The following is a 115,343-nucleotide window of genomic DNA, read 5'->3' as shown; positions in this document are numbered from 1 at the left end:
AAACTCCAAGGCACCAAGCAGCGCATTGAGCTCCATATGCCGACGCTCGCTGGGCATCAGCCCTACCCTTTTGACACCAAATACCCCGGCAATCGCCTCGAACTGCGGGCGCAACGCCTGGAATTGCATGTTCACCAAGTTCGGGCAAAACAGGTAGATGGCATTACCATGCTCACCGCCCACCTCGCCCTTGGCGACGTTGACGCCATACTCCACAAGCAGGTTGAGGATGTCCCGCAGGATGCCGATGCGGTTCTGGCAGTGCACTTTGATACGCATGAAGAGGCCCGAAAAGTGGGGAGGCGCCGCGTGTTTTTGTCGCTGGGCGCAGATAGTCGTCAAGATTATGTGACAGCCTGCGGGCTTTTCACAGCCCAGCACAACGGCCAACCCCACAAGCGTAACGAATACTTTACGAAAAGCGGTAACTTTTCCTACCTGTGGCCGCTTTAAACAGATGGAATCTGGCCGCGCACGGGGTATCAATAAGCTCATCGCAGGACATAACAAGAACGAATGCCTAGCAGGAGAGCCGTATGAAGCAGACGCAATACGTGGCCCGCGAGCCCGATGCGCAAGGTTTTATCCACTACTCGCAGGAAGAACATGCGGTGTGGAACACCCTGATCACTCGCCAGTTGAAAGTGATCGAGGGTCGCGCCTGCCAGGAATACCTGGATGGCATCGACAAGCTCGGCCTGCCCCACGATCGTATTCCGCAACTGGGTGAAATCAACAAGGTGCTGGCCGAGACCACTGGTTGGCAGGTCGCCCGTGTGCCGGCGCTGATCCCCTTCCAGACGTTCTTCGAATTACTCGCCAGCAAACAGTTTCCGGTGGCGACATTTATCCGCACCCGCGAAGAACTGGACTATCTGCAAGAGCCGGACATTTTTCACGAGATCTTCGGCCACTGCCCGCTGCTGACCAACCCTTGGTTTGCTGAATTCACCCACACCTACGGCAAGCTCGGCCTGGCGGCCACCAAGGAGCAACGGGTGTACCTGGCGCGCCTGTACTGGATGACCATCGAGTTCGGCCTGGTGGACACGCCCGAAGGTCGACGCATCTACGGTGGCGGCATTCTGTCGTCGCCCAAGGAGACGGTGTACAGCCTGTCGTCCGAGCCCGAGCATCAAGTGTTCGACCCGCTGGAAGCGATGCGCACGCCGTATCGCATCGACATTCTGCAACCGCTGTATTTCGTGCTGCCTGACCTCAAGCGCCTGTTTGAAGTGGCGCAGGAGGACATCATGGGCATGGTGGAGCGTGGCATGCAGTTGGGTCTGCACGCACCGAAGTTTCCGCCCAAGCCCAAGGCGGCGTGAACCTTACATCTTGAGGCCAGGTGAGTCTGTTCCCTGGCCGCGCGTTGCTTTAGGGTGACGCTACTGATCTTCAAACACTCGAATTCAGGACACCACCATGACCACGTTGAACCAAGCCCATTGCGAAGCCTGCCGCGCCGATGCCCCACAAGTCAGCGATGAAGAATTGCCGGTGCTGCTCAAGCAGATCCCCGACTGGAACATCGAAGTCCGCGACGGCGTGATGCAACTGGAAAAGGTTTTCCTGTTCAAGAACTTCAAATTCGCCCTGGCCTTTACCAACGCCATGGGTGAAATCTCCGAAGCAGAAGGCCATCACCCGGGCCTGCTCACCGAATGGGGCAAAGTCACCGTGACCTGGTGGAGCCACTCCATCAAAGGCCTGCACCGCAACGACTTCATCATGGCCGCGCGCACCGACGAAGTGGCCAAGGACGCCGAGGGCCGCAAGTAATGCATTTCGATGCCATTGGCCGCGTGCCCGGCGACCCGATCCTCGGGCTGATGGACCTGTACGCCCACGACACCAACCCGAACAAATTCGACCTGGGCGTGGGCGTCTATAAGGACGATCAGGGCCTGACGCCGATTCCGCACTCGGTCAAGTTGGCCGAGCAGCGCCTGGTGGACACGCAAACCACCAAGACCTACATCGGCGGCCACGGTAATGCGGCCTTCGGCACGCTGATCTGCGAGCTGGTGCTCGGTGCCGATTCGGCATTGATTCGCGAGCGCCGCGCCGGCGCCACCCAGACCCCAGGCGGCACTGGCGCCCTGCGCCTGAGCGCCGACTTCATTGCGCACAACCTGCCGGGCCGTGGCGTGTGGCTGAGCAATCCGACCTGGCCGATCCACGAAACTATCTTTGCCAAGGCTGGCATTCCAGTCAGTCATTACCCGTACGTGGGCGCTGACAACCGCCTGGACGTGGCGGCGATGCTCGCCACCTTGTCCACAGTGCCCAAGGGCGATGTCGTGCTGCTGCACGCCTGCTGCCACAACCCGACGGGTTTCGACCTGTCCCAGGACGATTGGCGCCAGGTACTGCAGATCGTGCGCGAGCGCCAGCTGCTGCCGCTGATCGACTTCGCCTACCAGGGCTTTGGCGACGGCTTGGAGCAGGATGCTTGGGCGGTGCGGCTGTTTGCGGCGGAGCTGCCGGAAGTGCTGGTGACCAGTTCGTGCTCGAAGAACTTCGGCTTGTACAGCGACCGCGTCGGCGCGTTGATCGTGTGTGCGGCGGATGCCGAGAAGCTGACGGATGTACGCAGCCAGCTTGCCAACACGGCGCGTAACCTGTGGTCGACGCCGCCGGACCATGGTGCTGCGGTGGTGGCGACCATCCTGGGTGATGCCGAGCTGAAAAAGCGGTGGAGCGACGAGGTTGAAGCCATGCGTTCGCGAATCGCCCACCTGCGTTCGGGGCTGGTGGAGGCGTTGGCGCCACACGGCTTGTCGGCGCGGTTCGCGCATATCGGGGCGCAGCGCGGGATGTTTTCCTACACCGGCTTGAGTGCCGAACAGGTGAAGCAACTGCGCGAGAAACACAGCGTGTATATGGTGAGTTCGGGACGGGCCAACGTGGCCGGCATCGATGCGACACGCCTGACATTGCTGGCCAAAGCCATCGCCGACGTTTCCAACTGAAGAAACCGGGACCCCATATGGGAGCTGGCTTGCCATCTCCCACATTGCTTGGCTGTGATAATCCTCTAGCCCGCAACCATCTCAGCTTTTAGCAGTGCTGCTTTCGCTTGCGCATCCGCCAACCGATACAACTCGATACTCCCATCCCAGTGCTCGATCAACGCCGTGCACGACTCCACCCAATCCCCACAATTGAGGTAATCCACCTCGCCCACCTTGCGAATCTCCGCATGGTGGATATGCCCGCAGACCACGCCGTGCAGCTCACGCTTGGTCACTTCATGGGCGATGGCTTCTTCGAAATCGCTGATGAAGTTCACCGCCGTCTTGACCTTGTGCTTGAGGTACGCAGACAGCGACCAATAGCCATAGCCATAGCGCGCACGCCAGTGGTTCAGCCAGCGGTTCAGCGTGAGGGTGAACTCGTAAGCCGAGTCACCAAGGAACGCCAGCCAGCGGTGGTAACGGGTGATCACGTCAAACTGATCGCCATGAATCACTAACAGATGCCGGCCATCGGCAGTCACGTGTACCGCTTCGTCCACCAACTGGATGTTGCCCAGGATCAGCTTGGAATAACGACGCAGGAATTCGTCATGGTTGCCGGTGACGTAGATCACTTCGGTACCGCGCTTGGCCATGGTCAGCAGGCGGCGGATCACGTTGGTGTGGGCCTGGGGCCAATACATGCCGCCACGCAGTTTCCAGCCGTCGATGATGTCACCGACCAGGTAGACCTTGTCGGCGTGATAACCCTTGAGGAACTGCGACAAATGTTCGGCCTGGCAATCCCGGGTGCCCAGGTGCACATCGGAAATCCACAGGGTACGAACCCGTTGCTTGCGGCTGGGCTTGGCGAACTCGGCACTGGTCATGGGCATCCCTCGACGGTGTTTTCGCGAGCTTGCACCCTGGCGATTAATAGCCCATGACAACGATGCGTCAGTCTGATGACAGCGCTCAGTGCCCGCAAAGCGTTGTAGACTGCCCGCTTGCCGCCCAGGAGACCGCAATGGGACCCGCCCTCACCCTACGCCACTACGTCGAAGCGCCCCTCGCCCACAGCCATGACCATGCGCAATTGGTGTTCGGCCTGTCCGGGCATCTGGACCTGGAAGTGAACGGCCGTGGCAGCCAGGTGCGCGAAAGCAGCGTGATGGTGCTGCCCTTCTCCGCCCACCATGCGTGCTGCAGTCGCGATGGCAGCCGCTGCCTGGTGCTGGATGTGCCCACCGAGCACTGGGTGCTGCAATCGCTGGGGGAACACGCCGATGCCAGTCGCCGCCTGCTGGATCAACCGGCGCGGCTGACCCTGGACTCACGGCAGCACCAACTGGTGCAATGGCTGGCGCACAGCCCGGTGCATGACCCGCTGATCGTCCAGCAAGGTGCGATCCTGCTACTGGCCAGTCTCAACCATCCGCCAGCCCAACCGGCGCTGGGCCGGCGTTTGCCGTACGCGGCGTTCAACGCGCATATCGAGCGCCATGTTGCACACCCGCTGCAGGTGGCCGACCTGGCGCGCATCGCCGACCTGTCGGTGCCGCGCTTGCATGCACGCTTCATGGCGGAATGCGGGCAGACGCCGATGGACTATATCCGTAGCCGTCGCCTGCAAATGGCTTTGGACCTGCTGCGCAAAACTCCTTTGCCCATCGGCGAAATCGCTGAGCGCGTCGGCTATACCTCGCAAAGTGCATTTGCGGCGGCGATGCTGCGTGAGTTTGGCGCCTCCCCGGGTGCTTTGCGACGCCACGCGTAGCGAGAGCCTCGCGATAAAAATCGCGAGCCGAGCGACAGACACCTGTACTGGCGAGCCACTAGACTGCGCTTCTGTCACCCGTTTTATTCAAGGATCGCAATGACTCCCCGCTCAGCCCTCGGCGCCCTGCATATCGGCGCACTGATGTTTGGCCTCACCGGCGTATTCGGCAAACTGGCCGCCGCCTCGCCGGCCGTCATCGTCTTTGGCCGCGCCGCGTTTGCCGTGGTTGCCCTGGCGGTGTTTGCACGGTTCGCCAGCAACACCGCCTGGAAAACGCTGGAGCTGCGTGACTGGCGCCGGCTACTGGTCAGCGGTGTATTACTGGCGGCGCATTGGGTGACGTTCTTTATAGCGGTGAAGGTGGCCGGCGTGGCCGTCGCGACCCTGGGCTTCACCGCGTTCCCGGCCTTTACCGTGATCCTCGAAGGGTTGATCTTCCGCGAGCGCATCCGGGCTAACGAAGTGATGCTAGTGGCGCTGGTCAGCGTCGGCCTGGTGCTGGTGACCCCGGACTTCAACCTCGCCAGCGAAGCCACCAGCGGGTTGCTCTGGGGGATCGCCTCGGGGTTGCTGTTTTCGCTGCTGTCGCTGAACAACCGCGCCAGTTCCGGGCGCATCCCGGCGGTGCAGGCAGCGCTGTGCCAGAACGTGGTGGTCGCGGTGTGCCTGTTGCCCGTCGCGGCCCCGGCGCTGGCGGATGTCAGGGCGATTGACTGGCTGTGGATCGGCCTGCTCGGCGTGTTCTGCACCGGCCTGGCCCACAGCCTGTTTGTCGCCAGCCTCGCAGTGATCAAGGCACGCACTGCTTCGGTGGTGTTTGCCATGGAGCCGGTCTACGGCATCACCGCGGCCTGGCTGCTGTTTGCCGAAACCCCGACGTTGCGCATGCTGCTGGGGGGCGCGCTGATCATTGTCGCCATTGTGCTGTCCGGCCTGATGGGCAGCGCCAGCCAAGCCAAACAGCCCGCTGTAACGGTCTGATCTATACTTTAAATATCCGCAACAGTGAGTAGTCGTTCAACGGATAACCGACAGCTCGACGACAGCCTGGGTATTTTCTGAAGTTGCTGCACGCGAGTGGTCAAAACCTCAACGCGATGCGGGAGCTTTACTATGGAAATGTTCATCAGTTTGTTGGTGCAGATTATCAGCGGGGCCGTCGGCGGCAACATTGCAGGAATGACCAAACAGAGCCTGGGGACCGGGCTCAATACCGTTATCGGTGGTGTAGGCGGACTGGTGCTGGGTCAGCTCGTCGCGGCACTGACGGGCACCTCCGGCGGCGAGGCGCTGGATGTGGCGGCGGTCGGCAGCAATATTGTTGGCGGTGGCGTCGGTGGGCTGTTGCTGACCTGGCTTATTGGCTTCATCAAACAAAAGATGGCGGCCAAATAACGCTGCACCACAAGGTCACCGCCCTCATCAGGTGGTGACTTTCACTGCGTACGATCGTTGTGCCCCAGGTCACGCTGCGGGTCTATCCGGTCGCGTACACGCTGCTTCAGCACTTTGGCTTCAGGAAAGCCACCATCAGCCTTACGTTCCCAGATCTGCACGCCGTCGCAGGTGATGCGAAACGCGCCACCGGTGGCCGGCTCCAGCGACACTTTCCCCAGGTCATCGGCAAACGTACTCAACAATTCCTGCGCCAGCCAGGCGGCGCGCAGCAGCCACTGGCACTGGGTGCAATAGGTGATGACGATCTCGGGTTTGATCGAAGACATAATTTGAGAGGTTCCAGGCGTAACGGGCTCGGCGGATCGAGTGGCTATAATACCGGCCTTTATCGCCCAGCCTAGAGATTCATGATGCGCCGCCTGCTGTCCTGCCTGTTTCTGTGCCTGATCCCTCTTCTAGCCGACGCCGTTGAACCGCCACGTCCGAAAATCGGCCTGGTGCTGTCCGGCGGCGCCGCCCGTGGCTTGGCCCATATCGGCGTGCTCAAGGCGCTGGAAGAGCAAGGCATCCAGATCGACGCGATTGCCGGCACCAGCATGGGCGCGGTGATCGGCGGGCTGTACGCGTCGGGCTACAAGATCGATGAGCTGGAAAAACTGGCGCTGAGCATCGACTGGCAACAGGCGCTGTCCGACGCACCGCCCCGGGAAGACGTGCCGTTCCGGCGCAAGCAGGATGACCGAGATTTCCTGGTCAAGCAGAAACTCAGCTTCCGCGACGACGGCAGCCTGGGTCTGCCACTGGGCGTAATCCAGGGCCAGAACCTGGCGCTGCTGCTGGAGAGCATGTTCGCCCACAGCAGCAACACGCGTAACTTCGACAAGCTGCCGATCCCCTTCCGCGCCGTGGCGACTGATATCACCACCGGCGAGAAGGTGGTGTTCCGCAAGGGTCACCTCCCCCAGGTAATCCGCGCCAGCATGTCGATCCCGGCGGTATTCGCGCCAGTGGAACTGGACGGCCGGCTGCTGGTGGACGGCGGCATGACCGACAACATCCCGCTGGATGTGGCGCGTGAAATGGGCGTGGATATCGCCATCGTCGTCGACATCGGCACCCCACTGCGTTCGCGCAAGCAACTGGCGACGGTGGTGGACGTACTCAACCAGTCGATCACCCTGATGACCCGGCGCAATTCCGAAGAACAACTCAAGGCCCTGCATCCCAAGGACGTGCTGATCCAGCCACCCCTCGCCGCCTACGGCGTGACTGACTTCGGCCGCGCCAAAGACATGATCGATGCCGGCTACCGCGCCACCCGCGCCCTTGATGCCCGCCTGGCCCACGTGCGCCCTGCCGAGCCGATCGACCCGCAATTGGTGGCCGCCCGTGCACCCGGCGAACGCACACCGGTGATCACCGCCATCAACGTGGAAAACGACTCGAAAGTCAGCGACGACGTGATCCGCTACTACATCCGCCAACCCCTGGGCGAACCGCTGAACCTGGGCCGCCTGCAAACGGACATGGGCACCCTTTACGGCCTGGACTATTTTGAGCAGGTGCAATACCGCGTGGTGAAAAAGGGTCAAGACAACACCCTGGTGATCAGTGCGCGCGGCAAACGCAGCGGCACCGACTACCTGCGACTGGGGTTGAACCTGTCGGATGACATGCGTGGCGACAGCGCTTTCAACCTCGGCGCCAGCTACCGCATGAATGGTATCAACCGCCTCGGCGCCGAATGGCTGACGCGGGTACAGATCGGTGATCGCCAAGAGCTGTACAGCGAGTTCTATCAGCCGATGGACACCGGTTCGCGTTACTTTGTCGCGCCGTATATCAGCGCCCAGGCTCAGAACGTCGAGCTGATCCTGGACAACGACCCCATCTCCGAATACCGCCTGGAACGCTACGGCTTCGGCTTGAACGTTGGACGGCAGATCGGCAACAGTGGCGAAATCCGCTTTGGCGTCGGCGAAGCCTGGGGTAAGGCGGATGTGCGCATCGGCGACCGGGATCTGCCCAGTGTAAGTTTCAGCGAAGGCTTCTATGAGCTGAAGTACTCCTTCGATTCCCTGGATAACGTGTACTTCCCCCATACCGGTGAAGACATCGGCCTGGCCTACCGCGAGTTTGAACCTGGGCTGGGCTCGGACCAGCGCTACCGCCAGTGGGAGTTCAAGCTCGACAAAGCCATGAGCCACGGCCCGGATACCCTGGTGCTGGGCGGGCGCTACGGGCGTACCCTGGATGATTCGGACGTGGTGATTTCCAGCTTCCTGCTGGGCGGTGCGCGACAGTTGTCGGGCTTCCGCCAGGACGCAATCTCAGGCCAGAACATCAGCCTGATGCGCGCGGTGTACTACCGCAGGCTCACGCCGCGTTCGTACCTGCCGCTGGATTTCCCGCTGTACCTAGGCGCGTCACTGGAGCGCGGCCGGGCGTGGAACAACGACAATGAATTCGACAGCGGGTATATCAATGCGGCGAGTATTTTCCTGGGGTTCGATACACCGCTGGGGCCACTGAATTTCAGCTATGGGTTCAATGATGATAATCAGAAGGCGGTGTACCTGAACCTGGGGCAGACGTTCTAAAGGCTTACGCTGAACCCGATGTGGGAACGGGCTTTTGTGGTGAGCCCGCCCAGTGGTTTCTTCAGGACTTTTCGAGATTCGACAGGATGTGTGCATGCACGCGCATGCACACGCTCAAATCAGCTTCATCCACACCCACAAACAGCTCATGCCGCAGGGCGGTAGCGATGGTTTCAATCTGTTCGATCAAGGGACGGGCGGTGTCACACAACAAGATACGCTTGGCACGACGGTCTTCCACCACGGCCTGGCGTTGCACCAGGCCCTGACCTTCCAGACTGTCCAGCAGCCGGGCCAGTGTCGGCCCTTCTACCCCGACGCTTTGCGCCAGCTCACGTTGGGTGGGTGCCTCTTCGAAACGGGCCAGGTGCAACAGCACCAGCCAGCGCGCCTGGGACAGGCCAAGCCCGGCCAGGCGGCGGTCCAACTCGGCGCGCCAACCACGGGACATTTGCGCCAATTGCATGCCAAATCGGTGTTGATCGGTTAACGGCATAAAAAACTCATGTTTTAGACTGAAAATAAAGTGTGGCTAATTATTAGTCAGCTAAGCATGAGCTTTGCCCGTAGGCAAGAGTTGCTATGTACTGATTCGTTACATTGTCGCAATTGGCGCACTAAATTTCGAATTCAGACTGCAAAGCCGCCCGCACGCAGTACAAAACACCTTCCGGAACACGCCCGGTAAACAGCGGGGCAATCTCCGCCACAGGTGGCAATTCGCCCTCTCCGTCCAAGAACGCGTCTTGGATTTCACCGAGCAGATCCTCTGGCAAATCAAGGGCCTGCTCCAACGACAGTTGCTGCTTGCCAATGGATTCGGCAAGCAAGGTGTAGACGTTCTTCTCCGAGCACTGCAACTGACCGGCGATCTGGACCGGGGTCATACCGGCGCGTGCCAGGCTGATCAGTTCGTGGCGGATATCGGCGACTTCCTTTGGCGCCTCGGCCTGGCCGCCGAGCACTTCGAGGAAGGCCTGGCCGTAACGCTCCAGCTTGCGCGCGCCCACCCCACTGACCCGCGCCATCTCGGCCATGCTGGTGGGCTGCTCGCGCAGCATCTCCAGCAAGGTGGAGTCGGGGAAAATAACGTACGGCGGCACGCTGTGTTCCTGCGCCAGTTTGCGTCGCAGGGTGCGCAAGGCTTCCCACTGTTCGCGTTCTTCGCCACGCACCAACTGGCTGGCCTGGCTGGTGCTGCTCTTGGCGGTGGTTTGCGGCTTAAGGTCGCGGCGCAGCTCCAGGCTGACTTCGCCCTTGAGCAACGGCCGGCAGCTGTCATTCAGACGTAGGCCGCCAAACCCCTCGATATCGATGTCCACCAGGCCACGCGCCACCATCTGCCGGAACAACGAGCGCCACTCACCTTCGGCGCGGGCCTTGCCGACGCCGTAGACCGAGAGTTTTTCGTGGCCGAAGCTGCGCACCTTCTCGTTGTCCTTGCCCAGCAACACGTCCACCAGGTGACCGACGCCGTAACGCTGACCGGTGCGGTAGATAGCGGACAAGCCTTGGCGCGCCGGCTCAGTGGCATCCCAGGTCTGCACGCCGTCGACACAGTTGTCGCAATGGCCACAGGGTTCGGGCATGTCTTCATCGAAATACGCCAGCAAGGTCTGGCGGCGGCAGCGGGTCTCCTCACACAGCGAGAGCATCGCGTCGAGCTTGTGTTGCTCCAGGCGCTTGTGGCGCTCGTCGCCCTCGGAATTCTGCAGCATCTGCTTGAGCATCACCACGTCCTGCAGGCCGTAGACCATCCACGCATCCGCCGGCAAACCATCACGGCCGGCACGCCCGGTTTCCTGGTAGTAGGCCTCAAGGGATTTGGGCAGGTCCATGTGCGCGACGAATCGCACGTTGGACTTGTCGATGCCCATGCCGAACGCGATGGTGGCCACCATGATCAGGCCTTCCTCGTTGAGGAAGCGCTTCTGGTGGTAGGCACGCAGGTCATTCGGCAGGCCGGCGTGATACGGCAGCGCCGGGTAGCCTTGCTCACAGAGAAACGCGGCGACTTCATCGACCTTCTTGCGCGACAGGCAATAGACGATGCCCGCATCGCTGCGTCGCTCCGAGAGGAACGCCAGCAACTGCTTGCGCGGCTGCTCCTTGGGCACGATGCGGTAGAAAATATTCGGCCGGTCAAAGCTCGACAGGAAGCGCTCGGCGTTCTGCAGGTGCAGGCGCTCGACGATTTCTTCGCGGGTACGCTTGTCGGCGGTGGCGGTCAGGGCAATGCGCGGCACATCGGGAAACAGCTCGGCCAATTGACCCAGTTGCAAATACTCACGGCGAAAGTCATGACCCCATTGGGACACACAGTGGGCTTCGTCGATGGCGAACAGGGCGATTTCCAGGCTCTGCAAAAAAGCCAGCATGCGCGGCTGCACCAGACGCTCGGGGGCCAGGTACAGCATCTTCACTTCACCGCGCTTGATACGCGCCGCCAGGTCGCGCTGCTGCTCGGCACTGAGGGTGGAGTTCAACGAAGCAGCGGCGACACCGAGCTCTTCAAGGGTCGCCACCTGGTCGTCCATCAACGCGATCAACGGCGACACCACCACCGCCAGGCCATTGCGCAACAGCGCCGGCACCTGGAAGCACAACGACTTGCCGCCGCCGGTAGGCATCAGGACCAGGGCGTCACCGCCGCTGGCCACGCGCTCAATGATCGCACCCTGGCGGCCACGAAAACTGTCGTAGCCGAAGATGTCCTTGAGGACGCGTTGTGCCTGCTCGAGCATGTAAAACTCCAAAAATAGTGCCGAAATCCCTCTGTACAGGCTGGCCGAAAAAATGCGCTTTCACGGGAAAAAATCCGTAAGCGAAGTTTTCGCGGACTGGCGCTTGGCCTGCAAGGGCATCACAAAACGCGGCAGTATACCCGAGCGCTACCTGGCAAAGGGCGCCACTGACGAATAGCGACCGCGATCTAAAATGCCGTTCGGCTGGCCTGTGCGCTCAAGAAAGCCTAGAATTCAGCATCGTTTATTCCCAAGGTAGTCCTTCAATGTCCTTCGCTGAGCAACTAACCCGCCTGCAAGCCTTCCTCGACGCCGATGAGCTGCATGACGAGGCGCTGGACTACGTGGCCGCCCACGGCTACCTGACCGCCCTGTCGATCTGCTCCGAAGTCGTACCTGACCGTGAATGGATCGACGCGTTGTTCGCCGAAGAGCCGCACTACACCGACGCCGCCCAACGCGAAGAAATCGAATCCACCCTGCTGGCCCTCAAGGCCCACATCGGTCGCCAACTGGCCTCCGACGAGGAATTCGAGCTGCCGTGCGAGCTGGACCTGGGCGAAGAACCGGATGACTCCGATCTGCGCGGCTGGTGCATCGGCTTCATGGAAGGCGTGTTCCTGCGCGAAGCCGCCTGGTTCGAAACCGCCGAGGAAGAAGTCAGCGAAATGCTGCTGCCGATCATGGTCGGTTCGGGCCTGTTCGACGACCAGCCTGAGTTCGCCGACATCGCCGCCGATGCCAACCTGATGGACGACATGATCGTTCAGATCCCGGAAGCCCTGACTGCGCTGTACCTGCTGTGCAACGCTCCTGACGAAAAACCGGCGATCCTCAAGCCACGTCACCACTGAGTCGCTTGCCCGTGACACCCATGGGCAATCGTTCACTGCTCCTGCGCTACGGGCTGCTGGCCATCGGCTGGCTGAGCGTAGCGTTGGGGGTGATAGGCATTTTCCTACCGGTATTGCCGACCACACCCTTCCTACTCCTCGCTGCCGCCTGTTTCGCCAGAAGCTCTCCGCGTTTCTACCATTGGCTGGTGCAACACCCGCGCCTGGGCCCATGGATCCGTGATTACCTGGACGGCAATGGCATCCCTCTCAAGGGCAAGGTCTACGCCATCGGCCTGATGTGGCTGAGCATCAGCGTCTCCTGCTACCTGGTGCCACTGCCGTGGGCACGTGGTTTCATGCTGACCAGCGCGGTGCTGGTGACTATTTACATCCTGCGCCAGAAAACCCTGCCACCCCGCTAGGCCGCGACATCACGTCGCGCTCAGACCTTGGTCGACACTGACTAACCCCCAGCATTCTGCGAGACTGTCCAACCGGGCCCGGAATGCCCGGGTGTTCTTATGCTCGGAGTTACCATGACGCTGTCCAGCGGGCTGATCGCCACCGTTGCCCTGGCCTATATGGCCATTATGTTTGCCATCGCCTTCTACGGTGATCGTCGCCGTGCGCCACTGCCGCCGCGTATGCGCGCCTGGGTGTACAGCCTGTCGCTGGCCGTGTATTGCACCAGTTGGACCTTCTTCGGCGCTGTAGGCCAGGCTGCCGAACAGTTGTGGGCATTTTTACCGATCTACCTGGGACCGGTGCTGTTGTTGGTACTGGCACCTTGGGTGCTGCAGAAGATGATTCTGATCAGCAAGCAGGAAAACATTACCTCTATCGCCGACTTTATTGCGGCGCGCTACGGCAAATCCCAATCCCTTGCCGTGGTGGTCGCACTGATCTGCCTGGTCGGCGTGCTGCCTTATATCGCCCTGCAACTCAAAGGCATCGTACTGGGCGTCAACCTGCTGATCGGCGCCGGCGCCGACACCACCGGCACCCGCGCCCAGGACACCGCGCTGATCGTCTCGCTGGTGCTGGCGCTGTTCACCATTGTGTTTGGTACGCGCAACCTCGATGCCACGGAACACCACCGCGGCATGGTGCTGGCGATTGCGTTTGAATCCCTGGTCAAGTTGCTCGCGTTTCTTGCGGTCGGCGCGTTTGTGACCTACGGGTTGTACGACGGTTTCGGCGACCTGTTCAGCCAGGCCATGCTCGCGCCTCGCCTGGATGAATACTGGAAGGAGACCGTCAACTGGCCATCAATGGTGGTACAGACCGGTGTGGCCATGATGGCGATTATCTGCCTGCCTCGGCAGTTCCATGTCACGGTGGTGGAGAACATCGATCCCCAGGACCTGCGCCTGGCCAAGTGGGTGTTTCCCGCGTACCTGGTGCTGGCCGCGTTGTTCGTGATCCCTATCGCCCTCGGCGGCAAGATGCTGCTGCCCAGCTCGGTATTGCCGGACTCCTATGTGATCAGCCTGCCCATGGCCGAAGCCCATCCGGCGCTGGCCGTGCTGGCATTTATCGGCGGTGCGTCGGCGGCCACCGGCATGGTGATCGTGGCGAGCATCGCCCTGTCGACCATGGTGTCCAACGACATGCTGCTGCCCTGGCTGCTGCGTCGTTCCAGCGCCGAACGGCCGTTCGAAGTGTTTCGCCACTGGATGCTGTCGGTACGCCGGGTGAGCATCGTGATCATTCTGTTGCTGGCCTACGTCAGCTATCGCCTGCTCGGCTCTACTGCGAGCCTGGCGACCATCGGCCAGATCGCCTTTGCCGCCGTGACCCAACTGGCGCCGGCCATGCTCGGTGCGCTGTATTGGAAACAAGCGAACCGACGCGGTGTGTTCGCAGGGCTCGCAGCCGGTACTTTCCTGTGGTTCTACACCTTGGTCCTACCGGTGACGGCGAAAAGCCTGGGCTGGTCCCTCAGCCTTTTCCCAGGGCTGACCTGGATGCACTCCCACCCGCTGGGCCTGTCCGTCACCTCATTGACCTTGGGCACCGTGTTCTCCCTGGCGGGTAACTTCACGCTGTTTGTGTGGGTGTCGATGCTGTCGCGCACACGCGTGTCAGAACACTGGCAAGCCGGGCGTTTCATCGGCCAGGAAATCAGCCAACGCGCCAGCGCCCGCTCGATGTTGTCGGTGCAAATCAGCGACTTGCTCAGCCTGGCGGCGCGTTTTGTCGGTGAAGAACGCGCCCAGCAAAGCTTTATCCGCTTCGCCTATCGCCAGGGAAAGGGCTTCAACCCCAACCAGAACGCCGACAACGATTGGATCGCCCATACCGAGCGCTTATTGGCCGGCGTGCTGGGAGCGTCTTCGACACGCGCAGTGGTAAAAGCGGCCATTGAAGGTCGGGAAATGCAGCTGGAGGACGTCGTCCGCATCGCTGATGAAGCCTCGGAGGTGCTGCAGTTCAACCGCGCGTTGCTGCAAGGCGCCATCGAGAACATCACCCAGGGCATCAGCGTGGTCGACCAGTCCCTCAAGCTGGTGGCCTGGAACCGGCGTTATCTGGAGCTGTTCAACTATCCGGACGGGCTGATCAGCGTGGGCCGGCCGATCGCCGACATCATCCGCTACAACGCCGAACGCGGGCTGTGCGGGCCGGGCGAGGCCGAAGTACACGTGGCGCGCCGCCTGCACTGGATGCGCCAGGGCCGTGCGCACACCTCCGAGCGCTTGTTCCCCAATGGCCGGGTGATCGAGCTGATCGGCAACCCGATGCCCGGCGGCGGTTTCGTCATGAGTTTCACTGACATCACCGCGTTCCGCGAAGCCGAACAGGCACTCACCGAGGCCAACGAAGGCCTGGAACAACGGGTGACCGCGCGTACCTACGAACTGTCGCAACTCAACGTCGCGCTCACCGATGCCAAGGGCGTGGCCGAGTCCGCGAGCCAGTCGAAGACGCGCTTTCTGGCGGCCGTGAGCCATGACTTGATGCAACCCTTGAACGCCGCACGCCTGTTCTCCGCCGCCCTTTCCCATCAGAACGACGGCCTGTCCAGCGAAGCCCGGCAATTGGTGCAGCATCTGGACAGTTCGCTTCGCTCTGCCGAGGACCTGATCAGCGACCTGCTGGACATCTCGCGCCTGGAAAACGGCAAGATCAATCCGCAGCGCCAGCCTTTTGTGCTTAACGAACTGTTCGACACCTTGGGCGCGGAGTTTAAAGCGCTGGCCCAGGAGCAAGGCCTGCGTTTCCGCCTGCGCGGCAGTCGCTTGCGCGTCGACAGCGATATCAAGTTGCTGCGGCGCATCCTGCAGAATTTTCTGACCAACGCTTTCCGTTATGCCGACGGCCCGGTACTGCTGGGCGTGCGCCGACGCAAGGGCGAGCTGTGCCTGGAAGTGTGGGACCGTGGCCCCGGCATCCCGCTGGATAAACAGAAGGTGATCTTCGAAGAATTCAAGCGCCTGGACAGTCACCAGACCCGCGCGGAGAAAGGACTGGGGCTGGGCCTGGCGATCGCCGATGGCTTGTGTCGCGTACTCGGCCATCGGTTGAGCGTGCGCTCATGGCCAGGCAAAGGCAGCGTGTTCAGCGTGCGCGTGCCGTTGGCGCGCAATCAAGTCAGCGCTCCGATCAGGGCCCCCCAGGAAAACGGCCTGCCATTGAGCGGTGCACAGGTGCTGTGTGTAGATAACGAAGAGAGCATCTTGATCGGCATGCGCAGCCTGCTGACGCGTTGGGGCTGCGAGGTGTGGACCGCCACCGACCAGGCCCAATGCGCAGCGTTGCTCGCCGACGGCGTGCGCCCGCAACTGGCCCTGGTGGACTACCACCTGGACCATGGCGAAACCGGGACTGAGCTGATGGGTTGGCTGCGAGCGCAATTGGCGGAGCCGATTCCCGGCGTGGTGATCAGCGCCGACGGCCGCCCGGAGATGGTGGCCGAGGTGCATGCGGCGGGGTTGGATTATCTGGCCAAGCCGGTGAAGCCTGCGGCGTTGCGGGCGTTGCTGAGTCGGCATTTGCCGCTGTAGGGCGATCCAGCGCGGTCAAATATGGGAGTTTGCACACCGCCGTATTTTATTCGGGCAGGTGTGCCACACCATCGGAGTCGGTCATCGCCCGCTCCAGTAAATCCGCCGGCAGGCTTTTACTCGCCCGCGCGCCCAGCAACCGCAATTGCTCGGTCCGGCTGACCAGATTTCCGCGTCCATCTGTCAGCTTGTTTCGCGCCGCACTGTAAGCCTTATCCAACTGCTGCAAACGGTTACCCACTTCATCCAAGTCCTGGATAAACAGCACGAACTTGTCGTACAGCCAACCGGCACGCTCGGCGATTTCCCGGGCGTTCTGGCTCTGGCGTTCCTGTTTCCAGAGGCTGTCGATCACACGTAAGGTCGCAAGCAAGGTGGTTGGGCTGACAATCACGATATGGCGGTCGAACGCCTCCTGAAACAGGTTGGGCTCGGCCTGTAACGCAGCGGAAAACGCCGCTTCGATCGGCACGAACAGCAACACGAAATCCAGGCTGTGCAGGCCTTCCAGGCGTTTGTAGTCCTTGCCGGCCAGGCCTTTGACGTGATTTCGCAGCGACAGCACATGCTGCTTCAGGGCTGCCTGGCCAATGACGTCATCCTCCGCCGCCACATACTGCTGGTACGCAGTCAGGCTGACCTTGGAGTCCACCACCACCTGCTTGTCGCCGGGCAACATGATCAGCACGTCGGGCTGGAACCGCTCGCCATCCGGGCCTTTGAGGCTGACCTGGGTCTGGTACTCACGGCCCTTCTCCAGACCTGCATGCTCCAGCACCCGTTCAAGGATCAGTTCTCCCCAGTTACCTTGGGTTTTCTGACCCTTGAGCGCGCGGGTCAGGTTGGTGGCTTCGTCCGACAGACGCAGGTTCAGTTGCTGTAGGCGTTCCAGCTCCTTGGCCAGGGAAAAACGCTCGCGCGCCTCGTTCTGGTAGCTTTCTTCCACGCGTTTCTCGAAGGATTGGATGCGCTCCTTCAAGGGGTCGAGCAATTGGCCCAGGCGTTCCTGGCTGGTTTCGGCGAAGCGCTGTTCGCGTTCGTCGAAGATCTTGCCGGCCAACTCGGCGAACTGTGCACGCAACTCATCCCGCGAGCCTTGCAGGTCGGTCAGGCGTTGTTGATGACTGTCCTGTTGTTCACGCAGCTCGGCGCGCAAGGCCGCCGACAAGGCATCGAGGCGGCGTAGCTCGGTCTCTTTGGCGCTACGGTCGAGGTTCCAGGCGTGAGCGGCATCGCGGGCGTTGTCGCGGTCGATCTGCAGCAACTCGACTTCGCGACGCACAGCGGCCAGGTCAGCCTGCTTGGCGGCATTGGCTTGGCTCAAATCGCTGATCTCATCGCGGCTCGCATCCAACTGCGCGGCAAGACCTTCCTGGGCAAGCTGTGCGGTGGCCAGGCGCTCTTCGAGCAGTTCCCAGCCGGTCATGCGTGCGTTCAAGCGTCGCTGCAGCTGCCAGCACACGGCCAATAACGGCACGGCAGCGCCAGCGAGGCCCAAGGCAACACTGGTCCAGTCAAAAACCATAGACATGTCTGCCATCACCGAAAAAAACCAAGGTTAGCGGAGCAGAGGGCCTGAGGACAGCTCAGTCTTCGACCTGACCCAGTTCGCGCTGGGCGCGGCGGTCACCGGCACGGGCGGCCAGGCGCAGCAGGTCGTGGCCGATGCGGCGGTCGCGGGCATTCCCGCATTCGCGGCACATCAGTTGGCCCAGGCGGCTTTGCGCAGCGACCACACCTTCACGGGCCGGCTGCTTGAGCAAACGCCCGGCGAGGTGCTTTACGTTGGTGTTGTGACCCAGGCGCGGACTGTCGAGCAACCACAAGGCAACTTTCAAGGAGAAGCGCTTGGGAGCGGTAACAGTTTGAGGGGAGTCGGTAACAGAAGATGATACTGAGCGAAACTTCATAAAGCACTGTGAGACAGAACGGAAGGCGCGCCACTCTACTCTTTTTTTCGTACAGGTAAAGCTGAAAAAACTGTGCACGCCCGTTCTAGAGCAAACGCTTGGGACAATCCACAGAAGCTGTGGATAACTCAGTGGACAACACGCCTTTAACTCGCGCAAAGCCCCATGGAATGGGGCCCGCAGTCAAACTGACGATTTTTTCACCAATAAAAAAAAGCCAGATTTTTCATTGACTTAAATTTCCATTGCAGGCAAATGGCGGCCTTGGAGTGCAGTTGACAGCGCGGTTACACACTCCGCAACCAATGTGCACAAGTACCCATTCGATGGTTATATCGCCGGCCTTTTTTGAAGCCACTCGCTACAAAAATGTTACCGCCTGGACAAACCAGGGACTTTTCAAATCTTTCCCGGCTCGCCACACTCCCCGACCTACAACGCAACAGTGGGTGAGTTGATGAAAGGGATTCTGTTATTCGCCGTGTTGCTATTGGCCATCTGCGCCGTTTCCTTGGGGATCAATGCAGCACTGCCGTCACCGGATGGGGCGCTGTTCGCCATCGCGATCCTGCTGTCGGCGGCGTTCACTGCCGTCAGCCTCTGCATCGAGCTGGGCGAAGGCCGCATAAACGACATCGGCGACGTGATGAAAGTGGTCGAGACCGGCCAATCTCTGCGCTTGACCCTTGCAGCCTACGGACTGGGCTGCTCACTGGCAGCAGCGATCACCGTCTTGGTCTATCGAGGCCTGTTGGGCGGCTGATAAAAGTTTTTTGGCTAACATACTTCCCTTACCGGTTTCAATCCGTTACTATCCGCGGCGTTAGTACCAAGCTGAAAGTCAATTCTGGTCGAACAACTCCCCTGCACAACACGGGATCGACCACCTCGATGGTTTCCAGGTATCGCTTGCGACGACACTGCCTTTGAACAAGCAAAGGGTGTCGCGAAGTTTCCATACTCTGACCGAACCAACCTGCAAATTGATCAGGATCTTCACCCCGGGCCCAGAACCTTTGCCCCTGTTGTGTTGCCTGCCCTCCTAAGTACCTACCTGCCAGCCCAAGCGCGCCTAAATTATTAGCGCTTCAAACTGGCTGCTTTGTTCCAGTCGGGTTCTTCGTTTGATCAATGGTGATCAACGTTACTGGAACGTTTTAACGTTGCACGGTTCTTAATCCGTGTCATTTGTAGGAACACCAATAATATGAACGCTCAAATCCATACTCAGGATGCCATTCGCACCCTCACCAACGCTTTTGCTCCAATGAACTGCCTGATCATGGCCGCTCGCAAAGGCTGCTTCAGCTTCACCCTGGTCAACGAACACGGCATCGCTCGTCACAGCGAACGCCTGTACCCCGATCAATACTCCAGCGCAGAACCGCTGCAGGCCGTGATCGAGCGTACCCGTCAGGCATTGATTGCCTGATCGACCCGCGTCGCTGAAACACAAAAACCCTGTTTAAAAAACAGGGTTTTTTATTGCCCGGAATTTACCTATTGGGCCGTTGCACTCAGTTCAAATAGATATAACCGTTATAACTAAATGAATAAGATGTTTTAAAAACAGTCCTTTACATCACAAATATGACACTACACTTCAACTCAAGCGGCATGATCCGCTTCCGACGAGCCTGAGATCCGATCCACTGCTGCCAAGCCCCCCTCTCAGGCCTCGTCGACCACTTTCACGGATTGAGGCTTGTATGGGTATCGCTGCCAGCGAATTGTCTCGATATGTGATCCGGCCGACCTTGATGTACCTCGGCCGCCATCACCCGACGGCGGAGTCTCTCCTGCTGGGCATTGCCGCCAGCCAGTCGGAACTCGGTTCCGCCTTGCACGACCGGCGCGGCCACGGCCTGTACAGCATCACCGAACCACGCCATCGTGCCCTGTGGGACAACTATCTGGCGCTGGACCCCGAGCGCGCCAGCCTGGTACGCGGACTCGCGAGCCAGCATGCGTTCCTCAGCGCACCGCAACTGGAGCTCACCGTAAACTTGCGTTATGCCACCGCCATCGCCTGGCTGTTGGTGGAACAACACACTCCTACACTGCCTCCACCCGGTGATGTCTTGGCCATGGCACGTATCTGGAAAGAAATTTTTCACCCACAAGGACGGCTGCGCGATTTCACTCAAGCCTGGCACACCTGTGTTTCACCCATGAATCACGTGGTTTGCTGACCGGGCAATTTGCAAGATTCGTCAAAAACCCTGGATTTTGGTCGGATTGTCCTACAAAACCGCTCTATCTCCTGCATTACAGCCTATAGCGCGATCTTAATTTTATTGTTACTTTCCGCAGCGGTGATCACCACGGAGTTCTAATAATGAAAAAAGTAATGCTCAAGACCACACTTAGCCTCGCCGTTGCCATGGCCTCTTCTCATATTTTCGCAAGTGGCTTTGCCCTTAACGAACAAGACGTCGCCGGGATGGGTACGGGTTTCGCAGGCCGCTCTTCTTCTGCCGAAAACGCCAGCACCGTTTATGGTAACCCTGCCGGTATGGCTCGCCTTGAAGGCCAGCAAGTCACCGGCGGTGTTGCGGCGATTGATGCCTCAAGCAACATTAAGGATGTCAGCGGCCGCTCCAGCGGCACGAACAAAGGCGATATGGTGCCTTTCACTGCCGTTCCTTTCGGTTTCTACACCAATAAACTCAACGATCAATGGGCTGTCGGTTTCGGCGTCTATGCTCCGTTTGGCCTTGTGACCGATTACGAAAGTGGCTTCCAAGGCAAAGCCTTTGGCAGCAAAAGCGAAGTGACCGTCATCACTTTCCAGCCGACGGTCAGCTACGCCTTCAACGATCGGGTTTCCATTGGTTTTGGTCCGACCATCAACCGTATCGCTGGTACGCTTGAGTCCGATATCAACCTGCCAGTCGCGGGTACCGGCTCCAACAACATCAAGATCAAGGGTGATGACACCGCCGTCGGCTTCAATGCCGGCCTGCTGGTTCAAGCTACTGACACAACGCGAGTGGGCCTGACCTACCACTCGAAAGTGAAGTACAAGCTCGAAGGCCATACCGAAGTGACCAAAGGCACCAACGTTCCAGCTTCGCTGTTGAACAATGGCCGCTACGACGCGTCGCTGAAGATCGACACACCTGAATCCTGGGACCTGTCGGTTACTCAAGATATGAGCGACGCGTGGAAACTCTACGCAGGCGCTACCTGGACCCGCTGGAGCCGCCTGAAAGACATCACCGTCAACAACGAAGGTGTATCGGCCGCAGCCGGTAGCGGTGTGTTGGCTCCGCAAATTGTCGGCACCATCAAAGAAGACCAGAATTGGCACGACACTTGGGCCTATGCCGTGGGTACCTCGTATCGTGTCACCAAGCAAGTGGTGCTGCGTACCGGCCTGACCTTCGACCAGTCGCCGACCAACAACACCGACCGTTCGCCGCGTATCCCAACCGGTGACCGGACTATCTTCAGTCTCGGCCTTGGCTACGATGTAATGCCGAATATGACCGTGGACCTGGCTTACTCCTACCTCAAGGAAGAACCAGTCAAGGTCGCTCGTGCCAATGCATTGGGCCAGTCCTACAATGCTAAGTACGAAAACAGCGCCAACGGTTTTGGCCTGGGCGTAACGTACAAGTTCTGATCTGACGCCGTATAAAAAAGCCCCGCCCTCCTGCAAAGGAAGCGGGGCTTTTTAATGGATGATTGTCAGGGTTTGGAAGCCAACGCCTCTTCCACCGCCTTGATCAAATCCGGGCTGTCCGGTTTGGTGAGGCTGGAAAAATTGGCAATCACCTTGCCCTGCCTATCCACCACATACTTGTAGAAATTCCACTTCGGCGGCGCGTCGGTCTGCTGCGCCAATACCTTGAACAGGTGCACCGCATCCGGCCCCTTGACCTTTTGTGGCTCGGTCATGGTGAAGGTCACGCCGTAATTCACGTAGCAGACCTTGGCGGTTTCTTCGCCGGTCTTGGCTTCCTGCTTGAAGTCATCCGACGGCACGCCGATCACTTCCAGCCCTTCGCCCTTGTAGCGTTGATACAAAGCTTCGAGGCCTTTGAATTGTGGGGCGAACCCACAAAAGCTGGCGGTGTTGACGATGACCAGCGGCTTGCCCGCAAAGCGCTGGCACAGGTCGATGGACTCTTTGGCGCGCAGCTTGGGCAATTGGCCTTCCAACAGCGGCGGGCAACTGGCGGCCAGGGCAGCACTGCCAATGGCCATCAGGACGGGTACAGCGAGCCAACGCATCTGCATGTTATGTGTCCTTTGAAGAGACCTGACTAAAAGCAGCCAGACCGGAAACTTAACAGATCGACATGCCCAGTTGCATCAACGCCAGCCCGCCACGCTGCCAGCCCCACCAGGCCAACACCACCAGGACCAGCCCCGCAACCAGTATCACACCGTGTGCCACTCTGCTCATGCCGCCTCCATCTGTGCCTGCAATCGCGCCACCGGGCGCTCACGTACCGGCCAATTCAGGGCTGCGGCGAGCAGGCTCAGCAGGATCGCCACCTGCCAGATCAAATCGTAGTTGCCGGTTCGATCATAGACCACCCCGCCCAACCAGCCGCCCAGAAACGAACCGAGTTGGTGGAACAAAAACACTATCCCGCCAAGCATGGAGAGGTTTCGCACACCAAACAATGTGGCGACGGTGCCGTTGGTCAGCGGTACGGTAGACAGCCACAGGAAGCCCATCGCCATGCCAAACAGGTAAGCCGTGACTTCAGTGACCGGCGCCCACAGGAACAGCACGATCACCACCGCGCGCAGCAGGTACAACCCCGTCAGCAAACGCGGTTTGGACATGCGCCCGCCGAGCCAGCCGGCGGTGTAGGTACCGAAGATGTTGAACAGGCCGATCAGTGCCAGCACCGTGGTACCGACGGTGGCCGGCAAATGCTGGTCCACCAGATAAGCCGGCAAATGCACGCCGATAAACACCACCTGGAAACCGCAGACGAAAAAGCCGAAGGCCAACAACCAGAAGCCGGAATGGGAGCAGGCTTCCTTCAAGGCTTCGCGCAAGGTTTGTTGGCCCGCCAGCACCGGTAATGGCCTGTCTTTGAGCATCGCCACCAGCGGCAGAATCAGCGCCACCATCAGGCCCAGCGCCAGCAATGCAGCAGACCAGCCCAACCAACTGATCAAACCCAAGGTGCCCGGCACCATGGCGAACTGACCGAACGAACCGGCAGCACTCGCAATCCCCATGGCCATGCTGCGTTTTTCCGGCGCCACGGCCCGACCGACCACACCAAGAATCACCGAGAACGAGGTGCCAGACAGACCGATACCAATCAGCAAGCCGGCGCTGAGGGACAACGACCACGCCGAATCGGACATGCCCATCAACACCAGGCCCGCCGCGTACAGGATGCCACCAACAAACACCGCTCTAGTGGCGCCAAAACGGTCAGCCAAAGCGCCGGTGAACGGCTGTGCCAGGCCCCAGATCAGGTTCTGCAAGGCGATGGCAAAGGCGAAAGTTTCACGGCCCCAGCCAAATTCGCTGCTCATCGGCGCCAGGAACAGGCCAAAACCGTGCCGCACACCCAACGACAACGCCAGAATCAGCGCACTCCCTACAAGAATCCAACCACTGGTGCGCCACATTGAGGTCATTTCTTATTCTCCGTTCGCGGGTATATACCCGCTTGTATTCGAACAAACCCCGCGCTCAGGCGAGTTCGTCCAGCAAGGCCAACAAGGTTTCGCGTTTTTCCGCGCCGAGTTGATCGATCAATTTTTGCTGCGCCGCTTCCCAGGCGGGTAATGCGGCGGCAAGTCGTGCTTCACCGTCCTCGGTCAACATCACCAAGCGGTTGCGCAGGTCATCGCCTTCCACCAGTTTCACCAGGCCCTCACCTTCCAGCACCCGCAGGTTCCGCCCCAAGGTGCTGCGATCCAGGCCCATGGCTTCCGCCAGGCTGGAAATACTCGGCTGATCGAGGCGCTGCAGGTTACACAACAAAGAATACTGGGCGACGTTGATCCCGAAGCCATCAAGGGCGCCGTCGTAATGCCTGCTGACGCCACGGGCGGCACGTCGCAGGTTGGTGCACAAACATTGGGAGGCAAGCATAGAAGGTGTATATACCCGCGATTTATGAAATGCAAGAAAGTGTTACAGCGCCAGGCCGACCAGAACCACGACTTCCAGCAGTTCCAGCAAAGCGCCTGCGGTATCGCCCGTGGTGCCGCCCAGCCGATTGACCATCAGTTGGCGCAACCCTATGAAGCAGATCGCGGCAAGTAGCACAGCCAGCCCGCCACTGAAGCCGCCGATGAGGATGCAGGCTAAACCACTGAGGATCAGTACCTGCTGGCCGACGATCCTCGGTAAATGATTCGACAATGCCTGGCCCAATCCGCCGGCACGTACATAGCGCGTGGTAAGAAACAGCGCCAGCATCGATGCGCGGCCAATCAACGGCGCCAGGATCAGTGCTGCGCCGTTAGGTTGCTCGATCAGGGCCACCAACGCAGTGAATTTGAGCAGCAGCACCATCCCCAGGGTGACCACGGCAATCGGGCCGCTGCGGGGGTCCTTCATGATCGTCAGCGTGCGTTCGCGGTCGCCAAAACCGCCGAGCCAGGCGTCGGCGCTGTCCGCCAAACCGTCCAGGTGCAGGCCACCACTGAGCAATACCCAGGCCGTCAGCAACAATGCGGCATGCAGCAACAACGGCGCGCCCATCAATACCGAGTTCAGGCCCCACAACAACACACCGAACAACAGACCGACGACCGGATAAAACAGCAGTGAACGCCCCAATTCCTGAGGCTGCGGCATACCCGGCAAGCGAATCGGCAGACTGCTGAGAAATTGCAGGGCGATCCAGAATGGCAGCATGTCTACCCCACTTCCGTCAGTGTGCCGCCAGCATTGACGTGCAGACTGAACAGCCCGCCATGGCCCACTTCGACGTTCAACAGTTGCTCCCTCGGCAAACCACGCGCTTGCGCCAGTAACAGACGCATCACACCGCCATGACTGATCAACAACACACGCTCACCGGCATAGGCCTGATGCAAGCGCGCGACAGCGCCCAGAACCCGGTCGGAAAAGGCGCTGACAGGCTCGCCCTCCGGTGGTGTAAAGCGGTAGGGATCAGCCCAGAACAACCCCAGCCCTTCGGCGTCGGTCTCCATCAAGGCTGCCGCACTCTGCCCCTCCCAGGCACCGAAGTGCAGCTCTTGCAGATCCTTTTCCAGGGCCACCGGCACATGGAGCTGAGCCCCCAGTTCCTCGGCAAACCGCGCGCACCGTTGCAGCGGTGAACTGACCAGACGGTCCCACGGCCCCTGCGCCACCACGGCTGCGCGCATTTGCGCCCAACCCTTGGCGGTGAGTGCATCGTCCAGACTGCCGCGCAGGCCGCCGCCCAACTCGGTCTCGCCGTGACGCAGCAGGTCCAGGCGCAAGGTCATACCGGGCGGTCTGCCACGGCGGCTTCGGCGAAAGTCGCCATCTGACCGTGCAGCGCACATGCCAGGCGCAACAAGGGAACCGCCAGTGCAGCGCCGCTGCCTTCGCCCAGGCGCAGGCCCAATTCCAGCAGCGGCTTCGCGTCAAGGCTTTGCAGCACATGGCGATGACCTGGTTCAGCGCCGCGATGGCCGAACACCAGCCACTCATGGCATGCCGGGTTCAAGCGCGTCGCAACCAGCGCTGCGACAGTGCAGATAAAACCATCCACCAGCACCACGATGCCTTCTTGCGCACAGGCCAGGTACGCGCCCACCAGTGCGGCAATCTCAAAGCCGCCGAGATTGAACAGCGTTTGCAACGCATCACCACGCTGGCCGGCATGTAACGCCAGGGCGCGTTCGATCACGGCCACCTTATGGCTGACACCCTGAGCATTCAACCCAGTGCCAGGCCCCGTGAGGTCACTGACCTGGCAGTCGAGCAAGGCACACGCCAGCGCACTGGCGGCGGTGGTGTTGCCGATGCCCATCTCGCCACCGATAAACAGCTGTGCCCCGCTTGCCAATGCTCGCCGCGCACTGTCGCGGCCGGCTTGCAGGGCGAGCACCCCTTGGGCCTCGGTCATTGCCGGGCCATTGACGAAGTTGGCGGTGCCCGCACCGATGTTCAGGTGGCGCACACCTGGCAGGTCCAGGGACGGCGTGACCGTGCCAAGGTCGACCACTTCCAACTGTGCCTCCAACTGTCGCGCCAAGACGCTGATGGCCGCGCCACCGCTGACAAAGTTGTGCAGCATCTGCCCAGTGACTTCCTGAGGAAACGCCGACACGCCCTCCGCTACCACGCCATGGTCACCCGCGAAGATGGCGATCCACACGTGGTCCACCAACGGTTTGACCTGGCCCTGCAAGCCGGCCAATTGCACCGCCAGGGCCTCCAACTGCCCGAGGGAGCCCGACGGTTTGGTCAATTGCTGCTGGCGCGCCAAGGCGTGTTCGTATGCGTGCGCGTCAATCGCCTTACAGGGGTTGAGCCACCAGGTGTCAGTCATAACGCAGTACCTTTCAACGTCAGGGGCAGGCCGGCAACTGTCAGGACAACACGCTGACAGCGCTCGGCCAAGGCTTGATGCAGCCAACCGGCTTCATCCACATAGCGGCGAGTCAATTCGCCCAGCGGCACGACACCCAGACCGGTCTCGTTGCTGACAAAAATGATTTCACCCGGCAGCACGGCCAGGGTTTCCAGCAACTGATCGCGCTCAGCCACCAGGCGATTCGAGTCTTCCAGCATCAGCAGATTGGTCAGCCACAGAGTCAGGCAATCCACCAGCAGACACTGCGCGGGCGCGGCATTTTCGCGCAGCACGCGCGCCAATTCGATAGGCTCTTCGATCAGCCCCCAGTGATCGGGACGACGCTGGCGATGCAGGGCGACGCGTTCATTCATCTCGCCATCCAGCGGTTGGCTGGTGGCGATGTAAGTGACGGGCAAGCCGCTGTCGCTGGCGAGCTTTTCGGCAAGACGGCTTTTGCCGGAACGGGCGCCACCGAGGATCAGTTGCAGCATGGGACAGCACCTTGGGTTGGCTGAAAAGGCTCGGCCTTAAGGCCACTATCGCGGGCAAGCCAGCGCCCACATCGGGACCGCGTACTCACCGTCAGACCCCGCACAGCTTGCGCAATAAATCGGTGTCCAAGTGATTCTCCACCAGGTCCGCCAGGCGCTCGATATCGCGCTCGCGCAACGCGTGGTAATCCACTGCCTGCACATCCTGCAGACCGGCCCAGCGCAGCAAGGCGCTGCAGGCCGCCGGGCTTTCGAACAAGCCATGCAGGTAGGTGCCGAGAATTTGCCCGTCGGCACTTTGCGCGCCATCCGTGCGACCGTCATCCAGCAACACGGCAGCGTTCGACAAAGCGTCGCCAGACGTCACGCCCGCATGAATCTCATAGCCGCAGACCTCGGCATCCTCCAGCAACAGCCGCCCGCGCACGTTGCGCAACTGCTTCTCTTCTTCAAGCGTAGTGCTGAACGCCAGCAGCCCAAGCCCATCGCTGGAGCCGGCAGGCCCTTCCAGGCCCAGCGGGTCATGCACCTGCTCGCCGAGCATCTGCAGGCCGCCGCAAATGCCGAGCACCTTGCCGCCATAGCGCAAGTGCCGCGCCACGGCGGTGTCCCAGCCGTTGGTGCGCAAATAGGACAGGTCGCTGCGTACGCTTTTCGAGCCGGGGAGGATGATCAAGTCGGCGGCGGGGATTGGCTGGCCTGGCCCGATGAATTGCAGATCCACTTGAGGATGCAGGCGCAGCGGGTCGAAATCCGTGTGGTTGCTGATGCGCGGCAACACCGGCACTACCACCTTGAGTACCTGGGCCACCTTGTCGGTCTGGCGCCTGTCGATGCCGTCTTCGGCTTCCAGGTGCAGGTCCATCACGTAAGGCAACACGCCCACCACCGGTTTGCCGGTGCGCGCTTCCAGCCAATCCAGACCGGGTTGCAACAGCGCGATGTCACCGCGAAAACGGTTAATGATAAAGCCCTTGACCCGTGCCTGCTCCGTGGGCGATAGCAATTCCAAGGTCCCGACCAAATGGGCAAACACCCCGCCGCGATTGATGTCGGCGATCAGCAAAACCGGGCAATCCACCGCTTCGGCGAAGCCCATGTTGGCGATGTCATTGGCGCGCAGGTTGATCTCCGCCGGGGAGCCCGCGCCTTCCACCATTACCACGGGGTAAGCCTGGCTCAACCGGGCGTGGGAAGCCAGCACCGCTTGCATCGCGATGGATTTGTAGTCGTGGTAGGCCACAGCGTTCATGGTGGTGACGGCGCGACCGTGGATGATCACTTGGGAGCCGGTGTCACTGTTAGGCTTGAGCAACACCGGGTTCATGTCGGTGTGCGGCGCCAGGTTGGCGGCCTGGGCCTGCACAGCCTGGGCGCGGCCGATTTCGCCGCCTTCTGCGGTCACGGCGCTGTTGAGCGCCATGTTCTGCGGCTTGAACGGCACCACCGCCACGCCCTGACGGACCAGCCAGCGGCACAGCGCCGTCACCAAGGTGCTTTTGCCGGCGTCGGAGGTGGTGCCTTGCACCATCAGCGTGCTCATGTAGCGTCCTTAAAGGCGACCAAGGCTTCGTCCAGCCGTAGCCAGTCAGCCTCGGTGTCGAGCAGGCCGAAACGCAGACTGCTGTCGTGGACAAACAGCCGTAGCAGGATGCCGCGCTGGGCCATGAATTCGTGCATGCGTTCGGCGTGAGGCGTGATCAGCCATTGAAACAACGCGCAGCCACCCTGGGGGGGAAAGCCGTGGCGCTCCAACAAGGCGAACAAACGCTGGCCTGCCTCGATGCAACGCACGCGTTGGAGCGCCTGACCGATGGTGTCGCGCAGACATATCTGACCCAACACCCGCGTCGGTCCGCTGACGGCCCAGGGGCCGACCTGTTCGGCCAGCAACTTGAGCAGCTTGCGCTCGGCCAATACAAAGCCCAGCCGCACTCCGGCCAGACCGAAGAATTTACCGAACGAGCGCAACACGATCAGGCCGACCTGATGGGCATGGCCCGCCAGACTGAATTGAGGGGTGACATCCATGAACGCTTCGTCTACCACCAGCCAGCCGCCCCGCTGGGCCAGCCGCGAATGCCAGTCCAGCAAGCGTTGTGGGGCCAGGTTCAGGCCGGTGGGATTGTTGGGGTTGACCACCACCAGTACGTCGAGCCCCTCCAAAAAGAAGTCGACTTCCTGCTCTTGCACTTCGCGCACCACGTAGCCGGCGCGGCGCCAGGCTTCGGCGTGTTCGGCATAGCACGGTGACAACACGCCGACTTTGCCAGCGCGGCGCAGACGTGGCAGCAACTGGATGGCCGCCTGGGAGCCGGGCACCGGCAACAGGTGTGCAGCACCATAGTATTCGCTGGCGGCCTGCTCCAGGCCGTCGTCGGTTTCCGGCAGGCGCGCCCAGGCCCGCAGCGGGATCTCGGGAATCGGCCAGGGCCAGGGCGCGAGGCCGCTGGACAGGTCGAGCCAATCGGCCTCGGCTATCCCGTACTGAATCGACGCCCTGCGCAACCGGCCACCGTGCTCAAGCATAGAATTGCGCCCCCGCGCATAGAATCAGCAGCCACAACCATACGCCGCGCTGTACCAGTTGCCAGCCCCGGTCGATGGAATCGGCATCCGCCGCCGGGCCTTCGCCCAGTTGCGGACGCTGGTGCACTTCACCGTGATAGATGGCGGCGCCGCCCAACTCCACGCCCAGGGCGCCGGCACCGGCCGCCATCACCGGGCCAGCGTTCGGGCTGTCCCAGGTCGGGCCCTGGGTGCGCCAGCATTTGAGCGCCAGACGAGTCTTACCCAGTACCGCGTAGGTCAACGCCACCAGGCGTGCAGGAATGTAGTTCAGCACGTCGTCAATCTTTGCCGCCGCCCAGCCGAAGCGTTCAAAACGTTCGTTGCGATAGCCCCACATGGCATCAAGGGTGTTGCTTAGGCGATAAAGCACCACGCCCGGCACTCCCGCGAGCACAAACCAGAACAGCGCGGCGAAGACCGCATCGCTGCCGTTCTCCAGCACCGACTCAGTGGCCGCGCGGGCGACTTCGGTGCTATCCAGTTCACTGGTCTGACGGCTTACGAGGTAGCTCACGCGCTGTCGCGCTTCGTCCAGGTCATCGCTGCGCAAGGCCTGGGCCACCGGGATCACATGCTCGCCAAGGCTGCGCATGCCAAGCGCGCAGTACAACGCCAGGATCTCCAATACCCAGCCGATGTACGGCGCCCAGGATAAAGCCGTAGCCAGCAGAGTCAGCGGCACCACGGCGATAACCCACGCGGTCACGCCATGACTGCGCCAGCCGCGACCACCGGTATTGAAACGTTGCTCGATACGCCCGGCGAAATTGCCGAACGCCACCAGCGGATGCCAGCGTCTGGGTTCGCCCAGCAGCGCATCCAGCGCGACTGCAGCGACACACAGCAAGGCCACACTCATTGACTCACTCCCCACCCATTCTCATACAACATGTCACTCAGCGGCCGAGGCTCGGTCCAGCCTTCGAGTTGCAACATCGGGGCCGGGTAGAACTCGGCCACCGGCCCCAGGCACAGCACGGCCAAAGGTTTCGCGCCGGGTGGCAAACCCAGCAGATCAGCCAGGGCCTGGGGCTCGAACAGCGAGACCCAGCCCATGCCCAGCCCTTCGACACGGGCCGCCAGCCAAAGATTCTGAATAGCACAGGACAGTGACGCCATGTCCATTTCAGGCAACGTGCGCCGCCCAAAAATGTGCCGCTCACGGTCATCCATCAACGCCGCCACCAGCACTTCGGCGCAGTCGTGAATGCCTTCGACCTTGAGCTTCATGAACTCATCGGAGCGTTCACCCAGGGCTTCGGCGGTGCGTATGCGTTCTTCTTCCACCAGTTGTTGAATCTGCCCACGCAACGGACGGTCGCTGATGCGGATAAAACGCCAGGGCTGCATCAGGCCGACACTGGGTGCCTGGTGCGCGGCCTGGAGCAGACGATGGAGCAATTCCGGGGCGATAGTGCCGCCGCTGAAGTGGCGCATGTCGCGACGTTCAGCGATGGCGCGGTAGACCGCCTGGCGGTCGGCCTCGGGGAAGGCGTTGTCGGTCATGGCCTCATCGCCGGCAAGCCGGCGCCTACAGGATCGGGCGCGAACAATGCGGCCACCGCCTGGGGATTCGAGGGGAAGTAAAAGTGTACGTAGGAAGCCGTCATCCGCCCCTGCCGATAAACCGCCTCGGCACCGCGTCCGCCATTGGGGCTAAGGCCACGGGCAATCGGCTGCCATTCGGTGGTGGTCAGGGAGTGGTGATAGGTATGGCCGCGCAGCGTGCCTTCGGGCAATTCGACATTTTGCAGCGCCAAGGCCGCGAGTTTCTTCTGCATCACCGCATCGCCTTGCAGCAGGCCCACCAGTTCGGCGCGAACACCCTCGACGTCGGTCAGCGAGTCCAGCAGGTAGAGCATGCCGCCGCATTCGGCGAGCAGCGGTTTGCCGGCGGCATGATGAGCGCGGATGGCGTCAAGCATCGAGGTGTTTTCCGCCAGCGCCTGGTGGTGCAATTCCGGATAACCACCGGGCAGATAGAGGCTGTCGACGTCAGGCAATTTGCGATCGTGGATCGGCGAGAAAAACTCCAGTTCAGCGCCCATTGCCCGCAGCAGGTCGAGGCTGGCGCCATAGGTAAACGCGAAGGCTTCGTCGCGGGCCACGGCGATGCGCACACCGTTGAGCAGTGGCTGGGTTTCGATCACTTCCGGTGCGGCAAAGGTCACTGGCGGCGGCAAAGCCACTTCGCAACTGCTGCCCAGCGCTTGGGCGGCTGCATCGAGACGCACATCGAGGTCGTTCAGTTCGCTCGCCTGTACCAGGCCTAAGTGACGGCTAGGCAGTTCGATACCGGTCTCGCGGGATAACGCGCCGTACCAGCGCAGGCCTTCGGTGAGGCTGCCTTCGAGCAATTGTGCGTGACGCAAGGTGCCAACGCGATTGGCCAGCACCCCGGCAAACGGCAGATCCGGCTGATAACGTGCCAGGCCCAGGGCCAACGCGCCGAAGGTCTGGGCCATCGCCGTACCGTCAATCACGCCCAAGACAGGCACGCCGAAGTGTCGCGCCAGGTCGGCGCTGGACGGTGTGCCATCGAACAGGCCCATCACGCCTTCGATCAGGATCAGGTCCGCCTCCCCCGCCGCTTCCCATAGCAAGCGACGACTTTCCTGCTCGCCCACCATCCACATGTCCAATTGATACACCGGCGCACCGCTGGCGCGTTCGTGGATCATCGGATCGAGGAAGTCCGGGCCGCATTTGAACACGCGTACCCTGCGCCCCAGGTTGCGGTGCAATCGGGCAAGCGCGGCGGTGACGGTGGTTTTGCCCTGGCCGGACGCCGGTGCGGCAATCAAGACGGCCGGGCAATGACGGGGCTGATTCAAAGTTCGACGCCCTTCTGTGCCTTGATACCGGCTTGGAACGCGTGTTTGAGCATGCCCATTTCGGTGACGGTGTCGCCCATTTCGATCAGTTCAGGCTTGGCACCGCGGCCAGTGACCACCACGTGTTGCATCGGCGGGCGGGCTTGCAGGTCGCTGAGCACCTGGTCCAGGTCGAGATAGCCGTGCTTGAGGGCGATGTTCAGTTCGTCGAGTACGACAAGACCGATAGACGGGTCCTGCAGCAACTCGCGGGAAACCGCCCAGGCGGCTTCGGCGGCGGCGATGTCACGCTGGCGGTCCTGGGTTTCCCAGGTGAAGCCTTCGCCCATGACATGAAAGCGCACTTGCTCAGGGAAACGGCGGAAGAACAATTCCTCACCGGTACTGTTGCGCCCCTTGATGAACTGCACCACACCGCACTGCATGCCGTGCCCCATGGCCCGGGCCAGCATGCCGAACGCGGAGCTGCTCTTGCCTTTGCCGTTGCCGGTCAGCACCAGCAACAGGCCGCACTCGTTCGGGGAGTTGGCGATGCGTTCATCGATCACGGCTTTTTTGCGCAGCATGCGCGCCAGGTGGCGTTCGTCGCGGTCGGGGGAATCGGTCATGGCAGCTCTCCGTTGGGGCTGGACAAAAACGGCGGGCAGGAAAAAGAAAAAACAGACAGCCAAGCATCGCCCACCGTGATGCTGTTGGATGTTGCAGGCCGGTCTCCGGGCTCATGAGTGGCGCGCGTCTTATAGAAGCGCAGACCGACGCTGCGCCTTCCCATATCGCGAGCGATACAGTGGCAAAAGGCAGCGTCTTGACTCATTTACCGTTGCGGGGGCAGCGCCGGGATCGCGGCGTCACTGTGTACAAGTGCGCTCACTCACCGGCTTCCCTGTTTCACTCCGTCGACCCATGGGTCACAGAGCACCTGGAACAAGCGGCGAAGGGTAGTAGTTTGAGGGGCGAGCTGCAAGCTTCAAGCTGATCGACGCAAGCAGGCATCGCACCGCTTGCAGCTTCACGCGTGAAACCTGCCGCTGCTTTCTAGGGATTACGCGCCAGATTGCCTGGCAACACGCGCTTGGCGCTCAGGTAGGCATTCTGCCAATACGCCTTGGACAAGGTGTCCAGCTTCACCGTACCGCCGGTTTGCGGTGCATGCACAAAACGGCCTTCACCGACGTAGATCCCGGCGTGGCTGACCTGTGAACCGCCGCCCGTGGCAAAGAACAACAGGTCGCCCGTCTGCAGATTCTGCTCGCTGACATCTTGCGCACGCATCACGATCAATTCGCGAGTGGTACGCGGCAGGGAGATACCGGCAGCGTCGCGGAAGACAAAACCGATCAGGCCACTGCAATCAAACCCGGAGTCCGGTGTGTTGCCGCCCCACCGATAAGGCGTGCCGACCAGGCCCAGGGCACGGAAGAGGACGTCTTCGGCCGCAGGCGAGAAATTCTGGCTGGAATAGTTGAACACCGGCTTGGGCTTCACCGCTACGGGAGCAGGCGGCGGTGGACGACTTGCGCAGGCGCTGAGCAGCGCGGCGCAAAGAATGAGGATCAGGCGGGCCGAGGTCGACATGGGCAGAACAATCCTGGTCTGGATGCGGCTTTCGCTGCCGAACGCTGAAAACCAGAACGCGCAAGCAAAGCTCGCGCGAACGGATTACAACAATGTCCAGGGATTCTAGCGCTTACACGTCAAACTTCAAGTATCACTTTAAGTTTACTTGCTAGCGGTAACTGTCGTCGGGGCCATGGCGAGTGCGCGCTTGGCTTCGATGAAGGTTTTGCTCCAGTAGCTGTCGCCCAGGTTGTCGACTCGAACACCGCCACTGCGACGGCTGCTGGAGTGGATAAACTGGTTGTCGCCCAAGTAGATACCGGCATGACTCACACGACCACGCCCTGCCGTACTGAAGAAAAGCAGATCACCGGGCTTGAGGTTGTTGCGCGCGACCAACGGTGCATCCACGTTGATCATTTCGCGGGTGGAGCGTGGCAGGTTCATGCCCGCTTCTTCACGAAACAGATAGCCGATGAAACCGCTGCAGTCGAAGCCGGCTTCAGAAGTGCCGCCGAAACGGTAACGGGTACCGATCAGGGACATGCCGCGTTCGAGGATGCTGTCGGCCAGAACGGGAAGCTGGTAAGGCTTGCTACCGGAGAAGTTGGTCAGCTCTTTTTCAGTTGCCAGCTCTTCTTCATAAACAGAAGCAGACTGTGCAGCAACGAATTTTGCCTGATTTTGAACCTGTGGTTTTTGCTGTTCTGCCACCTGTTGAGGGTGGGAGGCGCAACCAAACAACAGGGTAACGAGTGCGAGGGGCACGAGGGGTGCGAAGCGATTTAGCATGGGCACGACCGTGGCTGATATGTAAAGAAGACGAGACTATGCCCTCTATCACATCGATTTGCAAATTCAATCGTGATCTATGTGACTTCTTGTTTTGACCATGACATCTAAGCCCTTAACACCCCGTACCTGCCTTTTGCGTAGCCACATCGGCTCAAACGCAGGTTTTCTGGCGCCTGGAATTTGCCGAACGCGGCAAAAACAAAGGGCTGTCTACCAGCCGAGGGTTTCTTTCAAGAAGGGAATGGTCAGCTTGCGCTGGGCCTGCAAGGAGGCCTGGTCGAGCTGTTCGAGCAAATCGAACAATGCGCTCATGCTGCGTGTGCCGCGAGTGAGAATAAAGTGCCCCACTTCATCGGTGAGGTGCAGGCCACGACGGGAAGCACGCAGTTGCAAGGCACGCAATTTGTCTTCGTCGGAGAGCGGGCGCATCTGGAAGATCAGCGCCAAGGTCATCCGCGACTTGAGGTCGGCCAGCTTGATCGGCAATTCCCGTGGCGAGGTAGACGCGGCAATCAGCAGGCGCCGACCACTGTCACGCAAACGGTTGAACAAGTGAAAGAGCGCCTCTTCCCATTCCGCCTTGCCGGCGATCGCTTGCAGATCGTCCAGGCACACCAGCTCGTACTGCTCAAGATGGTCGAAAATGCCGATACCGCGATCCATCAACTCAGCCAGGGGCAGGTAAACCGCCGGCTCGCCCATTTGCTCGAAACGCAGGCACGCGGCCTGCAACAGGTGGGTACGCCCTACGCCGTGCTTGCCCCACAAATAGATCAGGCTTTCGGTCCACCCGGCGTCGGCTTCGCAGAGCCGCTCGACATAGCCGAGTGCAGCGGCATTGGCGCCTGGGTAGTAGTTGATAAAGGTGGCGTCGTCACGCAGACGCACACCCAAGGGCAGCTGAATCGGTTTCATGCTGACTGAACGGCTCCAAACGAACCGTTAGTGGCCTCTGTGTAAAGTTTGCAAAGTTTATACCCGTGACGCCGGGCGCACAATGCAACAGACCCCAAGCAAAATCAAAGGTTTGCGTTAACTTGTTGGTTTTATGCAGATTGTTTGACACCCCAGCGCCAGAAACAACAAACCCGGCCAGGCCGGGTTTGTTGCAGAGCGATTACAGATCCGGGTCTTCAACCCCTGTATACACATCCGAATCCTTGTACAAATCGTGCACATGGCGCACCAGCACCATGATCACTGCCGCCACCGGCAGCGCCAGCAAGATGCCCGTAAAGCCAAACAGCTCACCGCCCGCCAGGATCGCAAAGATCACTGCCACCGGGTGCAGGCCAATCCGATCGCCGACCAGCAGCGGCGTCAGGACCATGCCTTCCAGAGCCTGGCCGACCATGAACACGGCCACGATGCCCAACATTGGGTACAAATCACCACCAAACTGGAACAGCCCGGCCACCAGTGCCGCGCCGATACCAATCACGAAGCCCATATAGGGCACGATCGCAGCCAGGCCGGCGATCAGGCCAATCAGCAGGCCCAATTCCAGGCCGATGGCCATCAAGCCAGCCGCATAGATGATCCCCAGGGCCAACATCACCAGGAGTTGGCCACGCACGAAGGCGCCCAATACCTCGTGGCACTCTTCGGCGAGGGAGACGATGCGTTCCTCACGGTCACGCGGCAGCAGGCTGCGGATCTTGGCCATCATGAGGTCCCAGTCGCGCAGCAGGTAGAACGCGACCACCGGGATCAGTACCAGATTGGTCAGCCAACCGATCAGCGCCAGGCTGGACGCAGTGGCTTGGCTTAGTACAACGCCGACAATATCGGTGGTCTGCCCCATGTGCTCGCTGATCGCGGCCTTGACCTTGTCGAACTTCCAGAAGCCATCCGCCAATCCCAGCTTGGCCTGGGCCCATGGCATTGCCGTGTGCTGCAGCCAATCGAGCATCTGCGGCGCCAGCTCATAGAGTCGGAACAGCTGCTTGGCCAGCATCGGCACCAGTACCAGCACCAACGCCGTGATGATCAGGGTAAACAGCGCGAACACCGCCACCACGCCCCAGGTACGCGACAGCCCGGCCTTCTCCAGACGATCCACCACCGGATCGAAAAGATAGGCCAGCAGCAACGCGACCAGGAACGGCGTCAGGATCGAATGCAGCAAGAACACAAAGACGCACAGCAGGACAATCCCGCCAAGCCACACCCAACGACGCGTATCCGCCATAAACCACTCCATCTATATAAAGAAGAAAACTGCTACCAACGAAAACGCAATTGCGCCTGAGGCTCGGGTGCCATTGCCGGTTGCGCGCCATCCACTGCCGATTGCTGGACCGGCGCCTCACCCGCAGGAATCTCCTGCAACTTGGCCAGGCTCAACTGGGTGCGCAACTGATCGGCACTGCCGTTGACGCGGTACACGATGCGATTGCCATCCACTGACTGCGGCTGACCGCCAAAAGGCTCCAGCAGATGACCCAGTGCGGCATAACGCTCCAGGGTCATGCCCTGTACTTCCAGCAACTGTTCGGTGCTCACGCCGGGCTTGACCGCGAAGCGCGGCGCGAGCTTCTGGCTCACCGCCAGCATCACCGCATCGGCCACCGCGCCGGTGTCGGCCCCTTGAACCGTGCCCTGCTCGCTCTTGTCGCCCAGCCACAAGCGCCATTTGGCTTGCCATTGACTGCCTTCCTGGCGCGCATGCACGGCCAGCAAGGCATCGGCGCCGTAACGCTCGGAGGCGGTGCGCAGCGGCGTTGCGTCGGCACTTTCCAGGTTCGGCGCGGTAGCGACCACCTGCTCATCCAGGTCGCCCAGCGGCAGGCGCAACGGCAAGCCACGGTGTTGCGCAGCACGGCGCAACGCTTGGGCGACGGTCTGGCCATCGCCAACGAGGCTGCTGCCTTCGGTGGAGTCGTTCAGCCACCAGCCTAGAATCGACGGCCGATTGCTGCCCCAGATCGACAAGCCCGCTTCACGCAGGACGCGATCGGTGCTCACCGGGTCGAAATCCACTTGCAGGCTTTCCGGCGGGCCGGCGTCATAGCCGTACTGGCTGATGATTTGTTGCGGATCTTTACGAACGGCCGCCAGGCCCGGGCCGTCGGCGGCCTTGGCGTCGCCGGTCAGGCGGATCACCAGGGTCTGCACGGCGCGCTGGGTGGCCTGGTCGCGCTCCTGGGGCGACTGGCTGCTGACGGGTTCAAGTACTTGATAAAGGCCATTGAGGGTTTCGGCATGACTCGCCAGGCCGAGCAACGACAAGCAGCCTACAAAGAAGAATTTACACAGACGCATGGAAGATTCCCGAACGACAAATTTAGCGGCTGCAACAGACCGCGTGGATCCGGTTTGCCAAGGCTGTGACCATGGCGACCGGTAAAACATTCACAAGGCCTCGGCAGTTTTTGTACTGTCATAACGATAGCGGGTTAAAGGCTATACCTTAATACACGCCAAAGCAGAGCCGATTAGCATTTTTTTAACCGGCTTTTTTTGCCTATATGGCCCTGCCCGTCGGCCCGAGGATGGCCGCTGCCCCTCAAGCCTGATAAAATCGCGCGCCTTCGCAGACCGTCAACGGCTGGGCCTTTTACCAAAAGCGCCTGCCCGCTCGGTCGTTACCCCTGAATCCCCCCTAAAGGCCTGGATCATGAGCAAGCAACCCTCCCTGAGCTACAAGGACGCCGGTGTAGACATCGACGCCGGTGAAGCATTGGTCGAACGCATCAAGAGCGTCGCCAAGCGCACTGCGCGCCCCGAAGTCATGGGCGGCCTGGGCGGTTTTGGCGCCCTCTGCGAAATCCCGGCCGGCTACAAGCAGCCTGTACTGGTTTCCGGTACCGACGGCGTGGGCACCAAGCTGCGCCTGGCACTGAACCTGAACAAGCACGACACCATTGGCATCGACCTGGTTGCCATGTGCGTCAATGACCTGGTGGTGTGCGGCGCAGAGCCCTTGTTCTTCCTGGACTACTACGCCACCGGCAAACTGAACGTGGACACCGCTGCACAAGTGGTTACCGGCATCGGCGCCGGCTGCGAACTGTCGGGTTGCTCCCTGGTCGGCGGCGAAACCGCTGAAATGCCAGGCATGTACGAAGGCGAAGACTACGACCTGGCCGGCTTCTGCGTCGGCGTCGTGGAAAAAGCCGAAATCATCGACGGCTCCAAGGTTGCCGCCGGTGACGCCCTGCTGGCCCTGCCCTCTTCCGGTCCGCACTCCAACGGTTACTCGCTGATCCGCAAGATCATCGAAGTGTCCGGCGCCGAGATCGAGAACACTCAGCTCGACGGTAAGCCGCTCACCGACCTGCTGATGGCCCCGACCCGCATCTACGTCAAGCCATTGCTCAAGCTGATCAAGGACACTGGCGCGGTCAAAGCCATGGCCCACATCACCGGCGGCGGCCTGCTGGACAACATCCCGCGCGTCCTGCCAAAAGGCGCCCAGGCGATCGTCGACGTGGCCAGCTGGCAGCGTCCTGCGGTATTCGACTGGCTGCAAGAGAAAGGCAACGTCGACGAAACCGAAATGCACCGCGTACTGAACTGCGGCGTGGGCATGGTCATCTGCGTGGCTCAAGAGCACGTTGAAACCGCGCTGAATGTACTGCGTGAAGCCGGCGAGCAGCCTTGGGTCATCGGCCAGATCGCTACCGCCCCTGAAGGCGCGGCCCAGGTTGAACTGAAGAACCTCAAGGCTCACTGATGCCTCAGACCTGTGATGTCGTGGTGCTGCTTTCCGGCACCGGCAGTAACTTGCAGGCCTTGATCGACAGCACGCGCACCGGCGACAGCCCGGTGCGCATCGCTGCGGTGATCTCCAACCGCAGCGATGCCTACGGCCTGCAACGTGCCAGGGACGCGGGTATCGACACCCGCTCCTTGGATCACAAGGCTTTCGAAGGCCGCGAGGCCTTCGACAGCGCCTTGATCGAACTGATCGACGCCTTCAACCCCAAACTCGTGGTACTTGCCGGCTTCATGCGCATCCTCAGCGCTGATTTCGTGCGGCATTACGAAGGGCGCCTGCTCAATATCCACCCGTCCCTGCTGCCCAAATACAAGGGCATGCACACGCACCAGCGTGCGCTCGACGCCGGCGACAGCGAGCACGGCTGCAGCGTGCACTTTGTCACCGAGGAACTCGATGGCGGGCCTCTGGTCGTACAGGCAGTGGTTCCGGTAGAGTCTGACGACTCGGCGCAGACACTTGCGCAACGGGTTCATACCCAGGAACACAGGATTTACCCGCTGGCCGTTCGCTGGTTTGCCGAGGGACGGTTGATTCTTGGTGACCAGGGTGCATTATTGGACGGTCAGTTACTCGCGGCCAGCGGCCACTTGATTCGAACCTAGGAGATTTTATGCGTCGCGCCTTGCTCTTCGCTTTTGCTCTGTTTGCCTTGCCTGCCGTGCAAGCAGCAGATTTACATCCATTCTCCGCCAGCTATACCGCCGACTGGAAACAGTTGCCCATGAGTGGCTCGGCAGAACGCAGCCTGACCAAGAACAGCGACGGCACCTGGACCTTGAACTTCAAGGCTTCGATGATGATCGCCAGCCTGACCGAAACCAGTGTGATCCTGTTTGACAAGGACACCCTGCAACCGAAGAGCTACACCTTCGAACGCGGCGGTCTGGGCAAGGCAAAGAAGATCAACCTGGACTTCGATCAAACCGCCAAGAAAGTCACCGGTTTTGAGAACAAAGACCCAGTCAACGTGCCCCTGCAAAGCAGCATGCTCGACAAGTCGACCTACCAGTTGGCCCTGCAGCGCGATGTGGCTGCCGGCAAGAAGAGCATGAGCTACAACGTGGTGGAAGGCACTGACGTCGACACCTACGACTTCCGCGTGATCGGCCCGGAAAAGGTCCAGACCAAGGTGGGATCCATCGACGCGATCAAGGTAGAGCGCGTGCGTGACCCGACTCAGAGCAAGCGCATCACCCAGATGTGGTTTGCCAAGGACCAGGGCGGCATCCTGGTTGCCCTGCGTCAGGTGGAAACCGACGGTAAGGAATACAACATCATGCTGCAGGACGGCACCGTTGACGGTAAGGCTGTCAAAGGTAGCTGATGCGCTGGTGAATCAAAAAAGAGCCTCGCGGAATGCGGGGCTTTTTTTCGTCTGCTCGTTTTGTTTTGAAGCTTCTCGCGCTATCGCAGGCAAGCCAGCTTCCACATTTGGAATGCTTTTCAAAAGGTGGGAGCTGGCTTGCCTGCGATAGCGGCGGCTCAATCAATAGAGGCTGAAGCCTTACGCCAACATGAAACTTTTGTCATAAAACTCAGCACCCTGCGACGCAATGTCACGGTTTTCGCGACCTGCAGCACTGTTGCGTTTTCCGCAATGAATTGTTGCACGAAAAGTCGGTTTACTTAGCAAGCTAACAAATCATATAACAAAGGCCTGCGACGACTTGCCGCAGATCCACCAGAGATTGGAGCAAGCAGATGACTGTAAAAGTAACTGAACGCGACGACGAACATATGTCCCACGAAGCACTGGGCCATGGGATTCACATCTGGGATGTACACCAACAAGACCTGTTGGTCGGCATGTTTCACAACGAGAGCGACGCTCATAATTATAAAAACGAGCTCGAAGCCCTTGAGATGAGACGCCAGGCGCAAGGCTCCTGAGACTCTGAAATTGTGCAGAGGCCGGGCCCACGCAGCTGGGCCCCTGCAAAAACAAACCCCGCCTTTTGAGCGGGGTTTGTGTTTTTCGCACTGCTACGCAGCGCAGGGCAAGCGTACTCACCCTCCTTCAGGCCTACAGCTTTACCACATCAGATCATCCGGGATCTGGTAGGCCGCGTACGGATCATCCTCATCCGGCACCTGGCTTTCCGTCAGGATATTGAGCTGCACGATACGCTCTGGTGCGCGCTCGTGGATCTTCAGTGCTGCCTCGCGCGGGATCACCTCGTAGCTGCCGCCGTGGTGCACGATGGCCAGGGAGCCGTTGCTCAGCTTGTTGCGCATCAACGTGTTGACCGACAGGCGCTTGACCTTCTTGTCATCCACGAAGTTGTAGTAGTCCTCGGTGGTCAGCTTGGGCAGGCGCGAGGTCTCGATCAGTTGCTTGACCTGGGCGGTGCGGGCCTTGGCTTCGGCTTTTTCCTGCTGTTGGCGGTTCAGTTCCTGGTCGCGTTTGACCTTCTCGGCCTGCGCTTCGGCCGCCAGGCGGGCCTGGGTGTCATCCGCCTCGATCTGGCCTTTGTGGACCAGGCGCTGCTGCTTCTGTTTCTCTTTGCCGACCTGCTTGGCCTGCTTTTGGTTGACCAGACCTGCTTTGAGCAACTGGTCGCGAAGGGAAAGGCTCATGGTGCTTACTCACTTAGGCAACTGCTCAACCGCAGCTGGACACATTCTTTTCCTGACGTTTGGCTTCGCCCCACAGGGCGTCCATCGTTTCGAGGGTGCAATCTTCTATGGATTGGTGCGTATCGCGCAATGCCTGTTCGATAAATCGGAAGCGACGTTCGAACTTGGCATTGGCGCCACGCAGCGCGGTTTCCGGGTCGACCTTGAGATGACGGGCCAGGTTGACTGCCGCGAACAGCAGGTCGCCGACCTCATCGGCAATGGCCACCGAATCGTTGTCGGCCATGGCTTCGAGCACTTCATCCAGTTCTTCGCGCACGTTGTCCACCACCAGCAAGGCGGAGGGCCAATCGAAGCCGACCTGGCTGGCGCGCTTCTGTAATTTGGCGGCGCGGGACAGGGACGGCAGCGCCGTGGGCACATCGTCCAGCAAGGAAAGCTGCTCCGGCGCGTCGGACTTTTCCGACCGTTCCTCGGCTTTGATCTGCTCCCAGCGCTCCTTCACCTGTTCTTCACTCAACTGCGGGATATCCAGCGGTGCATACAGATCACCGGTTGGAAACACATGGGGATGGCGACGGATCAACTTGCGCGTAATGCTGTCGATCACCCCGGCAAATTCGAAGCGCCCTTCTTCCCGCGCCAGTTGGCTGTAATACACCACTTGGAACAACAGATCGCCCAACTCGCCTTGCAGGTGATCGAAGTCACCGCGCTCGATGGCGTCGGCGACTTCGTAGGCTTCTTCCAACGTGTGCGGAACGATGGTGGCGTAGGTTTGCTTGATGTCCCACGGGCACCCGTACTTCGGGTCGCGCAGGCGGCTCATCAGGTGCAGCAGGTCATCCAGTGAATACATCATTCTACTTCCGATCAGGTATGAACACCGCCGATCAACGGTGGGAGGGGCTTGCCCCCGATTGCGGTGGGTCAACCAAGAATCTGGTACCTGACACTCCGCTTTCGGGGGCAAGCCCCCTCCCACCGTTCAGACTGCGTTCATCCAGATGTTCATGGGGTACGGTTGCGGCGTGTCTCGATGATGTTCGGCAACTGGGAGATCCGCCCCAGCAACCGTCCCAACGCGTCCAGCCCCGGAATCTCGATGGTCAGGGACATCAACGCAGTGTTGTCCTCTTTGTTCGAGCGGGTGTTGACCGCCAGCACGTTGATCCGCTCGTTGAGCAGCACTTGCGACACATCCCGCAGCAAACCGGAACGGTCATAGGCGCGAATGATGATATCCACCGGGTAGGTGAGCACCGGCACTGGGCCCCAGCTCACCTGGATGATCCGCTCCGGTTCACGCCCGCCCAATTGCAGCACCGAGGCGCAGTCCTGGCGGTGAATGCTCACGCCGCGGCCCTGGGTGATGTAACCGACAATGGCGTCGCCCGGCAGCGGCTGGCAGCAGCCGGCGATTTGCGTCATCAGGTTGCCCACGCCCTGGATCTGGATATCGCCGCGCTTGCCAGGCTTGTAGCCGGTGGCCTTGCGTGGAATCAGTTCCAACTGTTCGCTGCCACGTTCCGGCTCGACCAGTTGCTGGGCCAGGTTGACCAATTGCGCCAGGCGCAAATCGCCAGCGCCGAGGGCGGCGAACATGTCTTCGGCGATCTTCATGTTGGCTTTCTCGGCCAACTTGTCGAAGTCCACCTGAGGCAGGCCGAGACGCCCCAATTCGCGTTCAAGCAAGGTTTTGCCGGCGGCGACGTTCTGGTCGCGCGCCTGCAATTTGAACCAGTGGACGATCTTCGCCCGCGCCCGCGACGTGGTGATGTAGCCCAGGTTCGGGTTCAGCCAGTCGCGGCTCGGCGTACCGTGCTTGCTGGTAATGATTTCGACCTGTTCACCGGTCTGCAGGCTGTAGTTGAGCGGCACGATGCGCCCGTTGATCTTGGCACCCCGGCAGTTGTGACCGATCTCGGTGTGAACGCGGTAGGCGAAGTCCAGCGGCGTCGCGCCCTTCGGTAAGTCGATGGCATGGCCGTCAGGGGTGAAGATGTAGACCCGATCAGGCTCGATATCCACGCGCAGCTGTTCGGCCAGGCCACCAATGTCGCCCAGTTCTTCGTGCCATTCCAGCACTTGACGCAGCCAGGAGATTTTCTCCTCGTACTGGTTGGACCCGGCCTTGACGTCGGTGCCCTTGTAGCGCCAGTGCGCGCACACACCCAACTCCGCCTCTTCGTGCATGGCGTGGGTGCGGATCTGCACTTCCAGCACCTTGCCCTCGGGGCCGATCACCGCGGTGTGCAGCGAGCGATAGCCGTTTTCCTTGGGGTTGGCGATGTAGTCGTCAAACTCCTTGGGAATATGCCGCCACAAGGTGTGGACGATACCCAGCGCGGTGTAGCAGTCGCGCATTTCCGGCACCAGCACGCGCACGGCGCGCACATCGTAGATCTGGCTGAACGCCAGGCCCTTGCGCTGCATTTTGCGCCAGATGGAATAGATGTGCTTGGCACGGCCGCTGATGTCGGCTTCGACACCGGTGGCCTGCAGCTCGGAGCGCAACTGGTTCATCACGTCGGTGATGAAGCGCTCACGGTCGAGCCGCCGTTCGTGCAGCAGCGTGGCGATCTGCTTGTATTGATCGGGTTCAAGGTAGCGGAAGGACAAGTCCTCCAGCTCCCACTTGATATGGCCGATACCCAGACGATGCGCCAGCGGTGCATAGATGTCGAAGACTTCGCGGGCAACGCGGTTGCGCTTCTCGTCGTCGGCGGTTTTCACCGCACGGATTGCGCAGGTACGCTCAGCCAGCTTGATCAGGGCGACGCGGACGTCGTCGACCATCGCCACCAGCATCTTGCGCAGGTTCTCGACCTGGCCCTGAGTGCCCAGCACCATGGACTGACGCGGACTGAGGCTGGCGCTGATCGCAGCCATGCGCAGCACGCCGTCGATCAGCTTGGCCACCACGGAGCCGAAACGCTGGCCCACGGTCGCCAACTGAATATGCCCTTCCCGCACGCCGCGATACAGCACGGCGGCGATCAGTGAATCCTGGTCCAGCTTGAGATCGGCGAGGATCTCGGCGATTTCCAACCCGGTGCGAAAGCTTGAAGTGCCTTCGGCCCAGAGGTTCTTGGAAGCATTGTCTTGCTGCTCAGACTCGCGAGCGAACTCGCAGGCTGCTTTCAAGGCTTCACGGTCCAGTGCCGGGTCGACACTGATGGCATGATCCAGCCATGCCTCGAGATTGATACTGCCGTCGGTGTTGATCGGCTGGTGTGCTCTCACCTGTACCATCTTGCTTACCTTCCCTACGACGCACCTTCGATGCGCCAGAATTCATCGCCGACCTTCTACTGCTCCCTGGCAGATCACAGGCCCTGGAGACGACAGGCCGGTCGGATTAAACGGGCATCCTAGCCCGCTTCAAATAACGCCATGGCCTCGACATGCGCGGTTTGCGGAAACATGTCGAGGATCCCGGCACGTTTTAGCCGGTAGCCTTGCTTGACCAACTCAACCGTGTCCCGCGCCAGCGTGGCCGGATTGCAGGACACATACACCAGACGCTTGGCTCCCAGGGTCGCGAGCTTGCGCACAACCTCCAGGGCACCATCACGGGGTGGGTCCAAGAGTACCGCAGAAAAGCCTTGTTTGGCCCATTCCGCGTCAGTCAAAGGCTGGGACAAATCAGCCTGAAAAAACTGCACATTATGCAAATCGTTGCTGACGGCGTTGACGGCCGCCCGCTCCACCATGGTCTGCACCCCCTCCACCGCCACCACTTCACGCACCTGGCGCGCCAGTGGGAGGGCGAAGTTGCCCAGGCCGCAAAACAGGTCCAGCACCCGTTCATCGGGTTGTGGCGCCAGCCATTCCAAGGCCTGGGTAACCATCGCTTCATTGACCCCGGCATTGACCTGGACAAAATCTCCGGGCCGGTAAGCCAGCTCCAGATCCCAGTGACTCAGGCGAAACCCGAGCACCGAATCGGCCTCAACCGGTTCCGGCTGGCCCTCGCCATGCAGCCACAATTGGGCTTCATGGAAGGCACAGAATTCTTTCAGCACCTGCAGGTCCGCTTCCGACAGCGGCGCCATATGGCGCAGCAACACGGCCACGGACGTACCACTGAACAACTCCACATGCCCCAGCGCCTGAGGTTTGCTCAAGCGAAGCAGCATGTTGGGCAGGCGCTGCATGATCGGCTGCAAGGCCTGTACCAGCACCGGGCATTCGTCGATGGCGACGATGTCCTGACTAGCCACCGCGCGGAAACCCACTTCCAGCTGTTTCGTCTTGGCGTCCCAGCGCACGGCCACGCGGGCGCGGCGACGGTAACCGAATTCCGGCCCGCTCAACGGCGCGGCCCACTCCTGCGGTTCGACCCCCGCCACGCGGGACAGTTGCTCGGCAAGCATGCGCTGTTTCAGGGCAAGTTGTTCGCCGTGGGGCAAGTGCTGCACGCTGCAACCGCCGCAGCGTCCGAAATGCGCGCACGGCGCCGGACGGCGTAATTCGCTGGCACTGAACACCCGCTCGGTGCGCGCCTCGACGATCTTGCCATGGGTGCCCAGCACCCGTGCTTCGACTTCTTCGCCCGCCAGCGCGCCGTTCACGAACCAGGTGCGACCTTCAAAGAACACGATGCCTCGGCCGTCGTTGGCCAGGCGCTCGATGGTCAGGCTCTGTTTCTTGCCCACAGGGATCTGCGGGGCGCGGCTGCCGCCCGTCGGTTGGAAGCGCAGGCCTCTCTCGTGCTTGGCCATCAGTTGGGTTCGTCGAAGATGCCGGTCGACAGGTAACGGTCGCCTCGGTCACAGATGATCGCGACGATCACCGCGTTTTCCACCTCTTTGGACAAGCGCAACATACCCGCCACCGCGCCACCGGAAGACACGCCGCAGAAGATGCCTTCTTCACGGGCCAGGCGGCGGGTGGTGTCTTCGGCCTCGCGCTGCGCCATATCAATGATGCGGTCGACGCGGCTCGAGTTGTAGATCTTCGGCAGATACTCTTCGGGCCAACGACGGATACCAGGGATGGCCGAGCCTTCCATCGGTTGCAGGCCGACGATCTGGATGGCCGGGTTCTGCTCCTTGAGGTAGCGCGAGTTGCCCATGATGGTGCCGGTGGTGCCCATGGAGCTGACGAAATGAGTGATGGTGCCCTGGGTCTGGCGCCAAATTTCCGGGCCGGTGCTGGTGTAGTGCGCCTCGGGGTTGTCACCGTTGGCGAACTGATCCAGCACCAGGCCGCGGCCTTCGGCAGCCATGCGTTCAGCCAGATCGCGCGCACCTTCCATGCCGTCTTCCTGGGTGACCAGGATCAGTTGGGCACCGTAGGCGGTCATCGCCGCTTTGCGTTCGGCGCTGCCGTTGTCGGGCATGATCAGGATCATCTTGTAACCCTTGATCGCGGCGGCCATGGCCAGGGCGATGCCGGTGTTACCCGAGGTGGCTTCGATCAAGGTGTCGCCGGGTTTGATCTGCCCGCGCAGCTCCGCACGGGTGATCATCGACAGCGCCGGGCGGTCCTTCACTGAACCGGCCGGGTTGTTCCCTTCGAGCTTGAGCAGCAGGGTGTTGCTGGTGTCTCCCGCCATGCGTTGCAAGCGGACCAGGGGCGTGTTGCCGACGCAATCGGCGATTGTAGGGTACTGCAAGGTCATGGCGTATTCGCAATCCAGACTGCGGGGGCGAACATCATACCGGGAAAGGCCGGCGGGCCATATCACGCAAAGTGTGGTGCCTATTCCTTAAAGGCATAAGTATTGGCTCAGGCAATTACAAATTCCGTCCACTCCTGAAGGGTCAACACGCGGACCAGATCGGCCTTGGCTTGGCGCATCTGTACAGCAAGGCTTTCGAGCGCGTGTTTGTAGGCTCCCTCGTTTATGTCGCCATTCGTGACTTTGTCGGTGGCCCGTTCCAGCTCACGCTGGTAGTGCGCCAGCGCAGCCTCAAAACGTTGCGGGTACTTGCGCTCCAGGAACTCGACCCAGTACTCCTCGTTTTCAAGCCGACTGGGCCAATTCAGGTTCAACTCCTCATTTTTGATCCGTTGGAGTATTCGGATCACCGAAGGCGCATCCGGCACCGCAGTGGCGGCGTCGAACCGGCCCGGCAATGCAAGAGGCAAGTCCAGACTCGACGCCAGCGCGATTCGATAGGCCAGGAAACGCACGCAGGCTTCCTGCGCAGACTGCTGCGGAAACGCCCTCAACAGGTGGTGGTCGATGGCGCCCAGCCGGCGAAGGGCTCGGTAATAATTCACAAAATCCGGGCCTGCGGCATCCACGTTTCCGGCGAGCATCTGTACCGGCAACATAGCCAGTTCGATCTCATTGAGGCACAACAGCCACCCGTCGATCCCCCCGCTCATGTACCGCAAAGGTGTCTGGAAAAGGATTTGTTGCAGGCGCCCGTTGTGATTGGCCCCGTCAATCAACTGCCAGACGCGCCGCGTAATGTCCTGGCGCAAGGCGTGATGCTCCGGGGCAATCAACGGCGGATAGGAAGACACGTTCCACAGCAGGTTAAAGAAACCGTCCGCCATTTGCGCTCCGGCCAACAGCGCCCATTCAGCCCGCCGTTGCGGCACTTCATTCAGCGGCACCGGCAATAGCCAGCGTTCAACCGATGGCAACGGAAATGCCCCGTCGTGCCACAGGCCAAAATCGATCGTTTGATAACCCGGCCGTCTCCGGTATTGGCTGAGCAGCCGCAAGGTCGCCTGGGAAAGCGCGTTACCGTGAAGATTCATGGCGCGGTACACGGTTTCATTGAGGTGAAGATCAGAGTGGGTCAACACTTTGAAACGATTGTCTCGCAGATCCAACGTGCGAAGTCTTGGCAGCATCACCACCCACAGAGGCAAAAGATCGAGTTGAGTATTCCTGAGCTTGAGGACCTCCAGCGCTGTCAGCGCATACACATTCAAGCGTTTCCCTCTGCCGAGGGGATTGTTGGACAGATTCAACTTGGTCAAGCGCGTCAGGCCCTGCAACCGTCTGATATCCGCTGATTCAGGCTGAATGCGATTGTTCGCCAGGCTGAGTTGTTTCAAGTGTTGAAGCGCAGACAAGCCCTGAGGCACATGGTCCAAGTGGTTGCCGTCGAGAAACAGCGTCCGCAGCGCCGGGAAGCGCCCGAGGAACTTCATCGGCAGCGCTTGTAACTGATTGTTCCGCAGGCTCAGTTGCATGACATGACCGAAATGCGCCGTCACCTGTGGCAAGTCTTCCAGGGCCAGGTCATCCAGATAGAGCTCAAACATCACCCCGCGCGGGGAGTCCTCTTTGCTCCAGCAACGTCGAATTCGCGCGGAGGCCTCGACTTGTGCCTTGAGTTGCTCGGGTTTCCCCAGCAAGCACCAGCGTTCAAGGCTGTCATTCAAGGCGTCGCGTTCTCGGAACAGGGTGTTGATCGCGTCCTCACGCTCCTGAACGGAGTCACTCAGATTCTCAAGGATCTCAAACGCCTGCTCATCGGTTTTCGTCGGAAACAACTGCCGCAACCGTGCGACTTGGTCACGGCCCACTGCCCCCAGCTCATTGCCGCCACTCAACGGATAACCAATCCGCCCATCCGCCACGCGACGCGGCGGGTTGTACCAAGGGCGACGCCCTATTTCGAGCAGGGTTTCGGCAAACTCCCAGTGACGCTCCAAGCGATAACCGATCTCCTGGATCAACTCTTCAACGCCCCCCGCATGGGTATATCCCACGGCCTGGCGCTCAGGGGGAGGCAACGCGTCGAGTAAGACCGTGAGAAAATCGCCCGGGTTTCCGAGCGGTTGCAACGTGCCGTTCGATTGGGGAGCAAAGGCCTGATAGCGGCCATCAAGCGCCTCCAGCACCCGCTTGGGCCGCCCTTCAGCAGGGCCGACACGGTCAATGAGCCGCCCGCGCTCACGTACTTCAACCCGTGTTTGAACAGACCAGCCGTCCATCTCGGCGACGGTATGAAGGATCAGCTTTGAGCTGTCCGCACTTGCCGCACCTCCCAGGTGCACCCCCTCCATCGCCCTGGTCTTGCGCAGGTACTCTATCCACCAGCGGATGGCTTTGGTTTTGGTCAACGGGACACGGCCGGCCTCCAGGCTTCGACGCTCAACCGGGGTGAGATCGCGCACCAGGTCTTCGGCGATTTGCGCTGTCAAACTGGGAAAATCACGCTGCAGCACCTGTGCCAGGGGCTCCGAAGACAACGCGCTTTTATGAAGCAACGCCTTGAAAAAAAGCCGCGCCATACCTGGCTTGTCCTGCGCAACAAAGGTTTCGAGCCGCCTGACCTGATCAGCGCGGCTCAAGCCCGCACTGCCCACCAACACATCGGCGCTTTCAGGCCCTATTTCACCCAGTAACTCGTCAAAAAAATCCCACCCCGTCTCCACGCCCGCCTTGACCCGTCGATGCAACGTGAATCGCTCGATGGTCTCCATCAAAATCGCAGGTGGGCGCTCGTTACGCAGGTGCACGCGACGCAGCATCGCCGGGGTCACGCCGCTGACCTGTTGAATCTGGTTGATGGCATCCGGCGACCATGCTCCAACGGCGGGCCCGAGGCGATAAAACGGTTTGTGGCCATCCCAGGTCAGCGGCGTTTCCCATTCATGGCGCCAGGCACCTGCGCCGTTATGCGTCAACACCGGGGCGTAAGCATCGTGCAATGTGGGGTGTGGAATGCGCCATGGCAGGGTCGGGCCAGCCTGGGAGACGTTGAAACACAAGCCGTCCATATACAGAAAGCAGTCCGCGCCCTGGCGAAAGAGACCGAGTGCGTCAGGGGTCAGGCCCATGGTATCCGCAGCACTGGAATACTGCGCGATGTCGCGCTGGTGAGGGTAAAACTGCCCCTCGACCGTACGATGGTCGAGCATGGCGCGGGCAATCCGGTGACGGAAATCGGTGACCGCCTGGGGGCCTTCAAGCCCGAGCCGGACGCGTTCGTTATGGGTTAACTGGTTCAGGATGGCCTGGTAAAAACCGTCGGGAGTACCGAGCCTCGCGCCCGCAAGGGAGGTGCGATGATCAAACGGCGCAAAGCGCCCCCGGCCATGGTCCAGCACCACCACAGTCCGGTCTTTGGCACCTTTCGACATATAGTGCACCGGCTGATCGGCGCGACTGATGACCAAGGCTTGGCCAGTGACGCTTTTTAATACTGCGCCGGCAAATTCGCTTGCCCAGCGCAGGGTCTGCGCGTCGTACCGGCGCCCATGGAAAATCCCGTCGATCATCGCCTCTCGGCGGGCTGCCCGCCGTGCACTGCGCAAGGCGGTATAGAGCGCCTCGGGTTGCAGTTTTGACGCCAACAGTTGGGTCTGCTGGTGGGAAGAAAGAGGCTGCTGATCCAGCACCTCCAACAAGCGGGGCAGACTGACTTCGGGGTGCAACGCCCGTAGGGTACTGATGACCGCGGGTTCGGGCTGATCAGACCCCACGCGCTCAGGCAACAGGTTCTTGATCGCCGTCGGCGCGCCAGAGGCCGTTGCGCGATCGGCCTGGGCAAAGCGTGTAAGTGCCTCGAACAGCTCAAGCCTCACGGTGCGGGCCCGCAGCGCCAACTGCTGGCGCAACGGCGGTTCTCCGGCCGAAAACACGGCAGGCAACAAGTCCACCACAGCCTGGAGAAAATTCGCAGTAAAACGACGCGGGGATGAGTAGGCGAACTGGAAGTTCTCCTGACGGGTCACCGTGACCACCCGAGAAGCGGGACGGCCCGCCTGCTGCGTGTAACGTCGCAACTCCAGGCCCTGCGGGTTCTCGACGCTCAAGGCAGTATCAACCGGCCATTGCGCCAATTGAGTGACCAACGGCCCCAGCACTTCGAACGCCTGAGTCGGCGGTGGATGACTGGGTGGCGACGGGCTTGACGCCCAATCGATCAGACGATCGACATTAAAGCGCTGCGAAGCCTCCACCAGGGAAGCCGACGGTCGCTCGCCCTCCCAGACCTTGTCGAGGAGTTGTCGAGGCGTATTGCTCGCCTCAAGCACTGCGTTCAACGACTTGACCGGCGCCTGCGAGGCGCCGAGCATTCTCTCCAACAGCGCGGTATCGACCCGCTCACCGGCAACGCTGCCTGGTGGGGACAACTGGCGGTACAGCGCTTGGTGGCGACGCATCACGCTGCGTGCCAGGCGAGTATGCAAGCGGCTGCTGATCAGCAAATCAGCCAGGTCGACCAAGGTTTGGAGCAACTCAACCGAGTCACCCTGCACTGCCATGGCTCCCCCCTCGATCAGGGACTGCGTGAGGACGGCAAACATCGCAACGGCCCTGAGCCGTCCCAGGCCTTTGAGCGGGCCCGGTGCCGGAATCAGCAACAGATCAAGCGTCTCGCTGAGCACCGTTTGAAAAACACGGCTGACCGTCACCATCCAGCCGGGTGTTTCGGCTGCCAGTTCCTGCAGGTTGGTGCGACAACGTGCGGTGTAAAAATCATGCAAGCAGACCATTGGGGTCTTTTCGACCGACTGTCGGACGTATCCGACGCGCTTCACAAGCGTGGTCTTCGGCAACCACTCAACGAGGTCATAAAGCACTTCGGCCTGCGGGGAAAGCTGCTCGGGGCGAGGCTGAGATGTCGCTATCTGCTTGAGCCGGACACTGTCACGCAAGGTCATCAACGGGTACAGCCACGACACGTCACCGTTGCCATAGGAGGCCTGAAAGGCCATGTAAAACTCCGTGCATGCTTCCCGGTGGCTGTCGTAGTGAAGCAGGGCCCCCGACGGTCGATGGGGGAAATAACTGAAGGCACCTTTACAGCCGCTCACTGAAAAGACGATATGAGGAATCTTCACACTGTCTCCAGGCGGTGACCCTACATACTGGCCCGTCAAGCCAATGTGTTGAGGGACCCAGCTGATGTTGTCGATACCGTGGGGGATAAACAGATGCATTTCTTCAATCTGGCCCCAACGCACTTCACCGACGAGCGCACGCTTCAACTGGTGGTATTTGGCTCTGTCCACGCGGCTGGTCGCGCGGTCCTTGAGGGCATTGATCAACGCGAACTCAAATTCGGCGCTTGCCTGCCTCATGATTGCATCGCCCAGGGAGGAGGACGCGCGTAATGCCTGGGCAAGAGACGTTCTGAGTGTCTCGCCAATATTGAGCTCGCGTACCAAGGCAATGAATGCTGCCGCACTGGCATTGATGGACGAGTCCATATAGCTGGCGTCCGCTATCCCCGTATTCCCAGGAAAACTCCAGCCGGTCACGCCGTCGTAATTCATGCATGCCGCTTCCCATAAGGTCAGGCTGGCAACCTTCACCTGATCACCCTGGGCCTCACGACGAACGCGGCGAGCAGGCGCCAGGTAGCGGGTGTAGATCCTTGCGGTTTTCGGGTCTACGTCTGAACCCGTCAGTGTTTTTAAAGCATCGCGCAGGGACGCCAGGGACTGCTGTTCAAAACGCTCGATAAGCCGGGGGACACCGTCTTCAACGGCTTTTCGGGCCTGAACCCAAGCCTTTTGCAGGCGTACATATTCACGTTTTTCTTCATCGTCGAGCCCGTCAAGAAACCCGTCGAATTTGCTTCGCACAGCGTCCAGGGCTTGCAGTGAAGACCATTCGTTCCTGGTCAGAAACGGTCCCGAAGCCGTTTGTTCGGCCATGAAGGCAGCCAATGAGGGTGTATGGGCAACAGGCTCAGCCATTTTTCTATCCTTGAAAAATGACCAGCCTACTCAGTTGCCGCGCGCGCGTTGGGTAGCTATGTAATACGCAGGCTCATGTGTGGTTCTTCTGGTACACGGCCTGCCCCATGGCCGCAATTTGCCCATCGATCAACGCGTTGAAGGGTTGCAGTAACGGTTCGAACGAGGTGGGGGCTTCCAATACCTGTAACGCCTGCACAATCGCTTCCACTGTCGACAGCGCACCCGGTCCGGGCGCCTTGCGCAATCGATAGCGGGACGCGGCGCCTTCGGCCAATGCCACTCGGGGTAATGCCGCCAGCAAGGGGTTGAGGTGCAGCAGTTTGCGCGCCTTGCGCCACGTGCCATCGGGGACCACCAGTAGCAATGGCTGACTGCCGGGCGCGTAGGCCTGCAGTGGTTGGGCATCCTCAGCCGGAAACAACAGTCGCGCCTGATAACCGGGAGGGTTCAACAGGGTCGGTAGATCCTCAAATATCTCCCCCACCACCAATTGCGCATTGCTCAACCCCAACGCCGCCAACCGTGCAGTATTCAACGCATGATTGACCTCGCTCGGGTGCTGCAACAGCAACACACGGGTGCGGCTGTCGAGGCTGGGGATCAGCGCGCACAGGCAGTGGGTGGCAGGCCTGAGGCAACGTGAACATTGGGGTCTGGACATGGTTTTATCAGGCCTGGTTGAGCTGAGTCTTGAGCAAGTCGCGAAAGGTCTGGATCAGCGGCTCACGGCTGCGGCCACGCCGCATGATCATCGAGAACGGTGCCTGATAGCCAAAGGTCGCCGGCAGCAATACGCGCAGGTCGCCCTTGTCGGCCCAGGCCTGGGCGTAGTGTTCCGGCAAGTAACCGATATAGGCACCGGACAGCACCAGGATCAGTTGTGCCTCCATACTTTCCACGGTGGCGGCGCTGTGTTTGAAGCCGTGGCGCGCCAGTTCAGCCTGGCTCCAGTAGCCGCGACCGACCATGCGTTGCTGGGTGATCACTTGTTCGGGGATGCGTCGCTCGTTGAACAGCGGGTGCCGGGTGCTGCAATACAGCCAGTGTTGTTCGCGGTACAGCGGCATGTAGATCAGCCCGCTCATCCGGTTGGAAAAGGCACCGATGGCCAGGTCCAGGCGATTGTCCTGCACACCGAGTTGCAGTTCGTAGGGGCTCATCACCGACAGATGCAGGTGTACCGCCGGGTGTTCCAGGCTGTAGGCGCCGATCACTTCGGCGAACGGCAAGGCCTTGTCGCTGACGGTGGAATCAAGCACGCCCAGTTTGAGGGTACCGCGCAGCTCGCCTTTGAGCGCGGCGGCGTATTGCTCGAAGCCTTCAAGCTCGCCCAATAAGCGCAGGGTTTCCTGATGGAACAACTCCCCCTTGCTGGTGAGGCTGAACCCGCCCCGCCCACGATGGCACAGCACCAAGCCCAACGCCGATTCCAGCTGGCTCATGTACGTGCTGATGGCCGAGGTGGACAGATTGAGTTCGTGCTGGGCATTGGCGAACCCCTGGTGCCGCACAACGCTGACGAAGATGCGCAGGAGTTTCAGGTCGGGCAAGGCGCTGGCCATGGTCGGCTCCAGGTGTGGATGCCTGCAGTCTACCTGCCTGCATTAGTTTAGAAAAACCTGAACTAAGTATTTGCCCCTGCCGATTCTTTCGTATCGACACATTTCGCAGAATCGGCCCCTAACAAACAAAACAACGATGAGGCACTCCTGTGGACAAGATTTTTCACCAACCACTGGGCGGCAACGAAATGCCGCGCTTCGCCGGCATCGCCACCATGATGCGTCTTCCCCACCTGCAAACGGCCAAGGGCCTGGACGCCGCCTTTATCGGCGTGCCACTGGACATCGGCACCTCGCTGCGCGCTGGCACCCGTTTCGGGCCGCGTGAAATCCGCGCCGAATCCGTGATGATCCGTCCGTACAACATGGCCACCGGTGCCGCACCGTTCGATTCGCTGTCGGTGGCCGACATTGGCGACGTGGCGATCAACACCTTCAACCTGCTCGACGCCGTGCGCATCATCGAAGAAGCCTACGATGAGATCCTCGAACATGACGTGATCCCGCTGACGCTGGGCGGCGACCACACCATCACGCTGCCGATCCTGCGGGCGATCCACAAGAAACATGGCAAGGTCGGGCTGGTGCACATCGACGCCCACGCCGACGTCAACGACCATATGTTCGGCGAGAAAATCGCCCACGGCACCACGTTCCGCCGCGCGGTAGAAGAAGGTTTGCTCGATTGCGATCGTGTGGTGCAGATCGGCCTTCGCGCCCAGGGCTACACCGCCGAAGACTTCAACTGGAGCCGCAAACAGGGCTTCCGCGTGGTCCAGGCCGAAGAATGCTGGCACCACTCCCTCGCGCCATTGATGGCCGAAGTCCGGGAAAAAGTCGGCGGCGGCCCGGTGTACCTGAGCTTTGACATCGACGGCATCGACCCGGCCTGGGCTCCGGGCACCGGCACCCCGGAAATCGGTGGGCTGACCACCATCCAGGCCATTGAAATCATCCGTGGCTGCCAGGGACTCGACCTGATTGGTTGCGATCTGGTAGAGGTTTCCCCGCCCTATGACACCACCGGCAACACTTCGCTGCTGGGCGCCAACCTGCTGTACGAGATGCTCTGCGTGCTGCCGGGTGTGGCGCATCGCTGATGAGCACCCACGAAGTGCTGCAAGCCGCTGCCGACCTGGTGGCGGCCTTCGCCCGCAATGACCGTACCGCCTACTTCGGCGCGTTCACGGCGGATGCCAGCTTCGTGTTCTACACCCTGCCCCAGCCGCTGCTCAGTCGCGATGCCTACCAGGCGTTGTGGGATCAATGGCGTCGGGACGAGGGATTCGAGGTGCTGTCCTGCGCCTCGAGCAACGCCGTTGTCAGCCTGCAGGGCGACGTGGCGATTTTCATGCATGACGTGGCCACTGAGCTGCGCATGAACGGGGAGCAATTTTTTAGCCAGGAACGCGAGACCATTGTCTTCAAACGGCAAGGATCCCGCACAGAACAAAAACAAGGCCTGTGGCTGGCCTGTCACGAACATTTGTCCGCTATGCCGGAAGGGCTGCCGCCCCCTTAGCCAATGTGATCGGAGCAGATCATGAATAATAAAAACAACCATAAAAGTATTCGCAAGATAGAAACCAATGGGGTCGAGCAGATCCCGGACCACGAACGTACCGCCGGCCCCAAGGATCTGTTCCGACTGATCTTCGGCGGTGCCAATACCTTTGCCACCGCCGTGCTGGGTTCCTTCCCCGTGCTGTTCGGCCTGTCATTCCAGGCCGGTGTCTGGGCGATTGTGCTGGGCGTACTGGTGGGTGCGCTCATCCTGGCCCCCATGGGCCTGTTTGGGCCGATCAATGGCACCAACAACGCCGTGTCTTCCGGTGCGCACTTTGGTGTTCACGGGCGGATTGTCGGTTCATTTCTCTCGCTGCTGACGGCGATCGCCTTCTTCTCACTGTCAGTGTGGAGTTCAGGTGATGCTCTGGTGGGCGGTGCGAAACGTCTGATCGGCTTGCCGGAAACTGACCTGACCTTGGGCCTGGCTTACGGCGTGTTTGCGATCCTGGTGCTGACCGTGTGCATCTACGGCTTTCGCTTCATGCTGTGGGTCAATCGCATTGCAGTGTGGGCGGCGAGCCTGCTGTTCCTGCTGGGGATCTTCGCGTTTGCCCCCGCGTTCGACAGCCACTTCGCCGGCACTGTCGCGCTGGGCCAGACCGGCTTCTGGGCCGCCTTCATCGGCGCGGCGCTGGTGGCCATGAGCAACCCGATTTCCTTCGGTGCGTTCCTCGGCGACTGGTCGCGCTACATCCCGCGTGAAACGCCAAAAATACGCATCATGCTGGCAGTGGTTCTGGCGCAAATCGCGACCTTGATCCCGTTCCTGTTCGGCCTGGCCACCGCGACCATCGTGGCAATCAAGGCACCGGACTACATCGCGGCCAACAACTATGTCGGCGGTTTGCTGGCGGTGGCGCCGAGCTGGTTCTTCCTGCCGGTGTGCCTGATCGCAGTGATCGGCGGCATGTCCACCGGGACTACGTCGCTGTATGGCACCGGGCTGGACATGTCCAGCGTGTTTCCGCGCCTGCTGTCGCGGGTCAAGGCCACGTTGCTGATCGGGGTGATGTCGATTGCCTTCATTTTTATCGGCCGTTTCGCCGCCAACCTGGTGCAAAGCGTGTCGACCTTCGCCGTACTGATCATCACCTGCACCACGCCGTGGATGGTGATGATGATCATCGGCCTGATCGTGCGTCGCGGCTTCTATTGCCCGGATGACCTGCAGGTGTTCACCCGGGGTGAAACCGGCGGGCGCTACTGGTTCAGCCACGGCTGGAACTGGCGCGGGCTGGGGGCGTGGATTCCGAGTGCGCTGGTGGGGCTGTGCTTCGTCAACCTGCCGGGGCAGTTTGTCGGGCCACTGGGCAACCTCGCCGAAGGCATCGATATAAGCCTGCCGGTGACCTTGGGACTGGCCTCGCTGATGTACCTGACCTTGCTTCGCGTGTTCCCGGAACCGGCGGCTGTCTACGGGCCGACCGACTCCCGCAGCAAGCGCACGGATGCGCGCGTTAAACCGGCGCTGCAACAGGCCGCCTGACCCTCATAAAAAAGATAATCGGAGAACCGCCGTCATGGCTTTGGATTTATTCGTCGTACTCATCTACGCCGCTGGCATGCTCGTGCTCGGCTACTACGGCATGCGCCGTGCCAAGACCCATGAAGACTACCTGGTGGCCGGTCGCAACCTGGGCCCGTCGCTGTACATGGGCACCATGGCCGCCACGGTATTGGGCGGTGCATCCACCGTCGGCACCGTGCGCCTGGGCTATGTACATGGCATCTCCGGTTTCTGGCTGTGTGCCGCGCTGGGCGCGGGCATCATTGCGCTGAACCTGTTTTTGGCCAAGCCGCTGTTGCAGTTGAAGATCTTCACCGTGACCCAGGTGCTGGAAAAACGCTACAACCCCATGGCCCGCCAGGCCAGCGCCGTGATCATGCTGGCCTACGCCCTGATGATTGGCGTGACCTCGATCCTGGCCATCGGCACCGTGCTGCAAGTGCTGTTCGGCCTGCCATTCTGGATCTCGGTACTGCTCGGCGGCGGCGTGGTGGTGGTGTACTCGACCATCGGCGGCATGTGGTCGCTGACCCTCACCGACATCGTGCAATTCGTGATCAAGACCGTCGGCCTGATGTTCATCCTGCTGCCAATCTGCCTGTACCGCGTCGGCGGCTGGGACGAACTGGTTGCCAAGCTGCCAGCGTCGAGCTTCAGCTTCACCGCCATCGGCTGGGACACGATCATCACCTACTTCATGATCTACTTCTTCGGCATCCTGATCGGACAGGACATCTGGCAACGGGTGTTCACCGCCCGTGACGAAAAAGTCGCCAAGTACGCAGGCACTTTCGCCGGCTTCTACTGCATCCTCTACGGCCTGGCCTGTGCACTGATCGGTATGGCGGCGCATGTGCTGATCCCGGACTTGGACAACGTCAACAACGCCTTTGCCGCCATCGTCAAAATGTCGCTGCCGGACGGGATCCGTGGCCTGGTGATTGCCGCAGCACTGGCCGCGATGATGTCCACCGCCAGCGCCGGCCTGCTCGCCGCCTCCACCGTACTGACCGAAGACCTGCTGCCGCGCCTGCGGGGCGGCAAACAGTCGAGCCTGGGCGTCAACCGCCTGTTCACCCTGCTGACCGGTATTGCCGTGCTGGGTATCGCACTGGTGGTGAACGATGTGATCAGTGCCCTGACCTTGGCTTACAACCTGTTGGTGGGCGGCATGTTGATCCCGTTGATCGGGGCGATTTTCTGGAAACGCGCAACCACATCCGGCGCGATTACCTCCATGACGCTGGGCTTTGTCACTGCGCTGGTGTTCATGATCAAGGATGGGCTGGATGCAAACACGCCGATCTACTACAGCCTGGCGGTGGGGTTGGTAAGTTTTGTGGTGGTGAGTTTGCTGTCGCGCCGCCCAGCGGGCGTTGCGGCTAGCGCAGTTTGAGATAAAACCGGGAGTTAAAGCGGTTTCTTCAGCGGGTGCGACGTCGGATGTCGTGCCCGTTTTTTTTATTCAGCATTCCGGCTGGACGCTTCAAACAAATCACCGCACGCCTTGCAGCCAAAATACTGCTCGGTTGTCGGGCACAGGACCTCCCCTGTTACTCCCGCCAAGTACACGCCTTGCCATGATCGTTCAGCGTGCCTTCAAGGTAACAAGACGCCCAGTCGTACTCGTCATGCAGCGTGCGCCCATCGCAATTGCGTGAGCGCTTACAGGACTTACCTGCGACGTGGACGACGTTGCTCGTCATCGGTGCGAATCGGCACGGGCTGCAGCGGAGGCTCGATCAAGCCCAGTGCAACACCCAGATCATGGAGCCAGTTTTGAATTTTCTCTTTCATGGTTGCCCCCTTTGAGGGTAATGCTGGTAGGCGCAAGTTCTTTCGCCTTTTCCTACACTGATAGTAGCCCTAAGTCCTACGTAATGCTTGAACGAAACCACAACGAACTATTACCGAATTCATCAAAATCCTGACGGATCGCTCAAGCAATGGCGCGCGTGTCTTGCAGGACCGCAGTCTTGCCGGCTTGCTGCAGGTCGATCCATGCATTGAGGTTAGCGCCGAGCATACCCTTTCGCCACATCAGCCAGGTGGTCGCAGTGGCAAAAGGCCCTTTCAGCGGATGAACGGACACGCTGTCCTTGCCTGGCAGGCTCTCAAGCATTGATTCGGACATCAACGCCACTCCGGACCCGGCGATCACGCACGCCAGCATGCCTTGATACGACTCGATCTCAATCGCCCGGCCCATGGCCACGCGCTCATGGGAAAACCAGGTTTCCAGACGGGTGCGATAGGCGCAGCTGCGGCGGAACGTGAAGACAGATCGTCCCGCCACATCCTGGGGACCCTGTACCGGCGGATGGTCGGCCTCGCAGATCAGCACCAGGCGCTCTTCACACAGGGCAACACCGTCCAGGGAGGCGATCGTGATGGGGCCATCCACAAATGCCGCATCCAGGCGGCCGGTAATCAGACCTTCGAGCAATTCACCGCTGGGCGCCGATTGCACCTGAAGGTTCACCATCGGATAAGCCTTGTGGTAGCGCGCCAGCAGCTTCGGCAAATGCACCGCCGCGGTGCTGTACATGCTGCCTAAAACAAAATCGCCGGCCGGTTGGCCACCTTGCACCGCGCCGTGGGCTTCGTCGTGCAGGGCCAGCAGTCGAGTGCTGTAGTCCAGCAACACCTTGCCGGCAGGAGAAAGCTGCAAGCGCTGACGCTCACGCACAAACAACTCTACGCCGAGCTGCTCCTCCATTTGCTTGAGCCGCGTCGACAGGTTCGATGGCACCCGATGCAAGCGGTCCGCCGCGCGCGTAATGGAGCCCTCTTCCGCCACCGCCTGAAAAATGCGCAATTGACTGAACTCCATACCTTTCTCCAAAACTGAACAAGTTACTCACTATTATTCATTTTTGCAGAAAGTCAATCCGCTTTAGCCTGAGGGTATTCCTTTACCCGCAGGAACACCGACCATGTCTCCTTTAGTCCGCTTACTCGCCAGCTTTGTCGCCCTGATGATGGCGATGGGCATTGGCCGCTTTGCCCTCACCCCACAAATGCCCCATCTGCTCAGTGAAGGGCAGATCGACCTGACCGGCGCCGGCCTGATCGCCGCCGCCAACTACCTGGGCTACTTCGTCGGCGCAGTGGATTCGATCTTTGCGCGCAGCCATCATCATGTGCGCGGACGTCTCTATGGCGGGTTGTGGTTGTGTGTACTGCTGACCCTGGCGTCGTATTGGGCCCACGGGTTCTGGCCGCATCTGTTGTTGCGCTTTGGCACCGGTGTCGCGAGTGCCTGGGCCCTGGTAATGATCACCAGCCTGAGCCAGCCGCTGGCGATTGCCGCAGGGCGTCCGCGCCTGGGCGCCTTGGTCTTCGCCGGGCCGGGACTGGGGATTTTGTTGACCGGCTTGCTGGCACTCGGCTCCAACCTGATGGGGCAAAACTCGGCCACGTTGTGGCTGGTGTATGGCGGGGTGGCGCTGGTGATGTTGCTGGCCATCCTGCCCTTCCTGCCCAAACCCTCTGCCACCGGCACGCCCGTTGCCGGCCACGTCGACGCAGGCCGCAATGCCAGCATCGCGCATTTGTGCTGGATCTATGTGTTGTATGGCCTTGGCTACATCATTCCAGCGACATTCCTGTCGCAGATGGCCAGCGCGCAGTTCAAGGGCGCCTGGCAAGCCGACCTGTTCTGGCCATGCTTTGGCCTGGCCGCCGCGATCGGCGTGGTGGTGGCGACCCTGCGCCGCAAGGATCCAGACACCACTCGCCGCTGGCTGATGACCACATTGTGGCTGCAAGCGGCCGGGGTATTCGCCTGTTTGCTCGGCAACGGCTGGGGCCTGGCGCTGGGGGTGTTGCTATGCGGCGGGCCGTTCCTGGCCTGTATGCAATTGGTGATGGCACGCCTGCGGGACGTCGCGCCCCACGGCTACCAGCGCAACACCGGGATGCTGACCGCCAGTTTCGCCATCGGCCAATTGAGTGGCCCGTTGCTGGCCTCGGTCAGCAGCCACCTGAGTGGTGGGCTGCAACCGGCACTGGTGGTCGCCGGTGCCGGTTTGCTGGTGGCGGGCTCGATATTGATCAGCCGGCAACCAGCGGCGCAGGCACACGCACCTGTTCACGCCGCGTCAACACCAGGAAAAATAGCCCACCCAGGAAGCAGCCGGTAAACCAGGCGAAGTTGGCCATGCCCTGCAGCGCTGGCGTGAATGTGATCGCGACGCCCACCAGCGTCGCGGGCACCAGCGCCTTGACTGCCGTCCAGTTCACCCCGCCATCGAAGTAATAACGCCCGCTCGGGCTGTCATCAAACAGCGCATCCACGTCAATCTTCTGTTTTTTGATCAGGTAGAAATCCACCAGCAGGATGCCGAACAGAGGCCCGATGAAGGCCGCGAGAATATCCAGGGTGTAATGGATCATCAGCGGGTTATTGAACAGGTTCCACGGCGTGATGAAAATCGACGCCACGGCGGCGATCATCCCGCCCGCGCGCCAACTGATCTTGCTCGGCGCGACGTTGGCGAAGTCAAACGCCGGGGACACGAAATTGGCGACGATATTGATACCGATGGTTGCGGTGACAAAGGCAAAGGCCCCCAGCAACACCGCCATGCTGTTATCAATCCGCGAAACCGTAGCGATCGGGTCATGCAGCATTTCGCCAAACACCGGCAAGGTGCCCGAGACGATCACCACGGTCACCAGCGAAAATGCCAGGAAATTCACCGGCAGCCCCCAGAAGTTGCCGCGTCGCACGTCTTGCATACTGCGGCAGTAGCGGCTGAAGTCGCCGAAGTTCAGGGTCGGCCCGGAGAAGTACGACACCACCAACGCCGTCGCCACAATCACTTGGCCGAATGCCTGCCAGCCCGACAGGGATTTCTCTGCCAGCGTGAAACTGATGTTCGACCAGCCCGCCTTCCACACGATCCAACCCGCCAGGGCGAACATCACCGCGTAGACCACCGGCCCGGCCCAATCGATAAAACGGCGGATGGATTCCATACCGGCCCAGAATACCGCCGCTTGCAGCAACCACAGACTGAGGAAACCAAACCAGCCAAGGTAGGACAAGCCTGCGAAATGCGGCTCTGCATACACCGCCATCTGTGGGAAGAAACGCAGCACCACGATGATCAAGGCGCTCGACGCCAGGTACGTCTGAATCCCGTACCAGGCCACGGCGATCAAGCCGCGTATCACCGCAGGAATGTTCGCACCAAATACACCAAACGACAGGCGACAGATCACGGGATAAGGCACAGCGGCTTGCTGACTCGGCTTGGCCACCAAGTTGGCGATCAACTGCACGATGCAGATACCAGCGAGCAAGGCGATCAGCACCTGCCAACTGGCCAGGCCCAGGGCGAACAGGCTGGCCGCAAACACATAACCGCCGACGCTGTGCACGTCACTCATCCAGAAGGCGAAGATGTTGTACCAGTTCCACTTTTGCGGCAGCGGGCCCAGGTCCTGGTTGTATAGGCGCGGGCTGTAGCCTTTGGGCAATTGTTCGGTCATCGCTGGGCTCCTCGAAATACCGGCCTGCGCTTCCGTTGCAGGGTGCATACGGGAGGCGGCATGGTTTGTATACGAGACAGTCAGCAGAATGCGTGCCAATTGAACCCAATCCCTCTGGAACGGCGTCCCAAAGGGGCTGATACAGGCTTAGCGATGGGTAACGCGCTCAGCAACGGTGCACAGAAATCCTGTACACAATCAGCGCTGCACTCGATGTGCACACAGATAACCCGCCGTGCAGCAAGCTGCAGTCAGGAAGGTGCCCCACGCCATGTCCATCACCGCCAACTGCGCAGACCACCCTTGCAGCGTGGCCCAATTGCTCAGGTCATAGGTGCCGTAGGCGACCAGGCCCAGCAAGGCGCCCAGGCGTGCGGCGCGTTGCCAGCTTGCGCTGGGCAAGACCACAAACACGACACAACCGAGCACATAGAGGAGATAGAAGAGTGTTGCGGGCAACAGGCGAGGCTGATCCAGCATCAGCGGCCCCAGCAGGGACTTATAGGTGGGGCCCATGAGGACACCTAACCAGAGGCCGTCCAGGATCAGGAACGCGAGCAACGTGCCGAGGTAGGCGAACAGCGTCTTTTTCGACATGGGTGCAGCCCTTTGTAGGAGCGAGCTTGCTCGCGAAAATATTCCTGGCGCATCACGGTGTCGGATGTACCTTCGCGAGCAAGGACCAGGGGTCCCCCTCGCTCCTACAGAAGAACGAAACGGGGTCAGCTTAGTTCAATGCGATCCGCGTGAATCACGATCTGGCCCTGCTTGTACAACGCACCAATGGCCTTCTTGAAGTTGCCCTTGCTCACGCCGAACAAGTTGCTGATCACTGCCGGATCACTCTTGTCGCTGACCGGCAGGCTGCCGTTGTTTTCACGCAACTTGGCAAGGATCTTCGAGTTGAGACTGGAGGCCGCTTCCTGACCGACCGGTTGCAGGCTCAGGCTGATGTTGCCATCGGCACGGATCTCTTTGATAAAGCCTTTTTCTTCTTTACCTGGGCGCAGGAACTTGAACACTTCGTTCTTGTGAATCAGGCCCCAGTGCTTGTTGTTGATGATCGCCTTGAAGCCCATATCAGTGGCTTCGGCCACCAGCAGGTCGACTTCCTGACCCACCTGGTAGTTAGCCGGCGTCTTGTCCAAGTAACGGTCCAGCCGTGCGGTGGCGGTGATGCGCTTGGTGTGTTTGTCGAGGTAGACGTGCACCACGCAGTATTCACCGGCGCTCAACTGGCGTTTTTCTTCCGAATACGGCAGCAGCAGGTCCTTGGGCAAACCCCAGTCGAGGAACACGCCAATACTGTTGACTTCCACCACTTTTAAACTGGCGAACTCACCCACTTGAACTTTGGGTTTTTCAGTCGTGGCGATAAGTTTGTCATCGCTGTCCAGATAAATGAAAACGTTAAGCCAGTCTTCATCTTCACTGGGAATATCTTTGGGGATATACCGATTAGGCAAGAGGATTTCGCCATCTTGCGCACCGTCCAGGTACAAACCAAAGTTAGTATGTTTAACCACTTGCAAGCTGTTGTAGCGCCCGACCAAAGCCATTTTCAATACCCTCATTACGTGGGCGGCATTCTACCCGACTTGCGCCCGCCACGCGCGCGTGCCCGAAAAATCGCGGGCTGACGTGGCATTGCAGTGGCATCGCCCCGCTCGTCCGATCAATCAGCTAATTTTTCCCAGCCGGCCATGCACCGATAGATCCATGGTTTCGAGTTAAAACAGTAAGTTAGGGGTTTATTTCAAAGATGAACTTCGGCTATTTCCCATGGCCCCTGTTATTCCTGAGGGATATTTACCAAGCAATTGTCAAGTATTTCCTGTACGATGCCTGGCCAAGTTAATTTTCTACAGGTTAGTGGCCGCCATGCGCGTAAAAGCATCCAACAGCAAAGCAAAGCCAGCTCCCGCCGTTGAAACCAGCGAATCGATCAACAGCCAGATTGCTGCATTTCTCAAGTCCGGCGGCGAAATCCAGCAGATTGCCAAGGGCGTGAGCGGCCAGACTTTCGGCCCATCCAAGCAGATCAGCCTGGGTAAGAAGTAATACTGCGCAACACACCTGGTCCCTAAGCGTCTTGCCTTCAAGGCGCTAGGACTAGAGCCCGAAATGCTCTCTGCACTCTCTTCGTAACCGCACCAATCGACGAACGGGCCTCACCGCCACGCATTCGCCGGTATGCTTGCACACGTCTAGCACGGGCATCTGCCCGATTTTCTCCGTCACTGCTCCTCGCTTTTCATGGAGTGAAGCATGTTCAAATCCTGCATATTCCTGGTCGGTGCCCTGGTCGCCAGCCCTCTCGCCGAAGCGCAGATCTTTCAGCGTGAACTGGGTGATTTCGACTTGAAACTGGGCACCACACCCAGCCGCAGCATGGCCCAAGGACTCGTCAAGCCGACGTCTCCCGGCAGCGATTCGTTCCATGGTGGGCTGGACCTGAGCCACGACAGCGGCTTGTACTTCGGGCAGTTCTCCCCAAACATGGGCCTGTCCTCGTCCAGCAACCTCGAAGTCGATTCCTACATGGGCTTCAAGCACCCCTTCGACCAAACCCTGGGCTACGAAGTGGGCCTGATCCACTACAGCTACCCCAAGCTCAGCCCCCTCGACAGCCAGGAGTTCTACGGCGGCCTGAATCTATTGGGCAACCGCTTCGGTGCGTCCTTCAGTAACGATCCGGACCGCCAGGACAGCACCCTGTTTGCCGACCTCGGCGGCACCCAACCGTTTGGCATCGGCGTCAGCATGAAATACACCACTCATCAATTGGGTACCCCGGTTTCGGTCGAAGGGGGCTCAATTCATACCTTCAGCGACTGGTCGGTGCAATTCTCCCGGCAGTGGATGGGCGTGGACTTGAACCTGATCTACAGCGATTCCAGCCTCAGCGGCGGTGATTGCTCGGCCTATTCCGGACACAATTCGCAATGCGATGGCCTGTTGACGCTGAAGGCCGCGCGGTCGTTTTATTGATGGGCTGAACTGTCGCACCCGGCGCGGGTTCACATGTGATAACCCACTCTGCGAAGGACCCGCCCATGCTGCGTCGGCTCAAATTACTGGTGGTATTACTGACCCTGAGCCTGGTGCTCGCCGGTTGCAATCGCGTGGGCCTCGCCTATCGTAACCTGGACGTGATAATTCCCTGGACCCTCAACGACTACCTGGACATGAATGCCGGGCAGAAGAGCTGGTTCAACGACACACTCAAGGAACACCTGGCCTGGCACTGCACCACGCAATTGCCAGGCTATCTGGACTGGCTGGATCGCCTGCAACGGATGGCCGACGACAATCAGGTCACCGACGCCGCGCTACAAGCCCGTACCACCGAAGCCAAACTGGCCATCGACGAAGTCGCCCGTGAGATCACGCCGTCGGCCATCGAACTGCTCCAAGGCCTGGACGATCAGCAGGTCCAGGAAATGAGCGCGGCCCTGACCAAGGACTTGCGCAAGCGCCAGGACGAATACCTCAAGCCGCCCCTGGCCCAGCAGATCAAGGAGCGCGCCGAGCGCATGAACAAGCGCCTGGACGCCTGGATCGGCCCGCTCAGCGCCAGCCAGCAGAACCGTGTGACGGCCTGGTCCATCGCACTGGGCGAGCAGAACCAGGAATGGATCGGCAACCGCGCCCGCTGGCAGGCGCAATTTATCGATGCCGTGCAACAGCGCAAAAACGCCGATTTCCCGCAGAAAATGCAACAGTTGCTGGTGGACCGCGAAAGCCTGTGGACCCCGCAATACCGCACCGCCTATGCCCAGACGGAAGCCGCGGCCCGCAGCCTGATTGTCGACGTGATGGCCGAAAGCACCGTGCAACAACGACAGAAGCTCACCCAGAAAATCGACAAGGTGCGCAGCGACTTCCAGGCGCTTAAGTGCCTGAAGAGCGTGCAGCCCTAGCGGGGAGCCAAGGTCCCCAGCCAGGCTACCAGCCCCAGGATCAAAACCGCCGCCCCAAACTCCAGGGTGATGCTGCGACGCAAGGCTTGACGTGCCGCTCGGTGGTCACCCGCCGCGAGGGAGCGCTGAAGCAGGGGCGTCAAGTGCGAGCGATTGAGCGCCGCCAGCCCCAACATCAAGCCGAACGCCCCCAACTTCAAGCACAACAGGATTGCGTAGACACCGCCGGTGATGCCATCCAGGTTCGGCCCGACCACAAACAGATAATTCGCCACGCCCGTACCCATCAGTACCGCAACGAAGACCACACCAACACGCTCGAAGCCCGTCAATGCGTGTGCCAACACCGGCACCGCCTGCTCAGACGCACTCGTTAGCATAAGCCCGAACGCCGCCAATGCCCCGACCCAGCCCGCCGCAGCGAGCAGATGCGCACTGTCGCTTAGCAAATGCCACCCCCCCAACGAGCCCTCATGCATCACGCCATGCCCAGCCCACGCCAGCGTCACCAACGCGACACCGCCGAACAAAGTGGCCAATCGGATACTGAGCACAACCAGTACCAGCGCCGCAATGCGCAACCACCAAGTCCAGCCCAGCTCGGTCTGCCAGAGCATCATCTGCAGGTGCATCCACAGTGTTGGCCAATCCTCGGCGCCACTCATGGCCTGGGTCATGGACAGCAGCGACGCCAACGACAGCAGCACCCCCAGCCCCACCAACGTCCGCAGCAACGGCTTCAGATTCAGCAACCTGCTGTCTGCATACAGGCCAAACAGCCCCAGGCCAAACACCAGCATCAAGTCCAGATACAGCGCGAAACGCAGTAACACCGCGACCAGTTCACTCATGGCTGGACGCTGAACACCACGTTGCCAAGGATCGGGTGCGTGTCGGACGATACGGCGCGCCAATCAACCCGATAGGTCCCGGTCGTCAGTGTGGAGGCCGGCTTGATCAACATCATCTTAGGATCGCTACTGGCCGCGACACTGGCCTTTACCGGCATCGGAGAATGGGGCATGCCGGGCATATCGGTCATGATCAGCTTGGCGCCGGAGAACTGCGTCAACAGGTTTTCTGAGAAACGCAATTCAATCACTGCCGGTGCCGCGCCCTGGGCACCGGAGTCTGGCGTGGACGACAACAACTTCGGATGGGCCGAGGCCCCCAGGCTGATGATCACACCGGCCGACAGCACAACGCCCGCCAGGGCGGTTTTAAACATCGACATGCAAGGCTCCAGGCCGCTCATGGCGGCGAGTTATAGGAAAAATAAAAACGTCAGAACCACAAGCGCATACCCACGACCCAGCGCACCTGGTTCGTGTCTTCGCCGTCATCTCGGGCGTATTGCGCGGTTTGGCCGTAGCTGCGATGCCATGTCACGCCCACATACGGCGCAAATTCGCGGCGTACTTCGTAACGCAGTCTCAGGCCCAACTCACTGTCCGACAGGCCCGAACCGACGCCGCGCTGCGGATCATTGCGTCCATACAAGTTGAGTTCGGCGGTGGGCTGCAGGATCAGCCGATTAGTCAGCAGGAAGTCGTAATCGCCCTCCAACCGCGCAGCGGTACGCCCAGACTCACCGACAAATACCGTGGCTTCGGCTTCAAAGTTGTAAAGAGCCATGCCCTGGGCGCCGAACGCCGCCCAGGTCTGGCCGTCCCCTGGTTTGAAGTCCTGGCGCACGCCGCCGACCACGTCCCACCAGGGACTGATGGCATGCCCCCACAACGCCTGGGCTTCGGCGCTTTCGGTGCGACCGGCACTGCGCTCGCCTTCACTGCGTAGCCATAGGCGATCGATATCACCACCGACCCACCCCTTAATATCCCAGTTCAGCGCGCCGTCGCCCTCGCCGCCCTGCCATTCCAACTGGTTGATCAGCAGCAGCGAGTTGATGCCATGGTCGTGGACACGGTGCCCACCGGGCGCGTTGTAGACCGCAGCACGATCAGCGTCAGTCAACACGGGAATCGGTGTGCGACTTTCGGTGAGCGCCGGTGTCGCTGGGCTCATGCCTTGGAACTCGTCGGCCTGCGCCAGCGGAGCAAACGCCAGCGCAAGCAAAACAGGTGAAATTCGACGGCTCATGCTTGCGTCCTCATTCATGCACGCGCACCTCACGGAACATGCCCATTTCCATGTGGTACAGCAGATGGCAGTGGTAGGCCCAACGCCCCAGCGCGTCGGCAGTCACTCGGTAGCTGCGCCGTGAGCCCGGGGGCATATCGATGGTGTGCTTGCGCACCTGGAACTGGCCGTTTTCATCTTCCAGATCACTCCACAGACCGTGCAAGTGAATGGGGTGACTCATCATCGTGTCGTTAACCAGCACCAGCCTGACCCGCTCTCCATAGGCCAGTTGCAACGGCTCGGCATCGGAGAACTTCACGCCATTGAAGGACCAGGCGAATTTCTCCATATGACCGGTGAGATGCAGTTCAATCGTGCGACTGGGATCGCGCCCGTCAGGGTCCTCAAAGGTGCTGCGCAGGTCGGCATAAGTCAGGACGCGCCGGCCGTTGTTGCGCAGGCCGATGCCGGGGTCGTCGAGCTTGGGCACCGGGCTCATGGCCTGCATATCCACCAGCGGGTTGTCTTGCTCGCTGGCAGGATGGGCCTGCATCGACATGGCACTGTGATCCATGCCCGCCATATCCGGCATGTCCGCCATGGCGCCGTGGTCCATGCCGCCCATGCCCATGTCGTCCATGGTGATCCAGGGTCGCGGATCCAGTGCCGGTACGGGGGCCGTCGCCCCGGTTTGTCTGGCAAGCGTGCCGCGGGCATAACCACTGCGGTCCATTGACTGGGCGAACAGCGTGTAGGCCTCGGCCGTCGGCTCGACTAATACATCGAAGGTCTCCGCCACGGCGATACGGAACTCGTCGACGCCCACCGGCTGCACGGGCTGGCCATCGGCGGCTATCACGGTCATCTTCAGCCCCGGAATGCGCACATCGAAGTAGCTCATTGCCGAGCCGTTGATAAAGCGCAAACGGATTGTCTCGCCCGCCTGAAACACACCCGTCCAGTCGCGCTCCGACGGCTGGCCGTTAAGCAGGTAGGTGTAGGTCTCGCCGCTGACATCGGCCAAGTCCGTGGGGTTCATCTTCATCTGCGCCCACATCAGGCGATCGGCAATCGTGGCCGACCAGCCTTGCTTGCCCACATCCCGCACGAAGTCGCCCATGGTGGGCTTGTGCAGGTTGTAGTAGTCGGACTGTTTCTTAAGGGTTTTCATCAAGGCGACAGGGTCTTCGTCGGTCCAGTCCGACAGCATCACCACGTAGTCGCGCTGGTAGGTGTAGGGCTCGGGCTCTCTCGGGTCGATCACCAGTGGGCCATACACGCCCTGCTGTTCCTGGAACCCGGAATGGCTGTGGTACCAGTAAGTGCCGTGCTGCTTGACCGTGAATTGGTAGACAAACACGCCCCCCGGCTCGATACCCTTGAAGCTCAAGCCCGGTACGCCGTCCATATTCGACGGCAGGAGAATGCCGTGCCAGTGGATCGACGTCGGTTCGGCCAAGCGGTTTTTCACGCGCAAGGTCACGGTGTCACCTTCGCGCCAGCGCAGCAGCGGGCCGGGCAGGCTGCCGTTGATCGTCAGCGCAGTGCGGTGGCGGCCGGTGAGGTTGACGGGGGTTTGGTCGATGAACAGATCAAACTCGGTGCCTGCCAGCACCGTGGGTTCGCCCGGACTGGTCACGGCCCAGACCGGGCTGCGCCAAAGGCCGAGCCCGCCCAGCAAGCCTCCGGCAGCCAGGCCTTTGACGAAGGTACGTCGGGTAGTGTTGGAGTGCATGCCGATTCAATTCCATGAGTTGAATGGCAGCAGAGTAGGCAGGGCTGGCTGTCAGCCAGCTTAGCGACAGATTACCGATCTGACAGTTTCGCCCCGACGTTGCGACTGTGCCAGGGCGTGACGTCGATCAGGCGATCTGAGCCTTGGAAGCCACCTCGGCAAAGGTCGCCGGGTCCAGCGCATCGGGCTGCTCATCCAGCACTTGGCGCGGGTGGTCATTGCCAGGGATCGAACTGTCGATCAGCGCCAGCAACTGCGCGCCCAGCGGGGTCAGGATGAAATTCTCGCCATTGCCGCCCTCGTCTTCAGGGCGCGACTCGATAAAACCGCGCTTGAACAGCAGCGCTTCATAATCCGCAGCCGTCTTCTTGAGCGCGTCCAGATTGCCGGTGGACTCGCCCGCCGTGGCCTTCTCGGCCGCTTCCTGCTCGGCGTATTTGCGCGGAGCGAAACTGCCCTCGCCGTTCTGCACTTCGTGCAGCAGACGTTCGATCAGATCCCAGTTGTAAGTCGTCATCCTGATTCCTCCTGCGGGCGGATGGAAGGTAGCCCGTTAAAGGTGTGACCCGCCGCATCACTGGCCGTTCAGCCCAGGAGACGAGCGTCATTCCCGTGAACTTTCCGGGTATCGGCGACCTCCACTGAATATCCCTGCCAAGGAGGTCCACCCATGAAAACCCTGATGAACCTGACGCTCGCGGCCACGTTGTTGGCCGCCCTGCCCGCCTGGGCCTGTACGCCGGACGAGGCCACGGCCAAGCGCGAGCAACTGGCCCAGGAAGTGGCCAAGTTGACCGAGCAGAACCCGACCAAGGCCAAGGAAATGAACGATGAACTGCAGAAGATGGACCTGGACACCGAAAGTGCGGAATTCCCCGACAAGTGCCAGTTGATCGACGCTCGTCTGAAGGAACTCAAGGAAGCAGCGGCCAAGGCCAAAAACTGAAGGCATAAAAAAACCGGACAATTGTCCGGTTTTTTCACATCACTCAAGCCTTATTCGGCAGCCGGGGCTTCCGGCTTGCGGCGCTTGAGAGGCGCCATGCCGTCCTTGCTGACGAGCGACAGGTTGTCGGTCTTCGGCCGATTGGCGATCTTGCGCTTGGTCGGCGACTTGGCGCCGGTTTTCTTCTTGTCACCCTTGGCGTCGGTCTTTTTCTTCTTCACACCCACGGCCTTGCCCGACGCCTTGACCTTCTTCGGCCCGGTGTAGGTGCCTTTGACTTCCTTGATGGTGCGGCGCTCGAACGACTGCTTGAGGTAACGCTCGATGCTCGACATCAGGTTCCAGTCGCCGTGGCAGATCAGCGAGATGGCCAGGCCATCGTTGCCGGCACGCCCGGTACGGCCGATACGGTGTACGTATTCGTCGCCGCTGCGGGGCATGTCGAAGTTGATCACCAGGTCCAGGCCGTCGACGTCCAGGCCGCGGGCGGCCACGTCGGTGGCTACCAGGATCTTCACACCGCCAGCCTTGAGGCGGTCGATGGCCAGTTTGCGGTCCTTCTGGTCTTTCTCGCCGTGCAGCACGAATGCCTTGTATTCCTGGGCCACCAGGCGGCCGTAGATGCGGTCGGCGGCGGCGCGGGTGTTGGTGAACACGATGGCTTTCTGATAGGTCTCATTGGCCAGCAGCCAGTTGAGGATCTGCTCTTTGTGCACATTGTGATCGGCGGTGACGATCTGCTGGCGCGTGGTGGCGTTCAGGTCGCTGACGTTATTGACCTGCAGGTGCTCAGGGTTGTTCAGCACCTTGGCGACCATCTCACGCAGGGTCGAACCGCCGGTGGTGGCGGAGAACAGCATGGTCTGCTGGCGATTGACGCACTCGCTCACCAGACGCTGGACGTCGTCGGCAAAGCCCATGTCGAGCATGCGGTCGGCTTCGTCCAGCACCAGCACTTCGACTTCCTTGAGGTCGAGGTTGCCGGCGTTGAGTTGCTCGATCATGCGGCCTGGGGTGCCGATCAGGATGTCCGGCACCTTGCGCAGCATGGCGGCCTGGACCTTGAAGTCTTCACCGCCGGTAATGATGCCGGACTTGATGAAGGTGAACTGCGAGAAGCGCTCGACTTCCTTCAGGGTCTGCTGAGCCAGCTCGCGGGTCGGCAGCAGGATCAGGGTCTTGATGCTCACGCGAACCTTGGCCGGGCCGATCAGGCGGTTCAGCACAGGCAGGACGAAAGCGGCGGTCTTGCCGCTACCGGTTTGAGCTGTCACCCGCAGGTCACGCCCTTCGAGCGCGAGCGGGATGGCCGCTGCCTGCACAGGCGTAGGCTCGACAAATTTAAGCTCGGCCACGGCTTTGAGCAGGCGTTCGTGCAGGGCGAATTGGGAAAACACGGGTGCTACCTCGAAGAAATACAAAAAATCAGCTGCATAGGTTACCGGTTTCGGGCGTCCAAACCGAGTTTCTTTACGCGAACAGTGCTAATCAGCCGCTTTTTTGTCAGGGCATTTGTCCATGTCATCAACTTTGTTGCACTTAAATGCTCTAATCGCCCCGTGTTGTCTTATAGAAGAATCGGTTTCACCCATGGATATCAAACAGCTCTGGCTCAACGTCCAAGACCTCTGGGGCGCCCTCGACGAACACCCGCTGCTGCATGCCAGCCTCGGCTTGCTGGTGTTGCTGGTAGTGGCCCTGTTGCTCGGACGAGTGGCACGTTACCTCATCCTCCACGCCGTCAAACTGCTCGGCCGGCAACCGGCGCTGCACTGGCTCAACGACCTGCGGCACAACAAGGTCTTCCATCGCCTGGCACAGATGACGCCGTCCTTGGTGATCCAGTTTGGCCTGTACCTGGTGCCCGACCTGAGCAAGACCGCCATCCTGTTCATCGGCAACGTGGCCCTGGCAATCACCATCCTGTTCCTGGTGCTGGCCACCAGCGCCCTGCTCAATGCCCTGCTGGATATCTACGCTCGCACCGAACACGCGCGCACCCGCTCGATCAAGGGCTACGTGCAGTTGGCGAAGATGGTGCTGTTCGTGTTTGGCGCGATCATCATCGTTGCCACCCTGATCGATCGCTCGCCACTGTTGCTGCTGTCGGGCCTTGGTGCCATGTCGGCGGTGATCCTGTTGGTGTACAAGGACACGCTGTTGTCGTTTGTCGCCAGCGTGCAACTGACCAGCAACGATATGCTGCGGGTCGGCGACTGGATCGAAATGCCCCAGGTCGGCGCCGATGGCGACGTGGTAGACATCACCCTGCACACGGTCAAGGTGCAGAACTTCGATAAGACCATCGTCTCCATCCCCACCTGGCGCCTGATGTCCGAGTCGTTCAAGAACTGGCGCGGCATGCAGGCTTCCGGCGGACGACGGATCAAACGCAGCCTGTTCATCGACGCCAGTGGCGTGCGCTTTTTGCGCGACGACGAAGAGCTGCGCATGACCCAGGTGCACCTGCTGACTGACTACATCGGGCGCAAGCAGGCCGAGCTCAAGGCCTGGAACGAAGCCCAGGGCCACAGCGCGCAACTGTCGGCCAACCGCCGGCGCATGACCAATCTCGGCACCTTCCGCGCCTACGCCCTGGCGTACTTGAAGAGCCACCCGGACATCCAGCCGAACATGACCTGCATGGTGCGCCAGATGCAAACCACCGCCCAAGGCGTCCCGCTGGAGATCTACTGCTTTACCCGCACCACGGCGTGGGCGGATTACGAGCGTATCCAGGGGGATATTTTTGACTACCTGCTGGCGGTATTGCCGGAATTTGGCTTGAGCCTGTATCAGCAGCCGAGTGGGAATGATTTGCGTGCGGGGGTGTTGCCGGCGGTGTTGGGGGCCAGTCATTTGCCGGCCATCGAACAGCATTCAAGTTAACAGCGCTTACCGGCTTGCTCCTGCAAGGGCGTCAGCGTGGCGCTGGCGCCTTGCGTACACCCAACCGACTCATCCACACCGCCGCCAAAATCACCAACCCGCCCAAGGCCAACCGCCCTAGCGGTTCGTGTTGGTTCCAGATCAGCAAGTTGAGCAGCAAGCCCACCGGTACATGTAAGTTGTTCATAACCGCCAGGGTGCCGCCCTGCACCAGGCAGGCGCCCTTGTTCCACCAGTACATGCCCAGCGCAGTACTGACCAACCCAAGGAACACCAGCACGCCCCATTGCAGCGGCGCATCGGGCAGGAAGTTGGCCTTGCCGAACAGCAGGAACGCCGGCAATACCACCAACAAAGCACCCAGGTAGAAGTAGCCAAAGCGCCGGTAATGCGGCAGATCGCTCGGATAGCGCGCCACCAAGTGCTTGTACATCACCTGCCCGGCGGCGTAGGTGAAGTTGGCCAACTGCAGCAGCAGGAAGCCGCCGAGAAAGTGCGGGGTGATCTGGTCGAAGCGGATCACCGCTGCGCCCGCCACTGCCACCAATGCGGCGATCAGTGCCCAAGGGTTAAAGCGGCGGTTTAGGGCGTCTTCGATCAGGGTCACGTGCAACGGCGTGAGGATGGTGAACAGCAGCACCTCCGGCACCGTGAGCACGCGAAAGCTCAGGTATAGGCACACGTAGGTCACCCCGAACTGCAGCGCGCCAATCACCAGCATGCCACGCATGAAGGCCGGCTCCACCGAGCGCCAGCGGGTCAGCGGGATGAAGATCAACCCAGCCAGCACCACGCGCACCAGCACGGCGAAGTAGCTGTCGACGTGACCGGCGAGGTATTCGCCGATCAAGCTGAAGGAAAATGCCTGAATCAGGGTGACAACCAGTAAGTAGCCCATGCGCGCCTCGTTTCGAATGGGCGGGACATTAAAGGTTTTCGGCGGTTGAAGAAACTCGGGGCAAAAAAAACCCGACCTCGCTAAAGCGGCAGTCGGGCAGGAGCACTCAGGAGCAGAAAGTGCAAAGGGAGGTCTGTTACGCGTACTTGAAGGGTTTGCGTGGCACTAGATAACCATCGCGGGATTATCTGACGATTAACGGATCAGGCGACCTGGGCCAGCAGCGCTTTGGCGTGGTTGATGCCCTTCTCCTGGAAGTCACCACTGAGGTTCACCCCTTCGGCGTGGATGAAGGTGACGTCGTGAATCCCGATAAAGGCCATGACCTGGCGCAGGTAAGGTTCCTGGTGATCGGAGCTGGCACCGGTATGGATGCCGCCGCGCGCCGTGAGCACGATGGCACGTTTGCCGGTCAGCAGGCCCTGTGGCCCGGTGGCGGTGTATTTGAAGGTCACACCTGCGCGCAGCACGTGATCCAGCCAGGCTTTAAGGGTGCTGGGGATGGCGAAGTTGTACATCGGTGCGGCCATCACCAGAACGTCGGCGGCCAGCAGTTCGTGGGTCAACTCATCGGAGCGGTCCAGGGACGCCTGCTCGCTGTCGTTGCGTTGATTCGCGGGCTTCATCCAGCCGCCGAGCAGGTTGGCGTCCAAGTGTGGGACCGGGTTGAGGGCCACGTCACGCACAGTGATCTGATCAGCCGGATGGGCGGCCTGCCATTGGCTGATGAATTGCTGGGTCAGTTGGCGGGAAATCGAATCCTGCTGGCGGGCGCTGCTTTCGATGATCAGAACATTGGACATGGCGTTGTAGGCTCCATCAGAAGTTGCTGTAAGGCGATGGAGTGAAGATTAAACATAGCCAATTCGATTAAAAAGCGCAAAAAACTGCTATAACCCATCTATAAATTTGTTTATAAGCGGAGCATGCTCCGCTGCTCGGTTACTTCGGCGCACACGACAGGGCGATCCGCATCTTGATGATGGCGCGGTTGAACTTGACCGTGGTGTTGGTGCTTTTGCCCGCCGGCACCGTGACCGTACGGCGACGCGGCGATTCCGGGCCGTTGGTGAAGATTACCGAGCAGACCGCGTCTTGCTTGCCGTAGTTATTGAGTTGAATCGAACTGATATCGCCGTCCACGTCGGAGGCGGTGTAATCGATGCTGACGCCGTCGATCTTTTTGGTCACGTCGATGGGGTAGGCAAATGCGCTCAGCGGCAGCAGTGCCAGCAACACACAACAGAATTTTCTCATTCGGCAGTCTCCAATAAGGACTGTCAGCTTAGGACAAGAGGAACCCATCTTGAAAGCGCCCCGCGTTACCCTCGATCAATGGCGCACGCTGCAAGCCGTGGTCGACCATGGCGGCTTCGCCCAGGCGGCTGAAGCGCTGCACCGTTCGCAGTCTTCGGTGAGCTACACCGTGGCCCGCATGCAAGACCAACTGGGTGTGCCGCTGCTGCGCATCGACGGGCGCAAAGCGGTACTCACCGACGCCGGTGAAGTGCTGTTGCGCCGTTCCCGGCAACTGGTGAAAAACGCCAGCCAGTTGGAAGACCTCGCGCACCATATGGAACAAGGTTGGGAAGCCGAGGTGCGGCTGGTGGTGGATGCGGCCTATCCGAACGCACGCCTGGTGCGCGCGCTCACCGCGTTCATGCCGCAGAGCCGGGGTTGCCGTGTGCGCCTGCGTGAAGAGGTACTGTCGGGTGTCGAAGAGTTGCTGATGGAAGGCGTAGCCGACCTGGCGATTTCCGGTTTCAGCATCCCGGGTTACCTGGGCACGGAAATGAGCGATGTGGAATTTGTCGCCGTGGCACACCCCGAGCATTCCTTGCACCGTTTGAATCGCGAGCTGAGCTTTCAGGACCTGGAAAGCCAGATGCAAGTGGTGATCCGCGATTCCGGCCGTCAGCAACCCCGGGATGTGGGTTGGCTCGGCGCCGAGCAACGCTGGACCGTCGGCAGCCTGGCCACCGCCGCCGCCTTCGTGGGCAGCGGCCTGGGTTTTGCGTGGCTGCCCCGACACATGATCGAACGCGAACTCGCCGAAGGCGTGCTCAAGCAACTCCCCTTGGAACAGGGCGGCAGCCGTCACCCCACGTTCTTCCTGTACTCAAACAAGGACAAACCCCTGGGGCCCGCCACGCAGATCCTTGTGGAACTGCTGCGCACCTTTGACACCGCCCCGCTGGACGCGCCTTTCGCCGCCCCTCAGCAAGCCTGAAACGGAGTTCATGCATGGCCTGGTTCGACCACGAAGGATGCAGCCTGCACTATGAGGAATACGGCCACGGTACGCCGCTGATCCTGATCCACGGCCTGGGCTCCAGCAGCCAGGATTGGGAGCTGCAGATTCCAGTGTTGGCCAGGCATTACCGCCTGATCGTGGTGGATGTACGGGGTCACGGACGCTCGGACAAACCGCGAGAACGCTACAGCATTCAGGGCTTCACCTTGGATTTGCTGGCGCTGATCGAACACTTGGACCTGCCAGCCGCCCACGTGGTGGGCTTGTCCATGGGCGGCATGATCGCATTCCAACTGGCGGTGGATGAACCCGCACAGGTCAAGAGCCTGTGCATCGTCAACAGCGCACCGGAGGTGAAGGTGCGCAGTGCCGATGACTACTGGCAATGGGCTAAACGTTGGAGCCTGGCACGTGTATTCAGCCTGGCCACCATTGGTAAGGCGCTGGGCGACCGCTTGTTTCCCAAGCCGCAGCAGGCCGACCTGCGCCGCAAGATGGCCGAACGCTGGGCAAAAAACGACAAACGTGCTTATCTCGCCAGCTTCGATGCAATCGTGGGCTGGGGCGTGCAGGAACGACTTTCCAGAATCACCTGTCCAACCCTGGTCATCAGCGCCGACCATGACTACACCCCTGTGGCGCAGAAAGAAAACTATGTAAAACTGCTACCCAATGCGCGACTGGTGGTGATCGAGGATTCCCGCCATGCCACGCCCTTGGACCAACCCGAAGTCTTTAACGCAACCTTGCTCGATTTTCTAAAGACAGTCGAAACCACTACCCAGGATCACTGACCCATGCTGAAAAAAATCGCCTTCTTTGCCGGTTCTGTTCTGTTCGCCGCCAACCTGATGGCCGCCGAGCCAGCCAAGGCGCCCCACGTATTGATCACCACCACTAATGGCGACATCGAGATCGAACTGGACCCGGTCAAAGCGCCGATCAGCACCAAGAACTTCCTGGCCTATGTCGACAGCGGCTTCTACACCAACACGATCTTCCACCGCGTAATCCCAGGTTTCATGGTCCAGGGCGGTGGTTTCACCCAGGCAATGACCCAAAAGCCAACCAAGGACCCGATCAAGAACGAAGCCAGCAACGGCCTGCATAACGTACGTGGCACCCTGTCCATGGCGCGCACCAATGACCCGAACTCGGCCACCAGCCAATTCTTCATCAACGTCGCCGACAATGCCTTCCTCGACCCGGGTCGTGATGCCGGTTACGCCGTATTCGCCAAGGTGGTCAAGGGCATGGACGTGGTTGATGTGATCGTCAATTCGCAGACCACTACCAAGCAGGGCATGCAGAACGTGCCAATCGATCCTGTGTACATCAAGTCGGCCAAGCGCATCGACTGAGGTAGCAGGTAGTTCCGCGCGCAGCCCACAAGGCCGCGCGCGCATTTGAAAGGAGAGCCCGCCACGCGGGTCATACCTAATGCTCTATCGTCGTTTTGAACAACTGATCGATATTTTCCGCGACGCCCCCAGCGCCGCCCCGCCCGACAAAGTCCTGCCTTTCTACCTCTACTACCTGCGCCAGGTGTGGCCGCACTTCGCCGCCTTGCTGGTGGTGGGCCTGATCGGTGCACTGATCGAAGTCGCGCTGTTCAGCTACCTGAGTCGCATCATCGACCTGGCCCAGGGCACGCCGCCCGCAGACTTCTTCCAGGTTCACAGCACCGAGCTGATCTGGATGGCCGTGGTCGCCTTGCTGCTGCGCCCGATCTTCGGCGCCCTGCATGACCTGCTGGTGCACCAGACCATCAGCCCCGGCATGACCAGCCTGATCCGCTGGCAGAACCACAGTTACGTGCTCAAGCAGAGCCTGAATTTTTTCCAGAACGACTTCGCCGGGCGTATTGCCCAGCGCATCATGCAAACCGGCAACTCCCTGCGCGACTCTGCGGTGGCGGCGGTGGATGCGATCTGGCACGTAGCGATCTACGCCATCAGTTCCCTGGTGCTGTTTGCCGAAGCCGACTGGCGTCTGATGATCCCGCTGGTGACCTGGATCATTTGCTACGGCCTGGCGCTGCGCTACTTCGTGCCACGGGTGAAGGAACGCTCGGTGATTTCTTCCGAAGCGCGCTCCAAATTGATGGGCCGCATCGTCGACGGCTACACCAACATCACCACCTTGAAGTTGTTCGCCCATACCCGTTATGAGCAGGAATACGCCAAGGAAGCGATCATCGAGCAGACCGAAAAAACCCAGCTGGCCAGCCGCGTGGTGACCAGCATGGACATCGTGATCACCACCATGAACGGCCTGCTGATCGTCACTACCACCGGCCTGGCGCTGTGGTTGTGGACGCAGTCGCTGATCTCGGTGGGCGCGATTGCACTGGCCACCGGTTTGGTGATCCGTATCGTCAACATGTCCGGCTGGATCATGTGGGTGGTCAACGGCATTTTCGAAAACATCGGCCAGGTGCAGGACGGCCTGAAGACCATCGCCCAGCCGCTGGCCGTGATCGACCGCGACAATGCCCCGCGCCTGAGCGTGCCCCATGGCGAAGTGCGCTTCGAGCAGGTGGATTTCCACTATGGCAAGAAGAGCGGGATCATTGGCGGCCTCAACCTTGAGATCAAGGCCGGTGAAAAGATCGGCCTGATCGGCCCGTCCGGTGCGGGCAAGTCGACCCTGGTCAACCTGCTGCTGCGCCTCTACGACCTGCAAGGTGGGCGCATCCTGATCGACGGCCAGAACATCGCCGACGTTGCCCAGGAAAGTTTGCGCGAACAGATCGGCATGATCACCCAGGACACGTCGCTGCTGCACCGCTCGATCCGCGACAACTTGCTGTACGGCAAACCGGACGCCACCGATGAAGAACTCTGGGCCGCCGTGCACAAGGCGCGCGCCGATGAGTTCATCCCGCTGCTGTCGGACTCCGAGGGCCGCACCGGACTGGACGCGCATGTCGGTGAGCGCGGGGTAAAACTCTCCGGCGGCCAACGCCAACGTATCGCCATTGCCCGCGTGCTGCTCAAGGACGCGCCCATCCTGATCATGGACGAAGCCACCTCCGCGCTGGACTCGGAAGTGGAAGCCGCCATTCAGGAGAGTCTGGAAACCCTGATGCAGGGCAAGACGGTGATCGCAATCGCACACCGGTTGTCGACCATTGCGCGAATGGATCGCCTGGTGGTGCTGGAGAAAGGCCAGATTGCCGAGAGCGGCAGCCACGCCGAATTGCTCGCCCATGGCGGGCTGTATGCGCGGTTGTGGCAGCATCAGACGGGTGGGTTTGTCGGTATCGACTGACAATTCCGAGCTTATACACAATCAAAAATGTGGGAGCGGGCTTGCTCGCGAATGCGTTGGATCAGTCAAGACATCCAGTGACTGACACTCCGCATTCGCGAGCAAGCTCGCTCCCACATTCGCTCAGCGCCAGGCTTGCGAACTCATCGGCCCCTGGCGCTTTTTCATGCTCTGGATTTGTGCCGCAACCGTGCTGTAATCAGTGCAGTGCCCAGACGGGCGCTGAAGTAAATCTGCAGGGAGCATCACTGATTTACAGATCCGGTAGAGCGATCTATCAAGGACGGGTTGCATGTCTTTGTTCAAGCGTTCAATCACAGAGGGGTTAGGTACGTTTTGGTTGGTGTTGGGCGGTTGCGGGAGTGCGGTGTTGGCCGCAGCGTTTCCTGCAGTCGGGATCGGGTTGTTGGGTGTGTCCCTGGCATTCGGGCTCACGGTGCTGACCATGGCGTTCGCCATCGGGCATATCAGCGGTTGTCACCTCAACCCGGCGGTGTCGGTAGGGCTGGTCGTGGGCGGACGGTTTCCGGCCAGGGAACTGCCGGCGTACATCGTGGCGCAGGTGGTCGGCGGTACGATCGCCGCTGCGCTGCTGTATTTCATTGCCAGTGGTAAACCGGGGTTCGAACTGGCGTCGGGCTTGGCGTCCAACGGCTATGGCGAGCACTCGCCCGGCGGTTATTCGATGGTGGCGGGGTTTGTCTGTGAGCTGGTAATGACCGCCATGTTCGTGGTGATCATCCTCGGCGCCACCGACCGCCGTGCCCCGCCGGGCCTTGCGCCCGTCGCCATCGGCCTGGCGCTGACACTCATCCACTTGATCTCCATTCCCGTGACCAACACCTCGGTCAACCCGGCCCGCAGTACCGGTCCGGCCCTGATCGTCGGCGGGTGGGCGATCCAGCAATTGTGGATGTTCTGGCTCGCGCCGATCCTGGGCGCGGTAATCGGTGGTGTCACCTACCGCTGGCTGGGCAAGGAGGAACCGACCTAGCCCCCCCCTGCAGGAGCGAGCGTGCTCACGAAAAACGTCAAGGATAACGCGGGCGGTCTGGTTTTACGTGGGGTCTTGGTTCTTCGCGAGCAAGCACGCTCCTACAGCGGGACCCGAGCGTTACACCTGCCGATAAGGCAGGGCCGTCCTCGCCTCCTCGGCATACGCCACGATCCCCACCCGCTCACGCTCGAGGAAATCCTCCACGGCATTCTTCAAACCCGGATGGCGCAGGTAGTGCCATGACCGTGTAATCACCGGCTCAAACCCGCGAATCAACTTGTGCTCACCCTGGGCCCCCGCGTCGAAGCGTTGCAGGCCGTGGGCAATGGCGTAGTCCATACCTTGATAGAAACAGGTTTCGAAATGCAGGCGGTCGAACTCCGCCAGGCAGCCCCAGTAGCGACCGTAGAAACTGTCGCCGCCGATCAGGCTGAAGGCCATGGCCACCGGGCGTGCGCCTTGTTTGGCCAGTACCACGCGGATCGCTTCGGGCATGCGCTCGGCCAGCAGGCTGAAGAACGCGCGAGTCAGGTAGGGCGATTGCCGGCGGATAGCGTAGGTGTTGGCGTAGCAGGCGTAGACAAAATCCCACTGCGCCTCGCTCAGTTCGTGGCCGCGCAGCCACTCGAAGTCGATGCCCTGCCCCGCCACTTGTTCGCGCTCTTTGCGCATCTGTTTGCGCTTGCGCGAACTCAGCGCATCGAGAAAGTCCTGGAAGTCGCGGTAACCCCGGTTCTGCCAGTGAAACTGACAGCCCAGGCGCTGCAGCCAGCCCGGATGTTGGGCCAGCGCGGCGTCGGCCAGCTCGTCAGTGAAGTTGATGTGAGCACTGGAGAGGCCTTCAATTTCCAGGTAACCCGGCAGGCTTTTCAGCAGTTCGAAACCCTCGTCTGCACTCGCCGCCAGCAGGCGTGGCCCACTGACCGGACTGAAAGGCACGGCAGTCAGCAACTTAGGGTAGTACTCAATGCCAGCCCGCTCGCAGGCATCCGCCCAACCGTGATCAAACACATATTCGCCGTAGGAATGCCACTTGCGGTAACTGGGCAGCGCCGCCACCAGCCGATCGCCCTCCCAATGCAACAAATGCTCCGGCTGCCAACCCGATTGCGGGCCCAGGCTGGCGCTGTCTTCCAATGCGCTCAGGAACGCGTGCCGCACGAACGGCTGGGCCTGTGGCACCAGTGCATCCCAGGTTTGCGGGGCGATTTCGGACAGGCTGTCCAGGCGTTGCAACGGCATCGGCATCCTCACTGGTTTGGGGGCGTGAAAGCCTGGCGAGTATCGCTGATTGCCGGCCTTGGCACACCCCCGTTTCGCGCGACAAGGCACTAAACCAATAGTTCCGAACATGAAAAATTTGTCATCTAGATGACATCACTTCGCCACTGCTCCGTCATAAACGATCGTGATACTGACGCCTGTTTTTAGAGCGCCTGGTTCTACCCGGCGGCTATTTTTCCGTCCGTCATCGGTCGGTTGTGTCCTGGATGGTTAGCCATCCCTCCTCACTTTCGGAGATTGATATGCGTCTTGCTTCCACTAAAACTGCGGCGGTTCTGTGCGGCGGCCTGTTACTGGCCCTGAGCGTTCCAGCCAGCGCTGCAGTCGACGCTAAATTGCTCGACATGCTCAAGGCCAACGGCCAGATCACCGCAGCGCAGTACACCGAACTGCAAAGCGAACTGGCCAAAGACCAGAAAGAACAGCAGATCGCACGGCAAGCTCAACAAGAGACCAACGAACAGATCGCGGCCACCGCGAAGAAAACCAACGAGCTGAGCAGCTTCGACCAGAAGCTGGCCTGGGCGGCCAAGACTCAGTTCAAGGGTGACGTACGTTTCCGCCAGGAAACCGTGAAGATCCAGGGCGAATCCAACAATGGCGGCCGCGACAAGGACCGTCAGCGCATCCGTGCCCGCCTGGGCGCCTACACCGAGATCAACTCGCAAGTCGACACGGGCATCCGCATTGCCACCGGCAGCAGCGACGATGCTCGTTCGACCAACCAGGACCAGGACAACTACTTCGACAAGAAGTCGATCTGGCTGGACCTCGGCTACATCGACTATCACCCGGACCAGATCAAGAACCTGCACGTGATCGGCGGCAAAATGCTGCAACCGTGGGTGAGCATGGGCGACGTCATCTGGGATAGCGACATCAACCCTGAAGGCCTGGCCCTGACTTACAAATACCCACTGGGCAGCAGTGCCGAGCTGTTCGGCAGCCTCGGTAACTACAACCTCAAGGACAACGTCGACGGCGACGGCGTGCAATTCCGCCACGACCTGCGCCTGACCTCAGGCCAGTTGGGGACGCGCTTTTCGGTCACCGACAACCTGAAAATGACCCTGGGCGGCAGCGTCTACGCCTACCAGAACGACAAGGACAGCCGTTGCACAACCACCACCACGCCTTGCGCACTGGCGGTCAACGGTAACTCGGCCGACAACCAGTTCCGTTTGTATGAAGGTTTTGCCCAAGCCGACATCGGCGGCCTGGCAGTACCGCTGGCGTTCTACGGCCAGTACGTGAAAAACAACGATGCCGTGACCGACCAGGACACCGCCTGGCTGATCGGCGCCAAGTCCAAGGTGTTCGGTTTCAACCTGGACTACAACTACCGCGACATTCAACGTAATGCCGTGGTGGGTTCCTTCACCGACTCGGACTTCGCCAACGGCACCACCGGTTCGCGCGGGCATAAGATGAAGGTCAGCTACGACATCGACAAGAACTTCGCTCTCGGTGCCACCTACTTCCTGACCAAGGCCGACTACGCCAGCCGCACCCAGCGTGATGCGAACACCAACACCCTGCAGCTCGATGCAGAAGCCAAGTTCTAACGCTCAGTGTTGAAAACCTTGGGCCAGGACGGCCCGAGGTGGCAGAACCCGTCTTGCGTGGGTGGATCGCTCCCCATCATCCGTTCGCTCTACCCACGCGAGCCTGCTTATTCCCCGTCTTTGTGATGCTTGAGCCGCTCGTCAGCCAGACGCTGCGCCAAGGCCTCCACACCCTCTACCGGCTCATCCGGCATGATCTTCAGCGTCGCCTGCATCAGGCGCATCTGGCGGATAAACCGGCGACAGTTCGGGCAGAACATCAAGTGATGACGCACCAGCAGACGCTCGCGAAAGGTCAATTGCCCATCGAGATAGTCACTGGAACGTGCCACTTGTTCTTTACAGGTCAACATTCGCCCGTTTCCTCAAAATGCTCCACCGTGGCGAAGACTTTAAGCCGCGCTCGATGCAACAGCACACGGACATTGGAGAGCGACAGCGTCAGAAGATTACAAATCTCTTCCAACTCCAGCCCCTGGCGCTCACGCAACACCAGCACGCTGCTTTGCAACTCAGACAAGCTCAGCAACGTATGCTCCAGGCATTTGCGCAGTTCATCCTCGGTCAGCAGGGCTTCCGGGGTGTCCTGGTGCCAGGCGTAGGGGGCAACGGCCCAGTGACCATCATCGGGGGAGAAACGGTCATCACCAAGGGTACCGTGGGGCGAAGGCAGGTCATCGAGCAACACTTCGCGACGATTCTGCTTGTAGCGCCCCTTGGCGGCGTTGGCGGTGATGGTCAGCAGCCAGGTCTTGAGGCTGGAACGCCCTTCGAACTTGGCCAGGTTGCGCACCACCGACAGCCAGGCGTCCTGCACGACTTCGTCGGCGTGACGCTGGCCGACGATGGCGTAGGCCACCGCCCGCATGGCGCTTTGGTAGGTGGTGACCAGTTCCTTGTAGGCCCGCTGCTCACCCTTGAGCAGCCGTTCAAGCAGGTGCGCGTCGTCCGCTGCTGCCATTCAAGACCTCGATTGTCTTAGCGTTTGCGCAGGATCACGCTACCGATCGAATAGCCCGCGCCAAACGAGCTGAGCACCGCCACGGAGCCCTTGGGCAAATCATCCTGATAGGTGTGGAAGGCGATCACCGAGCCCGCCGAACTGGTATTGGCGTAAGTATCGAGGATCACCGGCGCTTCTTCCACCGAGGCTTCGCGGCCCAGCAGTTTCTTCACGATCAGGTGGTTCATGCTCAGGTTGGCCTGGTGCAGCCAGAAGCGCTTCACATCGGCCACGTTCAGCTGGTTTTCTTCCAAATGCACACCGATCAGCTCGGCCACCATCGGGCACACGTCGCGGAACACCTTGCGGCCTTCCTGCACGAACAGCTTGTCCGGCGCGCCGATGCCTTCTTCCGCGGCGCGGTTGAGGAAGCCGAAGTTGTTGCGGATGTTATTGGAGAACTTGGTCAGCAGCTTGGTGCTCACCACGTCGAACTGATGCTCGGAAGTCGCCAGGTCGGCGCGCTCCAGCACCACGGCCGTTGCCGCGTCACCAAAGATGAAGTGGCTGTCGCGGTCGCGGAAATTCAGGTGGCCGGTGCAGACTTCCGGGTTGACCATCAAGATCGCCCGCGCCTGGCCCAGCTGGATGCTGTTGGCCGCGTTCTGGATGCCGAAGGTGGCCGAGGAACACGCCACGTTCATGTCAAAACCAAAACCTTCGATACCCAGGGCCTCCTGGACTTCAATGGCGATGGCCGGGTAGGCACGTTGCAAGTTGGAGCAGGCGACGATCACCCCGTCGATGTCGGCGGCGGTCTTGCCCGCGCGTTGCAGGGCTTGTTCGGCGGCGCCGACGGCCATCTGGCAGAGCACCGACCATTCGTCGTTGCTGCGCTCGGGAAGGCGTGGGGCCATGCGCTGCGGGTCGAGAATGCCGTCCTTGTCCATCACAAAGCGGCTCTTGATGCCCGAGGCTTTTTCGATGAAGGCTGCGCTGGATTCAGTCAGCGGCTGCACGTCACCGCGCTCGATGGCGGCGGCGTTGTCGCTGTTGAACTGATGCACGTAGGCATTGAAAGACTGCACCAGCTCTTCGTTGGAGATGCTGTTGGCCGGGGTGTACAGGCCAGTGCCGCTGATGACGACGTTATGCACGGTCGTTCCTCTAAATCTGTCAGGCAGAAGATATTGGTACCGTCGTACCAAACTATAAGTAGTTCGATCCCGCCCAGCGGACATCAAACTGGCATCGCTTTATTCCATCGCGTCGCAGCCCTTCACGACGATCCCGGCATTTATAACCGCGAAGTTTGCCACAAACCCAGGGTTTTGGCGCCATATCCCCAATAAACACTGCATTCACCGGAGCACCCTAAATCGAGTGTGGGGGCGAGCTTGCTCGCGAAGGCGGTGTGTCAGTCGCTACATGTATGGCTGACACACCGCCTTCGCGAGCAAGCCCACTCCCACATTGGACCTGCGTCGTCCTTGAGACCGGGAACGATCTCAGGCCTCCACCAAACTCCACTGTTTACTCAGGCGCTTGTCGGAAATCGGCACTTTGGTGCCCAGTTGCTGAGCAAACAACGACACCCGGTATTCCTCCAACCACCAGCGATAGAGCTCCAGCTGAGGATCGCGCTTGCCTTCCTGGGCATGCTTTTTCAGACGGTTTTCGTAGTGCGTCCACAAGCCGGCCAGTTCGCCGCTCCACACCCGGTCCTTTTGCACCTGGCTCGGCAGTTTCTCCAGGCGCAACTCGATGGCCTTGAGGTAACGCGGCAACTCCTTGAACCAGTGCGCCGGGGTTTCCCGCACGAAACCTGGGTACACCAGGTGGCTCAGTTGCTGCTTGATGTCGTTCAGCGCCACGGCTTGGGCGAGGTCGATCTTGCCTTTGAAGCGTTTTTGCAGGCCGTGCCACAGTTTCAGCACATCCAGGGTCAAGCGCGCCAGGCGCTCGGCGTGTTCGGTCCAACTGCCGCGCTTGCGCTCGGCCAAGGCAGCCAGACCGGCACCATCACGCGGCAGGTTGGTTTCGCCTTCGAGTACGCAAGTGTCGAGGCTGGCCAGCAGGATGTCTTCTACCAACGCATCGATGCGGCCCAGCTCGCGGTACATCAGGCCCAGCTCAGTCAAGCCCGGCAATTTGCCGCGCAGGAATTTTGCCGGTTCTGCCAACTGCTGCATCAGCAGGCGTTGCAAGGCGCGGCGATGTTGGAATTCAGCTTCGGCAGCGGTGGAGAAGCGCCCCTCTTTGACCGTGCCGCCTTCTTCCACCAACGCCGGATACACCGTCATCGACAGCCCGGCGATCTTCTGCTGGGTCTTTTCCGCCACCGCCGCAAACACCTTGGCTTCAACCGGCTGTTGGCTTTTCGCGGTTTGCGGCACTGCCAGCGCGGCCTGGCTGGCCTCGGCAAAGCGCGCGGTCAGTTCGGCCAGGTCGCGGCCTTCACCCAGGAACTTGCCCTGGCCGTCGACCACTTCCAGGTTCATCTTCAGGTGGCTTTCCACCTGCTGCGCGGCTTCGGCCCAGGCTTCATCGCTGACCCGCGCACCCGTCATGCGCAGCAACTCGCGCCCCAGCGCCTGGGGCAACGAACCCTGGCCGAACTCGATGCGTTGCAGCGCGGCCTTGACGAAGTCCGGCACCGGCACGAAGTTTTTGCGCAGGGCCTTGGGCAGGTTGCGCACCAGGGCAATGCACTTGGCTTCGATCACCCCCGGCACCAGCCACTCCAGACGCTCGGGTGGCAAGGCCGGCAGCAACGGTGCCGGCACGCGCAAGGTCACGCCGTCACGCGGGTGGTTGGGCTCGAAGTGGTAACTCAACGCCAGTTCGAGGTCGCCCAGGTGCAGGGTGTCCGGATAATGCGCGGCGGTGACTTCACTGGCTTCGCGGGCCAGCACGTCCTCTTCGCGCATGATCAGCAGTTGGGGGTCTTTCTGGCTGTTGATTTTGTACCAGCTGTCGAAGGTCGCAGTCTGGTGGATCTCCGCCGGCAACCGCGCGTCGTAGAAGGCATACAGGGTTTCTTCATCCGCCAGAATGTCACGACGGCGCGCCTTGGCTTCCAACTCGTCGAGCTGTTCCAGCAGTTGCTGGTTGGCCGTGAGGCACTTGGCCCGCGACTGGATCTCGCCACGCACCAGGCCCTCGCGGATAAACAGCTCGCGGGACACCACCGGGTCAATCGGACCGTAATGCACCGGGCGACGCCCGACCACAATCAGCCCGAACAGCGTGATCTGCTCAAAGGCCACGACCTGCCCACGCTTCTTCTCCCAATGAGGTTCGAAGTGGTTTTTCTTGATCAGGTGACCAGCCAGCGGCTCGATCCAGTCGGCGTCGATCTTGGCGACCATGCGCGCATACAGCTTGGTGGTTTCCACCAGTTCGGCGGTCATCAGCCATTGCGGGCGCTTTTTGCCGATGCCCGACGACGGGTGAATCCAGAAGCGGCGCTGACGCGCGCCGAGGTAATCGCCGTCTTCGGTTTTCTGGCCGATCTGGCTGAGCAGCCCGGACAACACCGCCTTGTGCAGTTTCGGGAAGTCCGCCGGCTCTTTGTTGACCGTCAGCTGCATGTCGCGGCAGATCAGGCTCAACTGACGATGGGAATCGCGCCACTCGCGCAAGCGCAGGTAGTTGAGGAAGTTCTTGCGGCACCAGTTGCGCAGCGGGCTGGCGGTGAGTTCCTGGCGCTGCTCTTCAAAGCCGCGCCATAGATTGACCAGCCCGGCAAAGTCCGAATCCGGATCTTTCCACTGTGCGTGAGCCTGATCCGCGGCTTGCTGGCGTTCCGGCGGACGCTCGCGCGGGTCCTGGATCGACATGGCGCTGGCGACGATCAGTACTTCCTGCAAGCTGCCGAGCTTGGCGGCTTCCAGCAGCATGCGGCCCATGCGCGGGTCCACCGGCAGGCGTGCCAATTGGCGACCCAGTGGCGTGAGCTGGCTGTTGCGGTCCACCGCCGACAGCTCTTGCAGCAGGTTGAAGCCATCGCTGATGGCCTTGCCGTCCGGCGGTTCGATAAACGGGAAATCGGTGATCTCGCCGAGGCGCAGGTGCAGCATCTGCAGGATCACTGCGGCGAGGTTGGTGCGCAGGATTTCGGGATCGGTAAACTCCGGACGCCCGATAAAATCCTCTTCGCTGTACAAGCGCACGCAAATGCCCGGCTCGACCCGGCCGCAACGGCCTTTACGCTGGTTGGCGCTGGCCTGGGAGATCGCCTCGATCGGCAGACGCTGCACCTTGGCGCGGTAGCTGTAACGGCTGATGCGCGCGGTGCCGCTGTCGATCACATAACGAATGCCCGGCACGGTCAGCGAGGTTTCCGCAACGTTGGTCGCCAGCACCACGCGACGCCCCGGGTGGGATTGGAAGATGCGCTGCTGTTCGGCTGGCGACAGGCGCGCATACAACGGCAGGATTTCGGTGTGCTTGAGCTGGGCCTTGCGCAGCATCTCGGCAGCGTCACGAATCTCACGCTCTCCCGGCAGGAACACCAGCACATCGCCGGGGCTGCGCCGTTCGCTGCGCTCATAGGCGGCGATTTCATCCAGGGTGGCGAGGATCGCCTGGTCAACGGTCAAGTCGTCCTCGACGCGGTTGCCTTCTTCATCCTGTTCCAAGGTCAGCGGGCGATACCAGGTGTCTACCGGGAAAGTACGGCCCGACACCTCGACAATCGGCGCATCGTCGAAATGCTTGGAGAAGCGCTCCAGGTCGATGGTCGCCGAGGTGATGATGACCTTCAGGTCCGGGCGACGCGGCAGCAGGGTTTTCAGGTAGCCCAGCAAGAAGTCGATGTTCAGGCTGCGTTCGTGGGCTTCGTCGACAATGATCGTGTCGTAGCGTTCCAGGTAGCGATCGTTCTGGGTTTCCGCCAGCAGGATGCCGTCGGTCATCAGCTTGATCAGGGTATTGGAGTCACTCTGGTCTTCGAAGCGCACCTGATAGCCGACCAGCGCGCCCAAGGGCGTGGCCAGTTCTTCGGCGACGCGGCTGGCCACGCTACGCGCGGCAATCCGGCGTGGCTGGGTGTGACCGATCAGGCCGAACTGGCCACGCCCGATTTCCAGGCAGATCTTCGGCAACTGGGTGGTTTTACCCGAACCGGTCTCGCCGGCAATGATCAGCACCTGGTGCTTGTTCAGCGCCTCTTTGATTTCATCGCGCTTGGCCGCGATCGGCAGGCTGTCGTCATAACGGATCACCGGCAGGCTGGCACGCCGCGCCGTGACCTGGGCGCAGGACGCCTGCATGCGCGCAACCCACTGCGCCAACTTTTCCTCGTCGGGCTTCTTGCGCAGCTCAAGCAGCTGCCGCCGCAAGCGGTGGCGGTCGGCGAGCATGGCGTGGTCGAGGTTGTTCAGCAATTGGTCGATAGCGGGCGCTTGATCAGTCATCAGGTACGTATAGGTCGTCTATTTATGCAGGGGGCGGATTGTCGCAGAAAACCGCCAAAGCGCGCGCCCCTCATTCGTTATCGCGGTCTTTGCGCCTGTACGGGAACACGTCGATGACCTTACCGGCACGAATCGCCTCCTGCAGCCCTTTCCAGTAATCGGCGTTGTACAGCTCGCCATGCAGCTCATCAAACAGCTTGCGCTGGCCAGCATCGGCGAACAGGAACGGCGGGAACTCCTCGGGGAATACATCCAGCGGGCCAATGGAATACCAGGGTTCCGAAGCCATTTCATCCTCGGGGGTGCGCGGCGCGGGGATGTGGCGGAAGTTGGCCTCGGTGAGAAAGCAGATTTCGTCGTAGTCGTAGAACACCACACGGCCGTGGCGGGTGACACCGAAGTTCTTCAAAAGCATGTCGCCGGGGAAGATATTCGCCGCCGCCAGTTGCTTGATCGCCAGGCCGTAGTCTTCCAGGGCTTCACGCACCTGGGCGGGGTTGGCGTTGTCGAGATAGAGGTTGAGCGGGGTCATGCGTCGTTCAGTCCAGCAGTGGCGGATCAACACGGTGTCGCCTTCCACTTCGACGGTACCGGCGGCGACTTCCAGCAGTTCGGCCAGGCATTCGGGCTCGAATTTGCTCAAGGGGAAACGGAAGTCGGCGAACTCCTGGGTATCGGCCATGCGCCCGACCCGGTCGACGCTTTTAACCAGGCGGTACTTCTCGATCACCGTGGCGCGGTTAACGTTTTTCGACGGCGAAAAACGGTCCTTGATGATCTTGAACACCGTGTTGAAGCCCGGCAGGGTAAACACGCTCATGACCATGCCACGCACGCCGGGGGCCATAATGAATTGATCATCGGTGGTCGCCAGGTGGTTGATCAGCGCGCGGTAAAACTCCGACTTGCCGTGCTTGTAGAAACCGATGGAGGTGTACAGCTCGGCGATGTGCTTGCCCGGCAGGATACGCTTGAGAAAGCCGACGAATTCCGCCGGCACCGGTACATCCACCATGAAGTAGGAGCGGGTGAACGAAAAGATGATCGACACCTCAGCTTCGTCGGTGATCAACGCGTCGATCTGGATGCCCTGCCCTTCACGGTGCAACAGGGGAATCACCAGCGGCCATTGTTCGTCGCGGGTATAGATGCGTCCTACAAGGTAGGCGCCCTTGTTGCGGTAGAGCACCGAGGAAAACAGCTCGACCTTGAGGTCCGGGTCCTTGCACACCCAGTCCGGCAGGTTTTCCCGCAGTTGGGTTTCGAGGCGGTGCAGGTCGCTTGCCAGGTCCGCGTAAGGTTCACTGAAACGGTAGTCGGCAAAGATCTGCGCGAGCATTTGCGGGATGTTCCCGGCGGGCGTGTACGTGCGCGTCTGCGCGGCCCGTGCCCGGCGCAGGCTGGGCCGGGTGGTGTGGATGAACATGCAGCCGTCACTGATCAGGTCATGACTGAACAGCCCGCAGAAGATCGAGTTGTACCAGGTCTCGGACAGCTCATCGTCGAAACGCAGGTCGATCAGCCCGATGTAGGCGCTTTTCACCACGGGCCACGTGTCGATATCAAGCAGTGTGCCGTCATCGAAGTGTTCGCGCAGGCGCGCAGTCACTTCACTGACCTTTTCTTCATAGAGGTTGATCCGTGCCGCCGACGCCGCCTGCCCCTGCTGCCACTGAGCCCTCTCAAAACGCTCGCGGGCGCCGTCGGTGATCTGGCGGAAGTGCTCACGGTAATCGTCGAAGCCATCGAGGATCATCTGGGCGACAGCGAGGGCGGATTGCGACATGCGGGAAACCTCGAACGGGCATCTGGATGCCCTGAGCTTAGCCAGTGTACGAGAACAGGAGAAGAGTCATTTCTTGCACTGCCTTGTACAACTTCGTTCATTTCGTACATTTATTTGCAATTTTCTAAATCCGACCATTCGGTCAATAAACGCACCCCGAAGTCTCTTCGCGTTTTACTCACACCCCTGCAATGGCGGGACCTGACAGGTTGATGCTGGAAAACCGCGCGCAACGCCGGGCGCGATTACCGCGCAGTGCTGTGGATCCAACTAAGGGAAACCCTGATTACCACGGTGATAGCACTTTGATATATAGCGCGCCCTCTCCCACCCTAACAAGGTCCGAAGACCGATCCGGGAACAGGTTCTAATCGCCCAAGGAGCATTGAGATGTCATTGAGGAACATGAGGATCGGTCTGCGTGCCAGTCTGAGTTTTGGGGTTTTGGCCAGCTTGCTGGTGATTGTAGGAATGTTTGGCCTTGGTCAGATGGCCAAGTTGCGGCAAAGCGCGCTGGTCATTGAAGCATCGTGGATGCCCAGCATCGAGAACATCCACGACAGCGCGGCCATTGTCGCCAGCATCCGCCTGGAGGCATTGCGCCTGGCGACCACCGACGAATCGCGGATCCGCGACAACAGCAAAGCCCTGATCACCCGCCAGCACACCGAGCTGCAAACCCTGCTCGACCATCACAAAACCCTGCTCAGCGGCGATGAAGAGCGCGAAATGCTCACGCAGCTCGAAGGTAATGCGAACGCTTACCTGAGCCTTGTCAGACAAATCGTTGCCCTGGTAGACAAGGACCAGCAACAAGACGCCATCGACCTGCTCAACAGCCGCCTCGCGCCACAGGGTGTGATCCTCAACAAAAGCCTGACGGACATGATTACCTTCAACCAGAGCGGTGTGCAAACCGCTGTGGATTCAGCCGCACAGACCTATTCCAGCGCGCAGTGGATCGTCGGCTCGATCATTGTGCTCGCGCTGACCGCCACCTTACTGCTGGCGTGGCTGCTGACCCGCAGCATCACCGCCCCCCTCGACCAGGCGCTGATTGTGGCACGCACCATTGCCAGCGGCGACTTGAGCCAGCCGATCGCCGTCAGTGGCAAGGACGAACCCGCCCAATTGCTGACAGCCTTGGCCACCATGCAGGCGCAGTTGCAAGGCACCCTCCGCGGCATCAGTGAGTCGGCGCAGCAACTGGGTTGCGCTGCCGAAGAGATGAGTTCGGTGATGGAACAAAGCACCCGTGACCTGCAAGCGCAGAACGACGAGATCGAACAGGCTGCCACCGCCGTGACCGAAATGAGCGCAGCGGTGGACGAAGTGGCCGGCAATGCGGTGTCCAGCGCCGAGGCATCCCAGGCCTCCGACGAGGACAGCAAGCACGGCCACTATCAGATCAGCGAAACCATCAGGTCGATCCAGAACCTGGTGGACGAAGTACTCGGCGCTTCGAATAAGGCCGAAAGCCTCGCCGTGCAGGCCCAAGACATCAGCAAAGTGCTGGAAGTGATCCGTGGCATCGCCGGGCAGACCAACCTGCTGGCGCTGAACGCCGCCATCGAAGCCGCCCGCGCCGGCGAGGCCGGGCGTGGCTTTGCGGTGGTGGCCGATGAAGTGCGCTCCCTGGCGCAGCGCACCCAGGACTCCACCGAAGAAATCGAGCAGATGATTACCGGTATCCAGCAGGGCACCCAAGGCACCGTCGAAGCCCTGAACAGCAGCGCCGAACAGGCCGGCCACACCCTGCAACGCGCCAACAGCGCAGGCAGCGCCCTGGAGAAAATTACCGCGGCCATCTCGCAGATCAGCCAGCGCAACCTGGTAATCGCCAGCGCCGCCGAGCAGCAGGCGCTGGTGGCACGCGATGTGGACCGCAGCCTGGTTAACATCCGCGACCTGTCCACCCAGACCGCTGCCGGCGCCACCCAGACGTCAGCGGCCAGCCAGGAACTGTCGCGCCTGGCAGTGGACCTGAATGGGCTGGTGGCGCGGTTTGTCCTGTAATCAGTAAAGGGGGCGTGTAACACTCGCCGCCTTATTGATGTAGGAGCATTCCGTGAGACCTGTCGACACCTTGTACTTGCTGGGGCTCGCCGCCATCTGGGGCGCGAGTTTCCTGTTTATGCGCATCATTGCGCCCGAGATCGGCACGGTGCCGACGGCGTTTTTCCGCGTATCGATCGCCGCCGCCGGGTTGCTAGTGATTTTGGCGATGATGCGGGTAAGCTGGGATTTTCAAGGCAAGTTCAGGACTGTGTTGCTATTGGGAGTGATCAACTCCGGCATCCCGGCGACCATGTATTCGGTGGCGGCCCAGGTGCTGCCGGCGGGTTACTCGGCGATCTTCAACGCCACCACACCGTTGATGGGCGTGTTGATTGGCGGGCTGTTCTTCAGCGAACGTCTCACACCGTCGAAAATCGCAGGAGTATGTCTGGGACTGTTCGGTGTGGGCGTGCTGACCCGCGCCGGGCCGGTGGCGTTTGACCTGGAATTGCTGACGGGTGCACTGGCCTGTTTGCTCGCGACCACCTGTTACGGCTTTGCCGGGTTCCTGGCGCGGCGCTGGCTGGATCAGCGCGGTGGGCTGGACAGCCGCCTATCAGCCCTGGGCAGCATGCTTGGCGCCACCCTGTTCCTGCTGCCGTTCTTTGCCTACAGCGCCATCAGCCAACCGCCGGCGAGCTGGGGTGGATGGCAGGTGTGGGGGTCGTTGCTGGGGCTGGGGCTGGTGTGTACGGCGTTTGCCTACATCCTGTACTTCAGGCTGCTGACCTCGATTGGACCGGTTAAGTCGATGACGGTGACGTTTATGATTCCGCCGTTTGGGGTGTTGTGGGGGGCGTTGTTGCTGGGGGAGCCGTTGTCGATGGCGCATGTGTATGGGGGGGTGTTGATTGGGGGGGCGTTGTGGTTGGTGTTGAGGCCGAAAAAACCGTGAGTGGGCCAGTTGGGCATCTTTATGGTTGCCATGGAAACATCGCACGCGAAAAGCTCACGCAAAAAACGAATAAATTCGCGTGTGGTATCCCGTAAAGAGGCGTGTCGTGTACTATCTTGGACGTGTTCAATTTTAAGCCAACTCTCATCGAGTTGCGTACATGGGAGCCATATGGGCTTTTTTGATAACTTCCCACAATTTTATAAAACCAGCCAAACCAGTCCATTCCCACACCGTCTAAACTCTCGGCACCGCGCAATAATGGAACAAAGTGGCCCGCTCATTAAAGGCAAGCGTGTTCTTGATATAGCCAGTCATGACGGACGCTGGTCATTTGCGGCTCTGCAGGCGGGTGCAGCTCATGTAACGGGCATTGAACCCAGGCAAGAACTGATCAACAACGCTATAGATACATTTAACGAGTATGGCATTGAACCCTCGCGCTATGATTTCTTGTGCGGTGATGTATTCGACCATCTCAGCAACAAGAAATTTGATGTCGTGTTTTGCCTGGGGTTTTATTACCACACTGTTCGACATGCCGAATTATTCGACCTGATCGAACGTACCGGGGCAATATTGGTGGTCATTGACACCGAGGTCACTCCTAGAGCCGATGAGTTACCAGAAGTTAAAAATGGTGATCCCCGTGCAGTATTCGCCAATCCGTATGGCGTTCAGCTTTTGCTTGACCCGGTGGATGACCAACAAATGGCCTATTCCGACTCACTGACTCGAAACGGTCAGACCCTCGTCGGACGTCCATCAAGAAGCGCAGTACGCTTCATTGCCAAACACTTCGGATACACGACAAAGACGTTCGACTGGGAAACGTTCATTTCTGAAAACCCAGAAGTTGAAAGTGCAATGGTGGACTATAGCGAAGGCTGGAGAGATACGTTTTACTGTTCAAAGTAAAAGCGTGGATTGAACAAACCGCAAGCGCAGGTAGTGAGTTAATACCCCCTACCTGAGCTTGCTTGACAACACGTAGCGGACAGCCACGCAGGGCTTCAGATCTGCAATCGCCTTGCAACTGAACGCCCTATCCGGTCGGCGTTGGCCATGATTGTCAGCGTGTGGGATTTCTCCGTCAGACTTGGCAGGCAAGCGCCGTCAACCACATGTACCCCCAAGAGCCCCTCTACCTCGCCGAACGCATCCGTCTGCCCACACGTGGGAGTCGGGCGCATCGGAAAAGTGCCTGCATAATGGATATCCGCTCCCGGCTTGCCAACAGTGAAACTCATAGGCATTAAGATCGCGCCCATTTTCCAGTAAATACGACGCAGCTTCGCTTCAGCGGTTTTCATCAGCGCCGGTAATTCCGGCTGCAGCCCCCCCGTAATACTCAGCACGCCGTCATGTCGTAACAGCGCGGTATTAGCAGACAAGTGCCCTGGAAGAAAAATATTTCCCACCAAGCAGGCACTCAGCAGGTTTCGAAGCAGTTCGATGCTGAAACGTTTACTCATGGGGACCCGACTGACAAACTCAGTCATCGGTAACCCAGTTGTACTGAACGTTGAACCAAATGCCGTCGCACCACTTGCCACGTCCAGTGCAAACGATAGTTGTCCAAGCCCAAATGCAGGGCCCCTGGAAGTACCGAGCATTCTCGGCAGCCAAAGCAGAAAAGCTGCTGTTGGCGACGACAGCAGTGGTACTGGGGCGAAATGATTCAGTTGCTTGAGGGCAAGCCTGGTGGTGGCTAACGTTCCGGCTGCCAACAAAAGTCTGGTACAGGAGAAACGATGAGACGTTCGTTGGTCAACGATGCTCCATGATCCATCCTGTTTGTGCAGATCTGTTACCAGGAAGTTTTGAATGTGTCTAAACCCAGGATATTGCTTGAGTTTGGTAAGCTCTTGTGAGGCGCTGTAAAGCGCCTGACTCTGACATTTCCACAAACAGTTACCCGACAGGTCACACGCTTGACGATCCCCGAGCGATTGACTTAATGCAGCCACCCGGGAACGTCCCAGACGAAATCCAAGGCCAGGGAATTCGGAGCGCTTTCGACTATAACGATCAAGCAGCCTTTGATGCAGCCTGTCCAGCGGCAGAGGTGGTTGTGACCAATCATCCAGGCCAAAGTAGGTTGCAAGGTCATCCTCAGCCTGCCCACTGATACCCATTCGGCGAGATACTGTCTCGTAGGATCTTTCGAGCTCCGAATAATCAAAGGGCAAACCCGCGAAATCGCTTTCCGGCAAGCGCGCGACGCCACAGCCCCAAGCGTTTGACAGGCCACCAGTCGCCAATGAGCCGACGCCGATGAAGTTATCGGTCTCAATACGATTGCTGGCACTGAACCCTTGGAAGACATGCGAGTGGGTCGGTGTCTTCAGCTTCGGAGAGACTGCATCCAGCTGGTTCAGTGCGTGAAAATCTTCACCGATCATCCATTTCCACTGGTCCTCGTCAGTTGCCCGACTGGTGAGAAATGAACCTGGGGGGGCAGCGTCAGAACCCGCAGCGCTCTGAGCATCAACCATCAGCACTCTCAGACCGGCCTTAACCAGCGGGAAAGCAGCCGACGTTCCGGCAGGCCCACTGCCTACAATGATCACATCGAATTCAGGCTTCACGCGTTTTTTCTCTTCCAGGCAACAGCAAGTAAGCAAAGGGGCGAGCCAGCAGAGACAGGGGGCGCCACGCCAGTTCTTTAAGAGAAACTACGCCCAGAGATATGAGCGTGGTAAAGAGATTTCGTTGCTGAGAAAGACCTAGAAAGACCAGGAATCCCTCTGAGCTGGCTTCAGCAACGCTGAGTGCAACCTGCAATCGCCAGGACAACTCCTGGCCACCCGGCCCTTTCAGGACACCTTGGTTATCGAGGAGCATCAGCAGAATGGGCCAACGCACCAACAACCGAACATTGATAATCGACTCAGTCTTACCTACATTCGCCAGCGCTTTTGCATACCGCTTTAGCAGACTCGCGGGAGGTTTTTTTTTCAGTAGATAGCTCAATAGCACGAAAGCTTCCTGAAGCACTTGCCGTCGCCTACCATCGCCCGATGAATGCAGGCCGTAAACCAACGGGCGCAGTTTTACGCCAAGCGTTTGCAGAGAGTGGGCACTCTCCATGGGAGGCAAATTGATCAGCGAAAAAATTCGCTCCAAGCCCAGCTTCGCACTCAAGGTTCGCCCGAGAACCAAGGTAAGCAGCCTGAGCAATACGACGGGTATAGGAAGCGGTAAGCGGACTACACGAGTCCTGTATGCGGCAATGGATAAAAGAAAAGAGGTAAAGGAAACAGGCTGCACAGCCCCCAAATTGAAAACCTGGAGACTTAGGTCACCTCGCTCCACAATGGTCAGTATGGAAGCGGCAAGATCGTCAACATGAATGGGTTGGACACAAGGTGCAGGAATAAGGGCAGGAATCAAAGGGGATCGACGGACCAACCCGGCAAGGGTACCGAACAATCCGCGCTCAGGCCCACCATAGACCTGTCCTGGCCGAACAACTGCACCACCCGCCGCCAGCACTTCTTGCTCGATACGCCATTTGGTCAAGCCGTAAACGCTTGAAGCCTCAGCGCTCGCCGTTTGACTGGAGATAAAGACAATTCTGGCCTCCCGTTCATTGGCTTGACTGATCAGCCCACGCGCAGCCGCGACTTCGTCTTCTGCGCGGACCTGGCCACCTGTCGAAGTGTCGGCAGCCAAATGCACAATCACCTGCGTTCCGGCAGGCAACACCGGCGGCGGCGTCAAGAGATCATAAGGAAGCCAGGTAAAGGCTAGGGAACATGGACGGCGCGTAGCACCTATCACTTCATGCCCACGGGATAATGCAAGAGTCGCCAGCCTATCTCCGATATAACCCGACGCACCGGTAATGAGCAACTTCATCGTCATAAGTCCTTAGCGTGATCAACCGGTGACGGTTTTTGTTTACTCGTACGAAATATAAAAAACTTGCTGACCCAGTAAGTCAATGCAACGCATGCTACGTCGGACGCAAATTTCATCAATGCAGGGTTATCGATAAAATAGAGACCCGCAGCAAACAATCCCGACGCAATAGGGATATTAAGAGAGAGCACCGCAAAGTACCTCAGCGCTTGAACCCTACCACTCCCCTCGGTGGACTGAAATGTAAAGTGCCGGTGTAAAAAAAACGAAAATACACCACTCCCCCCTTTGCTTATAACATTCGCCAAAAAAGGCTGATCCTTCAAAGCATAATGCAACAACAGGAACACGCCCATATCCAACGCATAAGCAAATACCTGAATAACGCCATAACGAATTAAAATCAAACCATCCTCCGCATAACCACTACATGATGGAGCGCAAAAAACTTCCTAACGAGACGAAACAATAGCCCAATCTTTTCAATGAGCGGGATTAACGCCTTTGAAAGCAATTGACGAAAACTGCGCCCCCCGAAAACCAAATAACGGAGGTGGTTATCACCCACTTCTTGGTGAGCAATTTCCAACACTGGAAACTTAAAATCAAACACATGCCTATCACGAACAAGCCCACTATAAGTCAATGCCTGATTGCCACCATTCATCGGCCCAACTGACGACGCTCCCCACGAAGTATAACTCGTATCGAACCCTTCACTTTTGAAAAGCCGTTTGTAAATAAAGGCGCCAAACAGTTTATAGCGGGGCTCAATCAGAATAACGCCACCACCTGGTTTAAGTGCACGATGCGACTCAGTGAATAAAAGTGCCGGATCAGCAAAGTGATGGAAGCAATTTTGTCTGTATAATGCATTCAGCATCCGGTCTAGAGGTACGCCAAAGACCACGTCAGTCGCCAATACCTCAGGGTACGAATTGCGCATCGGCGCAACACCTGCGTCAGACTCAATTTCCAAGCCGGCGACCTTGCAATAGTGATCTACTAACCGGTGAAAGGCGTGATGAAACTCAACAAAGACATCTTTGAGCGCCCACTTGCGCTCAAGCACCCTGCTGTGTAACTGAGGGCGTTCGGGGCCGTCGACATCCAACATCCTGAGTGATGGATCCAACAAGAAATCTCTAAGTCCTTTCATCAACTTTCCCCACAAAAACACAATTTAAGCGGTGCTGAAAAATCGACCTTACCTTGGTCAATCATTTATACTCGCAGATCACTTTCATCCCATTCGCCTTTCCTAAATAAAACCTTCCACTGTAGGTCTCATAAAAAACCCAATAACTGCAACAGTGCTATCCTGCCTATTGCTGACTCAACGACTTATGCTTTCTTCTAAGAATCTGAAAAGGTCTGGTTGGAGCAGAAGATATATCGTGACCAATAAACGCAAGCAAGAGTTGAATACCAATAATCACAGGCAATGCCGACAACATAACTGTACCTGCCGGGGTAGGCACATTCGTACGTAGCGACTCCGCCCAGTGGCCGATACCGAACATAGAACCTGCCACGAGCAATACAATGCCCAAGGGTAGCTCAATCGACGCCAACGACATGCCCCTCAGGTAGTAGTTATAGAAAATACGCTTAAATAAGTTCCTTGTGTGCTTGAGCATAAACTCACCAATCACCTTTGAAACTTTCAGATTACTGACTTCATCCTCATACTTGGCGTCCATCGGAATGTCAACAACCACCCCTCCGAGGGTATTAAGCCGAAACAAAATGTCCGTTTCGAAGAAATAACGCTGACTGATCTTATCTAGCGGCAAGTGCTTCGCGATCTCGCAGTGGATCGCGGTATAGCCGTTGGTGGGATCAAAAAGATTCCAATAACCGGAGGATAGTTTTGTCATAAACGACAAGATCGCATTTCCAAAAAGCCGAACTTTCGGCATTTCGGAAATTTTTTCCAAGTCGAAGAAGCGATTTCCCTTCGTGTAATCGGCATGCCCCGCAATAATAGGTGAAACAAAGTCGATTATCAGGCTCGGATCCATCTGACCATCACCGTCAATTTTCACGATAATGTCCATCTCGTCCGCAATAGCTGCCTTGTAACCCGTCATGACCGCTCCACCCACCCCAAGATTGATAGGGTTGCGTAGAATCGTCACGCGCTGATCTGTACAATGCTCAACTACATAATCCCCTGAGTTTTCGGGGCAACAATCGTCCACGACATATATTTTAGACACCTCTGGCCCAATCTGGCGGAGAACATCTAATATATGTTTTTTCACCTTATAGCAGGGGATCAGAACTGCTATTTTGGTAGGCTGATCAGTCACGCGAGCACTCCCTCTCTCTCAATGCAAAAAATTGCGCAAATCTTAGCACGTTCGCGCCCAGCAAAAAACACACGATTCGACACCAAAAGTCCGTCCCACAAAACACAGCATGCGAATGACAGCGTGAGATATGCCCGCTCCACTCCCTGGATACTTTAAGCATCGCGTTGAGCCCGCAGCGCACAGCTCGCTGGCCACCTACTTACCAACTGCAAGATCGCCTGGGTAGCATTCTAAAGATAGGGGCACTTGAAATCTTATGAATGCACGAAATTTTGTGATAAATTCACACGAAAAACCACTCATGGAAGCTTCAGCAAAATGGTGTTCAGCTCTATTGTCTTCATCTTCTACTTTCTTCCTGTTTTTTTATTGCTCTACTATTTGACAGGAGCGAGAAACGCTACTCTATTGACAGCCAGTGCCATTTTTTATGTATGGGGAGAAGGACTTTACCTGTTTCTTCTGGCTGCACTGTTGCTAATGAACTTTTGGGCAGGCAAACAAATAGCCGATACCCACGGAAAAACCAGGACCTGGCTACTCGCCCTCTCTGTCTCCGCCAACGTGATCGTTCTTGGTTTCTTCAAATATAGCCAGTTCATTGTAGACACCCTTTCCAGTATTGTCGGCTTTCAGTCGCCGCATTTGGGTATCCATCTGCCGCTGGGGATATCATTTTTCATATTCCAGCTAATTTCTTACCTTGTAGAAGTTCACAGAAAGACAATTGCTCCTGAAAACAGCCTGGTCCGACTCTCAACGTACGTCATGATGTTTCCTCATTTGGTGGCGGGTCCAATTGTCCGGTATACCGACATTGAAGGGGAGCTTCGCAGCAGAACGGTCGGGGCCACAATGTTCGGCCTAGGTGTTCAGTACTTTATTGTTGGGCTTTGTCAGAAGGTAATGATTGCAAACTCGGTCGCTCCCGCAGCCGACCACCTATTCAGCCTCGCGCCGGCAGATGTGACGTCCGTGACAGCTTGGATAGGAACACTTGCCTACACCCTGCAAATTTACTTCGACTTTTGCGGATATTCGAACATGGCCATTGGTCTTGCTTTTATGCTTGGCTTCCGGTTTCCGAAAAACTTCGATTATCCTTACTCATCCAAATCGATCACCGAGTTTTGGCGCCGCTGGCATATGTCTCTTTCTTTCTGGTTCCGGGATTACATCTACATCCCACTCGGCGGGAGCAGAGGTGGTGAGTATTCAACCATTCGAAACTTATTGATTGTTTTTTTCGTCACCGGTCTCTGGCACGGCGCGGCATGGACATTTGTATTCTGGGGGATGTTTCACGGGCTATTTGTCGTTCTCGAAAGGCTTTTCTTGAAGCGGGTTCTCGACGTCTCTCCCGCCCTACTTGCACGCTGCTACACCTTGATCGTTGTGATGATCGGATGGGTATATTTCAGGGCAAACAGTTTTGATCAGGCATGGGTCATCATAAAGGCGTTGGCTGGCTTTGGTGCTCAAGCACCTGCTTGGCAACCCTATATGATTTGGATGACGCCAGAAACCGTCTTGGCGTTAATAGTGGGAACAATCCTGTCCTTCCCCGTCGTGCCATGGCTTTCCAGGCGATTAAAACTTCCCGCCGTCAGCGGCTCTACCGAGCCTGGCATGCACGGACGCGATGCCCAAGATGTTCATGTGCTCCCAGCCCTTATTTTGATTACCGGTTTCGTGTGTTGCGTATTTCTGCTGGCAAGCAATTCCCTTAACCCTTTCCTTTACTTTCGGTTCTAAGGCGCCGCTATGAAAAGCACTTCTAATCGTGACGTCTTGCCTTCCAACCCGATGACTCAGGCCTCTTATTGGCGAGCGTTGATTGTTGGAATATTATTGGTCATTTCAGCCTTCCACCTTTTTCCCCTGTTAAAACTGCATAAGCCCAGCATTGCAGAAAACAGGGTACTCACGGTCGCCCCAGAACTTCCAAAAAGCCTAAACGACTGGTCCGCCCTGCCGGCAAAGCTTGACGCCTATGTCATGGACAATTTTCCACTGCGTGACTTCTTAATTTCCGGTCTTAATTTTTTCAGGTACACGCTTGGTTACTCTGGCACAAGCAGAATAATCGTAGGTCAGCACGGATGGCTGTTTTATGACGATGGTACTCACCTTTCTATTATGTCAGGCGGCCTGATATTGGATAACACAAGCATTAATAACTGGGTAAAAGGCTTCCAGCAACGCGTAGAGTACTTAAAACGTAAAGGCACGAAGTTCTACTTTATGGTTGCCCCCGTCAAGGAAGATATCTACCCCGAACACCGACCTGAATGGATGCCGGTCAACCGAACGACAACTGAAATTGACAAGATCATTAGTGCAACTAAAGCCGCAGGGTATGACCAGATCGTCGACCCACGCGAAGCGATTCTGAGTGAGAAAAACAACCAAAAACTCTATGATGAGTACGACACTCATTGGACAGGACTGGGTGCCTATATTGGGTACAAAGAACTGATGACACGCATGGCCCAGGACTTCCCCGAAATGGCGCCCTTGCCCCTATCCGCTTTTACACCCCTGAATCTCCCAAGCTCAGAGCAACCGAGAGACTTATCCTTGATGTTGGGTATAGCGGATTTCGTGCCACATGATCGCGTAACATTTGCAGGGGCACTTACCCATGACCCCGACAAAACGACATTCTTGAGCGATAACCACAGCTGGGTAGCACCACAAATACTTCACACCGATGCAAAGACGGGAAAAACACTCCTTTTACTCCGTGATTCATTTACCACGGAGCTTCTTCCTTTCCTTAAAACGCACTTCGAGACGATAGTAATGGCCCACTTGCAAGACGGCTTCTTTCGCACCGATCTCATCGAGAAATACAAACCCGACGCTGTGGCAATCGTCATAATCGAAACAGGAACACGCCACACCATGAGTCCAATGCCAGATCTGGATAACAACTGAATCGTGGCACTCAGCGGCACGGCCTCGCAAAGGAAGAGGACAGTGTCGCTGATCGACAGACTCAGACACTCGCGACACACATCAGGCTCTAAAGTCCATCACCGGTTATGACAGATTTCGCCGCTGCAGATACTCCATCACCATCGCTACGGCTGTGGGCACATCAGTCTCAAGGGTATTCAGTCGAATATCCGGTGTAAGGGGAGCTTCATAAGCCGAATCAATACCGGTGAATTTTTTAATCAAACCTTTACGCGCTTTGCTATACAAACCTTTAGGATCCCGGCGCTCACATTCAGACAAAGGCGCATCAATGAACACCTCAATAAACGCCCCAGCGCCAATAATTTCACGCGCAAGAGCACGATCCCGCTCAAACGGCGAAATAAACGAGGTGATCACGATAAGACCCGCATCGATAAATAGCCGAGACACTTCTGCCACTCGCCGGATATTTTCTTCACGATCAGCGTCACTGAACCCCAGGTCACGGCACAACCCCATGCGGACATTGTCGCCGTCAATCAAGTAGGTGTGCCTATTACGCTGCACCAAGGCAACTTCAAGTGCGTTGGCAATCGTCGATTTTCCCGAACCACTCAAGCCCGTCAACCATAACGTGAAAGGCTTCTGCCCCTTTGCAATCGCTCTTTGTTCGGGATCAACAGCCGACACTTGATAGACCACATTACTGCTCATCACGAATTATCCACTGCAGGTTATTGATCAAGTCGATCGATTTCATTTTTGCTGGATATCAAAACGTCCGGGACACACTTAAAATCAATGATACCGGTCGCCAACAGATCTGGGCCCGGCAGTACTCGGAACAAGCAAGCATCCAAGAGACGGTGAAGGTAGGTCTCCCCCCCATTCGTCACCCCCAGAACACCAGCGTTGAGAAAATAGGTCCCCGCGTTCAGGTTGCACTCGAACGCGAACTCAATCCGAATCGATGCTCCGGGCTCAACATAACTAATAGCATCCTGGGCATGCAAGGCTGTTGCCGCGCCGCCAAGTTCAACCCCAGCCAAGGTTTTGATCATCATGCCGAACCGAACTGCAGTTGCGGCAACCGAAAACCCAACCTCGTATGTGTAACGATACGTGCGCCCGCGCTTTATACAGTTAACTGGCTCGCCTGCCATGTTAATGATCTGCGGAGTTCGAATCAGCGCACCATGTGACTCGTAGGACATTTCACTTTGCGACTTCAAATGAGGATCGAAAAACTCATCCAATTCATCCGGTGCTTTTCTTGAAGCGGTGCCTGACTGCGAGGCAGCGACACCTGCAGCCGAAGTCCCCTCCCCAACACTAACTGACGCGCGAATCGCGTCAACCTTATCACTGGGCGCATACAGTAGTTTCTGATACTTCCCTATTACATTTTTTGGCAAGCCTTCTGTGAGTTTGTCACCGTTATCCAAGAGAATAGCTCGATCACAAAGCTCAACAATTGCGCTCCCCGAATGCGAGACGAACAAAATCGTAGCACCCGCCGCCTTGATGGCTTCGATGCGTGCAAAACACTTTCTCTGAAACAACTCATCGCCAACGGATAACGCCTCGTCAACAATCAGAATTTGCGGGTCTACATTGATTGCCACGGCAAACGCAAGGCGAACCATCATCCCACTGGAGTAACTTTTTACAGGTTGATCTATAAAGCTGCCGATTTCTGCGAACGCTTCAATCTCAGAAAAACGTGCGTCGGTTTCATCTCTCGACAGCCCCAGTATTGCAGCGTTCATATAGACGTTTTCACGCCCGCTGAAGTCTGGATTGAAGCCAGAACCTAACTCCAACAGTGCGGCGACGCGCCCAGTAGTCAGGACCGATCCAGCACTTGGCGTTAAGGTGCCGCAGATAATTTGCAAGAGTGTAGACTTGCCACTGCCATTGCGCCCTATCACCCCTACTGTTTCGCCCTTATTTACAACAAACGATACATTGCGCAGCGCCCAAAACTCTCGAAAATACTGCTTTCTCTTCCCATTGAAAAACTGTAAAAAACGATCACGGGGAGCATCGTAGATATGGAAGCACTTACTCACTCCTTTTACTTCGATCGCAATATCAGAGCACATCGGAAAATCCTTTTCGCATTTTCTGAAACCACGCAAAGCCCGCCCATAATACAGCCAGCGCCACGAGCGAATAGTTCAATAACCCTTTAAAGTCAGGCAGCTTTCCCCAGATTAAAACATCGCGTGCCTGCTCGATGATAAAGGTCAATGGGTTAGCCATGATTAACGGTTGAAATTCAGCCGGTAAATTTTTTACAGGAAAGAACACCGGAGCAAGAAACATCATAACTGTCGTAATAATAGTTACGGTCTGCCCCACATCACGCAAGAAGACCCCGAGGGACGCAAGAAACCAAGCGAGTCCGAGAGCCAGTAATAAAAGCGGCAACAATATGAGAGGCAGCAACAGTGCGTGCCAATGAGGTATATCGACCAGCACCGTATAAGCGATCACCCAGACAGCCAAACTAACCAAAGCATGAAACAGGGCTGCACACGCAGAAACAACAGGTAACACCTCAAGAGGAAACACAACTTTCTTTACATAGTTGACGTTACCGATAATCAAACCCGGTGCCCGATTAAGAATCTCCGCAAACAGCCCATATACGATCATGCCGACAAAGAGCACGACTGCAAACATAGCTTTGCTTTCTTCAGCCCCGCTGTCGGCTACACCCCATCTGGACTTGAAGACGACCGAAAAAACAAAGGTGTAAACCGCAAGCATCAAAAGGGGATTGAGGAACGACCACCCCAACCCTAGAAACGAGCCCTTATACCGCCCAATCACCTCACGCTTTGTCATACGCACAATTAATTGACGGTTCCACCAAAGACTCTTCAACAAAGCCAACAATGAAGTGGGCTGAGGCGCATGAGGATTCATGAAACCGTCCCTATAATCGCTCTCGGGCGGGCGTTAGAGTACAAAAGCTCACCCAACAACCACTGCTCATTATAGAGATATGCCGCTGCAAATAACGCCATAATCGCCTTAACTGATTTCATTATTAATCACCTTCAAAAACTGCCTCTGACTTGAGACACACTCAACCTGAAACAGCCTTCTTTTTTCCAGCGCCTAGCAACAGCATTACACCAAGTACCATAATCAAGGGGATCGCTCCAAACAGATACCTGAAATCGGATGCCAACGTTGTTGGAAGAAAAGCCCCATAAAATACTAGCGTCGCAAAAGCAATAACGCCTCCCATTGCCTTAAACGGCTTGGGCAGAGTCACAAGCGCCCCTATGACAGCCAAGGCAACGAGTGCGAACAGCCAGAAAGCGTGATAATAAATAGGCCAGTTAAAAAATCGGGTGGCAAAATCATAGACTTTTTGACTACGACTGTTGGTACCCGTTTTGATACCGACCGACTCAAGATAGGCCTTATTACCCTCAACACCCACATGCACCGGTAGCGTTCCCTCAATGCCTCGAAGCCCCAGTAATGTGGCATAAGCCGTTACTTTATGCTGAATATAGGCGGTCGGGTTTTGCTTGATCATTTCCCACCAGGCATGCGACAGCGCCGCTCCAGGCATTCCTGCCATCCACTCACCGACAACGGGATTCATGCTCAGATAATCAATTCTGCCGGGGCTGTAGGCAGATTGGACGGCTGCATATTGTTCAGCGTTGATCGGCGTCGCAAACTCGCTGTAGGGCCGCGTGGAGTCACTGATGATACCGGCAATGTCATATTGCATGATGCCGCGAAAACCCACAGAACTTGCGCGATCATCCGCCCCTTTAATACTTGAATTGACTTGCTGCTGGAACCCGACGACCGTAATAAAGAAAAGGACGAATACAACGAGTGCACTCTGAATTTTCTTACTTGGCATGAAGGACCACGATGCCAAAATGGGTACTAACAAGAGTATGGGGGCCATGAACATACCGTGTTGACGGGTATGGTATCCGGCAGCAAGCAAGAGTATTGATAGGGCAATACAAACAGAACGACGGAAGAATGAGCCTACACCTGCTGCAACCGCAAACGCGCAGGCGGCCGTTAGGCACGAGGCAAACAGTACGTCCTTCCAGACAATCCCAACATAAATAAAGACTATAGGGTTAAGTATCAACAATAAGGCAAGCGCTACACGCCATGTAGCAATCCTGGATACCCCTTGGTTTGCCCGCACTTGCAGCAGCGTCATTGCAACAACCGCAAACGCCCCATAGAGCAATACAGCGTTGATCAACACGATCATCGATGTGCCAATCTCTCCACCTCCAAGCCAGCGCAGCAACGCCGACATGAAAGGCGGATTCCAGCTCAATGACTGCCCAATGCTGGCCTCATAAAGCTGAATGCTCGTGTCCATTGAAATCTGGCCTGGCACATGTAGAGCGATGGCCGCACAGGCCAGCATAAACGTGATCAGAATGACCAGACGACTCGCGCGGCCTGAATCCATCGACACAAGTGCAGTCCATCTTGTTTCAGCACTGGCACTTGCCTGCTGTCCAACATCCGCTACTGGCATTGCATAAAGTCCTGTTCAAGCAATCAGAGTCATCGCGAAATGCGCTTGACGATACCCGGCACACCTTCCGTGCGAAGCACTTCCCACGCACGCTTGGCCAACAACACTCCGTGACGAGGGTCGTCCAGTACTTGGCCCAAATGCTCACGCACACGGCTGGAACTGAAGACAACCGGTACCCCACCTGCTTGATAACCCGGCGTCAACGCAGACGTCACCCGAAGCATCTCCGCTGCAGAAGTGGCTGGATCAAAAAGTGCCGGGAACTCCACACGCCCCTGGGATTCCCACCACGCGAGGTAACCGCCGCCTTCGGTTGCAAAAGGATCAGGAAAGGTTTGCTGCAGGTCCAGTCGCTCTCGATAAATGAGGCGTGCAGCCTTGGGAATAGCAGTACCGTCTGCAAAACGAGAGAACGCCCACGGCACTTGGCTTAAAGGATCCTTGCCCAGGTCAGCAATAGTCTCCGTATACCATTTGATCAACGCATGCGCCGTTGGCTGGTTAGCTGCGTTTTTCCACGCCATGGTCCGATGCGCACCACTGTCAAACCCTGTGAAGTGATAGAAGCCGAGAGGCTGTCCATCCACCATGACGTTATCCGGTAATTCACCTGTAATTTGTCGAGTTGTAATGTTCCACGGGGCGACGTTCAGACGCGAAGTTCGCAGGATGCATACACCCTCGAAAAAAGCCGGTACCAGATCGATCCAACGCTGATCAGTAAACAAGCCGTTGTGAATTTCAGCGCGGCAGAAATAATAAAGACGGTCTGACCACCATCTCGCGAACTGTTTACCTATTTCCGTTGGCGCAACGGCAAGGAAGCCCAGGTTATAAATGCCGTGTTTCAGGCTGGAGATCTCGTTATCCATGATGGCGGCTAACGTTGGCTCTGGAGTGACCTGGTGAGGCGTCAGAGCGATATTTGAATGCTGGATAGCTTCCAGCACATCATGCAGAGGTGAAAAAAGTACAGTATCTGGATCAAGGTAGATGACCCCGGCACAATCTGGACGATCAAGCAGTCGTGCCAGGAGGAACGGCTTGATGGCTGTCGACAACTCTACGATCGTGTGACAAAACGCCCAGCCATTTGCATTCGGAATATCCAGGCTGCTGATCGGGTGAATTTCATCAAACGGCTCTGCGGAAAGATCCAGACCGGCGGGCACTTCATCCGACAGAGCCAAATGCACGACCCAATCAGGATGGAATTTTTTGATCGACTCTACCAATGCTCGAACTTTCGGAATGTAGTTACAGGCGGCACTGGTGTAAACGTGTATTTTTTTCAAGAAATGACCTTAATACTTAAAGGGTGAAGAGAACGCTCAAAAGCCAGGATATCCTCAAGCAAGCTTGGGCCATCCTGCCGCGTCGCGATATAGCCGGTTTCAAGACTGCGAACCAGGTCAGCTTGAGCCCCCAGGTCCAGGCAGATCAGCGGTAGCTTCATCGACAGTATTTCATGCGCGACAAATGAGAATGTTTCAGGGCAAATTGAAGGCAGAAAAGCCATGCTGATGCCATGCTTTTCAACGATTTTGGGTAAATCGTCTTGTGCATAGGGGCCTGTTTCTTTCACCACTTCCGGGTGGCATGGCGCGTCGACACTTCCCACGACGACGATTCGCACCGGCGCGCCCACTTGATGAATCGCCGCCGCCAGATCTTGCAGGATGCCTGCGCCCTTGTGGTGGGAGATCGAACCTATTACTCCAATCGTCAGATACTTTCGCGGCGGCGCGGGGACGCTAACTTCGCGAAGGGGCTCCACATAATGAGGAAAGAGCTTCGCGCGTCCCCCGATCCCCGGGTAGGCACGCTCAAGTAACGTACAAGAAGATTGTGAAAAGCAGCGAATTTCGTCGGCCGCATCCAGCAGCTCTCCCCACATTTCACGCCAACGTACGATCGAGCGCTCCCCCGTTAGGGAGACGAATCCGTCCGGATGATTGCTCAAACAGGCATTGCAGCGCGACACAGACGGTATGCCGCAATATTGCCCACCATCGTCGAGCAGGAAATGCGAAGGGCAAACAAGGAAGTACTCATGTATGGCCACGATCAGGCTGGCATTGGTCCGTTGCTTCAACGCCAGCATGAACGTTCTAAGGCTTTGCGGATGCGGAAAAGATACGGCGCAGTTGAAAAACACTTGCTTAAGATCCATGCGCACCAGCACCTCGACAAAGCTGTCCAAGCTGGGCAATTGGCATGAATAGGTTCCGCTGCGGTCTCGTACTTCCACAAAAGTCTGCATGGAAGAAACGCGAAAACTAAGCAATATCACGGTATCGCCCGAGGATCGCCAATCAGTAACCACGCGCTCGCGAAACAGATTGGCTCCGCCTCCCATCGAATGATCGATCACCAGGCGGCATGGGCGGTTTTTCAGACGTGCCGCGAGAGCAGTCTCGTCAGAGTTCACCAGCGTAGGGTTTCGCCCACGATATCGAAGGCACTTTCTGACCAGCGTCTTGATACTTCCTCGACGCAGATAGGCCCAGGCTCGCTTAGCGAGATACAGACTCTGCGACACTTCAGTACTTTGCACTGCGTCGTGTGCTGGCAAAGCAAGCTCATGACGAGCTATCACGCCAGCGCGCATTTCAAAAACGAGTTCACACCTTTCGGGCGCTTCAGCTCCCCACCCGGCGATTACCATATAACCAGAGTTGGCCGCCTGGGCATTACCAGGGAACGCTGCGGCAACGTCTTCCCGCGACCGGCCCAAAGATACTGCAACGCGCTCAAGCCGCCCACCCGCAAAATGCATATGAAGGTAGGCCTGAACAATTACATGTTCATGATCCAGAGCCCATCCGAATCCGAACAGGCCATTGGGATGGCGTACGAGATGGTCTGTCTGACAGATTAACGTTGTCGATAGTACTTCTTGGGTGCTGCCATACTGCAGGCTGGGATCAACTACATCCATGTATATCGGTTCCACTATCAACTCACTACCACAACGGTTCTTTGACATAAGCCAAAGCCACCTACTTAATTTGAGGGTCCAGCGTCGCGTTTTGCAATGACTCCGCCACACCTACTGGCGTCATCTCTCTACGCGATACCAGTAAATATGCGCGTTCCAACGCGTCCTGTTGCTCCTGTACGATTCGTTCAGCGTGAGCCAGAGCATCCGAGGTTTGAATAAGCTGAGCATTGAGTTTCTGCATCTCTGCCAGACGCTCAAAAGCAAGTCTCTCTGCTTCCAGTAAGCCTGCTTGCATCGCATCTCTTTGCTGGAATGCCTGCTGTTGCTCAACGACGATGCCTTCGGCGCGGGAAAGCGCGGCACTCATTTCGATCAACTGAGCATCGAGCTTTTGTATATGTTCCAAACGTTCAATCGCGATCAACTCAGCCCCACGGAACAGAGTATAGGCGTCGTTTTGACGCTCGAGCGCAGCCTGTTGATCCGACACGATGTGCTCAGCACGGTCAAGCGCGGCACTGGTTTGACTCAATTGGGCATCAAGCCTATTTATGTGCTCCAAACGCTCAACCGCAAGTGTTTCGGCGTCGCGAAGACGGCAATCAAGCGCTTCTATTTGCGCTGATGCTTCTCGCTGAAATTGAGATTCAGCCAACGGCGAGTGCGCGCCCGTGGCCTGGTCGACAGGCTCGCTACCGAGCTGCTCGTTTGCACACTCAAGCGTCGACCGCTGTTCCAACACAATCAGTTCAGCGCGGGCCAGAGCATCACTGGTCTGAATAAGCTGAGTATCGAGTCTCTGCATCTCATCCAGACGTTCGACTGCCAATTTTTCAGCCATTGCCAATCCCTCACTCAAAGCAACAATTCGGGACTCTAAGGTCGAAAGCTGCCGATCATCCTTGTAAAACGCTTGTACTGACAAAAGTTTCGGGATGATATCACGCTGAAATTCAGATGTTATACGAATCCACTGAGCACTCTCTCGAAAGGCCCTGGGGGTCATGCCCTCCTCGATAGCACCATGCACAGCCTCATAAGCTCTCAGAACTAGCCCCGGGAGGCTCAGATGTCGGGCGTCCGAGCCATGGGATAATGTTGGTGCAATGAAGTCGCCGGCGAAGCGCTCAACGGTGTCTTGGGCGGGTGTCAACTTAAGCCAGCTCGCGACGTCTGAAAGAAAGTCGGCCGGTTGCAAAAGCAAATGATCGAATGCGAAAAATCGCATGTCTTCAGCGTTATCTAAGTATTCCAAGGCCCCAAGCAAATGTGTCATCCACAGCCAGGCCCCACGCTCAACGGAAATGCCATCACGTCGAGCCAGCGAATGCACTACCTCGGCTGGATGACGCACCACTAACATCAGCTGCGGCTTGACCTCCAACTGCGAGAACACTCTCCCCCAAAAAGGGGCCAACTGACACATCCGTGGGTCTTTGAATCCCCAGGCAGGCGCGTCGCCAAACAAACCTCGGACCAGCTCGACAGCTTCACCGACATATGCCTCCCATTGCCCTCCACTCCCCAACACTGGAGGCAAGGGGGAGTCCCAGCGGCAGTTCTGCAAGGCAAGCAGCCTGTTATTGAACTCGACAACCTGGCGCTCTTCGAAATACCCCTTGGGATTCCATTCGTCGCCTTGATACAAAGAACTTCCCATGCTCAGGCCGAGCTGCTCAAGCCCCGCAGCGATAGCGCTGGTGCCACTGCGATGCATCCCCAGAACGA

The 115,343-nt window shown here is 59.0% G+C and carries 104 protein-coding genes and 1 riboswitch (2 of these 105 only partly in view); of the genes, 39 read left to right on the top strand and 65 right to left on the bottom strand.

Annotated features, from left to right (window positions below; translation table 11 throughout):
* On the bottom strand, nt 1–279 hold the 5' portion of the coding sequence (locus tag AC4PS7_RS10960) for a sigma-54-dependent phenylalanine hydroxylase transcriptional regulator PhhR (RefSeq protein ID WP_010208723.1). 1,284 nt of this gene lie to the left of the window's left edge; only the first 279 of its 1,563 coding nucleotides appear in the window; its start codon is at nt 277–279; its stop codon lies off the left edge, out of view.
* A gap of 257 nt (nt 280–536) precedes the next feature.
* On the opposite strand from AC4PS7_RS10960, the gene phhA reads away from it, so the two are divergent.
* From phhA to AC4PS7_RS10945, 3 genes are all read left to right on the top strand, one after another.
* Nucleotides 537–1,328 (top strand): phenylalanine 4-monooxygenase, encoded by a 792-nt coding sequence (phhA, locus tag AC4PS7_RS10955; protein WP_010208722.1) that lies wholly within the window; start codon nt 537–539, stop codon nt 1,326–1,328.
* A 97-nt stretch (nt 1,329–1,425) separates the two neighbouring features.
* Nucleotides 1,426–1,782, top strand: a complete 357-nt coding sequence (locus AC4PS7_RS10950) for a 4a-hydroxytetrahydrobiopterin dehydratase (RefSeq protein WP_010208721.1) — start codon at nt 1,426–1,428, stop codon at nt 1,780–1,782.
* Entirely contained in the window at nt 1,782–2,975 is a 1,194-nt protein-coding gene (locus AC4PS7_RS10945) for an amino acid aminotransferase (protein ID WP_021490849.1), read from the top strand. The genes AC4PS7_RS10950 and AC4PS7_RS10945 overlap by 1 nt, the downstream gene beginning before the upstream one ends.
* A gap of 65 nt (nt 2,976–3,040) precedes the next feature.
* Here the strand turns inward: AC4PS7_RS10945 and AC4PS7_RS10940 are convergent, their stop codons facing one another.
* Nucleotides 3,041–3,850: a UDP-2,3-diacylglucosamine diphosphatase gene (locus tag AC4PS7_RS10940; RefSeq protein WP_010208719.1), complete on the bottom strand. Its 810-nt coding sequence runs from the start codon at nt 3,848–3,850 to the stop codon at nt 3,041–3,043.
* A 137-nt stretch (nt 3,851–3,987) separates the two neighbouring features.
* Between AC4PS7_RS10940 and AC4PS7_RS10935 the strand changes: the two genes are divergently transcribed.
* From AC4PS7_RS10935 to AC4PS7_RS10925, 3 genes are all read left to right on the top strand, one after another.
* Nucleotides 3,988–4,737 (top strand): AraC family transcriptional regulator, encoded by a 750-nt coding sequence (locus tag AC4PS7_RS10935; RefSeq protein ID WP_010208718.1) that lies wholly within the window; start codon nt 3,988–3,990, stop codon nt 4,735–4,737.
* Nucleotides 4,738–4,836: 99 nt separating this feature from the next.
* Nucleotides 4,837–5,721 (top strand): DMT family transporter, encoded by an 885-nt coding sequence (locus tag AC4PS7_RS10930; RefSeq protein WP_021490850.1) that lies wholly within the window; start codon nt 4,837–4,839, stop codon nt 5,719–5,721.
* A gap of 132 nt (nt 5,722–5,853) precedes the next feature.
* Complete coding sequence (locus AC4PS7_RS10925) at nt 5,854–6,135, top strand: hypothetical protein (protein WP_010208716.1); 282 nt, start codon at nt 5,854–5,856, stop codon at nt 6,133–6,135.
* 41 nt (nt 6,136–6,176) lie between these two features.
* Here AC4PS7_RS10925 and AC4PS7_RS10920 read toward each other — a convergent pair whose 3' ends face one another.
* Nucleotides 6,177–6,464 carry an Rdx family protein gene (locus tag AC4PS7_RS10920; protein WP_021490851.1) on the bottom strand — a complete coding sequence of 96 codons (288 nt, stop codon included), beginning with the start codon at nt 6,462–6,464 and terminating at the stop codon, nt 6,177–6,179.
* Nucleotides 6,465–6,548: 84 nt separating this feature from the next.
* Between AC4PS7_RS10920 and AC4PS7_RS10915 the strand changes: the two genes are divergently transcribed.
* A complete protein-coding gene (locus AC4PS7_RS10915) occupies nt 6,549–8,738 on the top strand; it encodes a patatin-like phospholipase family protein (protein WP_010208711.1) in 2,190 nt (729 codons plus the stop codon).
* A 61-nt stretch (nt 8,739–8,799) separates the two neighbouring features.
* On the opposite strand, the gene AC4PS7_RS10910 is transcribed toward AC4PS7_RS10915, so the two are convergent.
* Nucleotides 8,800–9,234, bottom strand: a complete 435-nt coding sequence (locus tag AC4PS7_RS10910) for a MarR family transcriptional regulator (protein WP_010208708.1) — start codon at nt 9,232–9,234, stop codon at nt 8,800–8,802.
* A gap of 121 nt (nt 9,235–9,355) precedes the next feature.
* Nucleotides 9,356–11,482 (bottom strand): DNA helicase RecQ, encoded by a 2,127-nt coding sequence (gene recQ, locus AC4PS7_RS10905; protein ID WP_021490852.1) that lies wholly within the window; start codon nt 11,480–11,482, stop codon nt 9,356–9,358.
* 266 nt (nt 11,483–11,748) lie between these two features.
* On the opposite strand from recQ, the gene AC4PS7_RS10900 reads away from it, so the two are divergent.
* The 3 genes from AC4PS7_RS10900 (at nt 11,749) to AC4PS7_RS10890 (ending at nt 16,325) form a co-directional block, all read left to right on the top strand.
* Nucleotides 11,749–12,336 carry a UPF0149 family protein gene (locus AC4PS7_RS10900; protein ID WP_010208706.1) on the top strand — a complete coding sequence of 196 codons (588 nt, stop codon included), beginning with the start codon at nt 11,749–11,751 and terminating at the stop codon, nt 12,334–12,336.
* 20 nt (nt 12,337–12,356) lie between these two features.
* Nucleotides 12,357–12,740, top strand: coding sequence for a YbaN family protein (locus AC4PS7_RS10895; protein ID WP_010208705.1), 384 nt, complete (start codon nt 12,357–12,359; stop codon nt 12,738–12,740).
* Nucleotides 12,741–12,854: 114 nt separating this feature from the next.
* Nucleotides 12,855–16,325 (top strand): hybrid sensor histidine kinase/response regulator, encoded by a 3,471-nt coding sequence (locus tag AC4PS7_RS10890; protein ID WP_021490854.1) that lies wholly within the window; start codon nt 12,855–12,857, stop codon nt 16,323–16,325.
* Between the two features lie 46 nt (nt 16,326–16,371).
* Here the strand turns inward: AC4PS7_RS10890 and AC4PS7_RS10885 are convergent, their stop codons facing one another.
* Both AC4PS7_RS10885 and AC4PS7_RS10880 read right to left on the bottom strand, forming a co-directional pair.
* Entirely contained in the window at nt 16,372–17,736 is a 1,365-nt protein-coding gene (locus tag AC4PS7_RS10885; protein ID WP_176331999.1) for a DNA recombination protein RmuC, read from the bottom strand.
* A 175-nt stretch (nt 17,737–17,911) separates the two neighbouring features.
* Nucleotides 17,912–18,235, bottom strand: coding sequence for an SEL1-like repeat protein (locus tag AC4PS7_RS10880; RefSeq protein WP_021490855.1), 324 nt, complete (start codon nt 18,233–18,235; stop codon nt 17,912–17,914).
* 457 nt (nt 18,236–18,692) lie between these two features.
* Between AC4PS7_RS10880 and AC4PS7_RS10875 the strand changes: the two genes are divergently transcribed.
* The 4 genes from AC4PS7_RS10875 (at nt 18,693) to AC4PS7_RS10860 (ending at nt 21,863) form a co-directional block, all read left to right on the top strand.
* A complete protein-coding gene (locus AC4PS7_RS10875) occupies nt 18,693–18,998 on the top strand; it encodes a hypothetical protein (protein WP_010208700.1) in 306 nt (101 codons plus the stop codon).
* 444 nt (nt 18,999–19,442) lie between these two features.
* Nucleotides 19,443–19,667 (top strand): hypothetical protein, encoded by a 225-nt coding sequence (locus tag AC4PS7_RS10870; protein WP_010208698.1) that lies wholly within the window; start codon nt 19,443–19,445, stop codon nt 19,665–19,667.
* Nucleotides 19,668–19,944: 277 nt separating this feature from the next.
* On the top strand, nt 19,945–20,427 hold the full coding sequence (locus AC4PS7_RS10865; RefSeq protein ID WP_021490856.1) for a hypothetical protein: 483 nt from the start codon (nt 19,945–19,947) through the stop codon (nt 20,425–20,427).
* A 146-nt stretch (nt 20,428–20,573) separates the two neighbouring features.
* Nucleotides 20,574–21,863 (top strand): OmpP1/FadL family transporter, encoded by a 1,290-nt coding sequence (locus AC4PS7_RS10860; protein ID WP_010208696.1) that lies wholly within the window; start codon nt 20,574–20,576, stop codon nt 21,861–21,863.
* A gap of 65 nt (nt 21,864–21,928) precedes the next feature.
* Here the strand turns inward: AC4PS7_RS10860 and AC4PS7_RS10855 are convergent, their stop codons facing one another.
* The 18 genes from AC4PS7_RS10855 to AC4PS7_RS10770 form a co-directional block, all read right to left on the bottom strand.
* Nucleotides 21,929–22,480, bottom strand: coding sequence for a glutathione peroxidase (locus tag AC4PS7_RS10855; protein WP_010208695.1), 552 nt, complete (start codon nt 22,478–22,480; stop codon nt 21,929–21,931).
* A 165-nt stretch (nt 22,481–22,645) separates the two neighbouring features.
* Nucleotides 22,646–23,845: an MFS transporter gene (locus AC4PS7_RS10850; RefSeq protein WP_162098522.1), complete on the bottom strand. Its 1,200-nt coding sequence runs from the start codon at nt 23,843–23,845 to the stop codon at nt 22,646–22,648.
* Between the two features lie 64 nt (nt 23,846–23,909).
* Nucleotides 23,910–24,314, bottom strand: coding sequence for a MarR family winged helix-turn-helix transcriptional regulator (locus AC4PS7_RS10845; protein WP_010208689.1), 405 nt, complete (start codon nt 24,312–24,314; stop codon nt 23,910–23,912).
* Between the two features lie 42 nt (nt 24,315–24,356).
* Entirely contained in the window at nt 24,357–25,085 is a 729-nt protein-coding gene (locus AC4PS7_RS10840) for an adenosylcobinamide-GDP ribazoletransferase (RefSeq protein ID WP_010208687.1), read from the bottom strand.
* 2 nt (nt 25,086–25,087) lie between these two features.
* Nucleotides 25,088–25,663 (bottom strand): alpha-ribazole phosphatase family protein, encoded by a 576-nt coding sequence (cobC, locus tag AC4PS7_RS10835; protein ID WP_021490858.1) that lies wholly within the window; start codon nt 25,661–25,663, stop codon nt 25,088–25,090.
* A complete protein-coding gene (gene cobT, locus AC4PS7_RS10830; protein ID WP_021490859.1) occupies nt 25,660–26,715 on the bottom strand; it encodes a nicotinate-nucleotide--dimethylbenzimidazole phosphoribosyltransferase in 1,056 nt (351 codons plus the stop codon). The genes cobC and cobT overlap by 4 nt, the downstream gene beginning before the upstream one ends.
* A complete protein-coding gene (cobU, locus tag AC4PS7_RS10825) occupies nt 26,712–27,233 on the bottom strand; it encodes a bifunctional adenosylcobinamide kinase/adenosylcobinamide-phosphate guanylyltransferase (protein WP_021490860.1) in 522 nt (173 codons plus the stop codon). Before cobU ends, cobT begins: the two co-directional genes overlap by 4 nt.
* Nucleotides 27,234–27,324: 91 nt before the next feature.
* Nucleotides 27,325–28,776 carry a cobyric acid synthase gene (locus AC4PS7_RS10820; RefSeq protein WP_045791772.1) on the bottom strand — a complete coding sequence of 484 codons (1,452 nt, stop codon included), beginning with the start codon at nt 28,774–28,776 and terminating at the stop codon, nt 27,325–27,327.
* Nucleotides 28,773–29,762 (bottom strand): threonine-phosphate decarboxylase CobD, encoded by a 990-nt coding sequence (gene cobD / locus AC4PS7_RS10815; RefSeq protein ID WP_021490862.1) that lies wholly within the window; start codon nt 29,760–29,762, stop codon nt 28,773–28,775. Before cobD ends, AC4PS7_RS10820 begins: the two co-directional genes overlap by 4 nt.
* Nucleotides 29,755–30,663: an adenosylcobinamide-phosphate synthase CbiB gene (gene cbiB, locus AC4PS7_RS10810; protein WP_021490863.1), complete on the bottom strand. Its 909-nt coding sequence runs from the start codon at nt 30,661–30,663 to the stop codon at nt 29,755–29,757. Before cbiB ends, cobD begins: the two co-directional genes overlap by 8 nt.
* Nucleotides 30,660–31,310, bottom strand: a complete 651-nt coding sequence (gene bluB, locus AC4PS7_RS10805; protein WP_010208679.1) for a 5,6-dimethylbenzimidazole synthase — start codon at nt 31,308–31,310, stop codon at nt 30,660–30,662. Before bluB ends, cbiB begins: the two co-directional genes overlap by 4 nt.
* On the bottom strand, nt 31,307–32,638 hold the full coding sequence (locus tag AC4PS7_RS10800; RefSeq protein ID WP_021490864.1) for a cobyrinic acid a,c-diamide synthase CobB: 1,332 nt from the start codon (nt 32,636–32,638) through the stop codon (nt 31,307–31,309). The genes bluB and AC4PS7_RS10800 overlap by 4 nt, the downstream gene beginning before the upstream one ends.
* The gene (cobO, locus tag AC4PS7_RS10795) at nt 32,635–33,246 is read right to left on the bottom strand and encodes a cob(I)yrinic acid a,c-diamide adenosyltransferase (protein WP_010208674.1); all 612 of its coding nucleotides are present in this window, start codon (nt 33,244–33,246) and stop codon (nt 32,635–32,637) included. The genes AC4PS7_RS10800 and cobO overlap by 4 nt, the downstream gene beginning before the upstream one ends.
* A 79-nt stretch (nt 33,247–33,325) precedes the next feature.
* Nucleotides 33,326–33,576: riboswitch (cobalamin riboswitch) on the bottom strand.
* 97 nt (nt 33,577–33,673) lie between these two features.
* Entirely contained in the window at nt 33,674–34,213 is a 540-nt protein-coding gene (locus tag AC4PS7_RS10790) for a C40 family peptidase (RefSeq protein WP_010208673.1), read from the bottom strand.
* A 144-nt stretch (nt 34,214–34,357) separates the two neighbouring features.
* Complete coding sequence (locus AC4PS7_RS10785; protein WP_010208671.1) at nt 34,358–34,987, bottom strand: C40 family peptidase; 630 nt, start codon at nt 34,985–34,987, stop codon at nt 34,358–34,360.
* Between the two features lie 213 nt (nt 34,988–35,200).
* A complete protein-coding gene (hda, locus tag AC4PS7_RS10780) occupies nt 35,201–35,905 on the bottom strand; it encodes a DnaA regulatory inactivator Hda (protein ID WP_010208669.1) in 705 nt (234 codons plus the stop codon).
* Between the two features lie 202 nt (nt 35,906–36,107).
* Complete coding sequence (locus tag AC4PS7_RS10775; RefSeq protein ID WP_010208663.1) at nt 36,108–37,181, bottom strand: AI-2E family transporter; 1,074 nt, start codon at nt 37,179–37,181, stop codon at nt 36,108–36,110.
* A gap of 32 nt (nt 37,182–37,213) precedes the next feature.
* Nucleotides 37,214–38,254: a DUF2066 domain-containing protein gene (locus tag AC4PS7_RS10770; RefSeq protein ID WP_492179404.1), complete on the bottom strand. Its 1,041-nt coding sequence runs from the start codon at nt 38,252–38,254 to the stop codon at nt 37,214–37,216.
* A 355-nt stretch (nt 38,255–38,609) separates the two neighbouring features.
* Between AC4PS7_RS10770 and purM the strand changes: the two genes are divergently transcribed.
* The 4 genes from purM to AC4PS7_RS10750 all read left to right on the top strand — a co-directional run bounded on the left by purM (nt 38,610) and on the right by AC4PS7_RS10750 (nt 41,606).
* The gene (gene purM, locus AC4PS7_RS10765; RefSeq protein ID WP_010208661.1) at nt 38,610–39,668 is read left to right on the top strand and encodes a phosphoribosylformylglycinamidine cyclo-ligase; all 1,059 of its coding nucleotides are present in this window, start codon (nt 38,610–38,612) and stop codon (nt 39,666–39,668) included.
* Entirely contained in the window at nt 39,668–40,318 is a 651-nt protein-coding gene (gene purN / locus AC4PS7_RS10760; RefSeq protein ID WP_010208659.1) for a phosphoribosylglycinamide formyltransferase, read from the top strand. Before purM ends, purN begins: the two co-directional genes overlap by 1 nt.
* 8 nt (nt 40,319–40,326) lie before the next feature.
* The gene (locus tag AC4PS7_RS10755) at nt 40,327–41,040 is read left to right on the top strand and encodes a DUF3108 domain-containing protein (RefSeq protein ID WP_010208658.1); all 714 of its coding nucleotides are present in this window, start codon (nt 40,327–40,329) and stop codon (nt 41,038–41,040) included.
* Between the two features lie 377 nt (nt 41,041–41,417).
* Entirely contained in the window at nt 41,418–41,606 is a 189-nt protein-coding gene (locus AC4PS7_RS10750) for a hypothetical protein (protein ID WP_010208657.1), read from the top strand.
* 141 nt (nt 41,607–41,747) lie between these two features.
* Here the strand turns inward: AC4PS7_RS10750 and AC4PS7_RS10745 are convergent, their stop codons facing one another.
* The 8 genes from AC4PS7_RS10745 to AC4PS7_RS10710 form a co-directional block, all read right to left on the bottom strand.
* The gene (locus tag AC4PS7_RS10745) at nt 41,748–42,293 is read right to left on the bottom strand and encodes a DUF2058 domain-containing protein (protein ID WP_492179403.1); all 546 of its coding nucleotides are present in this window, start codon (nt 42,291–42,293) and stop codon (nt 41,748–41,750) included.
* 25 nt (nt 42,294–42,318) lie between these two features.
* Complete coding sequence (gene mazG / locus AC4PS7_RS10740; RefSeq protein WP_492179432.1) at nt 42,319–43,152, bottom strand: nucleoside triphosphate pyrophosphohydrolase; 834 nt, start codon at nt 43,150–43,152, stop codon at nt 42,319–42,321.
* A gap of 152 nt (nt 43,153–43,304) precedes the next feature.
* Nucleotides 43,305–45,548, bottom strand: a complete 2,244-nt coding sequence (relA, locus tag AC4PS7_RS10735) for a GTP diphosphokinase (protein ID WP_021490867.1) — start codon at nt 45,546–45,548, stop codon at nt 43,305–43,307.
* Nucleotides 45,549–45,667: 119 nt separating this feature from the next.
* Nucleotides 45,668–47,020, bottom strand: a complete 1,353-nt coding sequence (gene rlmD / locus AC4PS7_RS10730; protein ID WP_492179402.1) for a 23S rRNA (uracil(1939)-C(5))-methyltransferase RlmD — start codon at nt 47,018–47,020, stop codon at nt 45,668–45,670.
* The gene (gene cysM, locus AC4PS7_RS10725; RefSeq protein ID WP_021490869.1) at nt 47,020–47,922 is read right to left on the bottom strand and encodes a cysteine synthase CysM; all 903 of its coding nucleotides are present in this window, start codon (nt 47,920–47,922) and stop codon (nt 47,020–47,022) included. Before cysM ends, rlmD begins: the two co-directional genes overlap by 1 nt.
* Before the next feature lie 107 nt (nt 47,923–48,029).
* Entirely contained in the window at nt 48,030–53,882 is a 5,853-nt protein-coding gene (locus tag AC4PS7_RS10720; RefSeq protein ID WP_492179401.1) for an NEL-type E3 ubiquitin ligase domain-containing protein, read from the bottom strand.
* Between the two features lie 115 nt (nt 53,883–53,997).
* Nucleotides 53,998–54,588 carry a tRNA-uridine aminocarboxypropyltransferase gene (locus AC4PS7_RS10715; protein ID WP_021490871.1) on the bottom strand — a complete coding sequence of 197 codons (591 nt, stop codon included), beginning with the start codon at nt 54,586–54,588 and terminating at the stop codon, nt 53,998–54,000.
* 7 nt (nt 54,589–54,595) lie between these two features.
* On the bottom strand, nt 54,596–55,489 hold the full coding sequence (locus tag AC4PS7_RS10710) for a LysR family transcriptional regulator (protein WP_021490872.1): 894 nt from the start codon (nt 55,487–55,489) through the stop codon (nt 54,596–54,598).
* 149 nt (nt 55,490–55,638) lie between these two features.
* On the opposite strand from AC4PS7_RS10710, the gene speB reads away from it, so the two are divergent.
* The 4 genes from speB to AC4PS7_RS10690 are packed head-to-tail and all read left to right on the top strand — an operon-like array spanning nt 55,639 to nt 59,961.
* Entirely contained in the window at nt 55,639–56,589 is a 951-nt protein-coding gene (gene speB, locus AC4PS7_RS10705; protein ID WP_021490873.1) for an agmatinase, read from the top strand.
* Nucleotides 56,589–57,011 (top strand): YybH family protein, encoded by a 423-nt coding sequence (locus tag AC4PS7_RS10700; RefSeq protein WP_010208645.1) that lies wholly within the window; start codon nt 56,589–56,591, stop codon nt 57,009–57,011. The genes speB and AC4PS7_RS10700 overlap by 1 nt, the downstream gene beginning before the upstream one ends.
* A gap of 21 nt (nt 57,012–57,032) precedes the next feature.
* Nucleotides 57,033–58,544: a purine-cytosine permease family protein gene (locus AC4PS7_RS10695; protein WP_021490874.1), complete on the top strand. Its 1,512-nt coding sequence runs from the start codon at nt 57,033–57,035 to the stop codon at nt 58,542–58,544.
* A gap of 34 nt (nt 58,545–58,578) precedes the next feature.
* Entirely contained in the window at nt 58,579–59,961 is a 1,383-nt protein-coding gene (locus AC4PS7_RS10690) for a sodium:solute symporter family protein (protein ID WP_021490875.1), read from the top strand.
* A gap of 278 nt (nt 59,962–60,239) precedes the next feature.
* On the opposite strand, the gene AC4PS7_RS10685 is transcribed toward AC4PS7_RS10690, so the two are convergent.
* Nucleotides 60,240–60,362 (bottom strand): PA1414 family protein, encoded by a 123-nt coding sequence (locus AC4PS7_RS10685; RefSeq protein WP_003193089.1) that lies wholly within the window; start codon nt 60,360–60,362, stop codon nt 60,240–60,242.
* Nucleotides 60,363–60,504: 142 nt separating this feature from the next.
* The gene (gene ptrR / locus AC4PS7_RS10680; protein ID WP_021490876.1) at nt 60,505–61,398 is read right to left on the bottom strand and encodes a putrescine utilization regulator PtrR; all 894 of its coding nucleotides are present in this window, start codon (nt 61,396–61,398) and stop codon (nt 60,505–60,507) included.
* 103 nt (nt 61,399–61,501) lie between these two features.
* On the opposite strand from ptrR, the gene AC4PS7_RS10675 reads away from it, so the two are divergent.
* Entirely contained in the window at nt 61,502–62,710 is a 1,209-nt protein-coding gene (locus AC4PS7_RS10675) for an MFS transporter (protein WP_021490877.1), read from the top strand.
* Here AC4PS7_RS10675 and AC4PS7_RS10670 read toward each other — a convergent pair.
* The 3 genes from AC4PS7_RS10670 to AC4PS7_RS10660 all read right to left on the bottom strand — a co-directional run bounded on the left by AC4PS7_RS10670 (nt 62,622) and on the right by AC4PS7_RS10660 (nt 65,623).
* A complete protein-coding gene (locus AC4PS7_RS10670) occupies nt 62,622–64,064 on the bottom strand; it encodes an NCS1 family nucleobase:cation symporter-1 (RefSeq protein WP_010208638.1) in 1,443 nt (480 codons plus the stop codon). The genes AC4PS7_RS10675 and AC4PS7_RS10670 overlap by 89 nt on opposite strands.
* Before the next feature lie 198 nt (nt 64,065–64,262).
* A complete protein-coding gene (locus AC4PS7_RS10665) occupies nt 64,263–64,661 on the bottom strand; it encodes a DUF2177 family protein (RefSeq protein ID WP_021490878.1) in 399 nt (132 codons plus the stop codon).
* Between the two features lie 125 nt (nt 64,662–64,786).
* Nucleotides 64,787–65,623, bottom strand: coding sequence for a CvfB family protein (locus tag AC4PS7_RS10660; RefSeq protein ID WP_010208634.1), 837 nt, complete (start codon nt 65,621–65,623; stop codon nt 64,787–64,789).
* 322 nt (nt 65,624–65,945) lie between these two features.
* Here AC4PS7_RS10660 and AC4PS7_RS10655 point away from each other — a divergent pair, with 322 nt between their 5' ends.
* From AC4PS7_RS10655 to AC4PS7_RS10645, 3 genes are all read left to right on the top strand, one after another.
* On the top strand, nt 65,946–66,125 hold the full coding sequence (locus AC4PS7_RS10655; RefSeq protein ID WP_003193095.1) for a PFL_1563 family small protein: 180 nt from the start codon (nt 65,946–65,948) through the stop codon (nt 66,123–66,125).
* A gap of 207 nt (nt 66,126–66,332) precedes the next feature.
* Nucleotides 66,333–67,055 (top strand): TorF family putative porin, encoded by a 723-nt coding sequence (locus tag AC4PS7_RS10650; protein ID WP_010208632.1) that lies wholly within the window; start codon nt 66,333–66,335, stop codon nt 67,053–67,055.
* A gap of 65 nt (nt 67,056–67,120) precedes the next feature.
* Complete coding sequence (locus AC4PS7_RS10645; RefSeq protein ID WP_021490880.1) at nt 67,121–67,987, top strand: DUF6279 family lipoprotein; 867 nt, start codon at nt 67,121–67,123, stop codon at nt 67,985–67,987.
* Here AC4PS7_RS10645 and copD read toward each other — a convergent pair.
* From copD to AC4PS7_RS10620, 5 genes are all read right to left on the bottom strand, one after another.
* On the bottom strand, nt 67,984–68,838 hold the full coding sequence (copD, locus tag AC4PS7_RS10640; RefSeq protein WP_492179400.1) for a copper homeostasis membrane protein CopD: 855 nt from the start codon (nt 68,836–68,838) through the stop codon (nt 67,984–67,986). The genes AC4PS7_RS10645 and copD overlap by 4 nt on opposite strands.
* Nucleotides 68,835–69,221, bottom strand: a complete 387-nt coding sequence (gene copC, locus AC4PS7_RS10635) for a copper homeostasis periplasmic binding protein CopC (protein WP_492179399.1) — start codon at nt 69,219–69,221, stop codon at nt 68,835–68,837. The genes copD and copC overlap by 4 nt, the downstream gene beginning before the upstream one ends.
* Before the next feature lie 50 nt (nt 69,222–69,271).
* Nucleotides 69,272–70,087, bottom strand: coding sequence for a copper resistance protein B (locus AC4PS7_RS10630; protein WP_045791762.1), 816 nt, complete (start codon nt 70,085–70,087; stop codon nt 69,272–69,274).
* 10 nt (nt 70,088–70,097) lie between these two features.
* Entirely contained in the window at nt 70,098–71,804 is a 1,707-nt protein-coding gene (locus AC4PS7_RS10625) for a copper resistance system multicopper oxidase (RefSeq protein ID WP_106120374.1), read from the bottom strand.
* Nucleotides 71,805–71,931: 127 nt separating this feature from the next.
* Nucleotides 71,932–72,321 (bottom strand): hypothetical protein, encoded by a 390-nt coding sequence (locus AC4PS7_RS10620; protein ID WP_010208626.1) that lies wholly within the window; start codon nt 72,319–72,321, stop codon nt 71,932–71,934.
* Between the two features lie 153 nt (nt 72,322–72,474).
* Here AC4PS7_RS10620 and AC4PS7_RS10615 point away from each other — a divergent pair, with 153 nt between their 5' ends.
* Complete coding sequence (locus tag AC4PS7_RS10615; protein WP_010208625.1) at nt 72,475–72,750, top strand: hypothetical protein; 276 nt, start codon at nt 72,475–72,477, stop codon at nt 72,748–72,750.
* Between the two features lie 50 nt (nt 72,751–72,800).
* Here the strand turns inward: AC4PS7_RS10615 and AC4PS7_RS10610 are convergent, their stop codons facing one another.
* Nucleotides 72,801–74,147: a DEAD/DEAH box helicase gene (locus AC4PS7_RS10610; protein WP_010208624.1), complete on the bottom strand. Its 1,347-nt coding sequence runs from the start codon at nt 74,145–74,147 to the stop codon at nt 72,801–72,803.
* 193 nt (nt 74,148–74,340) lie between these two features.
* Between AC4PS7_RS10610 and AC4PS7_RS10605 the strand changes: the two genes are divergently transcribed.
* Nucleotides 74,341–75,639 (top strand): mechanosensitive ion channel family protein, encoded by a 1,299-nt coding sequence (locus AC4PS7_RS10605; RefSeq protein ID WP_021490884.1) that lies wholly within the window; start codon nt 74,341–74,343, stop codon nt 75,637–75,639.
* 31 nt (nt 75,640–75,670) lie between these two features.
* On the opposite strand, the gene AC4PS7_RS10600 is transcribed toward AC4PS7_RS10605, so the two are convergent.
* The 3 genes from AC4PS7_RS10600 to AC4PS7_RS10590 all read right to left on the bottom strand — a co-directional run bounded on the left by AC4PS7_RS10600 (nt 75,671) and on the right by AC4PS7_RS10590 (nt 77,794).
* The gene (locus tag AC4PS7_RS10600; RefSeq protein ID WP_010208622.1) at nt 75,671–76,537 is read right to left on the bottom strand and encodes a carboxylate/amino acid/amine transporter; all 867 of its coding nucleotides are present in this window, start codon (nt 76,535–76,537) and stop codon (nt 75,671–75,673) included.
* 203 nt (nt 76,538–76,740) lie between these two features.
* On the bottom strand, nt 76,741–77,340 hold the full coding sequence (locus AC4PS7_RS10595) for an FMN-dependent NADH-azoreductase (protein ID WP_042571887.1): 600 nt from the start codon (nt 77,338–77,340) through the stop codon (nt 76,741–76,743).
* 139 nt (nt 77,341–77,479) lie between these two features.
* Nucleotides 77,480–77,794, bottom strand: a complete 315-nt coding sequence (locus tag AC4PS7_RS10590; protein WP_031290415.1) for a hypothetical protein — start codon at nt 77,792–77,794, stop codon at nt 77,480–77,482.
* A gap of 49 nt (nt 77,795–77,843) precedes the next feature.
* Between AC4PS7_RS10590 and AC4PS7_RS10585 the strand changes: the two genes are divergently transcribed.
* The 5 genes from AC4PS7_RS10585 to aqpZ all read left to right on the top strand — a co-directional run bounded on the left by AC4PS7_RS10585 (nt 77,844) and on the right by aqpZ (nt 83,058).
* Nucleotides 77,844–78,767: a PA3225 family LysR-type transcriptional regulator gene (locus AC4PS7_RS10585; RefSeq protein ID WP_010208617.1), complete on the top strand. Its 924-nt coding sequence runs from the start codon at nt 77,844–77,846 to the stop codon at nt 78,765–78,767.
* A 14-nt stretch (nt 78,768–78,781) separates the two neighbouring features.
* Nucleotides 78,782–79,585: an alpha/beta fold hydrolase gene (locus AC4PS7_RS10580; protein WP_042571888.1), complete on the top strand. Its 804-nt coding sequence runs from the start codon at nt 78,782–78,784 to the stop codon at nt 79,583–79,585.
* Between the two features lie 3 nt (nt 79,586–79,588).
* Nucleotides 79,589–80,152, top strand: coding sequence for a peptidylprolyl isomerase A (locus AC4PS7_RS10575; RefSeq protein WP_010208614.1), 564 nt, complete (start codon nt 79,589–79,591; stop codon nt 80,150–80,152).
* Between the two features lie 79 nt (nt 80,153–80,231).
* Entirely contained in the window at nt 80,232–82,064 is a 1,833-nt protein-coding gene (locus AC4PS7_RS10570; RefSeq protein ID WP_010208613.1) for an ABC transporter ATP-binding protein, read from the top strand.
* A gap of 292 nt (nt 82,065–82,356) precedes the next feature.
* On the top strand, nt 82,357–83,058 hold the full coding sequence (gene aqpZ, locus AC4PS7_RS10565) for an aquaporin Z (RefSeq protein ID WP_021490887.1): 702 nt from the start codon (nt 82,357–82,359) through the stop codon (nt 83,056–83,058).
* Nucleotides 83,059–83,178: 120 nt separating this feature from the next.
* Here the strand turns inward: aqpZ and AC4PS7_RS10560 are convergent, their stop codons facing one another.
* Nucleotides 83,179–84,303, bottom strand: a complete 1,125-nt coding sequence (locus AC4PS7_RS10560; RefSeq protein ID WP_010208611.1) for a GNAT family N-acetyltransferase — start codon at nt 84,301–84,303, stop codon at nt 83,179–83,181.
* Nucleotides 84,304–84,587: 284 nt separating this feature from the next.
* Between AC4PS7_RS10560 and AC4PS7_RS10555 the strand changes: the two genes are divergently transcribed.
* On the top strand, nt 84,588–85,910 hold the full coding sequence (locus tag AC4PS7_RS10555; RefSeq protein ID WP_492179398.1) for a putative porin: 1,323 nt from the start codon (nt 84,588–84,590) through the stop codon (nt 85,908–85,910).
* A gap of 107 nt (nt 85,911–86,017) precedes the next feature.
* Here the strand turns inward: AC4PS7_RS10555 and AC4PS7_RS10550 are convergent, their stop codons facing one another.
* The 5 genes from AC4PS7_RS10550 to aceK all read right to left on the bottom strand — a co-directional run bounded on the left by AC4PS7_RS10550 (nt 86,018) and on the right by aceK (nt 94,059).
* The gene (locus tag AC4PS7_RS10550) at nt 86,018–86,263 is read right to left on the bottom strand and encodes an anti-sigma factor family protein (protein WP_010208608.1); all 246 of its coding nucleotides are present in this window, start codon (nt 86,261–86,263) and stop codon (nt 86,018–86,020) included.
* The gene (locus tag AC4PS7_RS10545) at nt 86,257–86,871 is read right to left on the bottom strand and encodes an RNA polymerase sigma factor (RefSeq protein ID WP_010208606.1); all 615 of its coding nucleotides are present in this window, start codon (nt 86,869–86,871) and stop codon (nt 86,257–86,259) included. The genes AC4PS7_RS10550 and AC4PS7_RS10545 overlap by 7 nt, the downstream gene beginning before the upstream one ends.
* A gap of 17 nt (nt 86,872–86,888) precedes the next feature.
* Nucleotides 86,889–88,010, bottom strand: coding sequence for a beta-ketoacyl-ACP synthase III (locus tag AC4PS7_RS10540; RefSeq protein WP_010208605.1), 1,122 nt, complete (start codon nt 88,008–88,010; stop codon nt 86,889–86,891).
* Nucleotides 88,011–88,361: 351 nt separating this feature from the next.
* Nucleotides 88,362–92,273, bottom strand: a complete 3,912-nt coding sequence (hrpA, locus tag AC4PS7_RS10535; RefSeq protein ID WP_042571890.1) for an ATP-dependent RNA helicase HrpA — start codon at nt 92,271–92,273, stop codon at nt 88,362–88,364.
* A 70-nt stretch (nt 92,274–92,343) separates the two neighbouring features.
* Entirely contained in the window at nt 92,344–94,059 is a 1,716-nt protein-coding gene (gene aceK, locus AC4PS7_RS10530; protein ID WP_021490891.1) for a bifunctional isocitrate dehydrogenase kinase/phosphatase, read from the bottom strand.
* Nucleotides 94,060–94,449: 390 nt separating this feature from the next.
* On the opposite strand from aceK, the gene AC4PS7_RS10525 reads away from it, so the two are divergent.
* From AC4PS7_RS10525 to AC4PS7_RS10515, 3 genes are all read left to right on the top strand, one after another.
* Nucleotides 94,450–96,075 carry a methyl-accepting chemotaxis protein gene (locus tag AC4PS7_RS10525; RefSeq protein WP_021490892.1) on the top strand — a complete coding sequence of 542 codons (1,626 nt, stop codon included), beginning with the start codon at nt 94,450–94,452 and terminating at the stop codon, nt 96,073–96,075.
* Between the two features lie 52 nt (nt 96,076–96,127).
* The gene (locus tag AC4PS7_RS10520; protein ID WP_256454555.1) at nt 96,128–97,012 is read left to right on the top strand and encodes a DMT family transporter; all 885 of its coding nucleotides are present in this window, start codon (nt 96,128–96,130) and stop codon (nt 97,010–97,012) included.
* 171 nt (nt 97,013–97,183) lie between these two features.
* Entirely contained in the window at nt 97,184–97,930 is a 747-nt protein-coding gene (locus AC4PS7_RS10515; RefSeq protein ID WP_197079260.1) for a class I SAM-dependent methyltransferase, read from the top strand.
* 95 nt (nt 97,931–98,025) lie between these two features.
* Here AC4PS7_RS10515 and AC4PS7_RS10510 read toward each other — a convergent pair whose 3' ends face one another.
* The 5 genes from AC4PS7_RS10510 to AC4PS7_RS10490 form a co-directional block, all read right to left on the bottom strand.
* Nucleotides 98,026–99,603, bottom strand: a complete 1,578-nt coding sequence (locus AC4PS7_RS10510; RefSeq protein WP_021490895.1) for an FAD-dependent oxidoreductase — start codon at nt 99,601–99,603, stop codon at nt 98,026–98,028.
* Nucleotides 99,593–100,876 carry an NAD-dependent epimerase/dehydratase family protein gene (locus tag AC4PS7_RS10505; RefSeq protein ID WP_492179397.1) on the bottom strand — a complete coding sequence of 428 codons (1,284 nt, stop codon included), beginning with the start codon at nt 100,874–100,876 and terminating at the stop codon, nt 99,593–99,595. Before AC4PS7_RS10505 ends, AC4PS7_RS10510 begins: the two co-directional genes overlap by 11 nt.
* Before the next feature lie 2 nt (nt 100,877–100,878).
* Complete coding sequence (locus AC4PS7_RS10500; RefSeq protein ID WP_021490897.1) at nt 100,879–101,286, bottom strand: GtrA family protein; 408 nt, start codon at nt 101,284–101,286, stop codon at nt 100,879–100,881.
* Nucleotides 101,283–102,038 (bottom strand): methyltransferase domain-containing protein, encoded by a 756-nt coding sequence (locus AC4PS7_RS10495; RefSeq protein WP_021490898.1) that lies wholly within the window; start codon nt 102,036–102,038, stop codon nt 101,283–101,285. Before AC4PS7_RS10495 ends, AC4PS7_RS10500 begins: the two co-directional genes overlap by 4 nt.
* A 166-nt stretch (nt 102,039–102,204) precedes the next feature.
* Complete coding sequence (locus AC4PS7_RS10490) at nt 102,205–103,194, bottom strand: glycosyltransferase family 2 protein (protein ID WP_021490899.1); 990 nt, start codon at nt 103,192–103,194, stop codon at nt 102,205–102,207.
* A 249-nt stretch (nt 103,195–103,443) separates the two neighbouring features.
* Here AC4PS7_RS10490 and AC4PS7_RS10485 point away from each other — a divergent pair, with 249 nt between their 5' ends.
* A complete protein-coding gene (locus AC4PS7_RS10485; protein ID WP_144080539.1) occupies nt 103,444–104,952 on the top strand; it encodes an MBOAT family O-acyltransferase in 1,509 nt (502 codons plus the stop codon).
* 9 nt (nt 104,953–104,961) lie between these two features.
* Nucleotides 104,962–106,137, top strand: a complete 1,176-nt coding sequence (locus AC4PS7_RS10480; protein ID WP_021490901.1) for an alginate O-acetyltransferase AlgX-related protein — start codon at nt 104,962–104,964, stop codon at nt 106,135–106,137.
* 105 nt (nt 106,138–106,242) lie between these two features.
* Here the strand turns inward: AC4PS7_RS10480 and cysC are convergent, their stop codons facing one another.
* The 7 genes from cysC to AC4PS7_RS10445 all read right to left on the bottom strand — a co-directional run.
* The gene (gene cysC / locus AC4PS7_RS10475; protein WP_021490902.1) at nt 106,243–106,836 is read right to left on the bottom strand and encodes an adenylyl-sulfate kinase; all 594 of its coding nucleotides are present in this window, start codon (nt 106,834–106,836) and stop codon (nt 106,243–106,245) included.
* A gap of 20 nt (nt 106,837–106,856) precedes the next feature.
* On the bottom strand, nt 106,857–108,227 hold the full coding sequence (locus tag AC4PS7_RS10470) for an ABC transporter ATP-binding protein (RefSeq protein WP_187517047.1): 1,371 nt from the start codon (nt 108,225–108,227) through the stop codon (nt 106,857–106,859).
* The gene (locus tag AC4PS7_RS10465) at nt 108,217–109,056 is read right to left on the bottom strand and encodes an ABC transporter permease (RefSeq protein WP_031290417.1); all 840 of its coding nucleotides are present in this window, start codon (nt 109,054–109,056) and stop codon (nt 108,217–108,219) included. Before AC4PS7_RS10465 ends, AC4PS7_RS10470 begins: the two co-directional genes overlap by 11 nt.
* A 163-nt stretch (nt 109,057–109,219) precedes the next feature.
* Nucleotides 109,220–110,668, bottom strand: coding sequence for a hypothetical protein (locus tag AC4PS7_RS10460; RefSeq protein WP_031290418.1), 1,449 nt, complete (start codon nt 110,666–110,668; stop codon nt 109,220–109,222).
* Between the two features lie 29 nt (nt 110,669–110,697).
* A complete protein-coding gene (locus AC4PS7_RS10455) occupies nt 110,698–111,966 on the bottom strand; it encodes a hypothetical protein (RefSeq protein WP_021490906.1) in 1,269 nt (422 codons plus the stop codon).
* Entirely contained in the window at nt 111,963–113,612 is a 1,650-nt protein-coding gene (locus tag AC4PS7_RS10450; protein WP_492179396.1) for a glycosyltransferase, read from the bottom strand. The genes AC4PS7_RS10455 and AC4PS7_RS10450 overlap by 4 nt, the downstream gene beginning before the upstream one ends.
* Nucleotides 113,613–113,673: 61 nt before the next feature.
* Nucleotides 113,674–115,343: the 3' portion of a sulfotransferase family protein gene (locus AC4PS7_RS10445; protein ID WP_010208578.1), read on the bottom strand. 34 nt of this gene lie beyond the right edge of the window; 1,670 of the gene's 1,704 nt are visible here — the last part of the coding sequence; its start codon lies beyond the right edge, outside the window; its stop codon occupies nt 113,674–113,676.

This window comes from Pseudomonas sp. DW-iso3, assembly GCF_058725305.1.
The sequence above is the reverse complement of the archived record's forward strand: the minus strand, read 5'-3'. Positions and strand labels throughout refer to the sequence as shown.

Coding starts and splice junctions, on each gene's coding strand:
- phhA (WP_010208722.1), top strand. CDS start 537: ATGAAGCAGACGCAATACGTGGCCCGCGAGCCCGATGCGCAAGGTTTT.
- AC4PS7_RS10950 (WP_010208721.1), top strand. CDS start 1,426: ATGACCACGTTGAACCAAGCCCATTGCGAAGCCTGCCGCGCCGATGCC.
- AC4PS7_RS10945 (WP_021490849.1), top strand. CDS start 1,782: ATGCATTTCGATGCCATTGGCCGCGTGCCCGGCGACCCGATCCTCGGG.
- AC4PS7_RS10940 (WP_010208719.1), bottom strand. CDS start 3,850: ATGACCAGTGCCGAGTTCGCCAAGCCCAGCCGCAAGCAACGGGTTCGT.
- AC4PS7_RS10935 (WP_010208718.1), top strand. CDS start 3,988: ATGGGACCCGCCCTCACCCTACGCCACTACGTCGAAGCGCCCCTCGCC.
- AC4PS7_RS10930 (WP_021490850.1), top strand. CDS start 4,837: ATGACTCCCCGCTCAGCCCTCGGCGCCCTGCATATCGGCGCACTGATG.
- AC4PS7_RS10925 (WP_010208716.1), top strand. CDS start 5,854: ATGGAAATGTTCATCAGTTTGTTGGTGCAGATTATCAGCGGGGCCGTC.
- AC4PS7_RS10920 (WP_021490851.1), bottom strand. CDS start 6,464: ATGTCTTCGATCAAACCCGAGATCGTCATCACCTATTGCACCCAGTGC.
- AC4PS7_RS10915 (WP_010208711.1), top strand. CDS start 6,549: ATGCGCCGCCTGCTGTCCTGCCTGTTTCTGTGCCTGATCCCTCTTCTA.
- AC4PS7_RS10910 (WP_010208708.1), bottom strand. CDS start 9,234: ATGCCGTTAACCGATCAACACCGATTTGGCATGCAATTGGCGCAAATG.
- recQ (WP_021490852.1), bottom strand. CDS start 11,482: ATGCTCGAGCAGGCACAACGCGTCCTCAAGGACATCTTCGGCTACGAC.
- AC4PS7_RS10900 (WP_010208706.1), top strand. CDS start 11,749: ATGTCCTTCGCTGAGCAACTAACCCGCCTGCAAGCCTTCCTCGACGCC.
- AC4PS7_RS10895 (WP_010208705.1), top strand. CDS start 12,357: ATGGGCAATCGTTCACTGCTCCTGCGCTACGGGCTGCTGGCCATCGGC.
- AC4PS7_RS10890 (WP_021490854.1), top strand. CDS start 12,855: ATGACGCTGTCCAGCGGGCTGATCGCCACCGTTGCCCTGGCCTATATG.
- AC4PS7_RS10880 (WP_021490855.1), bottom strand. CDS start 18,235: ATGAAGTTTCGCTCAGTATCATCTTCTGTTACCGACTCCCCTCAAACT.
- AC4PS7_RS10875 (WP_010208700.1), top strand. CDS start 18,693: ATGAAAGGGATTCTGTTATTCGCCGTGTTGCTATTGGCCATCTGCGCC.
- AC4PS7_RS10870 (WP_010208698.1), top strand. CDS start 19,443: ATGAACGCTCAAATCCATACTCAGGATGCCATTCGCACCCTCACCAAC.
- AC4PS7_RS10865 (WP_021490856.1), top strand. CDS start 19,945: ATGGGTATCGCTGCCAGCGAATTGTCTCGATATGTGATCCGGCCGACC.
- AC4PS7_RS10860 (WP_010208696.1), top strand. CDS start 20,574: ATGAAAAAAGTAATGCTCAAGACCACACTTAGCCTCGCCGTTGCCATG.
- AC4PS7_RS10855 (WP_010208695.1), bottom strand. CDS start 22,480: ATGCAGATGCGTTGGCTCGCTGTACCCGTCCTGATGGCCATTGGCAGT.
- AC4PS7_RS10850 (WP_162098522.1), bottom strand. CDS start 23,845: ATGTGGCGCACCAGTGGTTGGATTCTTGTAGGGAGTGCGCTGATTCTG.
- AC4PS7_RS10845 (WP_010208689.1), bottom strand. CDS start 24,314: ATGCTTGCCTCCCAATGTTTGTGCACCAACCTGCGACGTGCCGCCCGT.
- AC4PS7_RS10840 (WP_010208687.1), bottom strand. CDS start 25,085: ATGCTGCCATTCTGGATCGCCCTGCAATTTCTCAGCAGTCTGCCGATT.
- cobC (WP_021490858.1), bottom strand. CDS start 25,663: ATGACCTTGCGCCTGGACCTGCTGCGTCACGGCGAGACCGAGTTGGGC.
- cobT (WP_021490859.1), bottom strand. CDS start 26,715: ATGACTGACACCTGGTGGCTCAACCCCTGTAAGGCGATTGACGCGCAC.
- cobU (WP_021490860.1), bottom strand. CDS start 27,233: ATGCTGCAACTGATCCTCGGTGGCGCCCGTTCCGGCAAAAGCCGTCTT.
- AC4PS7_RS10820 (WP_045791772.1), bottom strand. CDS start 28,776: ATGAGCACGCTGATGGTGCAAGGCACCACCTCCGACGCCGGCAAAAGC.
- cobD (WP_021490862.1), bottom strand. CDS start 29,762: ATGCTTGAGCACGGTGGCCGGTTGCGCAGGGCGTCGATTCAGTACGGG.
- cbiB (WP_021490863.1), bottom strand. CDS start 30,663: ATGAGTGTGGCCTTGCTGTGTGTCGCTGCAGTCGCGCTGGATGCGCTG.
- bluB (WP_010208679.1), bottom strand. CDS start 31,310: ATGACCGACAACGCCTTCCCCGAGGCCGACCGCCAGGCGGTCTACCGC.
- cobO (WP_010208674.1), bottom strand. CDS start 33,246: ATGACCGATTCCCCCGACCGCGACGAACGCCACCTGGCGCGCATGCTG.
- AC4PS7_RS10790 (WP_010208673.1), bottom strand. CDS start 34,213: ATGTCGACCTCGGCCCGCCTGATCCTCATTCTTTGCGCCGCGCTGCTC.
- AC4PS7_RS10785 (WP_010208671.1), bottom strand. CDS start 34,987: ATGCTAAATCGCTTCGCACCCCTCGTGCCCCTCGCACTCGTTACCCTG.
- hda (WP_010208669.1), bottom strand. CDS start 35,905: ATGAAACCGATTCAGCTGCCCTTGGGTGTGCGTCTGCGTGACGACGCC.
- AC4PS7_RS10775 (WP_010208663.1), bottom strand. CDS start 37,181: ATGGCGGATACGCGTCGTTGGGTGTGGCTTGGCGGGATTGTCCTGCTG.
- AC4PS7_RS10770 (WP_492179404.1), bottom strand. CDS start 38,254: ATGCGTCTGTGTAAATTCTTCTTTGTAGGCTGCTTGTCGTTGCTCGGC.
- purM (WP_010208661.1), top strand. CDS start 38,610: ATGAGCAAGCAACCCTCCCTGAGCTACAAGGACGCCGGTGTAGACATC.
- purN (WP_010208659.1), top strand. CDS start 39,668: ATGCCTCAGACCTGTGATGTCGTGGTGCTGCTTTCCGGCACCGGCAGT.
- AC4PS7_RS10755 (WP_010208658.1), top strand. CDS start 40,327: ATGCGTCGCGCCTTGCTCTTCGCTTTTGCTCTGTTTGCCTTGCCTGCC.
- AC4PS7_RS10750 (WP_010208657.1), top strand. CDS start 41,418: ATGACTGTAAAAGTAACTGAACGCGACGACGAACATATGTCCCACGAA.
- AC4PS7_RS10745 (WP_492179403.1), bottom strand. CDS start 42,293: ATGAGCCTTTCCCTTCGCGACCAGTTGCTCAAAGCAGGTCTGGTCAAC.
- mazG (WP_492179432.1), bottom strand. CDS start 43,152: ATGTATTCACTGGATGACCTGCTGCACCTGATGAGCCGCCTGCGCGAC.
- relA (WP_021490867.1), bottom strand. CDS start 45,548: ATGGTACAGGTGAGAGCACACCAGCCGATCAACACCGACGGCAGTATC.
- rlmD (WP_492179402.1), bottom strand. CDS start 47,020: ATGGCCAAGCACGAGAGAGGCCTGCGCTTCCAACCGACGGGCGGCAGC.
- cysM (WP_021490869.1), bottom strand. CDS start 47,922: ATGACCTTGCAGTACCCTACAATCGCCGATTGCGTCGGCAACACGCCC.
- AC4PS7_RS10720 (WP_492179401.1), bottom strand. CDS start 53,882: ATGGCCGAACAAACGGCTTCGGGACCGTTTCTGACCAGGAACGAATGG.
- AC4PS7_RS10715 (WP_021490871.1), bottom strand. CDS start 54,588: ATGTCCAGACCCCAATGTTCACGTTGCCTCAGGCCTGCCACCCACTGC.
- AC4PS7_RS10710 (WP_021490872.1), bottom strand. CDS start 55,489: ATGGCCAGCGCCTTGCCCGACCTGAAACTCCTGCGCATCTTCGTCAGC.
- AC4PS7_RS10700 (WP_010208645.1), top strand. CDS start 56,589: ATGAGCACCCACGAAGTGCTGCAAGCCGCTGCCGACCTGGTGGCGGCC.
- AC4PS7_RS10695 (WP_021490874.1), top strand. CDS start 57,033: ATGAATAATAAAAACAACCATAAAAGTATTCGCAAGATAGAAACCAAT.
- AC4PS7_RS10690 (WP_021490875.1), top strand. CDS start 58,579: ATGGCTTTGGATTTATTCGTCGTACTCATCTACGCCGCTGGCATGCTC.
- AC4PS7_RS10685 (WP_003193089.1), bottom strand. CDS start 60,362: ATGAAAGAGAAAATTCAAAACTGGCTCCATGATCTGGGTGTTGCACTG.
- ptrR (WP_021490876.1), bottom strand. CDS start 61,398: ATGGAGTTCAGTCAATTGCGCATTTTTCAGGCGGTGGCGGAAGAGGGC.
- AC4PS7_RS10675 (WP_021490877.1), top strand. CDS start 61,502: ATGTCTCCTTTAGTCCGCTTACTCGCCAGCTTTGTCGCCCTGATGATG.
- AC4PS7_RS10670 (WP_010208638.1), bottom strand. CDS start 64,064: ATGACCGAACAATTGCCCAAAGGCTACAGCCCGCGCCTATACAACCAG.
- AC4PS7_RS10665 (WP_021490878.1), bottom strand. CDS start 64,661: ATGTCGAAAAAGACGCTGTTCGCCTACCTCGGCACGTTGCTCGCGTTC.
- AC4PS7_RS10660 (WP_010208634.1), bottom strand. CDS start 65,623: ATGGCTTTGGTCGGGCGCTACAACAGCTTGCAAGTGGTTAAACATACT.
- AC4PS7_RS10655 (WP_003193095.1), top strand. CDS start 65,946: ATGCGCGTAAAAGCATCCAACAGCAAAGCAAAGCCAGCTCCCGCCGTT.
- AC4PS7_RS10650 (WP_010208632.1), top strand. CDS start 66,333: ATGTTCAAATCCTGCATATTCCTGGTCGGTGCCCTGGTCGCCAGCCCT.
- AC4PS7_RS10645 (WP_021490880.1), top strand. CDS start 67,121: ATGCTGCGTCGGCTCAAATTACTGGTGGTATTACTGACCCTGAGCCTG.
- copD (WP_492179400.1), bottom strand. CDS start 68,838: ATGAGTGAACTGGTCGCGGTGTTACTGCGTTTCGCGCTGTATCTGGAC.
- copC (WP_492179399.1), bottom strand. CDS start 69,221: ATGTCGATGTTTAAAACCGCCCTGGCGGGCGTTGTGCTGTCGGCCGGT.
- AC4PS7_RS10630 (WP_045791762.1), bottom strand. CDS start 70,087: ATGAGCCGTCGAATTTCACCTGTTTTGCTTGCGCTGGCGTTTGCTCCG.
- AC4PS7_RS10625 (WP_106120374.1), bottom strand. CDS start 71,804: ATGCACTCCAACACTACCCGACGTACCTTCGTCAAAGGCCTGGCTGCC.
- AC4PS7_RS10620 (WP_010208626.1), bottom strand. CDS start 72,321: ATGACGACTTACAACTGGGATCTGATCGAACGTCTGCTGCACGAAGTG.
- AC4PS7_RS10615 (WP_010208625.1), top strand. CDS start 72,475: ATGAAAACCCTGATGAACCTGACGCTCGCGGCCACGTTGTTGGCCGCC.
- AC4PS7_RS10605 (WP_021490884.1), top strand. CDS start 74,341: ATGGATATCAAACAGCTCTGGCTCAACGTCCAAGACCTCTGGGGCGCC.
- AC4PS7_RS10600 (WP_010208622.1), bottom strand. CDS start 76,537: ATGGGCTACTTACTGGTTGTCACCCTGATTCAGGCATTTTCCTTCAGC.
- AC4PS7_RS10595 (WP_042571887.1), bottom strand. CDS start 77,340: ATGTCCAATGTTCTGATCATCGAAAGCAGCGCCCGCCAGCAGGATTCG.
- AC4PS7_RS10590 (WP_031290415.1), bottom strand. CDS start 77,794: ATGAGAAAATTCTGTTGTGTGTTGCTGGCACTGCTGCCGCTGAGCGCA.
- AC4PS7_RS10580 (WP_042571888.1), top strand. CDS start 78,782: ATGGCCTGGTTCGACCACGAAGGATGCAGCCTGCACTATGAGGAATAC.
- AC4PS7_RS10575 (WP_010208614.1), top strand. CDS start 79,589: ATGCTGAAAAAAATCGCCTTCTTTGCCGGTTCTGTTCTGTTCGCCGCC.
- AC4PS7_RS10570 (WP_010208613.1), top strand. CDS start 80,232: ATGCTCTATCGTCGTTTTGAACAACTGATCGATATTTTCCGCGACGCC.
- aqpZ (WP_021490887.1), top strand. CDS start 82,357: ATGTCTTTGTTCAAGCGTTCAATCACAGAGGGGTTAGGTACGTTTTGG.
- AC4PS7_RS10560 (WP_010208611.1), bottom strand. CDS start 84,303: ATGCCGTTGCAACGCCTGGACAGCCTGTCCGAAATCGCCCCGCAAACC.
- AC4PS7_RS10555 (WP_492179398.1), top strand. CDS start 84,588: ATGCGTCTTGCTTCCACTAAAACTGCGGCGGTTCTGTGCGGCGGCCTG.
- AC4PS7_RS10550 (WP_010208608.1), bottom strand. CDS start 86,263: ATGTTGACCTGTAAAGAACAAGTGGCACGTTCCAGTGACTATCTCGAT.
- AC4PS7_RS10545 (WP_010208606.1), bottom strand. CDS start 86,871: ATGGCAGCAGCGGACGACGCGCACCTGCTTGAACGGCTGCTCAAGGGT.
- hrpA (WP_042571890.1), bottom strand. CDS start 92,273: ATGACTGATCAAGCGCCCGCTATCGACCAATTGCTGAACAACCTCGAC.
- aceK (WP_021490891.1), bottom strand. CDS start 94,059: ATGTCGCAATCCGCCCTCGCTGTCGCCCAGATGATCCTCGATGGCTTC.
- AC4PS7_RS10525 (WP_021490892.1), top strand. CDS start 94,450: ATGTCATTGAGGAACATGAGGATCGGTCTGCGTGCCAGTCTGAGTTTT.
- AC4PS7_RS10515 (WP_197079260.1), top strand. CDS start 97,184: ATGGGCTTTTTTGATAACTTCCCACAATTTTATAAAACCAGCCAAACC.
- AC4PS7_RS10505 (WP_492179397.1), bottom strand. CDS start 100,876: ATGAAGTTGCTCATTACCGGTGCGTCGGGTTATATCGGAGATAGGCTG.
- AC4PS7_RS10495 (WP_021490898.1), bottom strand. CDS start 102,038: ATGAAAGGACTTAGAGATTTCTTGTTGGATCCATCACTCAGGATGTTG.
- AC4PS7_RS10480 (WP_021490901.1), top strand. CDS start 104,962: ATGAAAAGCACTTCTAATCGTGACGTCTTGCCTTCCAACCCGATGACT.
- cysC (WP_021490902.1), bottom strand. CDS start 106,836: ATGAGCAGTAATGTGGTCTATCAAGTGTCGGCTGTTGATCCCGAACAA.
- AC4PS7_RS10470 (WP_187517047.1), bottom strand. CDS start 108,227: ATGTGCTCTGATATTGCGATCGAAGTAAAAGGAGTGAGTAAGTGCTTC.
- AC4PS7_RS10465 (WP_031290417.1), bottom strand. CDS start 109,056: ATGAATCCTCATGCGCCTCAGCCCACTTCATTGTTGGCTTTGTTGAAG.
- AC4PS7_RS10460 (WP_031290418.1), bottom strand. CDS start 110,668: ATGCCAGTAGCGGATGTTGGACAGCAGGCAAGTGCCAGTGCTGAAACA.
- AC4PS7_RS10450 (WP_492179396.1), bottom strand. CDS start 113,612: ATGGATGTAGTTGATCCCAGCCTGCAGTATGGCAGCACCCAAGAAGTA.